Genomic DNA, 115,343 nt, shown 5'->3' with positions numbered 1-115,343 from the left:
CATTACTTTTAATAAAGCCATAGGAGCTTTCAGAGGAAGATTAACGGTGAGACGTGAAAGAACTGAAACCTTGAATGCTGCAAATGCAGTTTACGAAATGCCAGTTATTTTTAAAGTAAATCCTTCTGATGCGATTTTTGAAGTATCAAATATCGTAGAACAAGATGATGATATAATTAGAGTATTGTTAAATGATAATTTAGCTGAATTTTCAGAAAATATTGGAGACCATTTTAGTGTTTCTGTGAACGGTGTTGATAGACCTGTTTTTTCAGTGTATAGACATGAAACGAATAATAAGGCGTTAGAGGTAAGGTTAGATACGCCGTTAGATCCGTCAGAAGTGGGAATGGCATTTATGTCTTATGATGGAGCTTCTGAATTTGTTGTTACATTGGATGAAAGACCTTTGCAAGGGTTTACAGATGAAGAAATTGATGTGTATGTGCCAACACCTGTAATGCAGATTGGGGATATTATAGAAACATCGGATGATTTAATTGCTATAGCATTTGATCAAGATATTGATCCGGCAAGTATAGCAGGATCGTCCAATCCAACTGCTGGTTTCGAAGTGATGCTAAATGGAGTCCCATTTCCTATTGATGCAATAGCTGTAAATACAGAGTTTCCAAATGTATTGGGGTTAGATATGAGTGATTCTATGTATCAGGATGACGTGATTACAGTTAGTTTTACAGGTCCGAGTGATATTCGTTCCGTTGGAAACGGTTCCCTAACAGATTTTGCGGCCATAACTATTGTGCCTTATTTTGATCAACAATTAACTGACTCTGGGTTTGAAGGAACTTTTGGTGACTATTGGGTAGAAGGCGCAAGTGGAGCTGGTGCGACAGTTGGATTTTCAACAGAGCAAGCTAATGGAGGTACTCAAAGTGCAAAACTTACCACAGAGAAACCTAGATTAGAGTCAGGTTCAGATGTAACCTATGAAAATGGGTCAACTTATGTGGTTAGTTATTATAGGTATATTGTTCCAGGTGCTACACTTGATGCGGTTCATGGAGACAAAATATGGCTTAATAAAGCTGTAGGTTCTACAGCGGTAACTCCTAGATGGGATACTGCAACGGCAGGTATCTGGGAGCATATTGTAGTTGAGAAGGAAATTACAGCCGATTATTTCAATGTTGGTATACGAATTCAACCTGTTCCTACTAGCGGATCAGTGTTTACAGTGTATTATGACGATTTTGAAATTTACAAGAAAGATGTAAGACCTTAGTAAAGAAAAATTGAGATAAAGAAAGCCTATAAATGAGAATTTATAGGCTTTTTTTTCGTTCGTCAAGTTATAATCTAGTACATCTGGCAGTTTATTCCTAAGAAAGAGACATATGTTGCGTTCGTCCTTATAGATAAATTGCATTTTTACCATCTAATATTTAAACTAAAAATAAAATGACTTCTAAAATTGTTATTGCTTCTTTAGGGATTCTTTCGTTGTTTTCATGTGCTAAGACACCTTCGAAAATAGAACAAAAGAAACCCAACATTATTTACATCATGTCAGATGATCATACAACCCAAGGGTTTGGGATTTATGGCAGTAGACTGGCAAAATTGAATCCAACTCCGACATTAGACCAAATAGCGAAAGAAGGAATTATATTTGACAATTGTTTTGTGAATAATTCTATTTGTACTCCAAGTAGAGCTGCAATTTTATCGGGTCAACATAGTCAAGCAAATGGTGTGTTAGATCTTGAGGGAAAATTGCCAAAAGAGCATCAGTATTTACCTATTGAAATGAAGAAATTAGGGTATCAAACTGCAATGATTGGGAAATGGCATTTGAAAGTAGAACCTAATTTTGATTATTATAATGTATTTACCAAGCATGGGCAACAAGGTTCTTATTTTGATCCGTATTTAACTGAAACAGGGATGCATTTTACGGAAGAAAAGGACCTTGCTTATGAAGGTAAAATGTACAAAGGGCATAGTTCAGATATCGTAACTGATATTTCTTTGGATTGGTTAAAGAATAAAAGAGATAAAAACAAACCCTTTATTTTGTTTCATCAATACAAAGCACCTCATGATGATTTTGAATTTGCACCTAGATATAAAGATTATTTAGCAGATGTTGAGATTCCTGAGCCTGCAAGTTTGTATGATAATGCAAATAATGGTTCTATTGCGACGCGTGGTGAAAATGGAGAATTATTATCTGTAGTGGGGTCTTCTGTTTCGAAAAGAAATACAATTCGAAATATGGGAATGCGTATGTGGAGTGATTGTTATAGTAAAAAGAATAATCCAGATTTTGATCGTCACCAAGCAGATGAGTTGGAAGGTGATGCTTATACTCATGCAACTTACCAAGAATACTTAAAACGTTATTTACGTTGCGTGAAAGGAGTAGATGATAACGTAGCTCGTTTAATTTCCTATTTAAAAGAAGAAGGCTTGTATGATAATACAATTATTGTGTATACTGGAGATCAAGGGTTTATGTTAGGTGAGCATGATTATATTGATAAAAGATGGATGTATGACGAAGCAATGCGTATGCCCTTTTTTGTAAGGTATCCTGAAAAAATAAAAGCAGGTTTAAGAACGGATGCTATCATTAATAATACAGATTTTGCACCAACGTTGATTGAAATGGCTGGAGGTACTCCACCAAAAGAAATGCAAGGTCATAGTTTCAAACATATTTTAGAAACAGGAGAGGAGCCAAAAGGATGGCAGCAATCTACCTATTACAGGTATTGGATGCACATGGCTCATGCACATGCAAATCCTGCTCATTTTGGTATCAGAACTAAGCAATATAAGTTGATCTTCTTTTATGGGAAGTATTGGGTTGATACTGATAATCCTGATGCAGAATGGAATAAAAAAAGTTGGGGAAATCGATTTACACTTCATACCCCAGCGGCTTGGGAATTTTATGACTTGACAAAAGATCCTAAAGAAATGAATAACGCCTATGCTGATCCAGCTTACAAAGATGTTATTGCCAATTTGAAAGAGCAGCTAGTAGCAAAACGTAAAGAGTTGAATGAAGAGGATGGTGCTAAATATCCTCATATTCAAAAAGTGATTGATGCACACTGGAATGATTAAGGTTATTAAATTAAATAGAACAAATGGTCACTTTATAAGTGGCCATTATTTTTGTAAAGCCTATTTGTAAAGGGAGAATAGGGCTGTATATAGACAAAATGTAGATAATAAATGTTTTAAAAAGCCATTCGTTCTAATCTCTTAGACATTTGAACAAGGCGAATATATACGCCTCTTTTAAATTTGTAGCTATACTGAAATAGATTAAAAATGAAAATTAAATTCCATAGGCTAAAACTCGTGTTGCTACAGGTAGTGACTTTTTGTATTACTTCTATTTGCTTTGTTTCTTGCGCGGATAAATTAGATGAACCCAAAGAAATTCCTTTTAACAAAGGGTGGAAGTTTTCTAAAGGTGATGTGAAGGGAGCAACAGAAGTTGCTTTTGATGACACTTCTTGGGAAAATGTCACAGTTCCACACGATATGAGTATAAAGGGTGAGTTTTCAAAGAAGAACCCTTCCTTTTCTAGAGGAGGATGGTTGCCTACGGGTAAGTGTATGTATAGAAAAAGCTTTGTTGTCAATGCTAATAAAAATTCGCAGAAAGTATTTGTCTATTTTGATGGAGCTTATCGTAATTCTGTGGTCTATATAAATGGCGTTAAAGTCGGGTATCGTCCATTGGGATATATTGGTTTTGAATACGACTTAACACCCTATATCAATTTTGGAGGAGAAAATGTTATCGCGGTAACACTTGATAATTCTGAGCAACCTGGCCACAGATGGTATTCAGGGACTGGATTGTATAGAGATGTTACCTTAAAAATAACGAATAGAACATATATTCCAAATTGGAGTTTGTATGTAACAACACCCAAGATAACTGATGAGCTAGCAATAGTAAATACAGATTTTGAAATAAAAAATGAATCTGGGATTTCAGAAGAAATTAAAGCGGTTGTATCAGTTTTAAAAGATGATAAGAAAGTTACTGTTAAGGAGCAAATCGTTGCCATTGAAGCTTCTCAGAAAACAAAGGTTCAGATCCAACTTGAGGTGGTCAATCCTAAATTATGGTCACCGAGTGCTCCTAATTTATATGATGTGAAAGTTCAATTGTATAAAGGTGGACAATTGATAGGTGAAGAGCATACTAGAACCGGAATTAGAACTTTGGGTTATGATAAAGACAAAGGGTTTTCTATCAACGGAGTCAGAACTAAATTGAAAGGAGTTTGTTTACATCACGCAGGTGGACCTTTAGGCTCTGCAATTTATAGAAGGACTATTGAACGTCAGTTAGAAGTTTTACGAGAAATGGGATGTAATGCAGTAAGGACCTCACACAATCCGTTTTCAACTGAGTTTTTGGATATCTGTGATGAGATGGGATTCATGGTGATGAATGAAATGTTTGATGAATGGGAAGTAGTTAAAAATCCTGCAACAGTTCAAAATGGTAAGAAAACACGTATTCCGGTAAAATATTATGCTGAGATTTTTAAGGAATGGGCAGATAAAGATTTAACGGATTTTGTGTTGAGAGATAGAAATCATCCTTCTGTTGTTATATGGAGTATTGGTAATGAAATAGACCAGATGAAAAGAGATGAAGGTATTCCTATTGCAAATAGATTGATTAAAATTGTACATGGGCTAGATTATCGCCCAGTTACAAATGGATTGATTGGTTATGGATGGGATGCTTGGCCAAGTGAAGGAGCGGCGGCTACAAGTGACATTAGAGGATATAATTATATAAAAGAAAATGGTCTTATTAGAGAGGATCGCATTGCTCCAGATGCCATGGGGATCGTTACAGAATGTGCTTCTGCACAATCTTATTATCCAAGAGGAACCTACTTGTATGGCGATCAAAAAAAGGCTTGGTGGGATAAATTAGGTTATGAGTTTGATGATGCCTATGAATGGGTAGAAAAAAGACAGCTTTTAGGAGAAAGAGGAATGGATGCCTGGAGAGATATTAAGAATAGAGATAATATCATGGGGCAATTTATATGGACTGGTTGGGACTATTTAGGTGAAGTAATTCCTTTTGGATGGCCGGCAAGATCCTCGTCATTTGCTCCAATAGATTTATGTGGATTTCCTAAAGATGGCTATTATTTTTATCAATCTCAATGGACATCTAAACCGATGGTTCATATTTTTCCTCATTGGAATTTAGATGGTATGGAAGGCAAGGAAGTGACTGTTTATGCTTATACAAATGCGGAGGAAGTAGAGTTGTTTCAGGATGGGAAATCTCTTGGAATTCAAAAAAATGATACGAACGGTGTAGAATATCAATCATGGAAAGTAATATATACACCAGGTTCTCTTCATGCGGTTGCTCGTAATTCAGGGAAAAAAGTAGCAGAGAAAACCATCCACACTGCTGGCAAGGCAAATAAAATTGAAGTCTTCGTTCGAAAAACTACGTTAGATGCAAATGGAAGAGATTTGGCTTATATAGAATGCACCATTCTTGATAAAGATGGAAATGTAGTTCCAAAAGCAGATAATACCATTGAGTTTTTAATTAATGGAGAAGCTACCTTAATCGCAACTGGAAATGGAGATAACATGAATCATACTTCTTTTCAGTCATCAAAAAGAAAAGCATTTAATGGAAAATGCCTAGGAATTATAAAAACAACGGAGAAACCGGGTGCTATTGAAGTGAAAGTGATTTCCAAAGGATTAAAAACAGCGGTACAACAGTTAAAATCGATAAATAAATAAAAAATATTAAATATGATAAAGTTTAATAAAACCTTAATGGCTATTGCTGTAACGGCATCATTTTGTTTTCAGAATGAAGTGGTTGCACAGAAAAAGAAAAAATACAAAGAAAACTGGGAGTCTTTATCTCAAGTAAATCAAGCACCAGAGTGGTTTCAGGATGCTAAATTTGGAATTTATACACATTACGGACCAGTTTCTTCTGCTTTTGTGGGAGCTGACCCGACAAAGTGGTATGCTGGTTGGCATGGAATGAAGATGTACGTAGATGGTAAAATTGTACCTTCTAAAAACGGGAAGCCTTCTACGAATTATACGCATCATGTTCAGAAATATGGACCTGTTGCGGAGCATGGATACAAGCAAATTATAGAAGAGTTTGATCCTTCAGCTTTTGATGCAAAAGAGTGGGCGGAGTTGTTTAAGATTTCTGGGGCTAAATTTGCCGGACCTGTTGCTATGCATCATGATAATTTTGCAATGTGGGATGCCAAATCTACAAGATGGAATTCTATGAATTATGGAGGTTATGATCCTTCAGCTGAATTGAAAAAAGAAATAGAATCTAGAGGTATGAAATTCATGGGGTCTTTTCATCATGCTTTTACATGGCAGTATTTTGCGGGCTCTCATAAACATGGAGGAATTGATCCTGAAGATTATGATTTGTATACCAATCCACATCCATTAGATTCAGATACACCTGATAAGGATTTTAATGATGCATGGTGGGCTAAGTTAAAGGAATTTATTGATGTGTATGAACCAGATGTATTATGGTTTGATTGGTGGTTAGAAAACTTAGATGAAGAATTACGTCAAAAGTTTTTGGCTTATTATTATAATAAGGGATTGAAATGGGGTAAGGAAGTTGTTGTTTGTTATAAAGAAACTACATTTCCAGAAGAAACAGCAGTGAAAGATTTTGAAAGAGGTCGTCCAAATCAACCAAAAGAGCAAGTATGGTTAACGGATACTTCTCCAGGAGCATGGTTTTATAGACCGAATGCGAAATTTACAACATCGAATGAGTTGGTGGATATTTTAGTTGATATTGTTTCAAAAAATGGTCTTATGTTGTTGAATGTGCCACCAAATCCAGATGCGTCGATACCTCAAGAAATGAAAGATCTTTTGGTCGATATGGGAGATTGGCTTGCTGTAAATGGAGATGCTATCTACGGTACCCGTCCTTGGACTGTTTTTGGAGAGGGGCCTACAAGATTACCTGAAGGAGGACATAAAGTTGAAAAACATAAAATTGCATATACGAATCAGGATATTCGTTTCACGAAAAAAGGAGATAAGGAGTTTTATGCTATTGTAATGGATACACCACAGGAGGAGATTGTCATTAAAACATTATCTACGGATATTGGTGTTTTAAACTCTAAAATTGAATCTGTGGAATTGTTGGGAAGTACGGAGAAATTACAGTGGACTAGAGATTCAAGAGGATTGGTAATCCAGTCTCCTAAAAAGTTAAGTTCGAAATTTGCTCATTCTTTTAAAATCAAGATGGAAGGATATAAAGAAACTGCCATTGGAGGAGCTGTGGATGCACATGTAGATTAATTAGAAAAATACGACCCGCAACTTTAACTTATTGGAAAAATTGCGGGTTTTTTATACCCAATAATTATGAGAGAAATAGTTTTTAAGTCGTTGATTATTAGTTTTTTGTTTGTTTTTTGTGTTGTGAATGCTCAGAAAAAAAAGATGCCTAATATTATCGTTGTTTTGGCTGATGATATTAGCGCTCGAGAACTTCCGATTTATAAATCGGATACCTGGAGTCCACCTAATGGTGGTAACACGCAAGATGTAAAGTTTCGTGCAACTACTCCTATAATAGATCAATTAGCAAAAGATGGTGTCTATATAAAAACAGCATGGGCAGCTGTTGTTTGTTCTCCAAGTAGAGCAATGATGATGACAGGAAGGTATGCACATTTACACAAGTGGTGGGGAAACAAAAATATTGGTAAATATTCTTCTCCTGAAGGAAAATTGGAATCTTATCCTTTGTATGCAAGTTCAGAATATACTATTGGTCATGTCGCTAAGGCTGCTGGTTATGCCACCTTTTGGTCTGGTAAAACACAAATGAGAAATAAAAGATTAGAGTTGTTCGGTTTTGATGAAGGAGTTTTTACACCAGGAGAGTCTAGTTTGGCTATGGAAAATCCATATACTGATTTTCGAGTACAAACGAAGAAAGTGGAAGGAAAAAAAGTTCAACTCAACAATAATACAGGAAATAAAGTAGCGACATATGATCAATCAAGCTGGTATTGGAAGCCTCATGTAATGCTAATGAATCATCCCACAGCAAAGGAACAATTTGAATGGTGGCCAAATACTAATAAGTCCAAAAAGAACTACGGGTTATCGACTTATGGTCCGGATGTAGAATTGGATTTTATTCTTGATTTTATGGAGAGAAAAACTAAAAATGAAGAACCCTTTTTTGTGTATCACACCTCACACCTCGGACATGATGCTTATGACTTTCTAAACCCAACAGAAAAAAACAAATGGCCAGGAACACCAAAGGTAGAGTGGAAGAATGGAAAATATAAGAGAATGACACCAAAAATAACAGGTAAAAATGGAGTATTTGACAAACATGGTACTGTAACAGAATCGGGGATTCATAATCATATTAATTATTTAGATTATCAATTGTCTCTTTATTTAAAAAAGTTAAAAGATCTAAAGATAGAGGACAATACCATATTGATATTTTGTGCGGATAATGGTACAAGTGGTTATGGAAAAAATAGTCCTGACCTTCAAAAAGGGACGCATGTGCCATTTATAGTGTACGCTCCTGGAATGAATTTTACTAAAAAAGGAGAGCAAGATGTGTTGTTTAATTTGTCAGATGTATTACCTACCATAGCCGATATTGGTGGTGTTTCGTTACCAGAGGATTACGAAATTAATGGAGAATCTTTTTGGCCATTTTTAACAACGAACAAAAAAGAACATAGGTCTTGGGTGTATGGTTATAAGGATAATATGCAGATAATAAGAGGATCAAATTTGATGAAGGATGGAAGAAATAGATGGTATGATGTAAGTGAGACACCAAACGATTTGATAAGTTATAGGGAAATAAAAAAATGGCAAAACGAATCTTCAGGTCTAAAATCAGAAAAAGAAAAACTAGAGTCCGTATTACCAAGATTCAATACGTTCGATATTGCTAAAAACGGTCCGTTAACAGAAAAAGACAAAAAAAAGTTGAAAAAGTTAGAAGATTTGAAGAGAGAAAAACAGAAATCTTTAAAAGCAAATAAGAAATTGAAGAATAAGCATAAGTAATAATTTTAAAAAAAACTGTAATTATAAATTACAGTTTTTTTTAGTTTAAGGGTAACGGAAACGTTTCCGAAGTGTAGTTGATAAAGAGAATTAGTATGATGAAAAAAAGTGTTTTGTGGTTAGTTTTAATTTCATTTAGTGTTTTGGGCCAGATGAAAGAAAAACCAAATATTATTGTAGTGTTGGCAGATGACATTAGTGCCAGAGAGTTTCCAATTTATAAATCTGATACATGGAGTAAACCCGAAGGAGGAGATACTCAGGATAAAAAATATAGAGCTTTTACCCCAGTATTAGATAAAATGGCAGAAGAAGGAATATATTTTAAATCTGCTTGGGCGGATGTTGTATGTTCTCCTAGTAGAGCGATGATGATGACAGGAAGGTATGCGCATTTACATAAATGGTGGGGGAACCATAGCTTAGGTCAGTATACAAGTAAAGAAGGGAAGATGGAGGTGATTCCGTTTTATGAAACATCACCTTTGGAGATTGGTCACGTTGCCCAAAAAGCAGGGTACGCAACGATGTGGTCTGGTAAAACCCAAATGCGAAGTGGAGACTTAGGATTACATGGTTTTGATGAAGGTGTTTTTACTCCCGGAGAATCTAGTTTAAAAATGAAAAATCCTTACTCTGATTTTGTAATTGAAGTTCAAAAATTGAATGGAAAAAGAATGGATGTGAATCTTGATACGGGGTTGAAAGCGGAGAATACATGGGCACAGCCAAGCTGGTACTTTAAACCTTATGTACTGTTGATGAATCATCCATCCACGTCAGAAAAATATGAATGGTGGCCAAATACGAAGGCTTCAAAGAAAAATTATGGAGCTCATACTTATGGGCCAGATATAGAGTTGGAGTTTATTTTTGATTTTATGGAGAGAAAAGTGGAAGCAAAGAAGCCGTTCTTTGTGTATCATACGACTCATTTGGGTCATAATGCATTTGATTTTTTGCATCCAACAACAAAACTAAAATGGCCAGGTACACCAAAGCTTAAATGGAAAAAAAATAAGTATATTAGAACAACTCCAAAAGTGACCGGAGACAAAGGGGTTTACGATACACATGGGACCATAACGGACCTGGGGATGCACCATCATGTAAATTATTTAGACTATCAAATGTGGTTGTATTTGAAAAAATTAAAGAAACTAGATGTTTTAGATAATACGATTATAATTTTTTGTGCAGATAATGGATCTGGTTATTATGGGAAAAATAGTCCTGTAAGTCAAAAAGGAACTCATGTTCCGTTTATTGTATATGGGCCAGGTTTAAAATTTACTAAAAAAGGAGCTCAAGATGCTTTAGTGAGTTTAGCAGATGTATTACCTACAATCGCTGAAATTGGCGGGTTCAAATTTCCTAAGGACTATGAGGTAAATGGTGAAAGTTTAGTACCTTACTTAACTACTAAACAATTACAGCATAGAGCTTATTTATATGCTTACAAGGCAAATTTACAATTGATACGAGGAGAACATCTTTTAAAAGATGGAAATAATAATTGGTATGATGTTGGTGAAATTCCTTCTGATTTAATAAGTTTTCCTAAAATCACAGATTGGAATCAGGTGAGTCCCGAGCTGAGAGCAGAAAAAGACCGGTTGGTAAGAATACTTCCTAAATTTGATAAATTTGATTCTGCTCAACATGGTGAATTATCGGATAAACATAAAAAAATATTAGATGATGCAGAAAAGTTAAAACTAGAAAAAAAACGTGCAAAAAAGAACAAGCATTTAAAGGGTAAGAAAAACAACAATTCTAATAAGTAAAAAATGAATAAAAATTATCAACATTTCTTATGCATAGTGGTCATGGTGATTTGTGTAGGGGTTTATAAAACAGCGGCACAAAATAAGACAAAACCTAATATTCTGTGGATTGTTACAGATGATCAAAGAATGGATTCTAATGGATATTTTAATGAAATTACAACAGGAAAAAAAAATAGTCCATTGGGGTATGTAGAATCTCCAAATTTAGATGCCCTTGCGAAAGAAGGTACCGTTTTTACAAATTTTTATTGTAATTCACCTGCGTGTGCTCCATCAAGAGGAAGTATTATAACAGGGAAATACCCGCATCATTCGGGGATTTATGGATTCGAAAAAACACATAATCAAACCGATTTTTTCAATAAAACAATGCCTCAAGTGATGGCAGATAATGGTTATCAAACGGCAATGTTTGGTAAAAAGGGGTATTATATTTTTAATTGGACACCAAAAGCTGTTAGAGGAGAAACCAATTTTTACCAGCAGTATGTTTCAAGTACTGAATTGAGAAAAAATAAAAATACAACAGATTGGGATAACAGTACGGAGTGGGGGCAGGTTAATGGCAAGTATAAGAAACTTGGTTCTCGTGTAAATTTTTATTATCCGAATGGCACTCATAAATCTTTTCCAAGGGGTGAAAAACTAACAAAGAATGATAAAAAAAATAAAAGAGAAATCGAGAAGGAATTAGATATTTTATATGCTTACACTCGTAGTAATCCAGAACTTATTATAGGTGGAGTCAATTCTATGCCAGGTGATAAGACTTTAGATGGAAATATTACTAGAGAATTTTTAGATTATTTGAATAATAAAAATCAATTGTATGAGTCGCCTGTGGGTAAATCAATGAAGGGGGCAGATTCTAATACTCCTGTATTTGTAAGCTTGAGTTATCATTTTCCTCATACACCTGTAATGCCACCCAAGGAGTTTAGAGATCGCTTTAAGGGAAAGATTTATGAAATTCCGGAATTTGATAAGAGGGAAGTCTCAAAGTTACCTGCTCAGTTGAAAAAAATATATGATAAGATGAAAATTGATGATCTTACCTATGATGAAAAGCAACAGGCAATTAGAGACTATTATGCTTTTTGCGCTTATGGCGATGATCAAATAGGAAAATCTATTAAAGCTTTTAAAGAATACTCGAAAGCGAATGAAAGGGAGTATTTGATATTTTATGTTTGTGGAGATCATGGATGGCAATTGGGAGAGCAAGGGATTGAAGCTAAATTTTCGCCATGGGAACTGTCAAACCATACCACGGCAATTGTAGTTTCTTCAGAAAGTGAAAAATTTAAAGCAGGTGATGTATATACTGGTTTTACAGAATATGTTGATATCATGCCAACTGTAATTGCTGCTGGTGGAACAGATCTTTCAATGGAAGAATATGATTTTTTAGATGGTTATGATTTGGCAGAGGTGTTAAAAAATAAAAATCTAAAGAGGGACTATGTTCTAGGCGAGTTTAATCATGTTGCAGGACCAAGAGCATTTATCAGAACTAAGAATTTTTCATTTTCTATGAGAAATAGAGAGAGTAATGCAAAGGCGAGTAATAAACAAAAACCGAACGTAAATGTTATGTGGGGAATCAAAGCCCCTAGAAAGGATGTAGAAATGGCTTTGTATGATTTAAGAATAGATCCCAAAGAAAGGAACAATGTTGCTAATGATAAAGAGTATATCAAATTAGCAGATTGGTTTAGAAAAAAATTAGGAAATATTACCTTAGGTGACGGAAGGATAGAGAGTAATTGGACTAAGCAAAATGAATACCATAAATCAGAATTTGCATTAGGGGCGGATGATAAGAAAATAAATATCCCCAAAAAAATCATCCCTAAATTATAAAAAAAAACAAAGCCCTTTCTAACCACAGAAAGGGCTTTTTTTAGTTCCTATAGATTTTCTAATTATGTACTAATTTAATTTGAAATTCTTCATTGCCTACTTCTATACGAACTGCTGAACAATATTTAACCTAAAACTAGCAAGCAATATAATATAATATCAATTAATTTTCTTATTTGCGTCAGAAAATCAGCTGTTATAATTACGCACAAATTTAATTTCTTAATGGGGGAAATATGCGTTTTTAGACTTGATTAGAACTCGTGTTAAAAATTAAATATTCCGACATAAACTAGACAATATTCCAAAATGTATTTTAAGGTGCTGTTTTTGAGTGTTTTGAGTTTTATTTTTGTGTCTATGTTTTGTTGCTAGTTTTTTTTGATAACAAAACAATCTTTGTATTTTTGAAAGAGATGTTAATTTTGAATTATGAAGAAAGAGTTATTTTTTATCTTGTTTTTGAGTCTTACAAGTTTTTCAGTGATAAGTCAGTCGTTAAAAAACAAAGATAAATTTTTTGATAAAGCTGTTGCGTTAAGAACTTCTAAAATGGACAGCACTGGTTTTTATTACGATAAAAGTTACAACTATCAATTAGAGCAAAAGGATACATTAGGAATGATAAAGGCGGTATTTGCGAATGCCTATTATCACAAACATATTTCTGATTATAGTAGTGCTTATGATTATTGTTGGACTGGTTTACGTTTGGCTGAATCAGTGAACAATATGGTGTGGGCTGCACGTATTCGTCAAGAATTGGCAGTGCTTTACAATATATATGGAAAAAAGGAAACTGCGTTAGAACATTTAGATTTCGCAAGGAATATAATGGTTCAAGCTTATAAAGAGAAAAAGGTACCTTTTAATAGTGTGAAATCTATTTATCATGCTTATTTCAATGTATATAGAAGTTCAGGTAGAATTGATATGGCTGAGAAATATCTTGATAGCAGTTATGCAATGTATAAAGCTATTTATCCGAATAAAAAAGATTATTTTTTAGAAGTAGAAAAAGGAAGTTTACTTCTTAAAAAGAAGAAATATGCAGAAGCTATTGAAACATTTATTGAGATTGATGTTTTAAAAAACCAGTACAATGAGAGATATAGTGTTATTTCTACTCATTTATTGGGTCGCGCGCTTGAAGAATCAGGCAGATATGCGGAAAGTTCAAACAGTTATTTAACCTCCTTAAAGTTGATAGAAGATTATAATAGTCATCATAACTATAAGAGTTTGAATTATATAAGATTGTCGATTTTGGCTCTAAAACAAAAAAAGTTTGAAAAAGCATATCAGTATTTAGCAAAATCTAGTAAATTAGATAAGCAAGATTATGGAGCGAATTTTGAAAAAAATGCTCAGTTCTTGAATATTAAGGATGAGTATAGGATTGAAAAGGAAAAACAACTTTTAAAATCCAAAGAAGATGAATTAATGATTTTGCAGCAAGAATCTAGCATCAATAAGTTAAAACAGTTAGTTTTAATTGTTAGCTTGGTTTTTATATTGTTAAGTGCTTTTTTAATTATTAAGGGGATTCGCTTTAAACATAAAGCTGAGAAAAAAGCGCTAAAAGATAAGCAAAGGATTGAACTAGATGCTAAAAATAGTATTCTAGAAGTTAAAAACAAGGAACTTACACTTTCTGCTTTGCAATTAATAGAGAAAGAAGAGTTTGTTTCTGAGATTGCTTCAGAACTAAAGCTATCCAATGATAAAGTGGATGTTCAGAAATTAAAGAATAAGGTAAAGACAATTCAGCGTGATCCTAATAATAATTGGGCAGAGTTTGAAGCAAGGTTTGTCGCTATAAATCAGGATTTTTATAAAAACTTAAAAGCAGAATTCCCTGATTTAGGGCCTACAGATTTGAAAGTTTGTGCTTTGCTGAAATTGAATTTTTCGAGCAAAAAAATGGCAACCTTGTTAGGAATTTCAGTTGAGAGCTCTCATTCATCAAGACATAGGGTAAGGAAGAAATTAGGTTTGGATAGGAACGTGAATTTAGTTGATTTTATAAATAAATTCTAAGAGAAACAAAGACTTTTTATAAAAGGCACCTGTCAACTAATTTGACAGGTGCCTTTTTGCTTTTTGTGAGTTTTGATTTGTTCAGATTTAATTGGAATCCTAACTTTTAAAGGGGGTGAAAACGGAGAGTGTTGAGTTTGTGTTTAGTTTTTAGACGGTTGTTTTTGTCTATATCAAGTATTCATCAAGTCTAGTTTTTCAGATCTATGGAAAGAAATTATTTGATTTGTATATCTAATTTAAACCAGAATAATTATGAAATTAAATTTTAGAAAGAAGAGTATAACCAAACCTAAAATTAGGTTTCTTCTTTTAGGCATTCTCTTGCTAACGTGTTGCTTTGATATACAAGCGCAAACACAAATTGTAAAAGGAACTGTTTCAAGTGAAGGGGAACCTCTTCCTGGAGTGGGGATTGTCGTAAAAGGAACTTCAAGAGGGGCAACATCAGATTTTGATGGAAATTTTGAATTGAAAGCATCCGATGGAGAAATCATTGTATTTAGCTATATGGGTTTTGTTACTCAAGAGGTAAAGGCAACAACTGCTAAAGCATTAAATGTTGTTTTAAAGCAAGATGTATCTACCTTAGAAGAGGTGGTAGTAGTTGGGTATGGTACTCAAAAGAAAAAAGAGATTACAGGGGCGGTTGTAAAAGTTGAAGCAGCTGCGATTGAGGTTTCTGCAACGGCCGATGTTGCATCAGCCTTACAAGGACAAATTGCAGGGGTAAATGTTCAAGCGAGTTCAGGAGATCCAGGAGCTGAAGCTAATATTGTTATTCGTGGAATTTCTTCCGTATATGGTAGTAATACACCTTTGTATGTTGTAGATGGTATACCATATGAAGGAGATCCTAAGTTGAGTGTTGAAGAGATTGAAAGTATAGATGTTTTGAAAGATGATGCTTCCGCTGCAATTTATGGTACTAGGGGAGCTGCTGGAGTTATTTTGATTACCACAAAAAAAGGAGAGGAAGGAACAATGAAAATGTCCTTCAGTACTTATTATGGAGTTCAGAGTATTACATCTGGAGTACCATTGTTAAACAATCAAGACAGATTGTATGTTGATTTTTTAAGTTCTACTGCATTGCAAGGAAAGACCTATGGTAATACTTGGACAAGAATGGAAACAGGTCCGCATCAAATGACAAACAACACGAATTTATTCGATTTGGTTGAAAATAATTATGCTCCAATCAAAAATCATAGTATTCGAGTTTCAGGTGGTCAAAATGGATTAGTTTATAGTTTTACGGGAAATTATTTTGATCAAGAGGGTGTTATCATTAAATCAGGATACAAAAGATTGAACTTAAGACAAAATACTCAGTTTAAGAAAGGTAAATGGAATATTTCCACTGTAGCAGGGTTTAGAACAGAGGATAGAAAGCATGCTCCTTGGGGATTGATATTAGATGCTAATAGTTATAATGCATCACAGCCTGAATTGTCATTAGATTCAAATAATTTAGATGATGCAGGATCAACAAGCGGAAGTGAAGCTGAAAATTTAACTTTTTTGGGTAGAAAGTTAATTCAAGAAGATGATTCTGAAACGAATACTTTTGATGCAAATTTAAGAGTTGCTTATAACTTTACGAAAGACTTTAAATTTACGGCAAGGGTTGGTGTGCTGTATGCAAATAGCACAAGAATTACAATAAACCCTAAATATGTTGCTTACGATTTTGAAGGAGAAGAGGTTCCAACTGAAAGATCTAAAATCCGAAATACTGCTGGAAGAAGAAAAAATTATTCTTTAGAAAATATTATAAACTATAATAAAAGGTTGGGAAAGCATCAGTTTAAGTTGTTGGGAGTTTATTCTAGAGAGTCTTTCTTTTCGGCTCAATTTTACGGAGAAAAGCTGGATATAGCAGATAATAATATAACCGTTTTGAATGGTGCTACCGATCCAAATGCGAATGCAGGTTCGGGAACCGGTCAATGGAATCAGGATAAAACAAATACTTTGGTGGGTTATTTAGGTCGTTTCCAATATAATTACGACGGAAAGTATTTATTAAGTGCTAGTGTAAGACGTGATGGATCTTCAAGATTTCAGAAAGAACACTGGGGAACGTTTCCTTCAGTATCTGTTGGTTGGAATGTGGCTGAAGAGAATTTTTGGGCACCAGTTAAGAGATCAATCAACTCTTTTAAGTTAAGAGCTAGTAGGGGAACTACAGGAAATCAAGGTATAGCTGATTATACATATTCGGGAGCTTTACATTTAGATCAAGATTATGTGTTTGGTACGGGAGGTACAGAAGCATATACTCCTGGAATTATTCAGCGAGCGTACGCAAATGCGGATGTAAAATGGGAAACTTCTACTTCAACTAATATCGGGTTTGATATGAGTTTTTTCAGAAATGCACTACAAATAACAGGAGACTTTTATAAAGCAGATAAAAGAGATATGTTGTTCCCTACTGTGTTGCCTCCTTCTCAAGGTGTTGGTACTGGACAGTTTTCTCAGTTAGTTTCTAATGTTGGAGATATGGTGAATAAAGGTACAGAGTTAGCTGTTAATTATACTCATAGAGGTAAAATGACAATTAAAACTGGCTTGACTTATACTAGAAATACCAATGTTGTAACTAGAATGAGTCCAACGAATCCGGAAATGCCGTTGGCAAATAGTCAGGTGTCAACTGTTGGTCAAGGTGAGGATTTAGTTTCTTTTCTAAAAGAAGGGTATGTTGCTGGAGCATTCTTTTTGATCAAAACGGATGGGATTGTGCAACCGGAGGATTTAGAAGATTACAGGAAGATTCAACCAACAGCTCAAGCTGGAGATTTAAAATACGTTGATTTTAATAATGATGGTGTTTTAGATGTAAATGATAGACAGTTTGCAGGAAGTGGTACTCCGGATTATGAAATTGGTTGGAATTTTAATGCAAATTACAAGCATTTTGATTTCTCAATGCAATGGTACGGATCTTTTGGAGCGGAAATTTTAAATGGTTCGAAAGCGTATACTTATAAAAAATCGAATCATAGAGATTTGATTTACCAATGGAGTCCTCAAAATCCAACTTCTACAATTCCTGTGAATAGAGGAGATTCTCACGAAAACTACAGGGGGCAAACAGATTTCTGGTTAGAGGATGGTTCTTTCGTTCGTTTGAGAAATATTACAGTAGGATACACGATTCCAAAAAATGTATTAAAGGAGTCAGGTATCAACAGATTACGTGTGTATACATCGGCTCAAAACCCAATTACCATTACAAAATATACGGGTTATGACCCAGAAGTAGGGAATAATGGTTTAAGTACAAGAGGTATTGATAGAGGTACATACCCAGTGAGCTCCATTCTTAGACTTGGAGTACAATTAGACTTTTAATCTAAAAAGAAAGACATGAAAAAAATTAATATAGATATAAAAATAAAGGAGCGTTTTTCATCATCATTGAAAAGAATAGGGCTTGTCAGTTTTTCGATTTTGGCAATTGGACTGGGTAGCTGTAACGATGAAGACTTTTTGGACCAAACTAATCCTAACAACATTTCAACTGATTTGTTTTGGCAGAATTTGGGGCATTTAGAAGCAGGTTTAGTTGGAGTTTATAATACATTCAAAAGCACGGGGATGGTAAGCCTTGTGGACGAATTGAATAGAAGTGATCTTGCTTATGCAGGTTCTTGGAGAGCGCGTCCAACAATGGTCAATACATCTTATTTACAAACTTTTAATAATACCTCGAGGCCAGCTATCGAGAAATGGACAGATGGATATGAAGGGGTTTTTAGAGCAAATCAGGTAATAGAGGCAGCATCAAATTTGATGTCTACTCTATCTGTTCAAGATAAAGTAAGAGCAGTAGAAATTATGGGAGAAGCTAGGTTGCTTCGTGGTTTCTTTTACTACCAACTTTACAATTCTTATAATGAAGGTAAGATTCCTTTAGTAACCAGTGTTACAACTGCTAGAGAAGATTTTTTAAAGCCTCCTAGTTCTGCTGATGAAGTAAGAGCATTTTATCTTGGGGATTTTGAATATGCCGCTTCTGTTTTACCAATTAGTTGGGAAGGTGAGAATATTGGACGGGTTACCGCGGGCGCGGCAGTAGCGTTAATGGGAAACACTTATTTACATAATTCAGAATATGCTAAGGCAGCTGAAAAGTACATTAGTGTTATAGAAGACTTTGGATATGATTTAATGCCAAATATTGGAAGTAATTTTACTACAATGGATGAGTTTAATCAAGAGTCTATATTAGAAGCATCTTATTCTGTAGATTATAGAATGTCGGAAGTTGGGTTTTCTGAGAAGTTAGTATCTAGTTCTTTGGCTTGGAGTTTTTCTCCAAACTGGTTGGCTACAATTCCTTCGAATTGGTTGACTGTTTTGTATAAAAACGAAGTGTTGGATTTCTCGGATGATGCAAATAGAGTAGAAGGTGGAGGATTTAGAACATATAGCTTAAGAACTTCTGCATCCGTTGCTTTAGTTGATGATGTTGATTCCCAATGGTATGGTAAAATGCCTGGTGTTACAGGGCCTTTTAATCAGGGAAATACGAGTTATTGGAGAAAACATACGAACTGGGATATCGTGGAAGCTGAAAAAGATATATATCCGTCAACGCCAAGATCAGGAGTGAATGAAAGATATATTCGCCTTGCGGGTGTAATGCTGAATTATGCTGAGTGTATGGTAGAACTAGGTAACTTACCAGAAGCGATGAAGTATGTAAATAGAGTTCGTCGTAGATCAGCTGTACAATTAATTGGACTTAGCGCAGAAGATACAGAATATGGCTCGAATGATCATGATGAACTTATTTATTCACAAGAAATGCTAAGAGAGCATATCAGACATGTAGAAAAGCCCCTAGAATTAGGAGGTGAAGGATTAGGAGAGCGAAATATGGATCTAAGAAGATGGGGAATTAAAAAACAAAGATTTGAGGAATTGTCTGCTAGAAGATACGATGCTTTACATTACCAAGTTCAGTTAGAAAATGGTAATTTCACTACTCGATGGGCTAGCCAATTGGTGGAGGTAGCTGTTGATGATCCAAATGTTGATCCTAATTTTATAGAATTTCAAGAAGGAGCTGCAAATTACGTAGAAGAAGCTCATGCATATTGGCCAATACCAAATGTAGAAGTGATAACCAATCCATATATTGGCGTTGAAACGGAATAGTTAAAAATTAATTTGATAAAAATGAAAAAAATATATCTAATATTGTCTTTAGCATTAGCTACAATGTTTGTGGCTTGTAAAGATGAATCCTATGAGCAGCCAAATTCATTTTCGGATGTTGGTTTCTATACAGGAGGAGCAAGAGAAAGGGTTTTAAGATCAACCGCTGGAAGTTATATGTCTTTTATGGATGTGTCACAAGGTACTGTTAATCATTCTTGGACAATTCAAAAAGGAAATTATTTTCTTAGAGGACCTATAGGAAGAAAAGACACTATTTTCGATCAGTTTATTATAAACAAAGTTGATACAATTTCTAATGACGATACAGTACATGTACTTTTTCCGGAAGGTGGTTTGAAAGAAATAACATTGCATAATACCTTTCATGATTCGGTTGCATTTAGAGGAAACAATGGTGTAGAAGATTATATTCTTCCGTCGGTAAAAGTTGGAGACCTATGGGTTATTGACACTACTTTTGTTGTTGACGTTTATGAATCTCTAATAGCAGAAATTGAAGTAAGACAAGATGGTGCTTTAGTTTCTCATGAAAAAACTACAGATACCATAACAGTAGAAGTTGGTGGGACGCTCGAGTTTACTGATATTACTACAATAGGAAGGCCTACAGAGAGACAATGGACTGTGTCTGGAGAGGTGAGCAGGGAACAAGTGTTTACGCCAACATTCAAAAAGTTAGGTATACAAACAGCTAGATTAATAGTACAAAGAAGTGGTGAGGATATCCCTGGTGATAATGATTTTTATACTATGCCAGCTGCAATAAAAGTAATTCCTTCATCTAAGCCTTTCCAAGTAACAGGTGTTATTCAAGAGCAGTTAGATGAAACCATTCATGTTCCTTTTAATGGTGAATTCGAGCCTTTTACAGGAAAAGAAGCATTTTTCTCAGCTAAAGTGAACGGTACAGATTTCTCTATCAAATCAGTAGTTATTAATCCGGATGACGCAACTGTATTAGTGGTAACTTTGGATGATCCTATATACAGACCGGATGTAGTAACTGTTTCTTTAGAAGATGGTAGTGGTATTACTTCTACAGATACAAGAGTTCCGGTTGCATTTACGGATTCAGCAGTAACCATGCATAATGAGAATTTGCTGCCTACCAATGTTGCAGATGCAAGTGCTTGGGGGCCGTGGTGGAGAAATGCACCACATGTTGAACTTTCTACGGAGCAAGCATCTTTAGGAACTAGTAGTGTTAAAATGACTATTTTACCAGGTGAAGCAACTTCAGAATCTGGTTATTCGTTCCCTAATGATGGTGTAATTTCTTTAGAAGCAGGAAAAGAATACATTTTCCGTTATAAGGTTTATATTGATGGAGCAAATAGTCCAGTAATGCCTTTGAATGGTCAAATGTTTATCCTTAACGATTGGGGATGGAATTCGACAGTAGATTTTTCTACAGGTACCTTGCCAACGGATGAATGGATAACTCAAGAAGTTACCTATACACGTTCTCCTAGAGATGTGGCAAAGTTATGGTTCAGAATAAATGCGAATGCTGGACAGACTACAGAAGCAACTATATATATTGATGATTTCTTCTTAATAGAAAAAGAAGAAAGACCATAGTATAATTGTTTTAATTTTAAATTAAAAAGGGCCTTCATTTGTTGAAGGCTCTTTTTTTTTGTTCTGTTTTTTAGTGGGGGATAGCTTTGGATAAAATAAAAAATAAGAAGATATTTGTCTGAAATAATTGTATGTTGCTTACATGAGGAACGTTTTAAAATTTGCCATAATACTCCCTGTAATAATTGTCTTTTTTGGCCTAATAGGATCTTGGTTTGTTTTTGAGTATAAAAAAGATTGGTTGAAAGATGAACTTCTTTTAGTTGCTAACGACAATTTTAAAGGTGAATTTCAGATAGAATCTTTAGGTTATGATCTGTTTACTTATTTCCCTAAGGTAGCTATTACATTGAATAATGTTTCATTTATTGAAGATGGTTTTGTTAAACCAAATGAAAATATTTTTGCTTTAAAAAAAATAGCTCTTGATTTTGATTTAAAAGAATTGTTATCTAATTCTAAGTGGATTATTAAAAGAGCCGTGATTGAAGATGGATCTTTAAATTTAATTGAATATGAGAAGTATTGGAATATCGCCAATGCCTTCTCAGTATTAAATTATAAATCTTCAGATCAAAGTAATACTGCATTGAGTTCACCATTTGTTTTAGCAATAGAAGAGTTAGAAGTCAAGCAGGCCTCCATGTCGATTTTGTTAGATGGGAATAAAAATGCTGAATTTTTTGAGTTTGAAAATGTTAAGGCGAAACTTAAATTGTCTGGTAATGTTTTGGATATCGAGGTAAATTCTAATCAAGAGATAAGACCTACATTTTTTGAAAAATATGATCTAAGAAAACTTGAGAAATCGGAGTTGTCGTCAGGTTTTAGTATTGATTTAAATACGGATAAAATCGATGTAAGATCTAGTGTTCTTAGGTTTTTAAATCAGTCTTATCAGTTTAAAGGTAGCTATAGTTATCAAAAGGATCATATAATTGATTTGGAGTTTAAAGGTTTTATAAACGATTCCGAGATGCATGAGGCATTTACAAAAGGAAAAGTCTACACAAACTTCAGTCAAAATGAAAAAGTATTAAATTTTAAAGTATCATCTTTTGATGTAGATGTAAACAAAGCTCTGAATGAGTATAATCCTCATAAACTTGCTGAAGGTAATGTAGATTTTTGTGTCGATTGGAAATTTAAGGGATATAATTTTAGCGAGTTTAAGAAAAACTCCAATGCTAAAATTGGAGTGAATGGAAAGGATATAATGCTTTATGGTATGGATCTTGACCATTTGTTAAAGAATTATAAAAAGAGTCAAAATTTTAATTTGGTTGATATCGGTGCTTTTGCATTTGCCGGTCCGTTTGGCACTGTTGCTGTAAAAGGGTCCGATTTTACAAAATTACTAACCACAAAATTCACAGATAAAGATTCTTCAAATATAAAGGAACTTGTAATAGATATGAATCTTTCCAAAGGAGTTTTAAAAGCTGAAGATGTCGCTTTTTCTACAAATAACAATAGACTCGCTTTATTTGCAGACTATGATATTGTAAAAGATTCTATTCCTAATGCAGAAATTGTGGTTTTAACGGATAGGGCATGTCAAATATTAGGACAAAAATTTCATGGAAATCCAGAAGCAATTGTATTGGATGAAGTAAAAGTTGTAAAAACGCTTATGGGATCTGTCGTCAATTTATTTAGAACTTTAACGCTGCAAAAATGTAATCCCATCTACTTTGGAAAAGTCAGTCATCCCGTACCAACGGATCCTAATTATTTTATGATCGATGGCGCTAATGCAAAAAAGATATTTGAAAAGAAAAAATAGCAATGTGTAGTGCTTTTTTTACAAATCGTGAGGTCTATGGTCATGTTGTGGCGGTCCTTGTCGGCCATTATGTCTATGTTGACCCGGTGGTGGTCCTTTTCTACGGATTTCAGTAAAATTCCCTTTTAGACATCTACTCATATATGGGTACTCCTCAGTTACAAAATAAGCATAAGAACCATTTATGGTAGTTCCATTACATTCATCTAGGTTGCCAAGCCCATCAATGTATTCCCAATCAGAAACAAAAGTACCATCAGGGCGAGTGTCTTGAAGGTCTTTTTCCATGCCATGTTTTGGGTTTTTATAGGCGCACGCATCACCAGTTCGATTGGTTTTTGACAGTTGATAGCTTGGCTTGTATTTACCGGTTTTAGAGAAATAAATTGGAAAGCCGTCTTTAGCAAAACCTACATGAATTAAATCTTCTCCTCTGTCTAAAATTTTTATTAATTCGGTTGGTACCCCATGGTAATGATAAGCACCCGTTGGTTGAACATGTGCATTGTTAAAGTCTAACCCTAGGTTAACCAAATCTTGAAAAGCTTCTATTTTATACACTTCGCCTGTTTCACAAACAAATCTTTCCGCTGTTTCTGGTTCAAACTTCACTCCGTTTATTGCGATTCCTGGTTCTCTAGCCCATTTTGATTTACCAGATAATTGAGGGTTAATCGGAATGAAATACTTCAGTTTTTGTGCAGAAATTGTATTTGGATTCCCGTAGGTAGGGAATTTTCCTGTTTCATGATTAGGGAGTGCATTGGTATTTATAATTCTATTCCCGTTCTTTAATTCGACGGTTGTATTTGTGCCATACGTGCTACTAGAAATACTATATTCTTTAAAGAAATCCGTTGTTAATAAATTTGTTGTTTGAGCTACTTGCTTCTTCGAAATTGTTTTGTTTTCTGAAGATCCACAACTTATGGCAATACATAGACTGAAAAAATAAATAATAATGCGCAATGATTTCATATAATTACAGATTTTTAGTTTGTTTCTATTTAATCGAGGATAATTTTAAATATTATTTTTTAGGCACTAGTTCGTAGGGATAGATTACTGTCCAGTCTTGCTCCATATCCACAATTGTCCAATCTTTTTCTTTTGCTTCATCAAGACCTTTGTTAAATCTTCCAATGTGAGAATCCCGATCGTATGCCCATTCTCTGATTGAGTCAGTATGGTGAACGTAAAGCATAAAACTTTTAGATTTATTTGAAGCGGTCCAGCGAAGCATCTGAAGATCACCATCTGAGTTACCTGCGGCAAAAACTGGCTTTCTACCAATAAATTTATGGATTGCTTCAGGTTTTCCTCCTTTATCATTATTAAAATCTAGTTCAGGTAACCTTTTTATAATAGGATTTCCATTATTGTAATCATATGATGTTTTAATAGAGCTACCAACAACCTGTTCCTTAGGTATTCCATATACCTGTTCTGTGAATGGTCGCATAAAATCTAATCCACCCCCAGAGACAATGTAAGTTTTGAAGTTGTTTGATCTTAAATAAGATAAAAGTTCTAGCATAGGTTGATAAACTAAGTCTGTATATGGTTTGTTTTTTGTTGGGTGAATTGCTGTTTTTAACCAGTTTTTTACAATTTCTTCAAATTCCTCTGTTATACTTCCAGCATGCGTAGCCATCACTATTTTGACGATTCCTGCCTCTCCGTATTGTAATAATTCTTTCATGTTTCCTTCCAATGCGGCTTTATATGGTTGCGTAGTTTTCCATGATGGATGTTTTTCTACATTGGCCTTAATTTGGTCAATTGCAAAGAAAAATTGAAAATATAAAGGTTGTTCCGACCATAAAGTACCATCATTGTCAAAGGTCGCAATGCGTTCATTAACAGGGATGAAGTTTTTACTTGAAGGGTTCGTGGCAGTGTTTACAAAATCTATAATTTGAGATTTATGTTTGCCTGTGTTCCATGATGGTAATGGGTCTTTGGGGGTTTTATTGCTGTGTTGTTTTGTGTTACAGCTTGTTATTAAAAGAATTATTAGAAGTGTGAAAACGCCATTTTTCATAATATGAGTTAATTTTTTTATTCTAAAGATGATTTTATGCCAACAATATATTGATATAAAAATTAGAAATGAAATGTTTACAAAAGATATATGGTGTTTTTTTGTTTAATAAAATAAAAAATTAATTAGACGTTTTTTAAATGTTTTATTATATTTGTTTAATTAATTAACTAACAACTTAAACAAAATGAAAAACTTTTTAAAAAAAATTACCCCGATTGCTTTTATTATGATTTTCACACTTGTATCATGTAACGATGATGATGGTGATGTAATGATGATGGAAGAGGAACAAAAAACAATTGCTGGAATAGCAGTTGCAGACGAGAATTTCTCGATTTTAGTTGATGCTTTGACAAGAACTGGTTTAGTAAGTGTAGTGAGTGATGTAAATGCAGAATTAACTGTGTTTGCTCCAACAAATGATGCCTTTGTAGCCTTATTGTCGGAACTTGATATGGCTAGTTTGGATGAGGTAGAAGCAGCATTAACTACTGAAGGATTGAAAAACGTTTTATTGTATCATGTGTTAGGAGCAGAAGTTAAAAGTAGTGAAGTTTCTACAGGATATGTTGCTACGGCTACTGAGGATAAGTTAAGCTTTTATGTGAATACTTCAGATGGTGTTATGTTAAATGATAAAGCAAAAGTGACCACTCCGGACGTAGATGCAAGTAATGGTGTGATTCATGTAATTGATAAAGTTATATTGCCTTTAACGATAAATGAACTGATAGATTTAAATTGGGAGTTTTCTTCATTGCAAGCTTCCTTAGAGGCAGCAGATGGAGGTTTGGATGCTTTATTCGGATATGCTGAAGCTGGACCTTATACTTTATTTGCTCCGAACGATATGGCGTTCGTTGATTTATTGGACGAATTACAAGTCAAAACTTTAGCGGATGTAATTGGAGCTATCGGAACGGATGGGTTGTCAAATGTACTTACCTATCACGCAGTTTCTGGAGTGGTGAGGTCGGATGCCGTTCCGAGCGGAGAAGTATCAACAGTAAATGGACAAAATATTACCATCTCTACTACTGATGGAGTCGTTATTACAGATGTAGGAGGTGATATGGCAGGAGTTATTGCTGTAGATATTCAAGGAACAAATGGTGTTATTCATGTAATCGATGAAGTTTTGATGCCATCACTGTGATTTTTTATTTATTTTTTTTTCGAAGAAAGAGCCTCCTTGAGGCTCTTTTTTGTTTTTTAATAAAAAGGGTATTTCTTGTAGGGTTTTATACAATACAGTATGTTTATATTTCAATAGAGAAAGTGATATGCAAAAGATAGGATTAGGAACGGCTGCGATAGGAAGACCTCAGTATATAAATATAAAAACAAAAGAAAGTAAACCTTTTGATAAAAATCAATTTAATCAAGATGGCATAAGTTTGTTGGAGTTGGCTTATAAAAATGGAGTTCGTTATTATGACACTTCACCCGGTTATGGAATGGCAGAATCGATACTTTTAAATTGGTTGAATTCTAAATTGGATTCCGAAATAGAATTGGCTACCAAATGGGGGTATACCTACGTAGCGGATTTTAAAAAAGATGCTGCTATTCATGAAGTAAAGGAGCATAGCTTAGAAAAGTTAATTTCGCAATGGGGCGTTTCTAAAAACTTAAAACCATTTTTAACTACATATCAAATTCACTCTGCTACTTTTGAAACAGGTGTCTTAAGAAATATAGAAGTATTAGATAAGTTAGCTGAGTATCAGGAGAAATTTGATTTGAAAATAGGACTTTCCACTACTGGAACCAATCAGGTGGAAGTTTTAAAAGAGGCATTTGATATTGAAATAAATGAAAAACAGCTGTTTGAAGTTTTTCAAGTGACACATAATATTTTAGATCAAAGTGTTGCCGAATTTTGTAATAAAATAGCTAAGAATGGAAAAAGAATTATCATAAAGGAAGCTTTAGCGAATGGAAGATTGTTACCAAATAGAAACTTCTTACAATATGAATTGCTTTATAATCAATTACAACAATTGGCTTATAAATATAAAGTAGGTGTTGATGCGATAGCCTTGAGGTTTTGTGTGCAGAGCATTAATTCTTATTCTGTGTTAAGCGGAGCACTTGAAAAGGAACACTTGTTAAGTAACTTAAAAGCGAATGATTTTGTTTTACAAGAAGAGGAATTGATACTTCTGCAAAACTTTGCAATTCCGACAGAGTCTTATTGGGAGGAACGGAAAAAACTCGTTTGGAATTAAGTGTTAAAGAGCTTGATTCATTGCTTCTGGATTAGCAAACATCCCAATGATAGTGAGCATCCAGAACAAAGTTCCAATTACAGTTAATACAATTTGATTTTGATTGAATTTTTCATCTTCAATGATGTCGTACTCTCCTGAATGTTTGATACCGTAATTAAAAGCGTTTAATGCAGGTATCAGGCATAGTACTGATAAAAAAGAAATAACCCATAAACCTCCTGGTAGTCGACTTGACATATTGAAAGCAACAAAACCTATAAAGTAGGCAAGGGAAGAGAAATTTTCCTTATAACCCGTGGATCTTGCAAACTCTTGAATTTTTTCAAATAATGTATGTAAAAAGAAAATCGCAAATATAGCTCTAGCAAGTGGGACAATTTCTGATTGATCACGCTCCTTAAAAAGTTTCCATGTTTTATACATCCACCAAACATTGTAAAGTCCTAGACTAACAATAAATAAAAAGATAAATTTTCTTGTAGGGAGCAGTTCTATAGTTGGTTTCGGTTGCATTAATTTTGAAATGAATTAGATGCTCAAAGGTAATGAATTCCTTTTTTTATAGCTTATCCATGTTCTTTCAATTTATTTAATTTGTTTTTTCCAATATTCTAAATCTAGACTACTTTCAATTTTTTGTTCTGTTTTGTTACTGAGCATTTTAAAAAAATTAATTCCTGTAATACCTTCTAGTTGGTCTATAGAAATGGCACTATCCCATAAAGACTTATCCAGTACATTGTCATGTTTTAATAAAAATGCGATGGCATGTTTTTTGTCTTTTGAAAGTATTGCTTTAAAAAAATAACCTGGAACAATAATAGAGGTAGCATCACCTATCGCTTCAATATTTTTATTGAAAACAGGACCAGAGACGCAATATATGACTCCCAAGGAAATACAAAATTTCTTTTCTAGTTCTTCCAGATTGTACCAATCTCCACCAACACGATTGAAATTTTTTCCAATTTGAGGAGAGATATTTGACGTGTAATAACTTTCACGATAGGAATTTTCACTTCGTTTATTGTATTCTGCCCTAGAGAGATGCCCACGGTCAAAGTTGGTATTTGTAAAATCATCGTGAGTTGCTGCCCCAAGAATAACATTTTTGTCTTGAATAAATTTTCCAAGTCTTTCTCTACTTTCCAATTCTATTTCTTCCTTTGTTAATTCGTAAGATACCCAGTACGGTTGCTTATGCAGATTAGAATAGCAGGTTGTAAATTCTGTATAATATAGAACCTGTCCGTCTAAAGGGCTTGGTGTATAATCAAATGCTTGTGCATAGGATGAATTGGTTATAATTAAATATAGGATATAGAAGATTGCTTTTCTCATATTGAATTTTTTATTTAAAAGTAATTAAAATTCACCACTAGTTGACTTTGGTGAATGTAGGAATTCCTTGGATTTAAGGATAGGGATTTAAGAAGTTGCAAGAGTTAAAGCTTTTTTTACAATGTCATCTTTTTTCTTTTTCAGCTTGTATAAAGAGGTAGAGCCAGAGGTAAAATAGCTTCTTTCATAGGGCTAAATAAAAAAATCCCTAAAAACGAATGTTTAAAGGGATTTAATATCTAAAATCTATAAGATTTTGTGACCGCGATAGGATTCAAACCTATAACCTCTTGAGCCGTAATCAAGTGCGCTATTCAGTTGCGCCACGCGGCCGTTAAGCGGTTGCAAATATAGAGTTTTATTACAATATGCAAAACAAAAATCGAAAAAAAATTAAATTAATTCTCCTTTTAGTTTATCAAGTATTTTTGTTGCTTCTGAAAGGTCGTTTTCATAAACAAAAAGTTCAACATGATCACCAAAAGATCCGAAACCAGCGAGTCGTGCAGATTCAGAATCATTTTTTGTGATAAAAGGGATCTCAGCGTCGTTTAAATCTAGTTGTAGACGTTGGATTTCAATAAAAGAAGCAGTATGTAATGCAACATGGTTTGATTCGTTTGCCATTCTATGTAATTTATGGTTATAATGATTTTTTTGTAATGAAAGCTCTGTAGCCAATAATAGCCAATTGCCATTTTTTAGCTTTGCTCATGTCTAATTGTTTTTTACCGAATGAAGGTAAAACCAATTTATTGAATTTTGCAATTGATTTGTACAACTGTTTTTTCATAGTTCTCCAATTTTAGGATCTATCTAAATTACAAAATAAATTAAAGATTTTTGTTAAAGTAAATTCAAAATTAAATAGGACCTCTGTTAGAATAGGTATCTTTGCGTCAAAATTATTAAAATGGATTTGATATTTATTATTGTTGGTTTAGTATTGTTGATCTTTGGTGGAGATTGGTTATTAAAATCAGCTGTTGGGTTTTCTTTGCGTTTACAGATACCAAAAATTATTATTGGTATGACTGTAGTTTCATTTGCTACTTCGGCACCTGAGTTAATCGTAAGTTTAAAATCTGCTATACAAGGTCATTCAGATTTAGCAATGGGAAATGTTATAGGTTCCAATATTGCAAATCTAGCATTGGTGTTGGGGATTACTGTGTTGTTGTCTGATATAAAGGTAACCAAGAGCTTTTTTAAAACCGATTGGCCAATTATGATGTTAGCTTCTATGTTTTTATATGTCTTTATAATTACTGATGGGGTACTTGAAGCTTATGAAGGAGGAATCCTCTTTGCTGCTTTGGTTGCATTTTTGATCTATATGTTAAAGTTTCAAAAGACAGCAGTAGAAGATGAGATGCCTGAAGATGATGAAGAGTTACCCTTATGGAAGGCTCTGATGTTTTTAGCGATTGGTGGAGCTGCTTTATGGGGTGGTTCTGAGTTGTTGATTTCTGGTGCAGTTGGATTGGCAGAGCAGTTTAATGTGAGTCAGAGGATTATTGGTGTTTCAATAGTGTCTGTTGGTACAAGTATTCCAGAACTTTCCGCTTCTATTATAGCTGTGCTAAAGAAGGAAAAAGCAATTAGTTTAGGGAATTTATTAGGGTCTAATATTTTTAATATTTTGGCCGTGTTAGGTCTAACTGCAGCAATCCATCCGATTACCATTGTAGACAAAGGTTTGATAGAAAATGACATCTATTGGATGCTGGCTATTTCTTTCTTGATTTTACCGCTTAGTTTTTTTTACAGAAAAATGAATTTCGGAAAACTAGAAGGTGGAATTTTACTACTTATATATATAGGCTTTATTTATACAATGATTTTTTAAAGATAGAAGTATAATATAGTGTCTGGTTTTGAGATAAAAGCATAAAAAAAGCGTTCAAGTTAAACTTGAACGCTTTTTATATAAATGTGCTTATAATTATTTAACTGGCTTAACAGTTTTGATAATTCTAGCAGCAATCTTGTAAGGATCTCCGTTTGAAGCAGGTCTTCTGTCTTCTAACCATCCTTTGTATCCTTTTTCTACAGCGATAATTGGAATACGGATTGAAGCTCCACGGTCAGAAACTCCCCATGAGAACTGATCGATAGATTGAGTTTCGTGATCTCCTGTTAAACGTTGATCGTTTTCAGCACCATAAACTTCAATGTGTTCTTTTACTACTGGACGGAAAGCTTCACAAATTTCAGCGTATTTCTCAGCAGAACCACACTCTCTCAAGATAGAGTTAGAGAAGTTAGCGTGCATCCCTGATCCATTCCAGTCTAAATCTTTTCCTAATGGTTTTGGATGGTACTCGATGTACATTCCACGACCTTCAGTCAAACGATCTAATAAATATCTAGCAATCCAAATTTCATCACCAGCTTTCTTTGCTCCTTTAGCAAATAATTGGAATTCCCATTGTCCAGAAGCAACCTCTTGGTTGATTCCTTCAAAGTTCAATCCAGCTTCGATACATAAATCAGCATGCTCTTCAACTAAATCACGTCCGTGAGTGTTTTTTCCACCAACTGAACAGTAGTACATTCCTTGTGGAGCTGGGTAACCACCTCTTGGGAATCCTAATGGTAAATCAGTTTCAGTATCCATGATGAAGTATTCTTGCTCAAATCCGAACCAGAAATCGTTATCATCATCTTCAATCGTAGCACGACCGTTAGATTCATGTGCAGTTCCATCAGCATTTAATACCTCAGTCATTACTAACCATCCGTTGATACGGGCAGGATCTGGGTAGATCGCAACTGGTTTCAAGATACAGTCAGATGCTCCACCAGAAGCTTGTTGTGTAGAAGAACCATCGAAAGACCAGTTTCCTATTTCTTCTAATGTTCCTTGGAAGTTTTCATGCTCCTCAACTTTAGTTTTACTTCTTAAGTTTTGAGTTGGCTTGTAACCGTCCAACCAAAGGTACTCTAATTTAATTTTAGCCATAATTCTATATGTATTGTTTATATGTTTCTATGATAATTTTTTGAAGTCACAAATATAACACATAATTTTCTATCAAGGATTAAAAAGTACGTAAAAATACGTAGAAAAATAAATTTTTAATGGAATGTTTGATTTCAAAGAAATTTATTTAGGATATCTTATTTTCAAGCTCTTAATATTGCAAAATCTTAAAAGGTTTCTGCGTATATAAAGTTCATTCAATAGGCTAAAAATTGATTTCAAATAAGTAACTTTGCATTTTTCAAATTCAAAGAAATTAGAATGAGTTCAGAAACTAGTAAAAGGTATAGTCAAAGAGGGGTGTCAGCTTCTAAGGAAGATGTTCATAATGCTATTAAAAATGTTGATAAAGGTTTGTTTCCACAGGCGTTTTGTAAGATAGTTCCGGATCATCTTACGGGTGATGAGGAGTACTGTTTGATCATGCATGCAGATGGTGCAGGTACTAAATCTTCATTGGCTTATATGTACTGGAAAGAAACAGGCGATATTTCTGTTTGGAAAGGAATCGCTCAGGATGCATTGATCATGAATATTGATGATTTATTATGTGTTGGGGCAACGGATAATATTATGCTTTCTTCTACAATTGGAAGAAATAAAAATTTAATTCCTGGAGAGGTTTTATCTCAAATAATTAATGGAACTGAGGAGTTGTTGCAAGAATTAAAAGAGTTTGGTGTTGAGATTCATTCTACCGGAGGGGAAACTGCGGATGTAGGAGATTTGGTGCGTACAATTATCGTTGATTCTACTGTAACAGCAAGAATGAAAAGAGCTGATGTAGTAAATAATGCAAATATAAAACCAGGTGATGTAATTGTAGGATTGGAGTCTTTTGGACAAGCTACTTATGAGAAATCATATAATGGTGGTATGGGTAGTAACGGTTTGACTTCTGCTCGTCATGATGTTTTTGATAAATATTTGGCCGAGAAATATCCAGAGAGTTTTGATGCTGCAGTTCCTGAAGAATTAGTGTATTCTGGAAAAGTGAAATTAACTGACGCTGTAGAGAATTCACCGATAGATGCTGGCCAATTGGTGTTGTCACCGACAAGAACTTATGCACCAATCATTAAAGAAATTTTAAGTAAATTTTCAGCAGATGAAATTCATGGTATGGTTCACTGTAGCGGTGGTGCTCAAACTAAAATTTTACACTTTGTAAAAGATTTGCATGTTATCAAAGATAATATGTTTGAGGTACCTCCATTGTTTAAACTTATTCAAGAGCAATCTGGTACAGATTGGAAAGAAATGTATCAAGTATTTAATATGGGACACAGAATGGAAATTTATGTACCAGAGAATATTGCATCTGAAATTATTGAAATTTCAAAAAGTTTCAATGTAGAGGCTAAAATTGTGGGTAGAGTAGAGGCTGCAGAAAGTAATAAATTGACAATTAGAAGTGAGTTCGGTGAATTTGTTTATTAGTTGCGTTAAAATATAGTGAAAAGACCAGTGTAAACACTGGTCTTTTTGGTATCTATAATAATCGGATAAAAAATGTAAATTTGTATCCAAGAAAAGAGATTAAAAGATGTTAGATAAGATTAAAATATTTAAGCAACGTTTTGATGAGGTATCAGATTTGATTATTCAGCCTGATATCATTATGGATCAAAAGCGCTATGTAAAGCTTAATAAAGAATATAAAGATTTAGGTCAAATAGTTGATAAGTCTAATGAGTATGAAAAGCTGTTAAGTAATATTGCAGAAGCTAAAGAAATTATTTCTGATGGTTCAGACCCTGAAATGGTTGAAATGGCTAAAATGGAATTAGATGAAGCTAATGAACAAATCCCTCAGATAGAAGAGGAGATTAAGTTCATGTTGATTCCTAAGGATCCAGAAGATGGTAAAAATGTAATTGTTGAAATTAGAGCTGGTGCTGGAGGTGATGAGGCAAGTATTTTTGCTGGTGACTTGTATAGAATGTATACAAAATATAGCTCCGATAGAAACTGGAAAGTTGAAGTTGAGGATATTAGCGAAGGAACCTCAGGAGGTTTCAAGGAAATTATTTTCAGTATTTCAGGAGCGGATGTTTATGGTGATATGAAATTTGAATCTGGTGTACACCGTGTACAGAGAGTTCCTCAAACTGAGACGCAAGGACGTGTACACACATCTGCAGCAACTGTAATGGTTTTACCAGAAGCAGAAGAGTTTGATATTGATATGAAGATGAGTGATATTAGAATTGATTATTTCTGTTCTTCGGGACCAGGAGGGCAATCGGTAAATACTACCTATTCTGCTGTTCGATTAACGCATATCCCATCTGGGTTGGTAGCACAATGTCAAGATCAAAAATCTCAGCACAAAAATAAAGATAAGGCCATGAAGGTTTTACGTTCAAGATTATATGAACAAGAGCTAGAGAAAAAATTAGCGGCAGATTCTTTGAAGAGAAATTCTTTGGTTGCTAGTGGGGATCGATCTGCAAAAATTAGAACTTATAATTATCCACAAGGGCGTGTTACAGAGCACAGAATTGGGATGACTTTATATGATTTACAGAATGTTATAAATGGAGATATTCATAAAATTATAGATGGTCTTAAGTTGGCTGAGAATACAGAAAGGTTAAAAGAGTTGGGAGAAGCTCTTTAAGCAATATAAGGTTATAAAAAAAGCTGCTAACATCTGTTAGCAGCTTTTTTTGTGTCTTGTAAAAAAAATCGGTTGTGTCTGCGGCACGAGAACACAACCGAAATAATTAACCGACTACTAATTTAATTATCATTTTTTTGAAATTCAATCTTAAATAAAAGAGTAAAAAAACGGATGAACATTAAGGGGCGTATTTCATCCGTTTTTTACAATAACCATTTAATTACTCTTACTTACTGTAAAATTAAAGTATTCATACAATTCTCACAATAACCATAAATAAGTGAATTTTCACCTCCCTATTTATAAGGAGGGGTTCTTGTGGTTGTAACTAAGCTGTCGGTTTTATGGCAGTAGGGATAAAATAAACAACAGCTCTCTATTATTTAAATCATGTTGTATTATGTGGTCTAAGAGGTATTATCTTTTTCCTTAACCATATGGTTAAGTTTGTTGATAGAAGTATCGAAAGATGGGGGATCTAGGTAGTCTTGTAGATAAGTGTACTATAGTTTTTCTTTTAGTTCTTTTATTTGATCTCTTAATTTAGCGGCTACAATAAAATCAAGATTTTTAGCAGCTGCTTCCATTTCTTTTCTTGCTTGATTGATTCTTTTTTCAATCTCACCTTTCGTTAAATAGGTTAAATCTTGTTCTGCGGCAATATTTTCATCTATAGACGAGTAGGAGGTTCCTTGGTTTTCAAGAAGTGCATTGTCTATTTTTTTAGTAATTTGCTTAGGTTTGATATTGTGTTTCACATTGTAGGCGATTTGTTTCTCTCTTCTTCTAGCTGTTTCAGAGATAGTTAACTCCATACTTTTTGTGATTTTATCTCCATACATAATGGCTTTACCATTAACATTTCTCGCTGCTCTACCAATGGTTTGCGTTAGGGATCTATGCGATCTTAAAAAACCTTCTTTATCAGCATCAATAATGGCAACCAAAGAAACTTCAGGTAAATCTAAACCTTCTCTTAATAAATTTACCCCAATTAAAACGTCAAACAATCCTTTTCTAAGATCTTGTAATATTTGAACACGCTCAAGTGTATCAACATCAGAATGTATGTATCTACAACGAATTTGTATTCTCGTTAAGAATTTAGCCAACTCTTCTGCCATTCTTTTGGTAAGGGTGGTTACTAAAACACGTTCATCAAGTTCAATTCTTTGTTGAATTTCTTCTGTTAAATCGTCTATCTGATTTTCACTTGGCCTAACTTCAATAATTGGATCTAATAATCCAGTTGGTCGAATCACTTGTTCTACAAAATGACCTTCTGTTTTTTCAAGTTCATAATCTGCAGGTGTAGCACTCACATATAATACTTGATTTTGCACGGCTTCAAATTCTTCAAACTTTAAAGGCCTGTTGTCCATAGCAGCAGGTAATCTAAAGCCAAATTCTACCAAGTTTTCTTTTCTGGATCTATCGCCACCATACATGGCATGTGTTTGCGGTACTGTTACATGACTTTCATCGATTACCATCAAATAATCTTCTGGAAAATAGTCAAGTAAACAGAAAGGTCTTGTACCTGGTTCTCTTCCATCTAAATAGCGCGAATAATTTTCAATTCCACTACAATACCCTAATTCACGTATCATTTCTAAATCAAACTCAGTACGTTCTTTTAGTCGTTTTGCTTCAAGGTGTTTTCCTATTTCCTTAAAATAATCCACTTGCTTCACCATGTCTTCTTGTATTTGATGAATGGCATTTTGGAGGATGTCTGGTGATGTCACAAATAAATTTGCAGGGTAGATATTTAGAGATTCAAATTTTTCAACTACCGTATTATTTTCAACGTCAAATGATTCAATTTCCTCAATTTCATCCCCAAAAAAATGAACTCTGTATGCAAATTCTCCATAGGAAGGGTATATGGTGATCGTATCTCCTTTTACTTTAAAACTCCCACTTTTTATCTCTGTTTCGGTTCTAGAATATAAGCTTTGCACCAACATATGTAAAAATTTGGTTCGCGCTAAAACTTGATCTTGCTCTATGGTAATTACATTTTTCTTGAACTCAACAGGATTTCCAATACCATACAAACAGGATACGGAAGCAATCACTAAAACATCTCTTCTTCCAGAAAGTAAAGCAGAGGAGGTGCTAATTCTCAAACGTTCAATATCATCATTGATGGATAGATCTTTCTCTATAAAAACACCACTAGAAGGGATGTAGGCTTCAGGCTGGTAATAATCATAATAGGAAACAAAATATTCCACTGCATTGTTTGGGAAAAACTCTTTGAATTCGGCGTATAACTGCGCTGCCAATGTTTTGTTATGAGCCAAAACAAGCGTAGGCCTGTTTACATTTTGAACAACATTTGCAACTGTAAACGTTTTACCAGACCCCGTGACTCCTAAAAGGTTCATGTATTTTTCATCATTTAAAATACCTTGAGTAAGTTGCTTGATGGCTTCTGGTTGATCTCCTGTTGGTTTGTATGCTGATTGTAATGTAAAGTCCATATTGCAAAAATAACGTAAGAAAATCTAATAAAGGACATAATAAAAATTATTCCATGTAAATGAACTTTTAACTGAGAAATAATTGAAATTTAATAGGAATGGGATGTTGGTGTATATGTTAAACAAGCATATTTTTTTGAAATACCGTGAGATAATGTTAATTTGCGAGACATTACCCCTCAATTATTTTTTTTTTGAAAAAAGTCTTATTATTTAGTTCCGTTATCCTAGTCCTGCTTTTCCTATTTATGAAATTAGGAAGAACCTCTAATTACACGCAAGACTCTATTGAACATGTTGAAATAGACTCCGTTAAAAATATTAAAAGACAAGTAGGAGTCGTGGTTCAAAAGTATCCTGATAGTAAAGTAGAGCAGGTGAGGCATAAAATGGATTCATTATTGAAAAGGATTCATAAAAGATATGATTTTCATGGCGCCGTATTGGTCGCAAAAAACGGTAAAATTGTTTATAATAACCAGATTGGTTTTGCAGATTTTAGAAAAAAGGAACTGTTACATCAAACTTCTGCGTTTCAAATAGCATCTGTAAGTAAGCAGTTTACGGCAACAGCGATCATGCTTTTATATGAGCAAGGTAAATTACATTTGAAAGATTCGGTTACTCAATTTTATCCAGATTTTCCTTATAAAGATGTTACCATAGAGCATTTGTTGACTCATACATCAGGAGTGCCAAAATATTTTTGGGTAGCAGAGCATAAATGGGAAGAGAAAGAACCGCCAAATAATTCTGAAATGATGACTTTACTGGAAGAAACAAATACTCCTCGTTTTTTTAGAGCTGGTAGAAACTTTGATTATTCCAACACAGGATACTTTGTTTTAGCCTCCATCGTAGAGAAAATTTCAGGTATGACCTATGCTGATTTTGTGCATGAAAATATTTTTAAGCCATTGGGAATGAAAAATTCTTTTGTGTATAGCTATAAAAAAGATACCATACGTGAGAACCAATTAATTGGCTATAGACTATATAAGGGTTGGAGACATTTAAAAATTAGAGGTACCGTTAATGATGCCATTGTTGGCGATAAAAATATATATGCCAATACAGAAGATTTGTATAAGTGGAATTATGGATTGCATAATGGCATGCTTTTATCTGAAGCTTCTGTGTCTTTGATGCAAACAAATGGGGAAACGAAATATGGTAGAAAAGTTCCTTATGGGTTTGGTTTTAGATTAGATCATGGCAAAGATGGTAGAGTTTATCATTATGGAAAATGGAATGGTTTTAACACAGGTTTGATTCAATATCCAAAAGATGATACGGTAATTATTATTTTAGAGCACACAAGCTATAGGTCTATTGCCTCCTTAAATTCAAAAATCAAGCGTATTGTAGAGAAATATCTTGAAAGTTAATTTTTTTTGAAAAATATTATTTTTTAAATATTTGTAAATGAAAGAACTATGCGTTTGTGTCGCTTTCAGAAGGAAATAAACATAATTTTTATGGGAAAAAGTTTGTGAGATACATGAATACAATGTAAATTTGCAACCGCTAACAGCAACGGTCTGGTAGTTCAGCTGGTTAGAATACCTGCCTGTCACGCAGGGGGTCGCGGGTTCGAGTCCCGTCCAGACCGCAAAAGCCTCAAAACAAATGTTTTGAGGCTTTTTTATTTAAAAGTTGTGCTATTTATTTGTTATTAAATTTCTTCTAATTTTATTTATTCGGATAACTAACTTTTTTTAAGAATGTAGTACCTTGAAAAATAAAATTTAGAAATGAGATTTTTTTTAATTTTTCTATTTTTAATTGGTATTTCTGAAGTTCACGGACAAAAGAAACATGCCTTAGATTCTCTTCAGAAAAGTAATTCTTCTGAGTTGAAACAGCAGCCTGGTTTGGCATTGGCAGCCTCCAAAATATTTTTCTCTGAGAAAAGATATTCCATCAGCGGTTTTGGTGAATTTAATTTTGTACCATCGCAAGGGGAAATTGATAAAAATATAGGGGATTTAGAATTGTATTATTCCGGTTTGTATCGTTTTGCCACTTTTTTTGGATATCGAATTTCGGATAAATTAATTTGGAATTCAGAGGTTCAGTTTGAATACATTCACTACAAACAAGAAGAAGCTCATTTGGAATTTGTCTTTGAGGCTTTTGTAGATTATTTATTTCAAGATTATCTAAAAGCTAGGCTTGGTTTTTACCCTTTGACTATAGGATATGTGAATAATAATGATGAGCCTGTTATGTTTCACTCCGTAAATCGTTCGGAAGTGGAACGTTTGATTATTCCTAGTACTTGGATAGAATTAGGGGTTATGTTCTATGGAAATGTTTCTAACAATTGGAGTTATGCTTTAGGTTTTTCTCAAGGACTGAATAGTGAAAAATTTTTAAGTCCAACCTGGATTCGTCAAGGGAGAGAAATACGATTGGATGCTCCGAAGTCAATATCAATCAACCCTCAAATAAATTATACTGGATTTTCGAATCTTACACTTTCATTGTCAGGTTATTTTGGAGATTCGGGGCAAGGCGCAACTGTTTTTGATGGAGTTTCTGAAAAAGAATTAAAGGGGAAGATTAACCTTACTTCGGTTTATGCCAATTACCAAAAAGGTAATTTTAGTTTTGTTGGAGTGGGGGCCTATGGACAGTTAACAGATACAGAAAAAATCTATCAACAAACAGTATCAGCAACTGGAATCGGTCAGGTATTAGGAAAAGAAGTATATGGTTATTTAGTTGAGTTGGGGTGTGACGTATTGCCTTATTTGATTAAAAATAAAGTTAGGAAAGAAAAAGAAAATATTTTTTTCAACGCAGTAGAACAAAAGTTAACGCTATTTACTCGATACGAAAGATTGAATACACATTTTCATATCGAAACCGTTTTGGAAAACCTTCCAAAATCAGTGAATGATTTGAGTATCTGGACTTTTGGTATCAACTATAATTCTACGGAAAATATCGTCTTAAAAGCGGATTATCAGCACAGGACAAATTATGCTGTTCAAGAGCCTATGAATCACATTTATGAAATAGGATTAGGTTTTATTTTTTAAAGATAAAGAAGAGGGAATTTACTTTGAAATTTCTAAAAGTTAAGAGAATTGATTAAGTTTATATACTTTTAGTTTTAACGAGTACTTAAAAAAAAATGTAATATGAAAGAAACAAAATATCCTAGGTCATTTTCACATGTTGGTATCACTGTTCCGGATATTCATAAGGCTGTGGCGTTTTATGGAGAGGTAATGGGGTGGTATGTTATTATGGAGCCATCAGAGGTTAAAAAAGAAGCTGAAACAGCTATTGGACAAATGTGTATTGATGTTTTCGGAGATGCATGGGAAACATTTGAAATAGCGCATATGGCAACTTCAGATGGTATTGGAGTAGAGTTGTTTTCGTTTCCGCATGGAGTAAAAGAAGCTCCAGAATTCAACCCTTTTAATACAGGGTTATTTCATTTTTGTGTACAAGACCCAGAAATTGAAGCTTTGACCGAAAAAATAGTTTCTTATGGAGGAAAGCAAAGAATGCCTATCAGAGAATATTATCCAGGAGAAAAGCCTTTTAAAATGGTGTATGTAGAAGATCCTTTTGGGATTGTTTTTGAAATTTATACGCATAGTTACGAATTGACTTATTCCTCTGGAGCGTATCAAGACAAGCAGTAAATTTAACTACTTAGTAATCTATAAATGTTAAGTTTAACCTCATAAAAATAGTTAAATCCATGTCTATTTATAAGCAGTTAACAGAATTCGGAGAGAAATTTGTGTCAAAAGCAACTCTTTTTAAATTTGGGTTTAATAAATCTCCCATGTACAAAAGAAGTACAGGGAAGGTTATTTATACAGCAAAAGATTTAAGTCTTGTAAAAGTGAAAATTCGATTGAGTTGGAAAAACAAAAACTATGTTAGTTCTATGTTTGGAGGCAGTATGTTTTCAGCTGTAGATCCTATACCCATGATTCAACTAATTCATCTTTTAGGAAATGACTATGTGGTTTGGGATAAAGAAGCTACGATTCGATTTAAAAAACCGGCAAGAGAACATTTATATGCAGAATTTCAGTTTACTAATGATGAGTTGAGGTATATTAAATCTAGTGTTGAAAATCAGAATGAAATACAAATAGAAAAATTGACTGAGCTTAAAAATAAAGAGGGTACTTTTGTATATTGCGAAGTTCTAAAAACTATTTACATAGCGAATAAAGAATTTTATAAACAAAAAATAAATTTAAAAAAACAGAATTAAAGATTATAGGTATGAATTTTAATAAATTAAAGATAATTGCTGTAAGTTTAAGTTGTTTGGCTATTACTGCATTTGTAATTCCGAACAGTGAAGAAAGTAAAACTTGGGAAGCATCTAAAAAAGCCAAAAAATTTGTAAAAGATAATATCGTTATTGATTTTTTTGCATCTCCCTATGGAGTGGGGTGGAATAAATCAAAGCATCTACATGATTACATGGATAGAGCTAGAGCTACTGGAATTACCGGTGCATCAGCTACACTTGCTGCGACTTATTACACATGGGAGCAATTTATAAAAGAGTACAGTGTTTGGAGAACAACCATGTTAGAGCAAAAAGATAAATTTGTTTTTGTTCATTCTTATGAAGATTTTGAAAAAGCACATAAAGAAGGTAAATACGCAGTAGCTTGGAACTCGCAAACGAGTACCGTTTTAAATGGAGATTTATCTAGAATAGCCGTTTTAAAAGGAATGGGGGTTGGAAGCATGCAATTAGTTTATAATGGATCTTATGATATGGGTTCAGGTGTTATTGAGTATTATAAAGGAAAAGATAGTGGTCTGACTTCAAGAGGTAAAGCCATGGTAGATGAAATGGTGAAGCAGGGGATGATTGTGGATTTAAGTCATACAGGTAGAAATACAGCAGTGGATATTTCTAATTACATGTTAGAAAAATATCCTGGAGTACCATTTATGTATTCTCATTCCTTACCTTCAGGTTTGTATAAAAATTTACCAGACGCAACTGAAAAAGGGTGTTATAGAAATATAACAGATGAACAAGCATTATTAGCGGCAAAATCAGGAGGTGTTGTGAGTCCAACATTTACTGAGTGGATGATGGATGGCGTTTGGCCAGATGATATTTCTCCGGTGCAATGTGCAGATATGATTGATTATTATGTGAAATTGTTAGGAGTGGATCATGTTGGAATTGCTACAGATGATATGTTTACTCTTGAAATTTTAATGAGTTTTGTAGGAGCAAATGCTAATAGTTATGATGATGATGGATACATGATAAAAGCTATGGATAAAGGAGCAAGCGGTTGTGGGGAGTTGTCAAAAATTTTACCTGCGATAACAGATGAGTTATGGAAAAGAGGTTATTCAGATAAAGATCTTAAAAAAATATATGGATTAAATATGCTTCGTGTTTATAAAGAAGTATGGTAGTTATATCAAACTATGAAAAAAGCAGCTTACTATAAATTTAGTAAGCTGTTTTTTTATGATGTAAAAAAAGGGGGGATAGGTATCTCCATATTCGTGTTTTGAAAAATAGTTTTTATCTAAGAAGTGCATTAATGATTTAAAACGAAAAGTTTAACTTTGGGATATGTGTAAAATTGTATCAAGATTATTTTTATTCCTATTATTTTTTAGTTGTTCCAATGATGACAATACCATTGTAGAACCACCGATAGAACCTGATCCAAAAGAAACACCTTATTTTGAAGAAGGGCAGAATCCTTTATCAGACGGAAGAACTTGGGAAAAGGTTACAAATTTATCTGATGAGTTTGAACAGAATAATTTGGATACAGAGAAATGGGCATCACGGGTAAGTACATGGGTAGGGAGGCCTCCGGCTATTTTCAAAGATGAAGCGATTTCAGTAGCAGAAGGAAATTTAAAAATTACCAATTATTTGCTACTGGAAGAGGAAATCGTGAACGGAAATACTTACACACATGCCGGCGGGTTAATAAGATCTGTTGAAACAGCAACTGTAGGAATGTATTTTGAATGTAAAATGAAGGCGAACAAAACTTTTATGTCCTCAACATTTTGGTTGATCAATACAAAAAATGAAGGTGTTGGTTGTGATAGAAGAACAACTGAGCTAGATATTCAAGAATGTGTTGGAGAAGTTACAACGGATGCAGGATGGGCTCAAGGATTTGATAAAGAGATGCACTCTAATACGCATAGTAGAAATGCAGAGTGTGATGAAACGATAGAAGGTTCCATTGGCAATTCTGCTGCTTGTGGTGTTGTTTATGAAAATTACCATATTTATGCCGCTTGGTGGAAAAGCCCAACAGAAATACTATTTTTTTTAGATGGAATTTATTTAAAAACAGTTACCCCAGTTGAAAAATTCAACTTAGCGATGTATCTACGATTAGTAACTGAAACTTACGATTGGAATCCTGTTCCGCTAAATGGTGGCATGACGGGTTCAGAGGAAGAGAGAACCACTAGTTATGATTGGGTGAGAACCTGGAAACCTAGTCTAGATTAAAATAAAAATCAGTTATTTGATTTTGATAATATTATTTTTGCTTCATGATTATTTTTTTTAATGCAAGAGTTTAATTAGTATTGTTTTATGAAACTTCACCTTTTAGATAGAAGCAGTATTAGCAATAGTTCTTTTACGACTAAAGTAAATGAATATCCTTATTTTTTGAAAATATGGCACTATCATCCAGAATTGGAACTCGTGGTGATTTTAAAAAGTGAAGGAACCTGTTTTGTGGGAGATAGCATAGAAAAATTTGAAGTAGGTGATGTAGTACTTATTGGCAAAAATTTACCTCATATGTGGTTGAATGATGAAAATTATTTTAACCAGGACAAAGAGGAAGCAGCAAAAGCAATTGCAATCCATTTTAAACAGAATTATTTAGGAGAAGCTTTTTTTGAAACGCCAGAGATGATTCATCTTTTGGAATTATTTGAAAGATCAAAGTGTGGATTAAAGTTCTTGAATGTAGGAAAGGGAATAATTGATGAAATTCAGGAAATGCTGGAAATGAAGGGATTTCAAAAAACGATTTCTTTTTTGATGATTCTAGATAAATTAGCGAAACACAAAAACATAAAAAAGCTTGCCAGTGATGGTTTTGTAAATTCTTTCAAGGCAACCAAAAGTGAAATTCAAGATAAAGTGCAAGCGTATATTTTTAAAAATTTCAATAAGGAAATAAATTTAGAAGAGGCGGCCAATATTGCACATATGAATATTTCAGCATTTAGTCGTTATTTTAAGCGTGTGAACAGAAAAACTTTTTCTAGGTATGTGACTGAAATTAGAATTGGTTATGCTTGTAAATTATTGATGGAAAAGCGTTTTAATATTGCAGCGGTTTGTTATGAATCAGGTTTTAATAATATTTCAAATTTTAATAGACAGTTCAAATTGGTAATGAATTGTACTCCATCGGATTACTTAAAAAACTACAACGTAAAAACGAATAATATTTGATCTTTATAAAGGTATTATTGCTTAAGTTTTTGTTTTCTTTTAGTTAAAGCAATAATAGTATCATGTTTAGCTATATTGCTATAACATGCACATGCTAATTCCATTTAATTTTGTCTCATATCAAATGAGAATAAATGTTATGGAAAATAGCAAGCAGATTTTACAAATTCATAAAAAGGATAATGTTCTTGTCGCGTTGACAGATTTGTCGCGGTTAACCGAGGTGATTTTTGAGGATTTTTCTTATCGTGTTCAAGAGGATATTCCAGCAAAACATAAATTTAGTATAACGGCTTTAGATAAAGGTGATGCAGTTTATATGTATGGGGTTTTGGTAGGAAGAGCAACTAAATTGATTCCTAGAGGAGGTTTGATCAGTACTGCCAATTTGGAACACGATACAGAAAAATATGCTGTATCCGATACTGATAGCACGGTAGATTGGAATGCTCCTGATATTTCTAGGTTTGAGCATAAAACATTCAATGGCTATCATAGAGCAGATGGGAAAGTTGGGACAGAGAATCATTGGCTGATCATACCTTTGGTTTTTTGTCAAAATAGAAATGTAGAAGTATTAAAAGATTCTTTGGTCGAGCAATTAGGATTTTCCCAAAAGCAAGGAGCACAATACGATGTCAAAAGTCTTATTGAGAGTTATAAAAATGGTGCTACTGAGTCACAATTATTGGAGCAGGATATTATCACTAGCCATCATAGTTTTTATAAAAACCCGCTGTTTCCAAATATTGATGGAATAAAGTTTTTAACCCATGAAGGTGGGTGTGGGGGTGCTACATCAGATTCGGTAACTTTATGTAATTTATTAGCAGGTTATATCAATAATCCCAATGTTGCAGGTGCAACTATTTTAAGTTTGGGGTGCCAACATGCTCAGGCAACTATTTTACAAAAAGCATTGAAGAAAATGTCACCTCGGGTTAGTAAACCAATGTATGTTTTAGAGCAGCAACAAAGTATTTCAGAAAAAGAATTAGTTTCTGAAGCCATTAAAAAAACATTTATTGGTCTTATAAAAGCAAATAAAATTGAAAGAAAACCGGCTCCATTAAGTAAGTTGGTAATTGGATTGGAGTGTGGGGGGTCTGATGGATTCTCAGGGATTTCTGCAAATCCTACTTTGGGATATGTTTCTGATTTAATTGTTGGCCTAGGGGGTGCTACGGTTTTGTCTGAGTTTCCTGAACTAAATGGTGTTGAACAAGAATTGATCAACCGGTGTTCAAATTCAAAAATAGCAAATAAATTTTCAGAAATAATGTCAGTTTACAGTGAAAAAGCTGATGCATTGGGAGCTGGATTTTATGCGAATCCATCTCCTGGAAATATTAAAGATGGATTGATAACGGATGCCATTAAATCTGCTGGTGCCGCAAAAAAAGGAGGTACATCTCCAATTCAAGATGTTCTAGATTATACAGAGCAAGTTGAAAAAGCTGGATTGAATTTACTCTGTACACCAGGAAATGATGTGGAATCAACAACGGGTTTGGCTGGTTCAGGAACTAATGTTATCTTGTTTACAACTGGTTTGGGTACCCCCACAGGGAATCCGATTACACCTGTTATAAAGGTTGCGTCAAATTCAAAATTGTATCAAAAAATGAATGATATAATAGATTTTAATACAGGGAATATTATTGAAGGAACCAGTAATATTAAAGAAACAGGAGAAGAATTATTAGCATATATCATAAAGGTAGCAAGTGGAGAACAAACCAAAGCAAGGTTGCTAGGGCAAGATGATTTTATTCCTTGGAAACGAGGAATGTCTCTATAGATATCAGAATAACATAATCAGAACACTATGAAGTTTAGTTTAAAAAATAAAATAGCTCTTGTTACTGGTGGAGGTAGTGGAATAGGTAAAGCTATTTCGCTCACTTTCGCAGAACAAGGCGCTCAGGTACATATATTAGATTTTAATTTAGAGGGGGCTCAGGAAACAATTGCTGAAATTGAGAGCTTGGGAGGTGTTGGTAAAGCACATCAATGTGATGTATCGAATCAGAAAAATGTGAACGAAATTATTGAGAGTATTTCAAATCAAGGGAGTATCTCAATATTAGTAAACAATGCAGGAATTGCTCATGTAGGGAATATTGAAGCTGTAGAGGAACAAGATTTGGATCGATTGTATAACGTGAATATCAAAGGGGTTTATAATTGTATCAAAGCAAGTATTCCTTCTTTAAAAGAAAATGGTGGAGGTGTTATTCTTAACTTAGCTTCTATTGGGTCTACGGTAGGGTTGAACGATAGGTTTGCTTATTCAATGTCCAAAGGAGCTGTATTGACCATGACATACTCTATTGCAAAGGATTATATAGAGGATGGAATCCGATGTAACTGTATTGCTCCGGGTAGGGTTCATACACCGTTTGTAGATGGCTTTATAAAAAAGAATTATCCTGGAGAAGAGGAAGAAATGTTTGAGAAATTATCTAAAACACAGCCTATAGGTAGAATGGGAAGTACTCAGGAAATTGCAGATTTGGTTTTGTTTTTGTGTTCTGATGAGGCAGGTTTTATTACAGGATCAAATTACCCAATCGATGGAGGCTTTGTAACATTAAATGGAAAATAATAAAATAAATAATACGATATGAAATTAATTAGATTTGGAGCTGTTGGTGACGAAAAACCGGGGGTTCAATTAGCAAACGGAAAAAAAATTGATGTTTCTGAATTTGGTTCAGATTATAATGAGGATTTTTTTGGAAATGATGGGATTCTTAAATTAAAAAAGTGGTTAGAAGTCAATGAGGCTAACTGTCCAGAAATAGAGGATGAGGTTAGGTTAGGAGCTCCTTTAACAAGGCCTTCTAAGATAGTTTGTGTTGGATTGAATTATGCACAACATGCGGCGGAAGCAGGGATGGAAGTGCCTAAGGAGCCTGTATTGTTTTTCAAGGCAACCTCAGCGATGGTTGGGCCCTATGATGATATTATGATTCCTAAAGGGAGTACTAAAACAGATTGGGAAGTTGAATTGTCTGTTGTGATTGGAAAAAAAGCTTCTTATTTAGAGAAAGATGAAGTGTTAGATCATATAGCAGGTTATGTATTGCACAATGATGTAAGTGAAAGAGCTTTTCAATTAGAGCGTTCCGGGCAATGGGTAAAAGGAAAAAGTTGCGATACCTTCGCTCCGATAGGTCCTTTTATCGCAACAACGGATGAAATTGAAGATCCTAATAATTTGAATCTTTGGTTGAAATTAAATGGAAAAGTGATGCAGAATAGCTCTACTTCAGATTTTATCTTTAATATTCAAGAGGCAATAAGTCATATTTCTCAATTCATGACATTGTTACCTGGTGATATTATATCAACAGGAACTCCATTTGGAGTTGGGATGGGATTGAAACCCGAATTGTACTTAAAACCAGGTGATGTAGTTGAGCTTGGAATTGAAGGTTTGGGAGTCTCTAAGCAAAATGTGATAGCTTATCAATAATAGTATTTAGTTTAGTTTTAAGCGTAAAGGTTTGTTTTTTCTAATGTTTGTTGGAAAGGGCAAACCTTTTTATTTTATAAAATGAAACTGAAAATTGCAGTTTATGGTTGTTTGTGTGTTATTAGGCAAAAAAAGTATCAATATGGATCAAATATTAGGGAGACTCCAGGTGTTAAAAGCAATAATATTGTATTGTGAAATTATTCATGGTATTTTAAAAGAGTAAAATAGAAACGCGTGAAATAAGTATCATTAAGCAGAACTGTAAAGTATAGTTGTTCTTTAGCTAGTTCTTAATTTTGAAGACATTATTGTCAAAAACGATATAAACATAAACCAAAATGAAATTAACAATCAATCCCAAATATCCATCGGTAGACGATTTACGAAAGAGAGCAATGGTAAAAATGCCAAAATTTGCTTTTGAATATTTAGATGGAGGTTGTAATGAAGATATCAATTTAGATAAAAACAGAACTGATTTGCAAAAGATAGAATTGATGCCTCAGTATTTATCTAGTTTTGAAAAGTCAGAAATGAAAACTGAATTATTTGGACATACGTATGATGCTCCGTTCGGAATTGCTCCAGTTGGGCTTCAAGGATTGATGTGGCCAAATGCTCCAGAAATCCTAGCCAAATCAGCAAAAGAACATAATATCCCGTTTATTTTAAGTACTGTAACTACTTCTAGTATTGAACGTGTTGCAGAAATTACAGAAGGAAAATCATGGTTTCAGTTGTACCATCCTGCTGAGGAATCTGTAAAAAGAGATTTGTTAGATAGAGCTGCCGCAGTAGGTACAGATGTATTAGTTATTTTGGCAGATGTGCCTACCTTTGGGTATAGACCTAGAGATGTTCGTAATGGATTGGCAATGCCTCCAAGTATGAGTATTAAAAATATCATAGAAGTAATGAAAAAGCCTGATTGGGCTTTACAGACCTTAATTCATGGGCAACCTAGTTTTAAAACTTTAGAAAAATATATGCCTAAAGGATTAAATTTAAAAAAGTTAGGTGAATTTATGGATGCAACATTTTCAGGAAGACTTAATGAAGAAAGAATTGCTTCTATTCGTGAACAATGGAAAGGGAAATTGGTTATCAAAGGAGTTGTAAGTGAAGAAGATGCGCAAAAAGCAATAAATTTGGGAGTTGATGGAATCATTGTTTCCAACCATGGAGGGCGTCAGTTAGATGCAGGGCAATCTTCTATCGTTCCAATGACCAACTTAGCAGAGAAGTTTGGTGATCAAATAAAAATAATGGTTGACTCTGGTTTGAGAGGAGGTCCGGATATTGCTAGAGCAATGGCTAGTGGAGCAGATTTTACTTTTATGGGAAGAAGTTTTATGTATGGAGTAGGTGCTTTAGGTAAACAAGGAGGTGATCATACAATTTCTTTAATGAAAAGAGAATTGTTACAAGTAATGGAGCAAATTTGCTGTCAAGAAACAGGAGCTTTTCAACCTCATTTAATTAAATAGGACCTAATGTATCAGAGGTCCTGTTTTGAATAGAATAAAAGAAAGTTAGATTTTAGCATGATTATCAATATCACGGGTTTTAAATTAAGAAAATAAATGATTACAAATAGAACGTTTACAATGCTAAAGCCAGATGCAATAGCCAAAGGTTATATGATGCCTATTTTAAATAAGATTGATACAGCCGGTTTTAAGGTGGTAGCTTTGAAGTTAACTCAATTGGACGAACAAAAGGCTTCTGATTTTTATGAGATTCATAAGGGTAAAGCGTTTTTCAACGAATTGATTGCTTACATGACTAGCGGGCCAATAATAGCCGCTGTTTTAGAAAAAAATAATGCAGTAAATGATTTCAGAACATTAATTGGTGCAACTGATCCTCAAAAAGCTCTAGAAGGAACGATAAGAAGTCAATTTGCTGAATCTATTTCTCAAAACGCAATTCATGGCTCTGATTCAAATGAAAACGCTTTTATCGAAAGTGAGTTTCATTTTGATGTAACTGAAATATTTAATTAAGAGGAAACAATAATGACTGCAGAAAATCAAATTATTGAATTTTTATTACATTCAGATAAATTTCAACAAAGATCTTCACTGATTCGTTTGGCAAAACAATACATGAATCATAATGTTGATAGAATAAGAGCTTACGAACTGGCCTTAGAAGATCTTGATATTAGTATTGAATATTAATTATTAGGTAAAATTATATAAGTCTCTTCAATTTTTTGAAGGGGCTTTTTTTATGAATAAAATAAAAGTAAATATTTTGGAATACAATTCTCACTTTAAGATGAGATTTTAGGAAAAAACAAAAGCCTTTCAAATTATTTGAAAGGCTTTTGTTTTGAACGGATAATGGATTATTACAATCCAAATACGCTAGGTAACCATAAACTTAATGCTGGGATATATGTGATCAACATTAATGCTAAAATCATGGCTAAGAATAATGGTAATAATGGTTTTACTACCTTTTCAATAGTTGTATTTGCAATTCCCACCCCAACGAATAGAACTGAACCCACAGGAGGTGTACAAAGTCCGACACATAAATTTAGAACCATTATGATACCAAATTGTACCGGGTCCATTCCGAGTTTGGTAATGATAGGTAAAAATATTGGAGTAAAAATAAGAACAGCAGGAGTCATGTCCATAAATACACCAACGAATAGTAAAAGGAAATTTATGATTAATAGGATAACAATTTTGTTGTCGCTAATTCCTAGTAAAACTTCAGAAATATTCTGAGGAATATTTTCATATGACATTACCCAAGACATACTCATTGAGGCACCAATCAACAACATTACTATTGCTGTAGTTCCACAAGAATCTAATAATATTTGAGGTAAATCTTTTACGGTAATTTCCTTATACCAAAATCCTAGGATAAGAGTATACAGAACAGCAATTGCTGATGCCTCTGTTGCGGTAAAAATTCCAACAACAATTCCACCAATAACGACTACTAACAGCATTAAACTAGGGAAAGCTTCAATAAAAGTTTTTCCTACAGCTCTAAAAGTACTTCTTTCTCCTAGTTTGTATCCTTTTTTCTTTGCCCAAAAGGAAGCGACAACCATCAATAACAGCCCCGTTAATATTCCAGGTATGTACCCAGCAATAAAAAGAGCAGCAATAGAAACTCCTCCACTAGCAAGAGAATATACGATTAGTACATTACTTGGCGGGATGATCAAACCTATGGTTGACGAAGTAATATTTACAGCAGCTCCAAACTCTTTAGAGTATCCTTCTTTTTCCATTTCTGGTCCTAAAATACTTCCCATTGCAGAAGCAGATGCCATGGCAGAACCAGCTATAGAACCCATTAGCATGGCCGCAATTACATTGATCAAGGCTAATCCTCCAGGAAGAGAGCCTACTAAGGTTTTTGCAAAATTTATCAATCGATGTGCAATTCCTCCTTTGTTCATGAGTTGACCTGACAAAACAAAAAATGGTATGGCTAATAAAGCAAAACTATCCAAACCTGTTCCTATTCGTTGAGACACCGTTGTGAGTGCTGGTAAAACAGGAATACTAGCAAACATAGTTAGTAGCGATGAAATAGCGATACTCCATGCTACGGGAACTCCGATTAATAAAAAACTTAGAAAACTTAAAACTAATATGACTACTGGTATATATTCCATTACGATAATTGTTTGTTGATGATATCTGAGACTTTGTAAAAAATGATTAAGACTCCACTGATTGGAATTACTAAATAAACCAATGCAAGTGGAATTTGTAAGGCAGCAGAATATTGCTCTAGACTATAAGTGATATACACCAATCTAATTCCCCCAACAATCAAAGCCCCGAAACAGAACATTATAATTAAAATATTTACAAAAACTTTTAGTTTAGCTTGATTAGCAGCACTTAGTTTTTGTGGTATTAAGTCAATGGCTACGTGCATTCTTTTACCAGAAATATAAGCGGCTCCTAACACCCCAACCCAAATCATTAAATATCTTGCTAGTTCATCTGTAAAAGAACTAGGTGTCCCAATAACAAATCTTGTGAACACTTGCCATAATACATTAATCACCATAACTCCCATAATAACAGAAAGTGAGGTTCCTAAAACAGTATCTACTTTTTTTCTAATATCCATAATAGTATTATTTAACTGCTTGAATTCTATGAATCAAACTGTATACATCATTCTCATCTTTGTAATCTTCATACATCGAGGTTACTTTTTTTTGGAAAAGAGTTTTATCAGGTCTGATAATTTCTACTCCAGCCTTTTGAACTTCCTCCAAAGCTTCTTTTTCTGCGGCTGCCCATAACTCTCTTTGATACTTGACAGATGCAGTCGCCGAAGCTTGTACCCATTCTTGTTGTTGTGAGTTTAAGCTGTTCCATAAATGAGTCCCCATAATTAATACATCTGGAACTGTGGTATGTTCATCTAAAGAATAAAATTTACAAACTTCGTAATGACGAGATAAATAAAAACTAGGAGGATTGTTTTCTGCTCCATCTACCACACCTTGTTGCAAAGAAGTATATAATTCTCCCCAAGAAATTGGAGTAGGGGAACCACCTAAACTATTTACCATATTCATGGCAGTAACACTTTCCATAACACGAATTTTCAAACCTTTTAAATCTTCAGGTTTTGAAATAGGTCGGTCTTTTGTATAAAAACTTCTACTTCCAGAATCATAATATCCTAAACCTTTAAGCCAATATTTTTGTCCTCCATCCAATAATTCTTTTCCTATTTCTCCGTCCAAAACGTTAAAAGCATGTGCACGATCTCTAAATAGAAAAGGCAAACCAAATACTTTCATATTTGGAGCGAAATTCTCCATAATGGCAGCGGATACTTTTGTCATACCTAAACTACCAATTTGTAACAGTTCAACAGTTTGACGCTCATTACCAAGTTGTTGGTTTGGATATATTTCGATGGCTAAAGTACCTCCAGATCTTTTTTCTAAATCACTAGCCATAAACTCCATGGCTTTATGCACAGGGTGACTCATGTCTAATCCGTGCGCTAACTTAATGGTCTTCGTCTTTTGAATCGATTCACAAGAGTAAAGAGAAAAGAGGAGTATAGCCATTAGGATAGCTATAGGTGTTTGCTTCATTGTTGGTTTTGTTTAGAACTCCTGAGTAGGAGCGTTTTAATTTTGTGTAAATATAGCAAAAAGCACCCGAATAATACAATCGATTGTATTTGTTTTTTTATTTCATTCAGTTACATCTATTTAAGATCAAGTTTTAATGTAGATTTAAAACCATGTTGCAAAACCATTTCTACAATTGTATTTCCATTTTCAATACTAACTTTCTTGATATCCGGATTAGTTTTGATAGACCAGCTACCTTTAAAGGTAACCGTTAAGTCAATTTTTCTACTATTATTGATATATCTATTTGATCTAACTTCTTCAAAATTCAAATCAGGTTGTACAACAGAAACTTCATAGGCGTTGTTTGCATGCTTTTTTGACATTAGGATAGCGGGAGCAGAAACATTGGCTAAAACTCCTTGTTGTATAGATTCCTTTTCATTGAAAATTACATAGGCTATGGTGTTGGTAGTTTCATCTTTTACAATATGAGCATTTCCGTTTGCTTGAAAAATTTTATATGATTTGTCTTTTTTTGCATTTTTTCCAAATTTCTTCATCATTTCTTTTTTCAAAAAAGGATAAATCACATATTGGTAGGATGCATCGCTAGGTGTTGTTCCATGATCGATCCATGCTGAGGCAAATTTTCCTTTGGTTTCTTTTTGTCCTTTTCCCTTTGGATCCATTTTACCAGTCTTTATGGAATATTTGTTATGAAAAGAGTGTTGTTCTTTTCTAGCCATAGCAACTTTGGAATCAGACAAAATATAATAACCATTTCCATAGGGGTCAATTATATAGTTTCCAAAGTCGCTTTCATAAGGAAGTTTTGTAATATTTCCCTTTTTTTGTGTGATGGTAACATTGTTCGATTTTGTTAGTGCGGTTTGAAATAAATTTGTTTGTGCAGGGTGATTCGGGTCTTCACTAGAAATATTTGTTCCGATACAAATTATTTTTTTTCCGAAAGAGAAAATAGACTTTTTTGCTTTTAATTTTCCAGGGAAACCAACATTGACTTCATTTCCATCTGCATTAGAACCTTTAGATTCATTTAAGATCATTCCAAAAACACCATTTCCATCTTGTTCAAGAGCTCCTGCAAAAGTTTCACAAGATCGATACATTAATAAAGGAGTATTTGGTTCTAATTCTTCTAAAGGTAAATATATAATGGTGGCTCCTGGGTATCGATTCCAATCCCAACCATTTTGTTGAAAACCACTTTTTAATTCTCCTTTTTCATTTAATAATTGAATAGTTCCATTGGCAGGGTACCTTCCATACCGATTTGAACCAACATAAATTTCAGAGGCCCAAACATATTTACTATAACCTTTGATAATTGCAGCCCAATTATTTCTCCTATGAATGGCTGTAGCGGCATACGGTAGGGTTTTATAGCCGTCTAAATTTTCTTCTTGAAACTGATTAAGTTTATTAAAAGTTTCTCTGTTTAGGGCATCACTTTTACCCCAAAGTCTCAGGTAAGCACTGGCAATTTCCTTGTCAATCTTTTCTGTGCCTTCTGGATTACCTGAATAAGCCATTTGTAAGTAGGACGATTTTAAGGATTTTATATTACTTTTTTCTAAGGGATGTCTACCTGCATTACCAAAACCATAATCGAACTTTTGACTGTATTGACGCGTTGTTAAAAATGCATTTTTAAAGTTTGTATGTCCTTCTTCCGAAATTCTAAAACTTGTTCCAGATAGAGTTTGAATGATTCTCGGGACATTCCTAAAAGCACCCATTCCATAGGCAGGGTAATGACCGTTGTGGTGCCAAGAGGTACCATCAATTTTAAAACCCCATTCTTGATTTTGTTGGCCTAAGGTAATGCCAATATAATTGGAATATGCTTTTAAAATAGTGCTTTGTTTGGAGGTGTCATCTACCATAAATATTAGAAGTAAGTGATAATACGCTTGGGTATTCAGATAATCAAGATTTACATGGAATTTTGTTTCATCATCTAGTACCATTCCTAAATTAAACAACCAATGTAAACTACCACCAACTTCATTTAATAGTCCAGCCTCTTCTAGGGTTTTTCTCATCATAAAAAATCCTTCAGCTAATTCTCTTACATTATATCCAATATGATGCCTAGTACCTCCAGAGGCTCCTTCCTGCCATCCTTGATCTAAATAGTATTTGGTTGCCATTAAGAAGATCCTTTCAAGTTCCTTTTTTTCATTTGGTGATGCTGAATAAAAGGCTTGTCCAATGTTTCGAACTAATTTTCCTAGTTTGTTGATCTCATTATTTTTCAATTTTCCTTGCTGTTTAGGATTAAAGTAAACTTGTTCTTGTTTGAAATTCATAGGAGGACCAACAATAGTATTACCGTTATCAATTAAATCAAGTTTATGAAAAGAAGATTTTATTTTTTCTAAATCTATTTTTCTTTTTTTATAAGTACCTATAGCATTATCTAATTTTTTTTCAACACTCGTTAGGTCTTTAAGTTGAGTTTTTTTTATTGCTTCAGGTTGAATTTTGTTAATAAAATCCATATTTGAAATTAAAGGCATCCAGTGATCTGAACCTGGCTCTTTATCAGATTTTATAAACGGAACAATTCTATCTGGATAGGAATGTCTGTCATCTTGGTATTGAGAAAATACAATGTCATCAAAATACAAAGTCCCTTGTGGAGCTTTGGTGCTAATAGAAAATTCACTAATATTTATGGCTTCTCCCTTTTTAGGAGTTGTACCCTTCATTTCGTAATAGGGTACCCAAATGGTTCTCCAGCCAGTAAAATTCAATTCTATCTCAAAAAAGATATCATTGTTATTATGGTTTTTTGCGGCAATTTTTATTTTTTCATTTTGAGCAATTTCATTGTAAATGGACATTGAGAGGGTAGGACTTGCAGGAAAATGATCTCCATATTTTAAAGGACTCTCTTCTAATCCTAAAGTCTTAAAATTTTTTGTAGAGAAAGATCCTGCTTGTTTCCATGACCATTCCAAAGAATTTTCGCCAAACTTGTGATGTTTTTTACTAAGAGACAAATTAGTTCCTTTAGTATGGGAATAAAATTTTAACGAGTTGTTATTTTCAAAAGATTCTACGGCTGGTTTATTTTGAGAAAATACAACGAATGTCTGCAAGGCAAAAATAACGCTGATAAAAAGGTTATGCTTTTGAACGAAAGGATAAATCATGTTTCTAATTTAATATTAATTGAGTACTTGATAAAATTAAGATAGTATTGTGTTAGAATTGAGGGGATTTTTGGTCTTCAACAAGGGGGAGAATAGTCAAAAAAAAAGCCCTCTATATGAATAGAGAGCTTTTTGAAATTTTAGAAGAATTTATTCTATAACAATTCTTGTACTTGAAGATATACCTTTTTTTGATGTGAGATGTACTAAGTATAGGCCTGGTTTTATATGTTGAACATCAATAGCGGAAGTTGAACTAGATTGATAAATCACAGTACCTGTAAGATCAATTAATTGTAGTTGATCGATATGGACGTTTTGTTCAGTTTGAATAAATAATCTATTGGTCGCTGGATTAGGGTACGCTCTGAAGCGAACTTTTTCTTGTGATTTTGTATTGGCCACTTCACTGAAAGTTGTCCACATTAAATTGTCAAATGCCACAGAACCATTTGAAGTGTCAGCATTTTTAAAACCTAGAGTGAAATCCCCAGAAATGTTTATATTTTCAACCTTAAAAATATATTCCTCGTCATTTGTAGTGTTGCTAGTTGTTCCTACGCTAATCCCATTTACAAGCAACTCTAAATTAGCCAAGTTCGTGGAAAATATATTTTTGCAGGATACTGCAAATGATTTGATACCACCAGATATAGTTCCTGAAGTCAATCCTGTTTTATCCGCTACCATGTAGATTTCTTTTGTTGGACCGATTCTATTTGTCGTAGTTTTTCCTTCTATGGTCCAAGAAAAGCCATTATCTCCGCTATAAGTCTCTGTAGACCATATATTCGTTTCGTCCGTGTAGTTCTCTAGAGTCTCTTGGTAACCGTTCCAGGCATATTTAACATCAGAAATATTCCAGTTACCGTTTCTGTTTTCTGTACCGCTAAACGGGTTTCCGTCGTCGTGGTAAGTGTATTTAAAGGCCAATACAAATTTATCCGCACCAGAAGTGTTAATGTGATCCGTAAGATCCAATTTAGAATATGCCCAATTACCATCGTTCGCAAAGGTTCCATTTATATCGATAACATTTGCAGTCACGTCTGTCCAAGTAACAGTAGAAGGATCTGCGCCGTCAGTGTAATTAAAGGCAATCAAAACTTGAAAATCTTCATCATCTGCACCTTCGTGGTACTGGTTCTGAGAGGCAAAGGACACTGATATTTCAATAAATTTTGAAATATCAACACTTTGAGTAACCACCCAACTGATTCCCTCATAATTTTCTGTACTGCTATTCCCAGAAAGTTTAATGGATTTGGCAGTTCTAATATCTGTAAAATGGCCAAAATTATTGGTAGGTCTAGTGAAACCCAAATTACTAGTGCCAGGAGCATCAATGTCATCCGTAGGTAAATTAGCGGTTCTTTTTATTAAGGTAGTTGTTGCTACATTGTTTGGATTATGACTTACAAAACTTGTAAAACCAGAATTGGTGTCAAATTGGAAATCGTTGTATTCCACAATATTTTCAACCTGCCCAAAGCTCGAAAACGTTCCTGTTGAAAGAAGTAAAAGGAAGAATAATGTATATGTAATTTTTTTCATAAAATATTGGAATTGATTATGTTATAAAACTAAAGCATATTGTTGTTAATGATGAGGGAGTAATTGTTCATACCTAAGGGGTATTCTGTTCAATTAATACGTAATGCTTTGGTAATTATGGTTTTGACATGTGTTTGTCTCCCTACTAAAATAAAAAACTCCTTGATTAAAATCAAGGAGTTTTATTAGAGAGGTTGTGTTTTTTAGTTTAATTGATAACAACTCTTTCAGAAAAGTTATCTCCATTGTCTGTTGTTATTTGAAGAATGTAAATTCCTTTTTTGAAATTAGAAACATCTATATGATCCTTGTAGCTATCTTCAAAAATAGATTTTCCAGTCATGTCAATTAGACGAATTGTACGAATAGTAACATCAGACATCTCTTGAATGTATAATTTTGTACTTGCAGGATTTGGATATACCTTTGTTTTATTATTTAGCGCTTGTGTTTTAGTGCTAGCAGTGGCTTCTATTGTTGTGAAATTGGCTTCTTGAAACTCTATGAAGCCGGTATTGTTCGCAGCTGTTAGTTCAGAAGCTAGTACCATTCGGTAATATCTGTATGAAACATTATTAGTGTTAATAGCTCTAGTTTGTTCTGCTGCATCACTGGCAGAATCTTGTGTTGGTGTAAATGCTCCTCCACCCACATCTGTCCAACTCGTTTCATCATTACTTGCTTCTATCTTCCAAGACGTTGGTTCTAGACCAGATTTTGCTGCGTTTCTAACCGTATATTTAAATTCTGATACTATAATTGGATTGTATGCTATAGATACTTTAAATACTGGGCCTTCATTTACCGGGATAGTTTGTCCAGAAATAAATCGTGTTGCATAATTATCGACAGAAAAAATACGATCAAAATATTTTGGATCAAAGTTAGTACTGTTGTTTCCTGAGCTAGCATATGGTTCGTCAAAAATCGAACTCTGTCCTGAAATATTAGAATTTAATGTGATTGTTCCAGGAATTACATCAGTAGGATTTAATTGAAAATTAACGTCCGCAATGTAAAATGTTCCATGAGTATTTACATTAGAAACAAAAAGAGAATTGTCACTTACATTTTTAAAAGCTACGGTAACGTTTGAACTACTTGTGTAAGAAGAAAGATCTAGCTCTCCCAAAACAAAAGTCTCTCCTTTTAAACCGGAGGTAGCGATTTCACCGGTAATATTTGATGTTTCGTTTGTCCAAGTTGCTGTGCTCGGGGCATTTCCGTGTGTGTAATTTGTAGAAACCCATATAGTAAGACTTGAATTCCCACCTATAGCATATCTCTGTTGTGTTCTAAATGAAACACTTGGAGAACTTGTATTTGTAAGGTCTTGAGATGTCATCAATGCCCAAGCCTCAATTTCATGGTTCGTATCAGCAGGACTTCCAGTAACATTTTTAAATGAAATACTTCGCTGGTCTCTTTCAGTTTCCTCAGGTATTCTATTTGTAGGTCTAGATGTGAATACAGGATCAGTATCATCAGCATCAGGTATGTCACCAACTCTTTTACCAATGTCAGCAGCAGTTTGGCCAACATTCGTTACAATTTGAATTGTGAATCCTCTACCTTCATTCTCATATCTAAAATCTTCGTAGTAAAAAGAAGTTTGTGAGGACCCCATAAAGGAAAAAAGTCCTAGGCAAAAAAATAGAATTGTGTTTAATGTAATTTTTCTCATAATAGAATACTTAATTGGTTATATGATGTAAAATTATTTCATTTACATCTTAAGAATAGGGGAGTTATTCTTCCTTTTGAAGGGGTTAATTGTTCGAATTAAAAAAAGCCTCATGAAAATTGTTTTTTTTCTATGAGGCTTTCAGAAGCTTAATTGATTAAGACTTTTTTAGTCAAAATGGCGCCATTTGAAAGATGAACCGTAAGGTAGTAAAGACCTTTTTTGAAATTTATAACCGAAATTGTTTCGGAAGAGTTTTGAGTGTAGACTTTTTGACCAAGACTATTATGTAATTCGACAAAAGTTATTTCTGAATTGGAATCTCCCACTAATAGATTGATATATGAACTAGCTGGATTGGGGTATATTGTAAGTGCAGTTTGAAAAGTATCATCATCGACACTTAAGTTTTCAGAACTTGTAAAGAAGTTTACATCAGAAATATAGAAAGTTCCATTTCTATTACTAGAAGAGTGAGGAGTGTTATTACCTATATATTTAAAGGCCAGCGTGAAATTAGAACTGTCGATATTAGAAATATCTAAGATAGATTTTAAATATATTTGGTCATTGTTGTTATCGTTTTTTGCAATATTACCCAACTGAGAGGTTACATCCGTCCAATTTGCTGTTATTACATTATCAGTATAATCAGTAGAAATGTGCACCGTTAAAGCAGATGACCCACCATTGGCATACCTAGACTCTGTCCAAAAAGAAACATATTTCTTTGTGTCTGATACGTCGATATATGGGTTGTTACTTGATAAATCTACAGAAGTTAATGGAATCCATACTTCCAATTCATAATTTTGTCCTGAGGTAGCACCTACAATTGAAATAGCTTTTTGATCTCTAGAGGTATTGTCTGGAATTCTTACTGTAGATCTTACTTCATTGAATTCTCCATTGGAGTCTTGATTGTCTACTATATCTGATATAATTTTTCCCAATTTAGATTCTAATTGACCGTTTGTGTTTTTTACTACTTGAACATTGTAGCCTCTATTGCCACTATTATATCTAAAATCTTCATAAAAGAAAGAAGGATAAAAAGGGTTGTAAACACCGGAATACAATTCAATATCTACAGGTAATCCATCTTTTAAATCAACCTTTAGAGTAGTTTCATTGACACCTGCAGTAATTTGAACATTACCTCCTGATGAAGTATTTAAGGTCCAATCTCCATTAAGCACCAATGTTGTTGTTATGGATTGGCTTGCACCATAGTCTGTCGCAAAGTTTAAATCTGGTTGAACTAATGATAGGTTTAAATTATTTCCTGCCGTTTCGGTAATTACAAGACAAGGGGTGTCATTACTTTTAATTGGAGTGGCATCTCCGTATTCTCCATTTTGAAATAAAACATATCCATGTTTTGAATTATATTTGATGATATGTGCTGTGGCGTCCTTTTGAATTACTTCATAAACGGACGAAACATTGTTCGACATTTTTTCTGAAAATTCTTGCATTTCCTCTGAGTTACTTCCAGGAATAATTACATATTCATAGCCTTTATCGGTTGGAGAGGTATTATGATTGATATAGGCAGAGGCAAATTTTCCTGTAGTTGTTACAGGAGAGCCATCTTCATTTAACTGTCCATCTTCCATGGGAGAGGTTTGTTGTTTTCTCTCAATTACCACTTCAGAACCTTTTTTGATGTAATATCCTGTATTGAAAGCATCAAGTATCCAGTGGTTCTCATCAGCACTTAAAGGTAAAGGTGTATAAGGAAAAGTAGTTGTGTTAGTGTTATTAATTACGATGGGAGTGTTGGTGTTATTTAATTTGGTTTGGAAAAGATTGGTTGCTGTGATGTTATTGATATCATTGTTATTGATATTTGAACCAAGACAAATAATTTTACCATCAAAACAAAACATTGATTTTTTAAATGTAAAAGTATTGTTGTAACTAGATACAACAGGGTTGTCGTCTTTGTCTTTTTGATTTTCTAGCACGTCCTTTTGTGTGAAATCCATACCAAATATTCCAATGTTTCCTTCGAGTTTGTCATCTACATAATAGTTGGCTTTAGAACCAAATCGAAGGCTGGCAGCAAAGTTAGAATCTGTTTTTTCATCTTGTCTGTTTATGGCAGCCTTTAAATCATCGAAAGGCATATGAATACTTGTAGTTCCGGGAGGCATGTTCCAGTTCCAACCGTTAATATCGAACCCTGAGTTTATATGTCCACCTGGATACATAATTTCCACTGCCCCGTAACTTTGGTATCGGCCATATCGATTATCTTTGGTGTAAATTTCAGTTCCCCAAAAGTACTTGTTGAACCCTTTGATATCCGCGACCCAGTCATCTTGACGGTATACTCCAAGATTAGAGAAGTTTATTTGCCAAAAACCATTTGGTGGGGTTTCTGTAGCGTAACTTTTTGTGTCATCATCAGAGCCTTGAACATAATTGTAAGCACCCACTAATTGTTCATCTACGGGCTCTATAAGTCCCAGGTTTTTGTAAGCACTTGTAATTGAAATTTCATTCAAAGGGGATCTTCCAGAGAGGGAATTACCGAAGTTGTCTTTTGACATTACAACCCTTGCTACTGATAAGACATTTTTGAAAGTTTCTCTTTTTTCAGAAGAAATTCCATAGCTACTACTTGAAATATAATTTACAGCTTGCGCCAAGCTTTTATATGATCCAAAGGCGTATTGAGGGTAGTAAACATGATGATGAAAGCCTGTATAGTCCACTTTAAGTCCATTTCTTTCTTTGGCATAGGTTGTTAACCATGTTTGCGCATAATTCCTAAAACCTTTTAAGTATTGAACTTGGTCTGCTTTAGTTGATTTATATAAACACGCTCCTAAGATAGGAAGAGACCTTGTCAAGGCATCATCCATATTACTTTCATGAGCTGTTGGATGCCAAATAATATCTACTGCTGCATACCATTCTACCATTTTTTGAGCTTGGGTCCATAAGCCTGCATTTTCCAATTCAGTTTTCATTAAATGAACTGATTTAGCTACATTTCTAAATCTATATCCTATATGATGTATCGTTTCTACCAAACTACCATCAGCATATCCTTGGTCCAATAAATATCTAATAGAATTCAGAAAATAAGTAAGGCTTAAGTTATTACCATTGTGTTTATAGTCTCTAGCTAGAATATGAATAAAGTCGTCAACAACCGCTATAGTTTCACTATCTGAATAATCGGTTCCATATATTGGTAATCCAGAAATAATCCCATTATTAAATTCAATTTTTTGCTTAAGGTAGGCTGCAACTGCAATATCTATAGCATCAGAACCTGGTTTGGTACTCAGAATAAATTTGTCATATTCTGTTTTCACTTTGGCAAGATCGATTTCTTCTTGATCTGTTATTGATTCATTATATGCAATGGTTTTAGGTAAAGATTGAAAGTAGATAATATCTCCCCAATGTTCGTTGTTATTTTCATTGATAAATTTTAATTGATTGTCAGGAGCTCTAGAAGTATTTCTATCCATGGTGTAGTCTATATAATCAAAATACACAGTTCCACTTCCTGAAGAAGGAGCTTTAATTTGAAGAGTTCTTATGTCATCATTGTTTTTTGGTCCTTGCATTTCATTTCTATAACTCGCTGAGGCTGCCCTCCAGCCAGTAAAATTTAAATAGAAGTCATAAAAAAATTGAGGATTATCTTCATTGTCTAAAAAAATTATTTCAAAAACATCATTTGGAATAGCCTGCTCTGAGTAGATCCACATTCTAAACATGTTTTTATAATAATCTAAAACTTCGTCTTTTACTAAGCCATTTTGATGAAGATTGGATACTGTTAGTATATCATTAGCCGTCCAGTTCCATTGCAAAGATTTTTCTCCTAATTTGGTGTGTTTATTTGAAATATTTAAAGTTCCAATAGCTGCTGACCAATTACTCGGTGTATCGGTGGTTTCAAAAGATTGATCTTGTGAATGGCTTTTAAAACAGAATAATATAATTCCGATATAAGAGAGTAGGTTTAATGTTTTTTTAATGTTGTTTTTTTTCATTAGTTTTTTAATTAGTTCGATTAAGGTTGAATCCATAAAATTAAAAACATGATGGTTATAGTAGAGGGGGCTGGTTGTTTTTTAGAGAGGGGAATAATGCTCGTAATACTTTACTTGTCTAGTCTTAGCGATAATTGGGTGCTATATAAAGGTATTACTTTTTTACAATTGTTTAAAGCTTCAACATAGATAAAATTATCTTTGCGGTCTTCGTATTTATGTTCAATACTAATTTTTTTATCTTCACTTTTAGATCTAATTGCAATTAGATTGCTCCGAAGATATTGTTTGTGGCAATCAATATGCATTTCGTTTTTAAATTGTTTTGGATTTCTCCATATCCAAGAATAAAAAACTTCGTTAAAACCTTCGTCTTTCCAACCTTCAATTTCTATATCCCAGAAGGTGTTAAATTCGCCAGAATGGGGTAGGTTTTGAGGAGCACCCCCACCAGCTATTTTTTTAATATTAGTTATGTTTTCAAACAAATTATACATAGGAGGACAAAAGCCTGGACTTCCAATACCGTGAAGATCAATGGTAGAAGGGTGTTTGAATTTGATATTTCTAAATACATTTCCAAAGGAACAACCCTCTAAACTAGGTCCGTGAGTCATGTTGCTCTGGATATCAATGTTTTGTACAAGGTTGTCAGAAGAATGATACATTTTTGGGGAATAATGTCCCGCTTTTCCTGTAATGAGGATATTGTCAATAGTAATATTCTTACTATTCACTAAATGTGTGGTTTGGGTATAATTATCAATATGTATATCTCTAATCCATCCATTTGCTACTCTATGCAAATTGATCGCTCCCCAGCCGTAATCCATTTCTCGATTTTCATGATGCTTGTATTTGCCATTCCATGATGATTTGAAATGAAAATGTTCTATCCCTATATTTTCTAACATTGGGATAATGGTAATTTGAGGGTTATATTCTTTGTTAATAGCTCTTCTAGTTGGTTGTTTTATTAAAAGAGTCCTGGTATCTATGATGCGATCTACCTCAACTAGCCATTGAAATGATTTGGCCTTTTGTATACCTGCATTGGTGTAACTTTTTTGAAATTCTTCGAAAACTAATGGCTGCATGAGATCATGCATTAAGTTGCCATTTTTAGTTGTGTTTTGAAGTGATATGATAATATAGGCACCTGCGGTAATGTTTTCAGTTGATTTTACTGGTATTAAAGTAGCATTACTTGGAATACTAGTTGTGATAGTGGTAGTTGCGGGAATTGAATCCACATGAAAAAAACTATGAGTATCATGTAAATTAAGTCCACTATGAAAAACAAAAGGTGAGAGCCAAGGACTATCAGATTCGTCTTGATTTGTAGGAGTTGTACTTAGAATAATAGTTCCATTTTCAGAAGAACCAGATCCTCTTAGAGTAATGTTACTATAGTTGATATGTACAATATCTGTTTTTTTCTTTGATGAATTGACTAGAAAAGTTCCTCTTGGAAATTTTACGATACCACCATGGTTTTTTCCTGCTGCTTCTATGGTTTGATTGATAGCATTGGTGTCATCAATAGTATCGTTGGGGATGGCCCCAAAGTCTAAAACGTTAAAAGAGTGGAGCTGATCGAGGGCAGGAATTTTTTTTTCTCCATACTCGTAACCTGCATAAGAATAATCGGGTAGATTGGAGGAGATTCCCTTTTTTTTGTATTCTTTTAAAATTCTGGGTTCAAAACCATCTTTTGTAGGTTTCGTACAACTAAGAAATATGCAAAAGATAGCAATGAACCAGATTTTCATTTTTATAGTTTTTTAGTAAGGAATGATGTCACTATATTTTTTGTTTTGATACCAAGGATCGTTGGTTTTCTTTAATAATTGACCCAGTGTTGAAAGCAGCTTAGCGGATACTTCAGGCTGTTCTTCAGGAAATATTTGTTCCAGTTGGTAAGGATCTTTTTTATTGTCATAAAAGAAAACAGAGGCTATTGAAGTTGCTTTTTTATTATCCCATTGTTTTTTGTTTTCTTGAATACAAAAAGTATACCTGTTAGTTTGTACACCACGTGAATTTCCTAGCATAATAAGAGCAGATTCAGGCTTTTTTAAACTAGTTTTTTGTGGTTCTAATAATAAGGGAGCAAAGTTTGTTCCTTCAATATCTCTCGGAATGTTTTTTTCAATTCCAGCTAGCCCCATAACTGTTGGTAGCACATCAGGCACGCTCATTAGGATATCAGAAATTCCTGCACTTATTCCTTTTGGCCAATGTACTATAAAGGGTATTGCAAGAGATTCTAATTCAACTACATTTTTCCCTGTTAATCCATGACTTCCTAACATTTCACCATGATCAGAGCTAAAGATTACGATCGTATTGTTTAATTCTCCGGTTTTCTTTAATTCTTCTAAAACTTTACCTATATATTTATCTGCACTTGTAACATTTGCATAGTAGTGTCTAGCATAGTTAGCAACTTTAGTATCAGCATTTTTTCGAACCACTAAATCTTTGTCAATCTCAGGATATTTATCCGTATCGTAATGTTTGTGTAAGGATTCCATATCTGTATTTTCATCATCCCATGGATTGTGAGGTGGGTTCATGGACCAAATCATGCAAAAAGGCTTCTTAGGATCCCTGTGCTTTTTATTGTGCAAATAACTGATGATTTTTTCAGCTTCATTTTTTGCAGAAAACATTTTTGGGAGATGAAGTTCACCATCTGATTTACCTTCAATAGCATCAGGGTCGTTTGAGTAGATTCTTGGATTGAAATGCTCATCTTTTAGTGCTTGGTAAAAGTATTCTATCCCGTGTCTTTTATTACTAGGCACATAGGTGTCATATTTGTTTACGTGATGACCACCAGGAGCTTTAGTTGTGCCAACATAATTCCCGTTTATGTCAAATAGAGGTTCATTTTTTAACCAGTGGCACTTTCCAAAATAAGAAGTGTTGTAACCTGCTTCTAAAAATAAATCTGGAATGGTAGTAATATCGTCTTTTAAACTGTGGTTTCTTCCTACTTTACAATTATTCCAAATTCCATTTTGCTCAGGATATCTACCTGACATAAGCATGCCTCTATAAGGACTGCATAAGGGGAAATTGCTAATTGCATTAGTGAAAACAATACCGTTTTTCGCTAGTCCATCAATGTTTGGGGTAATTACAGGATCTGATTTTCCTTTGACAAATTCTTTATAAGGTGCTTCTGACCAAAAGCCCGCAGAATATCTACGTAGTTGATCCGGGAAAATAATAAGCACGTTAGGTTTTTTTTCAGCAGTCTCATTTTTTTGTTTTCTCTGAGAACTGCATGATATTGATAGAACCGTAAGTGCAAAAAGTGAAAAGTATTTTAATTTCATTGGAGTTGAGTTAAAGTAAAAAGGATGAGCTGTCCCATCCTTTTATATAAACGGAAATTTTAATTTTATTCAATCATTAGATAAGATGCAACTTTGGTAGATTGTTCTTTAGAAGGAGCCATTGCGCTAATCTTATTAAAATTTGAATTGACTAGAGCTAGTGTAATTTTGCGATCTTTTTTACCATTGAACAATTTACTTACTATTTTGGGGTCTAGTTCAATTGTTAATTTTTGGTTTTTGTTGTCCAAAGATTGCGGAACCTCCACACTACCTGCAAGTTCCCCTAGTTCTAAAGCATCTGCCCAAGTAATAGAGAGTTCTCTCCATTTGTCATTTTCAACGGTATATATTTCTAGATTGAATGTAGCTTCAGGTTGATTCTCGTCTTTATAAACTTTTAAGGGGATATGAAGCGTTACTTTTTTGACACTTTTTAATTTTTTTGGAGTCTCGAATTTTAAATAAGTAATTCGCGCATATTTAGAGTCAGCGTTTGAATTAAAAATTCTCAAGTTTTTAGGAGAGGTTTCTCCAAAAGCAGTATCAGCTGTATTTCCACCTTGAATAAAGGCATCTTCTTGTACCTTAAGTTTTTGAGCTTGTGCTTGTAATCCAAAAGTAACAGCAACGAGTGTAATAAAAGTTATTATTTTTTTCATGATATATTGATTTAAAGGTTATTGTTTATCATTTTTTTCAATCCATTGTGGTAACGAACCGAGTCTTAATTTTAATTGCTCTTCAAATAGAGATTCTGGTTGAACAGGGACTCCTATACTTTCTGCTATTTGAACTTCTTTTGGGTTAAAAGAGGTTTCAGCACCATGGAATCCAACTATAATTGGAGGTACAATTCTCCAGTACCATGAGTCTGTAGCAACAAATCTAAAATCTTTGATAGCAGGACTTGTTTGTTTATAGTTCCACAATACAAGGTAGCGACCATGGTTGGGTAAGTTTTGACGAGCACCACCGGCACGTCCAGAGAAAAATCCACCTTCAATATTGTCAAATAAAGTACACCTTGGTTGAGAGGCATGTGATTCAAAACTAGTATGAGCAGGATAGGAACTTCTCCATATGACAGTTGCTGAGGTGCTGCCACCACCAACTCCAACAGCATGATGCATACCGGCTAAATCTTTCACTTTAGCAATTAAAATACCTGTAGAACCACCACCTGCATCCACAGAACTATGACCTATGTTTCCTTCTATAGTGATATCAATTGCTGTAGAATATGCTGATTGTGAAAAGCCCAAAGGGTTGGTGACGTTTTTAAAAGTGCAATTGCGTACCCATGAATTTACGGCTCTTGAAATTTTTAAGATTCCCCAACCACTATCATCTTCAGCAGATCTATGGTGTACAAATTTTTTATTCCAATTCCCCTCAAATCTTAGGTTTTCAAATCCTAATTCTTCAGAATGTGCGAAGCTGTATATTTTCCATCCATGTTTTTTTTGAACATTATAATGAATCGGTTCGCAAAAAGTAATTGTTTTTCCTTTGATAGATGCTATTTGGTGTCTTTCGTTAACTTGTACTCCCTTGTTTATGATAGTTTTCCATGCATCTTCAACTTCTAATGGCGTATTGTCATCATAAACTAATTTTTTATCATTGTTCAAAAGTTTTAGGATGATCCAATCACCTTTTTTTAATTTAGACGGATCTTTCACTTTTAATTGAAATGTTTCTCGCTTAGCATTTGAGATTACCTCTGATAAAAACCTATCGGATCCTCCAGCGCTGGTTTGGATGGCACTTGGGCAACTATACATTTTTTTTGGATCTTTGGGAGGTAAGTCATTCATAAAGTGAAGTACAGAGCCATTTTCATCATCACCTTCACCTCTAAAAACAATATTAGAAGATTTTATGATGATTTGACTTTGGTCATCAGATTCTGTATTGATATGATAAGTACCTTTTGGAAAAAAGATAATTCCATTTCCGTTTTTTATAGCAGCTGCAATGGCTTTTTTTATAGCGTTTTTATCCGATTTAAGATCGGAAGGAATAGCACCATAATTTGTAACATCAAATGTTTTATAGGTTACATTAGGGATGCCATTTTCACTGTAGTGGTAACCTGCGAAAGAAAAATCAGGTAAGATAGCCTCTTTTCCTGTTTTTTTAGCCTTTACAAAGTTCTCCCATGTTGGAGAAGTTTGCGAAAAATGCGCTGTAGTGCTCAACAAAGCAATGAAAAGTAGTGGAACATGTTTTATTTTCATAAGGCTTATTTTAAATATGTTTTATACCTGCTCAGCGCCTCTAAATAATAGTAATCAGCGTAATTTAAAGGAACATCAATTTCATTATTGTGAGGAATGCTTCCTACAGAATGTTTTAAAAGAAAATTTTTGTTTTCACCTAGTTTAGCCGTGTATTCAGGACTTGCAAGTGAGTTCATGATTTTATTAATAGCAGGAAGATACGATTCTTTTGAATAACTATCTAACTCGATAAGCGCAGAAACAGTCACTGCTGCCGCTGAAACATCTCTTGGTTCATTTGGTACGTTTGGTGCATTGTAATCCCAATATGGAATACCATCTACTGGGGTTCCAGGATAGTTGATGATGAATTTGGCTATTTTCTCTGCTTGCTCCAAATAGATAGGGTTTTGGGTATACCTATAGCAAACGGTATAACCGTAAATACCCCAAGCCTGTCCTCGCGCCCATGAGCTTTCATGTGCATATCCTTGTGCAGTGTGCTTGTTTCTTACAGCTCCCGTTTCTGGATCATAATCGATTACATGATAGGAACTATTGTCATTTCTAAAGTGATTTTTTAAGGTGGTATCAGCATGAGCTACAGCAACTTCTTGGTATTTAGTGTCTCCTGTGATTTTTGTGAGCTCAAAAAGAAGTTCTAAATTCATCATATTGTCAATAATTACAGGGTATTTCCATCCTCTAGTAGATTGCCAACCTTTTTCTACATCCCAACTCTTGATGCATCCAACTGTTGGGTCAAAGCGAGTAATTAAAGAGTTACCAGCTGTAATTAGAACTTTTTTAAAGTCTTCATTTCCGGTAAGTCGGTATCCATTTCCATAGGAACAATTAAATACAAAACCAAGATCATGATTGGTGGTGTAATTTTTATGATTTTCAAAAATTGCTTGGAATTTTTCAGCCGCAATTTTCCATTTTTCATTCTTAGTCAATTCGTACAAGTACCAATTAGAACCAGGATAGAATCCTTCAGTCCAATCAAATCTTTCGTGAATCCAATGCATATCACCCTGAGCATCTAAGGTTCTAGGGATATTGTTCTCTTCTTCTGCAGCCTTTAGTAATAAAGACAGTTGTTTGTCCGCAAATTCTATCTGTGATGCAATTTCTGGGGTTTCCGTTTTCTTTGAAGTTGCCATACAAGAACTTAAAAGGATTGGTATGACTAGCAATAAAGATAATTTTAGATATTTCATATGTGTATGATTGAATAGTATTTTATAATGTTATCTGATTGCAAGTTCCAAATTACTTCTGTTTTTGGAGGGGGAATTAGTGTTCAAGGTTAGGGGGGAAATCGTGTAGATTCTAACAATTATAGGGGGTAGATGGGGTTTTGTTACAATTGGGTTATTTTGAAGGATTTGATTACCATGTGATTGTTTACAGTTCTGAATCCGAAATATCCCGAGGTGTAAGGGGCTTGGTCAGAAAACTGAAATATTATTTCTCCATCTTTTTTATAAACAGTTCCGTTGCTGTCAACCCTTATAGAAATGTGGATGTTTTTATTTGGAATAATTTGATAAGTTTCGCCACTCAAATCATGTTCAGGTAAGAGAGGACGATTCAGTTCCCCATTATATCTTCGAAAGCGTGTCTTAGTATTATTATGTCCACCAAAACCAACATAATAAAGCATAAGATTATGGTAATTTGTGAATTTTCCTTTTCTCTGAAGTGTGTTTCTGAAAAAATGTTCGGGGTACATTGGGTCATTAGCCATCCAAAAACAATTCAAATCAGAAACGCGATCAAAAGGTCCTCCTTTATCAACGATCTCTACCTCATAATCAATTTGAATTGGTGCTTTAAGTTTTTTAGAATACCATACTGTACAACCTTTGGCATCGTTTATTTCTAATTTTTTCTTATCAAAAGAGACGGATCCACCTGGTTGTTGTTCAACTACCCAATTTTCTTTGGTAAGAGATACGGGTTTAGAGGTATGTATTTTATTGCATGCAATTAGTAAGAATGCAAATGTGAAAATTAAACCTTTCATGATTTTTAATAAGGAGTGACAAAAAGTGTGCTGGATGAGATTTTACTAGTAGAGGGTAATACGATTTTTTTTAGAAATTTGACATCATTATTTTCCATGCACCATTGGTGTAAAGTTCCTCTCAAATAATCTAATTGCTTTAGGTGTTTTTTAGAGCTTACTAAATTATTCATTTCGTAAGGGTCTTTTTCTAGATCAAACAATTGCTCTCTATCTTTACCCCAATTGTATAGAATATATTTGTATTTGTTAGTGATCACTGAACGACCCGTAGTTCCAAGGGCCTGTTTTCCTTCGAACTTGGTTTCCACCACAACAAACTCCCGATCTAGTTTTAATTTTTCATTATCTAAGAGTGGCTTTAAATTTTTACCTGGTAACTGCATGTTTGTGATGCCCGCATATGCACAAAAGGTTGGGTAGAGGTCAAGTCCATTTGAGATTAAAGTAGGGTTTGGCTTTTTGTTGGGTTTGATACTCCCAATATAATTTGCAATAAAAGGGACTTTCACACTTTCTTGGAATAGGATTGTTTTTTGATTCCAACCATGGGCCGCATTGCCATCTCCATGATCTGAAGTGAATATAATTATAGTATCTTCTCTAAGATTATTTCGGTCAATCGCCTTGATGATTTTTCCAATTTCGAAATCTACTTTTTCCACCAGGCGGTAATATGCATAGAGATAATTTCTCCAGTCATTTTGTGTGTAATTTGTTGTGGGGTAAACTTTTTTATTTGCGTTTTGTTCTAGCTGAACAACCTCCGGAAATGTTTCGGACTTTTTAAAATTGATAGGTAATTGGGGCGTGTCTTCTAATTTTGGTAAGGGTACATTTCCATAAGGCAATGGTTCGTTTCTGGCCCATTCACAAATATTATGAGGGTTGTCAAAAGATACTACCAGAAAAAAAGGTTTTTCGGTATTTCTTTTCGATTCAATATATGAGATACTTTTTTCGGCTAATCCTATATCTCCCATCGGTGCAATAAATTCAAATCCATTGCCAGCCGACATACTTGCTTCATGTGCGTGCCATTTACCTCCATAAGCACAGTCATAACCAGCTTTTGTTAAAATAGTTCCTAGAACATTTTGTTTTTCATTAGTAATAATTTGATTGTCTCCTTCTTTGTTTGAGTTGACGCCAATGGCATGAGGCATTTTACCGGTAAACATACTAGATCTAGAAGGTGTACATAATGGAAAAGTAACATAGGCATTGTCAAAATAGATTCCTGTTTTTGCCAGTTGATCTATGTTAGGAGTGCTTACATTTGTATTGCCCATATAACTAAGGGCATTGGCATTGTGTTGGTCTGTTAGGATTAATACGATATTGGGTTTTTTCTGCTTTTGTGCATTTAAAAGTAATGGAATAATAATAAGTAGAGAAGCAATGTTAAATTTCATAATGCTGTGTTTTTAATCAATAAAACCTAGGATTTCAAAATAAATTAAGAAATACTAGGTTTTTTTTAGTTTAATATTTTATTACCAACCAGGTTTTTGGTCTAAAAATTTATTCAAATTAACCTCTTGCAAGGGGTAAGGCAAAGACATGTGTTTTGATGCGTCAAAAAATTCCCCAGACCGTAAGAAAGCCTTATGATTTTCATCGGTAGCACTAAAATCGGGTGAACCAATAATTGCCTGATTTAAAAGTTCTAGTTTCGTCCCTAGTAACTCCCATCGAATTAAATCATGTTTTCTTCTTCCTTCAAAACAAAATTCTCTTAGTCTTTCGTCAACAATTTCCTGAAAAAATAATTCTTGAGTAGATACCGCAGCGGCTCTTCCTGTATTTTGTATGAAATCCAAACCAGCTCTACGTCTAACTTCATCTAAATAACCTATTGCAGAAGTGGTAGGTCCATTTAATGCATTATCTGCCTCGGCATGCATCAGTAGAATATCGGCATATCTCAACACTGGAATGTTGATTCCAGTAAAGTTTCTATTAGGAGTTGGATTTGCTTCTAAAAGGATATATGGATCAATTTCTCCGGCAGGAGGGGAGTCATTTAAATCATCAAAATCAGCAGGTTCCCATCTACGAAATTTCCCTGGACAGTAATTTGAAGCAAGTGTACTTGTAACTGCTTTTGCATCTCCACTGCCAGTGTATTGCATCGCAGGAACATTCCATGCTTTTCGTAAAATTTCATCATTGGAGACGAATAAATCTCTAACCACAGGTGTAGTGTTAAACATGGCATAGGCACCTGGATATCCATCATCACCACCTCCGTAATTAAAAGCTAGTCCATTGATTCCTCCGATTCTACCATGGGCATCTATCCCAGATTCTCTCAGATATTTAAAGGAAATCTCAAAAAGAGTTTCTTGTGTATCATAGACATTTTCAATATAACTTAAAAAATGTTTTCTGTAATTATCACTAACAATGGTAACAACTTCTTCACCGTCCACAATATCTGTTGTTACTATAGAAGGAGTGAGGCTATGTTCACCAGAATTAATTACGATTTCGCATTGCTCAAGGACTTTACTATATTTTGTATTGTCTTTCAAAGGGTAGCCAGCCATTTTTAAATAAACTCGCGCCATTAATCCATGTGCAGCCATTTTATTAGCCCTTCCCGGAATATAGCTAGCATCACTAATCAATGGTAGATGCTCTGAGGCAAAAGTATAATCTTCAATAATTTGAGTGTATAATTCTTCTAGACTTACAGGTTTAAGATGATTTGCAGTTTGATCTAGGGTTGAAGTTAGTGGCATAGGAACTTCTTCAAACCAGGATGCTAATAAAGAAAAGGCATGAGCGCGTAAAAATTTTGCTTCTCCGATATACCTACTGTACTCATCTTCTTCAAATCCGGATTTATCAAGTTTTTCTATAAAAATATTACTCAGGTTGATGATCTGATATAAATAAGCCCATAAGTTTTTGATATCATTGTCTGCTGAGGTGTGACGATATAAGCCAACGGTCCAGTTTTCATTGTATCTTCTATTATAATAACCTTCATCCGTACCTGATTCCATGATAATCGACATGGCTTGACCATAAACCTGATCACTGGCAAATTGGGAGTAGATACCTGCAAGAGCTATATCCGCCTCTATACTATTCGAATAAAAATTGTTGATCCCCCAAGTTGATTGTGGTTCTTCATTTAAAAAATCAGAACAACCCGAGCTCATTGCTGCGATGGCAAATAAGCTTAAAAGTATTTTATGTAGTTTTTTCATTTTTTAGATTTTTAAGGTTTCTGAAATTCTTATTAAAAAATAATATCAAGTCCTGTCATAATAGTTGTGCTCTGTGGATAGGCGGAGTAATCTAGATTTGGAGTTAATGCCCCAAATTTACCCACCGACACATCTGGGTCATAGCCAGAGTAGTTGGTCCAGGTAAATAAATTTTGACCTGTTACAAATACTCGTAAACTTTTTAACTTAAGTTGCTCAGCAAATACAGAAGGTAGGTTATAACCAAATGAAACTGCTTTTAGTTTTAAATAGGACCCGTCTTCTATATGTCGGTTATCGATTTGATTTCCTTTGGGAGCTGCACCATATACATTAGCATATCTGATAGTACCCACAGTTGTGTTGGTGTTTGTTGGTGACCAAGCATTTATTAAATCAGGAAATCCATTTCGTCTACCTGCCTCCGGAACTCCAAATACCGTTTTATTAGCATTTAAGATATCATATCCATAAGACCATTGTAATAAGAAGTTAAAATCAAAGTCCCCGAATTCAAAAGTATTTGAAAGTCCCCCAAAATGTTTAGGATGTGGATTTCCAATAACAACTCTATCTTGATCGTTCACAGTACCATCTCCATTTTGATCTATAAACTTTACACTTCCCGGGGCAACAGGTAAGGTACCATTGTCTGGAATACCTTCTTTCAAAACATAGGTTTGTAAAGCATTGTCCCAGTTAAAGTCATCTACTTGGTAAATTCTATCAAATTCCAAACCATACATCATCCCAACAGGTTGCCCCACTTTTGTGATATATTGATATTCTGGATAACTATTATTCCATTCAGGGTCAGTAAAAATCGCCTCTTGACCATCGTTTAAGGCTATTGTTTCATTTTTGTTAAATGATATATTAAATGATGATGTCCATCTAAAGTTATCAGTCGTAATATTGACAGAATTTAATGTAACCTCTAACCCTGCATTTTGAACTTTTCCAACATTTTGTTGTACTTTGTCAAATCCTGTATGTGGTGCCATTTCAGCTTTTAATAACAAATCAGATGTTGATTTTTTATAATAGTCTACTGTGGCTTGTAATTTTTGATTGAAAAATCCAAGATCTAACCCAGCATTTGTTTGGCTTGTAGTTTCCCAGCGTAAATCAGGAACTCCTAAATTACTTTGATAAGCACCTGGTGTGTAGTTTTGACCTGTTCCCCATACATAACCACTGGAAACACTTGCGTTTAATTGGCTGTAGGCGTCATAATCTCCAATTCTGTTGTTTCCGGTTTTACCCCATCCAATTCTTAATTTAGCAAAAGAGACTGCATCAAGACCCATCATAAAGTTTTCATCACTTAATTTCCAACCAGCTGAGAATGAAGGAAAGTACCCCCATCTGTTGTCTTCACTGAATTTAGAAGATCCATCTGCTCTGTATGTTGCCGTTAATAAATATTTATTTTTATAACTATAATTGATTCTTGCAAAATAGGACAGTAACGTGTTTGCAGACAATTGGGTAACAGGAATCGATGGAGATGTTCCTAAATCTAACTTTGCCATTCCGAATAAATCGGTTGGAATTTCAGAATTTTTCATGCGGGCGTATTCGCTATCTCTTGCTTGTGCTTCTAATCCAGCCAACCCAGTAAAACTGTTTTTACCAAATTTCTTTTTGTAGGTAAGGGTGTTGGATGTAGATAAAGTTTGATATCTACGAGTAGTAAGAGTTCCATTGATGTGGTCGGTTCCTCTTCGTCCTTGTTGTGTGTCTAATCCAAAGAATAAAGTTTCCTTTCTATTGTCAACTTGATAAGTTCCTGACACTCTAAGATATAAGTTGGGTTTGAATTTATGAGTAATTGCTAAACTACCACGAATTACATCTGAACGATTTGATCTATCTGTATTTTCAAGGTTTTTCACAGGATTGAATAAATACCTTTGATTGCTATCATCGAAATCGTAACCACCTTCTTCCAAACCATCATCATTAATGGGTTCAACGGGTCTAAACTGGACAGCATCCCTTATAACACTTGTATATTTATTTCCAGAAATGGTAGGACCAGTTCGGTCTAAATGAGAGTATTGTAAATAACCATTAAAAGTAGTCTTAGAATTTAATTTGTGTGTGAACTTTAAATTGTTCAAGTATTTTTTAAATCCTGTATTGATCATTGTTCCCTCTTGATCAAGGTATTCCGTTGAAAAGTACAATTTAGTCGTTTTGTTACCTCCACTCAGACTTAAATTGTAACGAGATGTTTCTGCTAATTGGAAAATTTCATCTTGCCAACTAGTTCCTTCACTATTTCGATATAATTCTTTATCAACCCAGTCTTTTTTGAAAAAATTTGTGTACTGACCTGGGGTATAGTTATCTAATGCCTTTGCGATTTGTTCTTGGTACAACACATAGTCATAAGGACCCAAAACCTGAAGTCTGTTTGGAATCCATTGTAAGCTGTGTGCTACACTAAATTTTACATCCGTTTTACCATCACTTCTTCCTTCTTTAGTGGTTATGATTATAACTCCATTGGCAGCTCTAGAACCATAAATGGCAGTTGCTGAAGCATCTTTTAAAATATCGAAACTTTCAATGTCATTTGTGCTAATACTAGCAGGGTCAAAATCTTCAAGAGGAATTCCGTCTACTACATATAGAGGTGAGTTGTCTCCTGTAATTGAGTTTCCTCCTCTAATTACAATATTAAGACTTTCACCAGGGGTTCCATCTACAGAACCTATTTGCACACCAGATACTCTACCTGCCAAAGCTTGGTCGAAATTAGTAGTGGCGGTATTGACTAAATCTTCTGCGGCAACGGATGCCACAGCACCAGTTAAGTCTTTCTTTTTTACTGTTCCATAACCAACAACTACAACTTCTTCTAAGCTAACATTTGATTCTCGAAGTTTTATGTTTAGCGTATTGTTGTTTTCTATGATTACCTCTTGGGTTTCAAATCCCATATAGCTAAAGGTAAGTTTAGCTCCTGATTTTATATCGTTTAAAGAAAACAGTCCATCAAAATCAGAAATGGTTCCTTTATTTTCTCCTTTTGAGATAATGGATACACCAGGTAATGGGTTTCCGTTGGAATCTGAGACTTTCCCTGTGATTGCTTTTTGTGCGTACCCGATAAAAGAGAAGCAGGTAAGTGCTATGAATATTGTTATAATATTTTTCATTTGAATTGTTTTTTTGAAATGTTTTACTCCTCTGAAGCTTTAAAATGTACGTCTGAAACATAGTATCTACCAGGTCTTCCTTTTGAACCAGAGTCAGGTTTTCCTGGTCCAGTGTAGGTAGCAGCAATTTTAAATTTTAAAGCAAAGCTTTTAGAATCTTTATAAGGATTTAGGTTTAATTCATTTCTTACCCATTTGGCATCAGCATTTCTTGTAGGGTCTTTTCTTCCATCAGGATCCCCATCTCCCAATTTCTGGTCTCCAGGATAAGGAGTTCCGATGAATGGCGTACCAGTTGTGGTATTGATTTGACAAGCTAATTGGTCATTGATTTGAGTCCAGGTGGAAGTTTCGTTGTCACCTGTAAAATCTGTAGAAATATAAATTTCTAGCTCAGAGGGAGTACCTCCATCAGTTTTGTATTCTACATATTGGTTTTTAGTATAGAAAACGGTTGCAAGGTTGTACCCTAATTTGTATTGTGTTAAGTCTTGCGGGTTTATAATAATAAAAGATTCATGTGGCTCCCAATCGCCGGCAGTCATATTGGTCCAAAGTGATTTGTTTCCGATTACGGATTCAGGTCTTTCTTCTGCTGCTAGGGGGGCAGGGGCAGCCTGCAGCCAAGTTTTCGCTTCGGTTACATCTCCTGGCTTTAAAATAGTTTTTTCGTATCCATACAATTTGCTTTCTGCTTGTAGTGTTGGATAGAAAAAGTAATTTGTTTGTTTAGGAAGATCTACCGGAGCATTAGAGGCTACTAAGAATAAGAAACTAGATCCTTGAAATTCTGTAACTTCTTGACTAATATTACTAGTAACCTGTACCGTTGGGTATATGGTGTCGTTAAGGGTTGTTGTGTAATCGTCTTGCAGGCGAATAACACCTGTTTCCGTATCGATAACTAATTTCTCTTGGTCGCTACCTAATGAAAATGTAACATCTGGATTTCCGGTAATAAGGTATGGCTGCGTTGTAGTGGCATCAGTTGATGTTACTAAATTTTGTGCTATTGGTGAGTATAACAAATTTGTCACTAATCCAGGGCCTACACCTAAATGAAAAACATCATCAAAAGTTGAAGAACTTACGGATTCACCATTTTTTGTGGTTACTTTAACAGTAAAATAGTAATCATCAATTCCAAAATTGTTTTCGTCTGCTATTTCAATAACTCCGGCTTTACTGTAGTTGTAAGCAGTATAACTTTTAATGGTATCTCCTTCAAAGATGATATAATCTTCAGGATCTAAATTTACGGTTTTCTCTGTTGGATTTTCGATGCTTACATCTTTCATATAAGTATCGTCGAGTTGACTTCCGTCAGATTTTTTAGCGGAAACTATTTCATAGTGAGGGATCAATCCATTTGTTTGGATGGTAGGAGTTCCTGTTTTTAAAGCTGCATTCTCTCTAGCATTTAAAACTTCATGATAATGCAGTTCACTGGGACCCTCATAATTATCCAAGCTAGTGCCTGGGCTAAATGTCTCTTGATTACAACTACTGAAGAAGAGTAGTGAGCCAAGAGACATAAATATTAATCTATAGGTTGTTTTCATAGGTTGCGTAAGTTTAGGTTTTAGTATTCGTTTTACTTTGTAAAATTGGAGAATACTAAGTTGTTTTTTGTGGTGCAAAATGGTCTAACAGGAGGTGTGAATTGTTCAAAACCCTGTTTTTGCTTGGTTGTACTAGAAATATAAAAAAAAACTACCAAAATAAATGTATGTTTATCTTGGTAGTTTTTAATTTCTAAGGAGTAGGGTTTCTAACTCTCGTTTTCTTTCTTATGGATGTTTCTATAGTTCGAAGGTACTTCGTTGAATTGAGCCTTGAAGCACTTTCTAAAATATTTCAAATCACTAAAGCCCACTTCATATGCTATTTCAGAGATATGCATTTTTGTGTTCGCAATCAATTGTCCTGCTTTTTTTAGTTTGATGGTTCTTATAAATTCTGTTATAGATTGATTGGTAAGTGCTTTGAATTTTCGATATAAAACAGATCTACTCATATTCATTTGTTTGGTGAATACATGCACGTTAAACTCAGGATCGGTTATGTTTTCTTCAATTATTTGAATTGCTTTTTCTAAAAATAATTCATCTGCAGAGGTAACGGAAAGTTCTTTAGGAGTTAAAATAAGGTCCTTTTTAAACTTACTGATTAAATTGGTTCTTGTGCTTAGCAAGTTGTCAACTCTGACCTCAAGTATTGCCGCATCAAAAGGTTTTGTTATGTAAGCATCTGCACCAAATTGATAGCCATCTTTTTGATGAGCAGAATCTGTTTTTGCCGTTAAAAGTATGATTGGGATATGACTGCTCGTAATATTTGATTTTATTTGTTTGCAAAGTTCTAATCCATCCATTACAGGCATCATAATATCACTGATGATTAGATCAATATCTTTATTGTTTGCAATAGAAATGGCCGTATTTCCATTTTCTGCTGTGTATATATTGTACTTTTTATCAAATATTTCTTTGATAAAATTTCTTACATCTGAGTTGTCTTCAACAACCAATAAAGTGGACTTGTTTTCATCTAGGGTAATATTGTTATCTATTTCTGCACTGGTCTCAGAAGGATCTAAATTTGGATCAGATTCTGTTTGGTTCAATGGATTTTCGGTTTTGGTAGCCAATAATTTATCAGAATTGTTAATATGATGATCTCCTAATAAAAATTTGACCTGGAAGGAGGTTCCTTCTTTTTTTGAACTAGTTACGGAAATGTTTCCTTTATGAAGATCCACAAGACTTTTGGTAAGTGCTAAACCAATGCCAGATCCAGATTTAAATCCATCTTGGTCGGATCGGTAATATCTATCAAAAACATGTTTTATATTTTTCTGAGGGATTTCTTCACCGAAATTAGTAATGGTAATAATCACTTCGGTATTTGTACTTTCTATATAAATGTTTATTTCACTTTCGTCTTGAGTATATTTAAAGGCATTGGATAATAAATTGAAAAGAATTTTTTTCATTTTGATTTTATCAAACCATAAGTTGATTTCTTTTCTTTCTGATACAAAATCGTATTTTATGTTTTTGACTTTTGCTAAATCTTGAAAGGCAAGTTTAATTTCCTTAGTAAAGGAAACAATATTTGATTCTGAGGCATGTAGCTCTAATTTACCAGATTCACTTTTTCTGAAATCTAATAATTGCGTAATTAGTTGAAGTAACATATTTGCATTTCTTTGCATTGTAATATGTTGCTTTTGAATAAAGTCATCTCCTATGTTATTTTCGATCATTCTTTGCAAGGGACCGATAATTAACGTTAAAGGAGTTCTAAAATCATGAGAAATATTGGTAAAAAGTTTTAATTTCATTTGGTTAACTTCTTCCAATCTTTCTCTATTTATTTTTTCTTTTTTTAATTCATTTTTTTCTTTGTTTCTTAATCGTATTAAAGCATAAGTTGCGTAGGTTAACACAGATATGAAAACGAAATAAAATAGATAGGCCCAAATAGTTTTCCAAGGAGCTGGTAGTACTCTAATAGAAATCGATTCTCCTTTCTCATTCCAATGGTTATCATTATTGGAGGCTTTGACCCTAAACTTATAATTGCCCTGATCAATATTAGTATAGGTAGCTGATTTGTTATTGCCAATAAAATTCCAGTCTTCATCAAACCCCTCTAGTTTATATGCAAATTGATTTTTATTGGCTTGCGAAAAATTAAGAGCTGTGAAATCAAAACTAAAATCGTTTTGTTTGTAATTTAGGGTAATAGTAGGGGTGTGTTTGGTTAAGGTTTTAAAGGGTTTGTTACTTACACGCATTTTAAAAATATCTACGGCAGGTACAAATTTATTCTCTACTATTTGTGACGGATTGAAATAGTTTAAACCGCTGGTGCCGCCAAAATATAAAGAACCGTTATTGGCCTTTGAGTAGGCACCATAGTTAAATTCACTCCCTTGTAAACCATCAGATTCATCAAAGTTTTTTACGTTACCTGTTTTGAGATTTAATCTACTAATTCCGCTGTTGGTAGAAAACCATAAATTATTTTCTGAATCAGGAAGAATTCCATAGATAACTTCATTCAACAGGCCCTGTTTGATGCCATATTTTTTTGTGATTTTAGTTGATGGATTATAAGAGAACAGACCATCTCCCTCTGTTCCTATCCAAATTGATCCGTCTGTATGCTGATAGACGCAATTAACCGTTTTATTTGAGTCGGGATCCTTATAGTCAACGGGTATTCTAGAAATGACTTTGGTATTGATGTTGATTTTTTCTAATCCTTGAGAACCAGTAATAAAAAGTATTTCAGGGTCATTGGATTGATGGATGGCATTTATCGACTTTAAGCTATAGTTGAGTTTGATAAATTCTTTTCTTTTGGTGTTGTAGTGTAATAAGCCATTGGTAAGGGTTCCGATCCAAATATTGTAGTTGGAATCTTCTAAAATAGCTAGGATTCTTTTATCCGAAACAGTAATGCCATTTTCTTGAGTTCCATCAAAATGCTCAAAAGACACTATTTTTTTTGAAGTATCTAAATAATTCAAACCACCATCATGAGTTCCAATCCATAAATTACCTTTATGGTCTTGAATCATAGATTTAATATTATTGGAACTTATGGATGTTTTATCATTTTTATGATACGTATAGTAAGAAAAAAGTCCCGTTTTTCTATCAAGATAATTTAAACCACCACCTTCAGTACCAATCCAAAGATTATTCTTTTCTGTTTCAATGATAGAGCTAATCACCTTGTAATTGAGCATACTTTTGACTGGGCCGGCAGGGATGTGTTTAAAAATATCATAACTATAATCAAAGTAATTGATGCCCCCTGCCCAAGTACCAATCCACAAATCTCCTTTTTTATCTTTTATGATTTTGTAGATGGAATTCTGACTTAAACTTGTTGGGTTGTTTTCATCATGGACAAAAGTTTGTATGGATTTCTCCGTTTTATTTAAAATATGCAATCCTTTATAAGTTCCAATCCATAGATTTTGGAATTTGTCTTCACAAAATGTTCTTACTTCATTGGTAATTGGTTTTTTACCGTGTAATAGGTAGTCTTCAAAACGGTTTGTTTCTGGATTTAGAAGTGCCAGTCCATTGCTATAACCACACCAAATATTATTTTTATGATCTTTAAAAATTTTAGGTGAACTGGTTCTATTAGTTTTCTGTGTTGCTCCTTTTGGATAATCGTAATGCTGCCATTTGTTATTTTCGATATCGTATCTTTCGATTTTATCGATCGTACAGATCCAAATGTTTCCATCCTTAGAATTAAAAATGGATCTGGTTCTGTTATTCGTTAAACTGTTATCGTCTTTGTTTCTATTTACTAAGAATTCTGTTTTGTTATTATCGAGGTTAATTTTAGCAACACCTGAACTTGTGCTTACTAAAAGAAGAGAATCTTTATATTCGGTTATTCCCCAAATTTCTAATTTATTTAAAGCCAATTTATCAGTCCATTTTTCTACAGAATGAAAATTTTCCAATTCAGGATTGTATTGGTTCAAGCCTTTTTTGGTTCCAACCCATATGTTTTCTTTCGAATCTTGATAGATACTTGTAACCCAGCTATCAGAGATACTTTCTGTTTGTTCTGAGTTTTGTCGAAATGTTTTGAATTTTGTACCATCAAATTTGTTCAGTCCTTCTCTAGTTCCAAACCATATATAGCCTGTTTTATCTTGATGAATAGCAATGACTGATCCTTGAGATAAGCCTTGTGTTGTGGTGTAATGTTTAAATTTTAAATTATTGAAATGATGATCCGTAAACTGTGCTTTTGCATTGTTGGTGTAATGCAAAAAAAGAATAAGAGAAAATAGTTTCAGTAATTTCATATAGCTATTCGTTTTCAGATGATTTTCTAATAATTAATTCTGGAACTAGAATTTTAGATTGATTATTTTTCTTATCTGATTTGTTTTTAATCTGATGGATTAAAATTTCAGTAGATAATTTCCCCATTTCGAACCCAGGTTGATGCACTGTTGTTAATGACGGTTCAATAACTTCGGATATTGGATCGTTGTTAAAACCTATAACTGCTATTTGTTCAGGTATATTGATCTCTTTAGATTTTAGATATTGAATGGCACTAATTGCTGCCGTATCATTAGCCGAATAGAGACCATCAATTTCTGGATATTTTAAAAGTTTTTTTGCACAAGAAATACCATCTTCTTCAGAAAGTATAGATTCGAAAATATATTCAGGTTTGACCGGTATATTATTTTCTTTTAAAGCTTTCATATATCCTTCTTTTCTATCTTTATAAAGCCCTATGTTTTGTGGTCCACAAAAATGAGCGATATTTTTTCTACCGTTTTTAATTAATAATTTAGTAGCATCGTAACTAGCTTTGAAATTATCAATGCTAATGTTTGAGCATTCAGGAATAGCGTCCGAAGCTCTATCAATAAACACCACAGGATTATTGTTATCAATATAAGATTTTATATGATGAAAAGTGGAAGTTTCCATAGAAGTAGAAATAAGAATTCCATCGACGCGGTTGGAAGCCAAAGAATTCATGATTTTTACCTCTCTGTCTAAGCTTTCTAAGGATTGGCAAATAACTACATTATAGCCTGCTTCATATGCTGTTTCTTCGATACCAGCAATAACCGTAGCAAAAAAGTGTCTTGCAATTCTTGGAATTATGACACCAATAGTATTGGTTCTATTAGTTCTTAAGTTGGAAGCTAAACTATTTCTTTGGTAGCCAAGTTCAATTGCCTTTTTTTGAATTTTTTCACGTGTTTTTGAAGAAACGCGTGGACTATTATTCAAAGCTCTAGAGACGGTGGAACTGTCGATCTTAAGTGCTTTGGAAATATCATGAATGGTAATTTTATTTCCTTTAGACATACAATAGGTTACTTATGATAAGTTTATAATCACAAATATATAAAATAAAAAAACAAAAATACAATCGATTGTATTTTTGGAATATTTTAGTACTTTTACAAAAAATTAATCATAAAATTAATATCGAAGATATCATGGAAGAAAAATTTGAAGTACGTTATGCAGCTTCTCCAAGAGAGGTTAAAAAGATGGATACGAATGAGTTGAGAGACGAGTTTCTTGTTCAGGATTTATTGACGAATGACAACGTAAAGTTGGTGTATTCACATTATGACAGGTATATTATTGGTGGGGCGGTACCTGTGTCTAAGCCATTGGAATTGGAGTCAATTGATCCCTTAAAATCTAGTTTTTTCTTAGAAAGAAGAGAATTAGGAGCCATAAATATTGGAGGAGCAGGTAGTATTTCAGTAGATGGAGAAGTATTTGATGTGGACTTTAAAGAAGCATTATATATTGGTAGAGGTGCAAAATCAGTTGTGTTTTCAAGTAAAGATGCTTCGAATCCTGCTAAGTTTTATCTGAATTCAACACCAGCTCATAAATCTTTCCCTAATAAAAAAGTTGGAAGAGAAGATGCAGAAGTGGTGGAATTAGGATCTGTGGAAACAGTAAATGCAAGAACCCTTAGAAAATTAATCGTGAATAGTATTGTTGATACTTGTCAGTTACAAATGGGAATGACAGAAATCAAATCAGGTTCTGCTTGGAATACAATGCCAGCGCATGTTCATGATAGACGAATGGAAGTTTATTTCTATTTTGAAATCCCTCAAGATCAGGCGGTTTGTCATTTTATGGGAGAAACGAATGAGACAAGACATATTTGGATGGGTGAAAACGAAGCAGTTATTTCTCCACCTTGGTCTATACACTCAGGAGCAGGTACTAGTAATTATACTTTTATTTGGGGTATGGCTGGTGAAAACTTAGACTATGGAGATATGGATGTTTGTAAAATAACAGATTTAAGATAAAAAATATGTCAGTAAATTTATTTGATTTAACAGGAAAAGTAGCCTTAATAACAGGGGCTACTCACGGATTAGGAATGGCAATGGCTACAGGGTTAGGAAATGCGGGTGCAACAATTGTTGTAACTGGAAATTCTTCTCAAGAAAAATTGGACAATGCTGTTGCTGTATATAAAAAAGCCGGATTGAATGTATTTGGTTATTTATTTGATGTAACGGATGAAGCAGCGGTAAAGTCAAACATTGAAGCAATTGAAACGGAAGTTGGGGCAATTGATATTTTGGTGAATAATGCAGGAATTATCAAAAGAACTCCTCTTGCAGAGATGGAAACAGCAGATTTTGAGCAAGTAATAAAAGTTGATTTGGTGTCCCCATTTATCATGTCTAAGCATGTTGTAAAAGGAATGATTGCTCGTAAAGCGGGTAAAATTATCAACATCTGCTCTATGATGAGTGAATTGGGAAGAAATTCTGTAGGGGCTTATGCAGCTGCTAAAGGAGGATTAAAAATGTTGACTCAGAATATGGCCACAGAATGGGCAAAATTTAATATCCAGACCAATGGAATTGGTCCAGGATACTTTGCGACAAGTCAAACAGAGCCAATTAGAGTAGATGGACACCCTTTTAATGATTTTATTGTAGGTAGAACGCCTGCTGGTGTTTGGGGAGATCCAGATGACTTGCAAGGAGCAGCGATATTCTTAGCATCTAATGCAAGTAATTTTGTAAACGGACAGGTGGTGTATGTTGATGGAGGAATTCTAGCGACTATTGGAAAACCAGCAAATGAAGATTAATTATTTTTCTATGAAAGTATTTAAGATTATTAATTGTGTACTGGCTGTTGGGCTATTGTCATCTTGTTCTAGTAACAAACACTTTAAAACCATTGTGGTTCAAAATACTTTGGATTTTGACAGATCACAGGAAATTGTAGAATTGGATAAGTCCTCTTTAGGGATAGAAGTTTTAGATGCTACTGTAGGGATTAAAAGTAATTCAACAGGACAACTAATGCTTACCCAATTAGTTGACAATAATGGAGATGGAACTATGGATCAGCTGTTATTTCAGCCTAAAATTGCTGCAAATTCAGACGAGACATTTCAGGTTCTGAAAATTAAAAAATCAAAGGAACCCCAAGCGGATATCCTATGTTATTCTAGATTTGTTCCTGAAAGAACGGATGATTATACTTGGGAAAATGACAAGGTAGCTTTTCGTGTATACGGACCAAACGCTCAAATGCTAAAGGAGACAGGTCAAAAGGGCGGTACGTTGTCTAGCGGAGTTGATGCTTGGTTAAAACGAGTGGAATATCCGATCATCAATAAATGGTATAAAGAAACCTTAGTTGATAAAACAGGAAGTTATCATAAAGATACAGGTGAAGGATTGGATAATTTTCACGTTGGAGTAAGTAGAGGAGTAGGTGGAATAGCGGTAAAAGATCAGGATACTTTTTATTACTCTAAGAATTATACTACCTGGAGGACTATTACGACCGGGCCATTAAGAACCAGTTTTTATTTAGAATATGAAAATTGGAAGGCTGGAACAAAGTCTATTGCTGAAAGTAAAATAATAACCTTAGATCTAGGAAATAACCTATCTAAATTTGAAACAAGTATTTCAGGTACGGATAACATTTATGCAGGTTTAACGCTACATGAAAAGGATGGTAAAATATTCTCTGGTGATCAATGGGTTACGTATTGGCAACCACATGCAGATTCTGAATTAGGGACTTCTATTGTAGCGGATTCGGAAACCTTTATTAGTTCTGAGAAGTATGATGTTGATGAAAAAGATTTGAGCAACGCTTATGCAGAGCTTAAAGTCAATAAAGATAAATTAATTTATTACGCCGGATTTACTTGGAAAAAAAGTAAACAATTTCCTACTAAAGAAAGCTGGTTTTCATATTTAGATCAATTTTCAAAACAATTGAATTCTCCTTTGATAGTTTCTTTGAAATAATTTTTTTAAACTCCTCAATAATATTTATTGGGGAGTTTTACCATATAAAGGGTTGAAATATCAAGCCGAACTCCGCCCAGTCAGCGCTAAAACCTTGTTTGGTCTTTAAGCCTACATGTAAACCAAACCAATCCACAATTTTGTATTGTAATGCTGCTCTAGACCATATGGCTTCTTTCCCTTTGTCTCCGTTTAGGCCCATATAACCTCCTAAATCTAGTTTTAACAACATTTTTCCAAAGGTATAGTTGTAACCAAAATGATAGGCATATAGGTACCTGTCCTCGGATTCACTGTATAAGTTAGCTAAACTTCCATCATAAAATAAATCAAGACCAGCATCGAGTCCATGTTTTACGTTGAAATTAAGTTGGTATTCGATATATCCTGAAAACGTATAAAATCGATCCGTTTCGAGGCTTTTATTCACTGTTTCTTGAAAACCGTTTTGAACCGTTCCAAAAGCAGTTAAAACATTGATACGTTGTTTTAGTTTTTTTGGAGCAGGCGTATTTTCGTATCTCTTAAATCTAGCCTGTGAGATTTGAGTGTCATTTATTTTTGCATCTTTATTATAATGGTATTTCAATCCCAGGTTTACACCAAGCATATTTAATCCATAGTTCGGTACCGTTAGACGTCCGTTACTGAAATGGGTATAATCTAAGCCGTATATGATATCTACATTTCTAGTTAGTATGGATTCTAATCCCAAACCAATATTAACATAAACTGAAAAAGGACTTCCTATAGCATCATTTCTGGGGTTTTTTGTAGCGTGGTAATAGTTGGAATCATAGGTTACTCCAAGGGCTCCATCTGTAATGATTCGTGTTCTTGAACTGATATTTTTATGAGGGAAGTTGATGAATCCAAACATTGCTGTTGGCGTACCCATGACACCTGGCGTGCCTATATAAGCTGTGTAAATTCCCAGTCCGTAGTTTACTCCATTATAATGTTTATTAGTCCAATGTTCTGGGTTGCTATTTTGCCAACCATATCTGAATTCAATGGATCTGTAGCCATCCTTTAATTCATCGTCGAGTGTTTTTCCAGTATAAAAATGAGCTCCAACATGTGTTTTTAAACTTATAAATCTAAAGTCACCAGTTTGGGTAGTTAAAGAATCTGATCCGTTGTAGATGTCTTGTGCGGCTATTTTATGTGTTAGTAGAAAACAACAAAACACCATAATTGTGGGGAACGGGAAGATGTAAAGTTTTGTTTTTAGCAATTATTCAACCTTTTACCCAAATATACCATTAGTTGCGAGGATTATAAAAAAAAAGGACATATAGTAAATATATGTCCTTTTTTGTTTAATAAATTGTCGGTTTCTTCTTTTCTCTTACCATTTAAATGGGTGGAATACAACACCAAATTCAGCCCAGTCAGCAGCAAAGCCTCTTCGAGTTTTTAATGCAACATGTCCACTTAACCAATTATTGATTTTATATTGCAATCCGGGTCTTGCCCATAGAAGTCCTTTGCCTTTATCGTCTCCAAAATAACCTCCTAATTGGGTTTTTACAGTAAATCTCCAAAAGGTGTAATCGTATCCAACATGGTATCCAAACATGTATAGCTCATCAGGAGTTGTGATTACTAAACTTTCATCATAAAAATAATCAATACCTACACTAAAACCGTGCATTCTATCAAAGGAATGATTGTATTCTAAGTAACCAGAAAAAGTTAAATATCTGTTGTCAGGGTCTCCGCCATTTTGATTCTCATCAAATCCATTTTGAACGGTACCAATTGAAGTTAAGATATTGAATTGATTGCTAGGGTCTTTTTCAACAGGGATACTAGGAGATCTTTTGTATCGTGCTTGTAACTGTTTTGTTGAATATGGATCTCTGGTAATTCTTTTTTGCGCTGAATTGAAATGATATTTTAAACCTGTATTGAATCCAACCATATTTAAACCATAGTTAGGCATAAAAGAACGTCCGTTACTAAAGTGAGTAAAATCTAATCCATAAGTGATATCCATATCTCTTGTCAATGCTGTTTCTCCTTTTCCAGCAAAACTGATATATACTGCAAAACTAGCTCCAATTGCATCATTTGTTGGGTTTTCAGAAGGATTGTAAGGCACTAAGTTGTAGGTTAAACCTAACGCTGGACTAAATTTCCAAATTGTTTTTTTGTCAGCTGTTTGTCTACCAATAGGAAAATCTGCAAAGGCATATAAAGCATTCGGGTTTCCTAATACGGCAGGATCACCAATAAATCCAGTATAGAAACCAACACCATAACTCATAGAATTATAATATTTGTTACTCCAGTGTTCTGGGTCCGAATTTTTCCATCCTAATCTTAGTTCTAATGCTCCATATCCGTTGGAAAGTGCATCATCTAAAGTTTGACCAGAATAAAAATGACTTCCTCCATGACCAATTACCTCAAAAAATTTATAATTACCATAGTTTTCAATGTCCTTTACATCTTCATATTTGATCAATTCTTTTTTCTTTTGAGAAAAAGCTGTAAGTCCTATTGATAAAGTAAATATGATACTGAGGACCGTTGTTTTAACCAAACTTTTTTTATTGAAATGTGTTGAAGTTTTTGTTTCAAAGCCTTCCATAGTTGTAATGTTAAATAGTGTTAATTTTTTTTCAAAAGTATGAAATTTTGTAGTAATTATGGAGCATGCTATTGTTTATATTTTTATCATTTTTTTAGAAAAATATAACCTCCAATTTGGATGAAATATTTTTTTTTTGAATAAAATGAATTGAACTACATCCGTAATTAACTTTATATTTACTTCGAAAAAATATATCTATGTATACCTATAAAAAAGTTTTACCCTTATTTGTCTTAACTTTTATATTGTTTTCTTGCAAAAAAGAAAAAGATTATCATTCTGAAAGTGCAATAGATACTTATCGTATGTTGAAAAGTTCTGAGAAAATTGTGGTTGATGGGAAAATGGATGAAAAATCTTGGGAGGATGCAGTAGTGGTTAGTTTGGATAATTTTTATGAGATAAAAAAAGAATCTGATCGCCAAAAAACGAAGTTTAGAATGCTGTGGGATGATAAGAATTTGTACTTGTTTTATGAAGCGGAAGATAAATATATAACGGCAAGAGCTACTGAACAAGACGGACAGCCGTATTATGATGACTGTGCAGAATTATTTATTACCCCGACCCCTACGGCAAATAAATCTCATTTTGCTTTTGAGGTGAATTTATTTAAAACTGCGAATGATATTGTTTTTATTGAAGATTATTATGAAGGACAACCAGGTGTTGTGAAAGGATTTAATCCTGATTTTAAAAGAGCCGTAATTATTAATGGAACTTTGAATGATAATTCTGATATCGATAAAGGCTGGACGATGGAGATGGCTATTCCTTTGGTCTCTTTTTTGGGGATGGATTGGTATCATCCAGCAGAGCTTGGAACAAAGTGGACTTTTCAAGTGTTACGACAAGGAAGGAATGAAGTAGAAGGGGAGAGAAGAGTTGTAAGTACTCTATTCCCAATAAAGAATCTTGATGATGTTCACAATTCAACCCGTTTTGGGGTCCTAGAATTTTCTCCCGAAAAATAAATTTAAAGAGCGTCTAAATTGGTAAGGAAACGTTCTTTACAAATTTGAAGAATTCTTTTATTTATTTCTTTTGTGTTTTTTGCATAAAATTCAAATTCCTCTGTTGTAAATAAGCCGGTAATACTATGAACAACTTGTAAATTAAGTTGTGCGTTAGTTTGTAATGCTTTTGTGATGAAGTTTGTTGTTTTTTCTAGAGATGTTTCTTTCGTGTCAAATTTAATATTGACTAAATAATTTTTAAGAATTAATAATAGCAAGGAATGTTGAAACTTTATGATGGGACGTAAAGTGATATTTTGAAATGTTTCGACAGGAGAACTATTCTTTAAAATTTTAGCATTTTTAATCTCGGGTCTATATTTTAAAAGGAAAGGATCTCTTGTTTGATTCATGATTCTTTTTCTATGGTTATTACAACAGTTTTAGAGGCCGGTGTATTGCTTATTCTAGCTTTACTTTGGATGGGAACTAAAACATTAGTTTCTGGAAAATACGTAGCAGTACATTTTCTAGGTATGTCGTATGCAATGGCTAAAAACTTATTCGCATGTCGTTTTTCATTATTAAAATGACTAGTCAAAGTTACTAAATCTTTTTGTTGTAGATTCATTTCTTCCATATCTAAAGGATTCATTAAAACTACGCGTCTTTCGTTAAGAATACCTCGGTACCTATCGTTTAAACCGTAAATGGTTGTATTGTATTGATCATGTGTTCTGATCGTCATCATCAAAAATTGATTTTCAGATATTTTGATGTCAGAAACTTGATTTATAGAGAAGTTAGCTTTCCCAGTTTTGGTTGTCGAATAATTATTTTCTCTCGCGTTGTTTGGAAGGTAAAAGCCACCTGGTTTTCTTACTCTTTGGTTGAAATTTTCAAACCCAGGAATTGTTTTTTCAATTTTATCACGAATTAAATCATAATTATTGGCAAATTCATTCCATTTGGTGTTTGAGTTTTTAAGGGTAGCACTTGCGATTCCCGCGACAATAGCGGTTTCACTTTTTAATTGATCAGATAATGGATTTAAATGTCCTGCGGATTTAGAAACAACTCCCATAGAATTTTCTACGGTTACAAATTGTTCTCCAGAAGCTTGTAGGTCTTTTTCTGATCGTCCTAAACAAGGGAGTATTAAGGCTTCCTTACCATGAATTAAATGACTTCTATTGATTTTTGTAGAAATATGAACTGTAAGATCACAATTTCTTAATGCTTGAGCAGTAAATTCTGTATCTGGTGTTGCGGAAATGAAATTCCCACCCATTCCTAAGAAGAATTTAGCTCTGTTTTGATGCATGGCTTCAATAGCTTCTACCACATCAAATCCATGATGTTTAGGAGCTTCAAAATTAAATTCCTGTTCAAGTTTAGTAAGAAAGTTCGGATGAGGTTTTTCCCAAATCCCCATAGTTCTATCTCCTTGCACATTAGAATGCCCTCGTACAGGACAAGTTCCAGCTCCCTTTTTACCTATTGAGCCTTTTAAAAGTAATAAGTTTACAACTTCTCTAATGTTGTCAACTCCATTTTTATGCTGCGTTAGGCCCATAGCCCAACAAATAATTATTTTCTTTTGCGAAGCAATCATTTCTGTAGCTTCCAAAATTTGCTCTTTTGAAATACCAGATTGAACGATTAATTCCTCAAGGTTTTGGGTTTTGATATCTTCAATAAAAGCATCGAATCCTTGTGTGTTTTTTTCTATAAATTCATGGTCAAAAACAGTTCCCGGGTTTTTGTTCTCTTTTTCATTCAAAAGAAAAAGAATTGCTTTTAATAAAGCAACATCACCGTTGATGGTTACCTGTAAAAATAGATCAGTTAATTCCGTTCCCTTTCCAAGCCAAGTCCATGGCTTTTGGGGATCTTTAAAGTTTACCAAACCTACTTCTTTTAGTGGGTTGATACTGATTATTTTTCCTCCATTTTTCTTAGTTCCTTCCAGAGCAGCCAACATTCTAGGGTGGTTGGTCCCTGGGTTTTGACCTATAACAATAACCAAATCTGCATGATTGAAATCATCAAGGGTTACAGAGCCTTTACCAATACCTAAAGTTTCTGATAAAGCAGCTCCACTTGATTCATGACACATGTTTGAGCAGTCAGGCAGGTTGTTTGTTCCATATTGCCGCACAAATAATTGATAAAGGAAAGCGGCTTCATTACTTGTTCTACCGGAAGTATAAAAAATGGCTTCATCCGGAGAATCTAACTTTTGCAATGATTTTCCAATTAAATTAAATGCCTCTTCCCAGCTTATTGGCTCGTAGTGGTCTCTGCCTTCTTTTAGATACATTGGGTGCGTAACACGTCCTTTTTTACCCAATTCATAATCGGTAAGTTTCGCCAATTGGTCAATGGAATGTGTTGCGAAAAACATTGGAGAAACTCTATTTTTAGTAGCTTCTTCAGCAATAGCTTTTGCTCCATTTTCACAGTATTCAGCTAGAAATGCTCTTTTTTCATCTGGATCTGGCCAAGCACACCCCGGACAATCGAAACCGTTTTTTTGATTTATTTTAGACAATAATCCAATACCTTTGATCATACCAACCTCATTGTTGATATGGCTTAAAGCAGATTTTATAGCTTTAGGACCCACAGATACTTTTGGTACTTCTGATAGTTTTATTCCAGTTAACTTTTCTGGAGCTTGAGCATTTGTCTTTTTTTGTGTCATTGAAGTATTATAAAATATTGGAAGGATTTGAATATACCGTGGCTTTATCTTGTCTAGAAAAACCAATGAGACATATTCCAAATTCTTTTGCGTAATCAACAGCTAAAGAAGAGCAAGCTGAAACGGCAACAATAGTATTAATTTTTGCAAAAAAGGCTTTTGAGATTATTTCGTAAGAAACTCTTCCGCTGACAAGCATAAAAGTAGCTTGTTTTAGTTTGTTAGTGTTGAGTAGCTCTCCGATACATTTGTCCACCGCGTTATGTCTTCCGATATCTTCATGTAAACAAAGAAATTCATGATTTTTATCAAATACAACAGCTGCGTGCGAGCCTCCTGTGAGATCAAAAGTGTGTTGTTTTGATCTCATGGTTTCAAACATTTCTGGAATTTTAGAAAAATTAAGTTGAGCGGATTGGCCTAGTGGTTTCTGCTGATGAGAAATAGCACCTAATTCTTGCTTGCCACAAATTCCGCAAGAGGAAACGGATAATAGAGAACGTTTGTTTAGATAGGCACTACCTAGTTCTGTTTCATTAATCTCTACATTAATCTTGGTAAAACCATTTTTGTCTGTGTCAGAGCTGATAACTTGTAAGGCTGTTTTTCCTTTGTAAATATCTTCAGCATATAGCAAACCTCTAAGTAAATGCAGATCATTGCCGGGAGTTCTCATCACCATGGTAAATGGTTTAGAGTTGATCTGTATTTCTATGGGAGCCTCAACTACGAGATAGTCGTCAATTTCTACGGATTGCTCCGCATGTTTTTTTAAACTCCTATAAATAGATGTTTGCATAATTTACCTTTTTGGTAAAATTACACATTTTAGAGGTTGTATGTAGACTGTATTTTGACCATATTGTGATAAAAGTCAGCTTTGAATAATAACAAAAAAGGATAGTTTTAAAACTATCCTTTTTTGCTTAATTATCTTTTAACTCAATGATTACATTGTGTTTTTTTATTTCTTCTTGGTATTCTTCATAAGAAAATTCGTCTTTATGAAAGTTCTGTTTTCTTTGACGTTTCATGTTTAATCTGTCCAAAGAACGTATGAATCTTCTCACACCTTCTTTACTAGTTAGTTTTAGTTTGGGAACCTCAGCATTACTACCATCTTCATTTTTAGCAACCATTAAAAAATAAGAAGAATTACAATGCTTTATTTCTCCAGTATGAATGTTTTCTGAGGTTACTCTAATACCAACCGTCATAGAGGTTCTACCTACATAGTTCACCCTAGCTTTTAAAGTTAATAATTCTCCAACTTCCACAGGATTCAAAAAGTCTACCGTATTAATAGAAGCTGTTACACAGTATTTACCGGAATATTTTGAACTACAAGCAAAAGCAATTTGATCCATTAAATTTAGGATATAACCTCCATGAATTTTTCCACTAAAATTTGAGTTAGAGGGAAGCATTAATTCCGTGATGGTAACAGATGACTCCTTTGATGTTTTTACTTTTGCTGACATACTTAATAGTTTTATGAATTGCAAAAATACGTATTATATATACTTAATGTTTTATTTTATTCAATTGTGATAAATTTTCATGACAATCAAAAAAAGAATTACGAAATATTTACTAAATCAGATTTTTAAACCTGTTTTTTTGCAGTATTATAACTGTTCTTTTTGTTTTAGTTGAATAATTATTAAAAAATATGCTGTTAAGCCTTAGAGCAAGAAATGACGATTTTTTTATTTTCAAGATTTGTAGCAAAAAATAAATAGTGATCACCGCCTTCTTTAAATTTTGTTTTTTTTCTTATTTGAGCTACTGTTTCAGGAAAATTTCTAGTGGTGATATTTGCCTTTTTCTCAGGAAAAAGTTTTATTAATTTTTTCTTGTCATAGTTTAATACCTCGTTAATTTTAAAAATTCTTCCTGGGAAATTTTCGATTAATTTTTCCGAAGTGTATAGATGTGTGTGCGGGTGTAGTTTTGAAATTTGATAGGTTTGAGATATTTCATGAAAACCACCAGATTTTAAAATAGCAGCATTGGGTTCGTATAGAAAATATTCTGGTTGAGCGTATTTCGAGGTTGTTTTTAGATTGTAATCAAAAGAAAAATCTTGATGATTGGTTTTTAAAATATTTTTTGTGGTAATTTTTATTGACCCTGAATATTTTTTTTCAACTAAGAGAAGAAATTCTTTAACTTCATTTTGTACAGCAACAATATGAACTTCTTTGACATTATTTAGCTCGTTTATGGTGCTTGTGATGTCTAGAATAGGAGAATTTTTGATCAGTATTTTATCCGTGTATTCGAATAAAAAGTCTAAATTTTGAGGAATATTTGGAACGCAGTCTTCTAGTAAAAAAACTTTACCTTTTATATCATGTCTCCTGGAGGGGTCTACATAGATATAATCATGTTTCGTGTCTAGTTTTTTTAAGGTTTTTAGACTATCTCCTTTATGTGTTATGATGTTTTTATACCCAAATATTTTATTATTGTACGTAACAATATCTGACAATTCTTCATTCATCTCACAATGATGAACTTTTTTAAAAACTTTAGAAAAATAGGAGCAATCGATTCCAAATCCACCGGTGAGGTCAATAATAGATTCTCCTGAGATTAATTGAATTTTATATGCTGCAGTTGTTTCTGAGGATGTTTGTTCTAAATTTATCTTTGGTGGAAAAAGAATGCTTTTTGTTTCAGCCCATAGCGGAAGTTTTTTGATCGCTTTTTTTTTAGCTTCAATTTGTTGCGCCAATTCTTGTATAGAAACATCATTAAAAGGACTCCCTTTTAAGATGAGTTTGTTTAGATCAGATTTTAAGTTTTGATTTATAAAATCTTGTACCTCTGTAGAAATAATTCGATTGTTCACTTAGAGAGCTCTTGGTTATAAGTCTTTTGTAAGAGACATTACAATTTTATTTTCTGACAAAAATTCTTTTAAAATTACTTTAATAGCCGTGTACGTTGGTACTGCTACAATCATTCCAATAATTCCAAACATAAGTCCTCCAATAACAATTACTAAGAATATTTCTAAAGGATGAGATTTTACACTTTTAGAAAAAATGATAGGCTGACTGAAAAAATTATCAACTAACTGCGCAATTAAATATCCCGTCATAACGTACATGGTAACGGGCAGTGTCTCATTTTGAAAATTCAAGTCTAGGTTTTCTGTAATTGTTAAAATAAACATGAGCGCCCCTCCAATTAAGGGGCCGATATACGGAATAAGATTTAATAAAGCACATATAAATGCAATCACCACGGCATTTTCAATACCAAAAATTAATAATACAGAAGTGTAAATAATAAACAGGATTGTTATCTGAAAAACAAGTCCAAGAAAATATCGAGATAATAATTCTTTGATGGTATCAAGGGATTTTTCAACTCTTTCTTCATGCGAATCTGCAATGAATGCAAATAGGCTATTGTGTACTATTTTACTGTCTTTGAGTAAGAAAAATGTGATGAATAAAACCGAGAACAATCCCATAGCCAAGGAACCGATACCTCCAATAATCGTCGTAAAAATATCGGGAATGCTTTTCATTTGAGCTAATAGATCAAAGTTTTTCAGTTCGTCAAAAACATCAATTCCTTTGTTTAAGAAAAAAATATTTACTTTTTGAAATATTTGCTCAACAGTTGATTTAAATTCAGCAGTATTTAATAAGGATAGGTTTTCTCCTTGTTTTAAAACCAAAGGAATAAACATTCCAATGAGACCTAAAACGATGACCAAAAAAAACGACATGGTGATTACCACGGCTACTGTATTTGGAAATTTTAATTTATGTTTGAAAAATCGCATAAACGGTCTAGAAATTAGACTGATAACTGCCGCGATAACTAAATAAACAATTACTGATTGTACTGTATACAAGAACCATAAAAATAAAATAGTACCTGCGATCACTAATAAAGCTCTAATGATTCCATTAGAAAGCGTTTTTGCATCCATAGCGTTTTGTTTTCAATTCAGTTTATCAAATATATACATAAACTGCTAAGGCTACAATATTAGTAAAATTCTATTAAAACGTAACTTTAAAATTACAAGTCATTTCAGGTTCGTTAACACTTGATCAGCTTGTTTCTCTTGCAAATATCGTCTAGAAAATTCTCTGAGATCTTTAAAAAATAATTCAAAATCTTCTTTAAAGTCAGAATAATATAGCAATAAGTCTTCTTTTGCTAAATCCATTTTAGAAATTCCTTTAGTTCTTTTATTCATTCCCCATAAAATTTGAGAAATTCCCTCGATACTTCTATAATTGTACAGCCAATTTTGTTCTCTCATATATGGCAATAGATATTGAGTTCTATCGGGTAAAATATCAAAATTTTCTTGGAGTAAATTATAGGTTTCCTCAGCAAATACCTCTAAAGGTGTGTTGGAGTAGTTAGACCAATTTTTTGCTAAAAAATGATCATATAGAATATCTATTACCACCCCTTTAAAGTGGCCATACCTATCATGAAGTCTTCTTTTACTTTGTTTAACGATAGCATGAGAATCGGTAAAAGTATCAATCGCTCTATGATGGATAATACCTCTTTGAATCTCTATAGGGAGATGGGTGAAATTGGATCCTTTGACAGCATCTGCTATAAAATTTCCGATTTTTCCTTCGGGGTTTTCTGCTAAAAATAAATGTGCAAGAAAGTTCATGATTGAAATATACGATAAAAGCATGCCGTATTAGGTTTTCAGCACGAACTTTATTTTATTTTTTAACAGGGAATAGGAACTGTAATTGAAATCTTGTTTGCCATTCTCCAAAACCAGTAGGGCGTTCTACATTGTAGTAAACATGTGCATTAAAGTTGATTGGCCTTTTTCCTATTTTAAATACTTTACCGAAACCTCCTCCAAGGGGTACTGTCCATTTTTCACCACTTGGAGCGTTCCAATTTGCTGTGATAATCGGTCCAGAAACTAAATACCATGCTTTTGGTAAATTGTAGTTGACAAAATATTGAAATAAAAATTTATTTTCGGCAACATCCCCAAACGTCCATACGTTATTAGTCACAAGTCCTGCAACCCATTTATCAATCATAGTTAAGGCAACTAATGAAGGACCAATACCAAATTCACCGGATCCGAAGTTACTGTTTGTTGCAGTTGGTATTTGAAGCGCCGGTCCAACACCATAAATAATTTTTCCAGCTTTTTTTGGAGATATCCAAGCAGAATAACTAGTGTCACCTAGACCCGTACTGCTTTTGTCTTCAAAAGTATCAGGTTGGGTTATGATAGGCATGATTATCCTATTAATAAGGTTTAAATTTTTGGTCAAACTAACCGGAATTACCGGTTGAATATTCATTACATTCTGAGGTCTTTTATGTGGCCCGTTTCCGAATGTGGTATTGTTTTGAAAAGGTAAACTGTACATGGCTGCTAGCGGATTTTGTGTCGCTTTTGCTAATGCTGCTTTTTCCTTTTCAGAATTGGTTTGAGCAATTATTGTATTGCAAATGAGTATGGTAGATAGTATAAGTAGCTTTTTCATGACATAGTTTTTATGGAATGAAGATACAGATTTATTTGAATTTTTAAATCGAAGGCATAAAAAATCCTATTAACTTGTATTAATAGGATTTGTGTTTTTTTATATTAAACGAGTTAGCTATTAAGCATTACTGGCATCACTAACATGGTAATTTGTTCTCCCTCTTCGTTACCATCAACAGGCGTTAAAATACCTGCTCTATTTGGAAGTGACATTTCAATCAAAACTTCTTCTGAAGTTAAGTTGCTTAACATTTCTGTTAAGAAACGAGAATTAAAACCAATTTGCATATCATCTCCTTGGTAATCGCAGTTCAATCTTTCGTCTGCTTTATTAGCGTAATCAATATCTTCTGCAGAAATATTTAATTCTGTACCAGCCATTTTCAATCGAATCTGGTGTGTTGTTTTACTAGAGAAAATTGAAACACGTTTGGTAGAGTTTAAAAAAGAAGCTCTATCTACAGTTAATTTATTTGGGTTTTCTTTCGGAATTACCGCATCATAGTTAGGGTATTTTCCATCAATCAATCGACAGATCAATACAATATTATCGAAAACAAATTTTGCATTTGTGTTGTTGTATTCTATCGTAACATCCATATCATTAGTTCCTAAGATTCCTTTCAAAAGATTTAAAGGTTTTTTAGGCATAATAAATTCAGCAGCCTCATTGGCAACGATATCCGTTCTAGTATATTTTACTAATTTGTGAGCATCTGTAGCTACAAATGTTAAATTATCTGAGCTAAACTGAAAAAAGACTCCACTCATTACTGGTCTAAGGTCATCATTTCCAGTAGCAAAAATTGTTTTAGAAATTGCAGAACCTAATACAGATGCAGGAATGATCGTAGAACTAGGACTGTCTAAAGAAATGGTCTTTGGGAATTCTTCTCCACTAAAGTAAGCCATATCGTATTTACCTTGTTCAGAGCTAATTTCAATTGTATTATTGTCTTCCGTTTTAAAAGTTAACGGTTGGTTTGGGAATGTTTTTAGTGTGTCTAGCAACAAACGAGCAGAAATGGCAACACTTCCATTAGATTCCGATTCTACATCAATAGTTGATGTAATGGTAGTTTCTAGATCCGAAGCAGAAATTGTCAATTCATTTTGTTTCAATTCGAACAAAAAATTATCTAAAATAGGCAAAGTGTTGTTGCTATTGATAACGCCACCTAATATTTGAAGCTGTTTTAATAATTGTGAACTTGATGCTATAAATTTCATTTTCAGTATGTTTTATTCTGTCGTTGTGTAGGTTATAATCACTATTTAAAAGTAAATAAAATTTAGAATGCTATTTTTTATTTTATAATAATGATGCCTAGCAAATATATTATAATTAGATACGTATGCAAAGAAATGTTTTGAACAAAAAAAAGGCAATTGTTAAAAACATTTGCCTTTTTTATTCTGGGTAAAACTACCACTAAAATTAAGTTCCTATAATAGTTTATTTGCCAAGTTTGCAAGTTCAGAGCGTTCTCCTTTTTCAAGTTTGATATGCGCAAATAATTCTTGCCCTTTTAACTTATCAATTAGGTAAGATAGACCGTTACTTTGTTCGTCCATATACGGTGTGTCTATTTGATTAATATCTCCCGTAAAAATTATTTTGGTTCCTTCACCTGCTCTGGTGATGATTGTTTTTATTTCATGAGGAGTTAAATTTTGGGCCTCATCAATAATGAACATTACATTACTCAAACTTCGTCCGCGGATAAATGCTAATGCTGTTAAGGATAGATATCCACTGGACTCCATATCTTCAAGAACTTTTCTCTTACGTTCGTTTTCTCTAAACTGAGATTTAATAAATTTTAAATTGTCCCATAGAGGTTGCATATATGGTGAGATTTTTTCATCTGCTCCTCCAGGTAAAAATCCTATGTCTCTATTGCTTAAAGGTATAATAGGTCTAGATAATATAATTTGGTCAAATCTGTTTTTCTGTTCAAGGGCAGAGGCTAAGGCTAAAAGTGTTTTCCCTGTACCAGCAACACCTTGTAAAGCAATAAGTTTTATATCTTCATTTAACAAAGCATCCATGGCGAAAGTTTGTTCCGCATTTTTTGGTTTGATACCATAAGCGTAAGTTTTTTCAACACGTTCAACCTGTTTGGTTTTAGCATTGTATCGAGCCAAAACTGAATCAGAGGATTTATTTAAAATGTAATATCCATTTGCTGATTTAGAATCTTTTAACACACCAGCTTCATCAATTTTACTATGATTGTAAAGGTTTTTAATAAATGTTGGATCTATATCATCTAAGTCAGCTACGCCTTCAAAGATATTTTTAATGTTCTTTACTTTCCCTGTAAGGTAATCTTCTGCTGCTAAGCCAATGGCCTTCGCCTTGATTCTTAGGTTGATGTCTTTGGTAACAAGTGTTACCGGAGCTTTAGGGTAATTTTGTTTTGCTTCTAGAGCAGCATTGATAATTTTATGGTCGTTTTTTTTGGCTCCGTAAACAGATTCAGCATCTATTTTTAAATCAGAGGTAACCATAGCGATTTTTAAATTCCCTCTATTTTTTCCAAGAGGAATCCAATTGTTTAAGCCGCCATTATCAGACATTTTATCCAAAAATCGAATGATAGCTCTGGCTTCAAAGTTTTTTGTTTCGTTCCCTATTTTAAAGTTATCTAATTCTTCCAAAACTGTAATTGGGATGATTACATTATTGTCTTGAAAATTATTAATAGCGTTGTGATCGAATAAAAGTACTGAAGTGTCCAATACAAATATCTTAGTAGTGTTGGTTTTAGTCATATTTTGATTCGTATTTTCTTATTAAATATAACGATGTTTATGTATGACCAACACTAATGAGGAAATAAGTTATTAGACATTTTTGTTAATAACTTATAGGTTTTTTAAAGAACTATTTGATTTTCAGTTGCTTTAATAATCGGGGAAGATCGAAAAAAAATTAAGATTTGCTTTTAACATCTAAGGCATCTCGCAACGTATTACCGATAAGCATAAATGACATCACCAAACTCATGATGGCCACACCTGGTATAATGGCCAAGTAAGGTTTTCCTAAAATGATATAATTAAAGTGATCCTTGATAATTCCTCCCCAAGAAGGTGTAGGAGGTTGTGCACCAATTCCTAGAAAACTCAAGCCGCTTTCGATGAGGATTGCTCCTGCAAAATTTGCCGCAGAAATTACGATAATTGGGCCCATAATATTTGGGAGTATGTGTTTGAAAATAATTCTAAAGTCTGAATAGCCTAAAGCCTTGGCTGCTTCTACATATTGTAATTTTTTTGAACTAAGAATTTGTCCTCTGACCACTCTGGCAACTTCTACCCACATAGTCATTCCTACAGCGATAAATACCTGCCAAAAACCTTTTCCTAAGGCTAATGTGATGGCGATCACTAACAATAAGGTTGGAATGGACCAGGTAATATTGATCAACCACATAACAAATGTATCGATTTTACCACCGAAATAACCGGCCGTAGCTCCGATACTAATTCCAAGAATAAGTGAAATGAATACAGCAATAAAACCGATGAAAAATGAAATTCTAGTACCAATTAAAATTCTACTCAACAAATCCCTACCGTATCGATCTGTACCAAAATAATAAGTTTTCGTTTTGATATAAGTTTCAATTGGTTGTTGGAAGTCGGTTATCGGAAAGCTTCGTTCTATACCATCTCTGTTAGAAAGTTCTTTTACATATAGATGTTTACTATCTATGCGATATTCGGAAATAGGTATTTCAACAGCAGGAGTTCTACTTCCATACAGTAAAAAATTAAAAAATGATTGGTGGTTTGCTACCGGTATCTCCAACATCGTAGTTGTAAAACCTGGTTTTTTTGAATGCATTTCTAAATGCATTTGGTTAGCGTTACTAGAACTATCTGGACTCAGGACATAGCAGAATACAGCAATAAAACCGCAAATGCAGATATAGATAAAAGACAAAAGTCCAGAAGTACTTTCTTTGAACTTCTGGACTGCTGTATGACTAAGAGAATTTGAGTTTCTGCTCATTCTATATCTTATTTTTTAGCAATAAGATTGTTTTTTTTAGGTTCCAATTCACTCAACACTTTCAAAGCTTCATCAATATAGATGTCTTTCGTTAAGTTTTCATGCCAAGCTTCTCTTTTGGCAGCTAAGGAACTATCTTTAGCAATAAGTGGTAGTTCTTTCTCTGGCGATCTAAATTTTAATTTTGATTCATGTTTGAAAACATCTTTAAATTGATCTATTTCAGATTGATGTTTTTTATCTTCTTCTAAATAGGTGTCAAAATTTAAGGAGAATGTATTATTGTCTTGAGCGTTTTTTAGCCAGATAGCATACTCATTGATTTTGTTAAATTCCTTGTTTTTGGAAATTCTATTTTTACTGTTATTGATAACTTCATCAAAATTTTTGTAGAAATCCATTTCTTCGTAACTAGCTCTAGCTATTTTATCCCAGCCAAGCGGATTTTTTTGATCTCTTTCTCCAATTTCAACATAGCTGTATTTGTCCGGCATTGTAATATCTGATCTTACGCCTTCCAATTGGGTAGATCCCCCATTGATTCTGTAGAATTTTTGAATTGTTAATTTTACAGCTCCTAAATCATCTGGATAATTGTAATATTTGTTCAGTGGGATTACATTTTGCACGGTTCCTTTTCCGTAAGTTTGTTTGCTTCCAATAATTACAGCTCTTTTGTAATCTTGCATAGCTGCTGCTAATATTTCCGAGGCAGATGCAGAAAGTTCATTTACCAAAATCACTAAAGAACCGTCCCATTGCATGTCAGAATCTGAATCTTTTTTTACAGAAGGTTTATTATCCCTGTATTTTACTTGAACGATTGGCCCTTTCTCAATAAACAACCCTCCAATATCTATAGCCGTTTTTAATGATCCACCACCATTATTTCTAAGGTCAATTAATAAGCCATCAATATTTTCTTTTTTCAGTGCTTCGATTTCTTTTTCCATATCCGAACCAGAATTTCTTCCATTCGGGTTTTCAAAATCTATATAAAATTTAGGCAAATTGATTACCCCATACTTTTTACCATCTTTGATCGCGATACTTGATTTTACAAAAGTTTCTTCTAGTTCTACAACATCTCTCACGATAGTGATTTGTTGGATAGAATTGTCTACTTTTTTTACGGTTAAGATAACTTCTGTACCTTTTTTTCCTTTGATCAACTTGATAGCATCATCCAGACGCATCCCTACAATATCAACACTTTCAGAATCCTTCTGTGCTACTTTTAAAATAATATCTCCAACTTCTAAATCACCTTGTTTCCAAGCTGGTCCTCCAGAAATTAGTTCCACAATTTTTGTGTAATCATTTTTTTCTTGTAGCCTAGCCCCAATACCTTCTATCTTTCCAGATATATTGATGTCAAATTGTTCTTTTATTCTTGGGGCAAAGTAGGTGGTATGAGGGTCAAATTCCTCTACCATGCAATTTACAAAAGTTGAAAACCAATCTGTATGGTCTAATTCAGTAATTCGCTCATAAAAATCGTTAATGTTTTCTAAGGTTTTTTCTCTAGCTTCAATTTCTAAAGTCTTAAAATCTCTTTTTTTGTATTTTTTATCTTCTTTAGCTTTGTCTTCTTCGATTACGGTTAAAGTTTGCAAACGGTTCAGTACGTTAAATTTCATTTGCTTTCTCCATGAATCAATCAGCATGTTTTTGTTTTTAGCAAAATCAATTTGATCATAATCCATTTCAATTTTTTCTTTTTTGTCAAAATCAAAAGGTTGCGATAAAATTTCTTTGTAATAAGTTCTAGATTCTTCCAAACGCAATTCAAAACGCTCCATAACATACGTATAGAAGCTTAAATCTTCTCGTTTTAGTTGATCGTCTATTTTATATTTGAATTGTTCAAAATCATGAATATCACTTTTTATGAAATACCTTTTTACAGGATCCATTTCATCTATAAATTTGGTATAAACTGCTTTAGAGAACTCATCATCAATATCTTTAGGTTCATAGTGACCATTTTTTAAGATATATCGCAAAACTCCAACGAGTACCTTGTCTTTTTTAGGGTCAGGGTTTGTTGTTGGTTCATAAGTAAAACCTACTAAAAGTCCTGCCAAAACAACAAGAGCTCCTAAAATTTGTACTTTTCTTTTAAGACTAAAAATATATTTTTTCAAATGCTTGAATTTTAATGTGTAATGTAAATTTCTCTTTCAGAATTTCGCAACTACTAAGATACATTCAATTTTTGTAATCAAACGCTAAAATGCTGAAAAATATGATTGAATTTGATAAGTTTCAACCTTGTGAATACAAGAGTACAAAATACGCGTTGCATTTAATCTTTAGAAAATGTTAAATATTCAATCTGTTATCCTGTAAAATTGTAGTAAATTTGTGCTGTTAAAATATTTTTATGGCTGATAGACCCTTGATTTTAGTAACAAATGATGATGGAATTACTGCACCTGGAATTCGCAAGTTAATTGAGGTGATGACAACTTTAGGGGATGTAGTTGTAGTGGCGCCAGATACACCACAAAGTGGTAAAGGACATGCCATTACTTTAGACGCGACTTTGTATTTGACAAAAATGAAATCAGAGCTATCGGGAGTGGAAGAGTATACTTGTTCTGGTACGCCTGCAGATTGTGTTAAAATTGGAATCAAAGAGGTGATGAAAAGAAAGCCTGATTTATGTGTTTCTGGAATAAACCATGGAAGTAACGCATCTATAAATGTTATTTATTCGGGGACTATGAGTGCTGCAATAGAGGCAGGTGTAGAGGGAGTGCCATCTATCGGTTTTTCTTTGTTGGATTATGATTGGGATGCAAATTTTAATGGTCTTGAGCCGTATGTTGCAAAAATCGCCAAGAATGTTTTAGAAAATGGTTTGCCGGATGGAGTTGTGCTGAATGTAAATTTCCCGAAAATTTCGGAAGAAAAGTTCAAGGGGATAAAAATAGCGAGGCAAGCTAGAGCAAATTGGAATGAAAAGTTTGACAAGCGTGTGAATCCAATGAAAAAGGAATATTATTGGTTGACAGGAGTGTTTGAGAATTTAGATGGAGGAGAGGATACGGATGAGTTTGCATTGGAAAATAATTATGTTTCCATTGTACCTGTTCAGTTTGATTTAACAGCACATCATTTTATCGCAAAATTAAATAATTGGGATTTGTAGCATGAGACAACAAAAAGAAGTACTTATCGGATTTCTTGTAGCTGTGTTTGCAACATTATCTGGGGTGTATTTGTATGTGGAATTATTTTCAGAATATGATTTCATAACTACATGGGAAATGATTCAAGATGGTGATTTGTATGGTCAAATTATTACTTTAGGAGCCGTGGCAAATATTTTTGTGTTTTTTGTGTATTTAAAAAAGAATCAAGAGAATAGGGCTAAAGGAGTTTTATTAGCAACCATACTAACTGCGTTGATTACCTTATTTACAAAATTTATATAATATGAAATATTACATCATCGCTGGGGAGGCTTCAGGAGATTTACATGCATCTAATATGATGAAGGCTTTGAAAAAAGAAGATCCGAATGCAGAATTTAGATTTTGGGGAGGTGATTTAATGCAGGGGGTTGGAGGTACCTTGGTGAAGCATTATAAAGAATTGTCCTTTATGGGGTTTGTTGAGATTTTAATGAATCTTTCCACAATTTTAGGAAATGTAAAATTTTGTAAAAATGATATTGCGGCGTATCAACCGGATGCATTGATTTTTATTGATTATTCTGGATTTAATCTAAGAATTGCCAAATGGGCAAAGCAACAAGGTTTTAAAACTAATTATTATATCTCTCCTCAAGTTTGGGCAAGTAGAGCGAAGCGTGTAATTGATATTAAAAGAGATATTGATCATATGTTTGTGATCTTACCCTTTGAAAAAGAATTTTACAATACCTATCAATATGATGTAAATTTTGTAGGTCACCCATTAATTGACGCAATTGCTGATAGGAAATTGATGGATGATAAAAGTTTTAGAGAAGAAAATAAATTAAACGAAAAGCCAATAATAGCCTTGTTGCCTGGGAGCAGAAAACAGGAGATTACAAAAATGTTATCTGTAATGTTATCTCTAGTGGAGGATTATAAAGAGTATCAGTTTGTAATTGCCGGTGCGCCAAGTCAAGATTTTGACTTTTATAAAACGTTTATTAAAACTGAAAATGTAAGTTTTGTCACAAACAGAACCTACGATTTGTTATCGGTTTCTAAAGCAGCGTTAGTAGCTTCAGGTACGGCAACGCTAGAAACAGCGTTGTTTAAAATTCCGCAAGTAGTATGTTATAAAGGAAGCAATATCTCTTATCAAATAGCAAAAAGGATTATAACACTAAAGTTTATTTCTTTGGTTAATCTAATTATGGATAAAGAAGTTGTGAAAGAGTTGATTCAGAACGATTTTAACAAGAAAAATTTAAAGTTAGAATTTGAAAAAATAATCGGTGGTACAACCAGAGATGAACTGTTAAACAATTATACAATTCTTGAAGAAAAACTTGGTGGTGCGGGGGCTTCAGCCAAGGTAGCAAAAATGATTTACGAATTGAATAAGTAAATTATTCATTTTCTGGCTCAGTCACATTGTCCCCCGTTTCTTCTGTAACTTCATCGTTTTCAATAGGATCTTCTTCTTCTAATTCTTCTTCTGTTATTGGTGCGTTCAGCGCTTCTTCTTCAAGTTTCTGAAGCGATAATACCCTTTTTATGTTCATAAAATATCCTATGCTTTTCGGAGAGCTTTCAGGTATTTTGGCATAACCTTTTTTGTATTCCAATAAGGCCTCGTCATATTCTTTAGATTTTTCATAAAACTGACCATTATAATAATTTCCAAGTGGACTTGTAGGGTGAACTTTCAAAGCCAGTTCTCCATATTCTAATAAATGTTTTCCTTCTTCTTGGTCTAGAACTATAGATTCTAAGCGTACAAAGTCATCAATGCGAATCGGAATTTTTTCTCCAAATAAATATTCTATGTTTTCGTATTTATACTGTAGGTATTCCATCGCAGCAAGGGGAGATAAATAGGAAATATTTTTTTCAAATTCTTCATCGTCAATAGGAGAATACATAGAGAAAATATATTCCTGCGCACTTGCAATTGCCTGTGGGGTGCTTATTAAATTATTTGTCTTTTTAAAATTCTCAAATCGATAATTGAAATAAACATTAGAAACTCCCATCATTCCAACATCTGTAGCGTTGATAGTTTCGAGTTTTTTTTGCTCTGTATTATTTCCATGAGACATATAATAGTAAGTGTCGTCTCCCTTGATTTGTCCAGCGTAGTTTTTCATGTATTCAGGCATGTCCGGAGCAAGGTCTGGGTTGATTGCGATATAACCAGTGAATAGCGGTTTATTATCAAAAATAAAATAGTTAATAAAGTTTGCCGTTAAATCATTTGCTACAACCGTTTTAAAAGAGGCAATTCTATATTCGCTTTTAATTCTTGGAATTAATTCTTCTTTGATGAAATTTAAAGTATTCATACTGTTTTCATGTGGAAAACTGTTGAGGATGTTAAAACCATAATCTCTCGACTTATTAGAATTTGCAAAATGGGTTATTCCAAGAATGATTTGTTTTGGAACGGCTTTGTTTTTTGAAAACAGTTTTGCGTCGGCTACATAGGAATCAAAAAGAGTTTCTGAATCAATGACCAACGTTAAAGGATAACGCTGTCTGCTTTCTTTGTAGTCTTCTGGAATATAAATTTTAACAACTTTTATTTCATTCAGATAAGTACTATGAATGTCTATTGCAGTTATTTCTTGAGCGAAAAATTTTAATGAAAGAAATAAAAATAGAGAAAATAGAATGTTTTTTTTCATAAAAGAAGGCATCGCAGTTTTTGTTTTCGAATGTACAACATATTTCGTTTTTTGCTGTGATAGAAAATCAATTTAAAAAGTTTCTCGTCACTAGCATTCGATGGTGACAAATTTACATATTATACTATGTTAACGAAGAAAAAATGAAAATGTTTTTTAGAAACAGTTCATGTTATAAAATTTAATCCAAAGCTTTCCCTGTTTTTTTCAATAGTTATATATTTACATCCAAAAAATAAGAGAGATGACACAAGCAAATTGGCAACCTGTAAAGCCTTCAAGCCATTTAGGAGAAGCATATACTGATATTACTTATAATAAATCTGGCAACGTTGCCAGAATAGCATTTAATAGACCCAATGTAAGAAATGCGTTTCGCCCAAGAACAACTTCTGAATTATATGATGCGTTTTACAATGCTCAAGAAGATAATGATATAGGTGTTATTTTATTGTCTGCAGAAGGTCCTTCAACAAAAGATGGAGTATATTCTTTTTGTTCAGGTGGAGATCAATCTGCACGTGGTCATAAAGGTTATGTTGGAGAAGATGGTTCGCATCGTTTGAATATTCTTGAAGTACAACGTTTGATCCGTTTTATGCCTAAGGTTGTGATTGCTGTAGTCCCTGGTTGGGCAGTAGGTGGAGGTCATAGTTTACATGTGGTATGTGATTTGACATTAGCCAGTAAAGAACATGCTATTTTTAAGCAAACCGACGCAGATGTTACTAGTTTTGACGGTGGTTATGGGTCTGCTTATCTAGCCAAAATGGTTGGACAGAAAAAAGCGAGAGAAATATTTTTCTTGGGAAGAAATTATTCTGCACAAGATGCCTATGAAATGGGGATGGTTAATGCTGTGATTCCTCATGATGAATTAGAGGATACAGCCTATGAGTGGGCTCAAGAAATTCTGGAAAAATCACCGATGTCTATAAAAATGCTGAAGTTTGCGATGAATTTAACAGATGATGGTATGGTTGGTCAGCAAGTTTTTGCGGGTGAAGCAACTCGTTTGGCATACATGACAGATGAAGCAAAAGAAGGACGAAATGCGTTCTTAGAGAAAAGGAAACCTAACTTCGATAAAAAATATATAGTGTAAGAATAAAATCTTAATACTTAACAAACCTAAAGGCTAAAATAAATGAAACCACAAATAGTTACATTTTTAATTAAATGTCCGGATCAAAAAGGGATTATTGCCAAATTGACTCACTTTTTTTATCAAGAAGGATTTAATATTGTAAGTTCTCAGCAATATACAAATGAGGAAGAACAACGATTTTTTATGAGACTAAGAGTTGCTTCTGATGCCTCGGTTGTATTGAGTAAAGATCAGCTAGAAGAACGTTTTGCTCGTTTGGCAGAGGCCTATCAAATAACATGGAGTGTTGATTATGGGCGTAAAAAGCAAAAGGTAGCTATTATGGTATCGCATACAAGTCATAATTTATATGATTTGTTACATAGACATAAAGAAGGTAAATTACTGTGTGATGTGAAAATGGTGGTTAGTAACCATGAAAAATTAAAGCCTGTAGCAGATATGTTTGGAATTCCTTTTCATTATTTACCGGTAAATAAGGAAACGAGAAAAGAGCAGGAGAGAGATTTAATTTCATTATTCGATAGCAATCAGATTGATTTAATTGTAATGGCACGCTATATGCAAATATTGACGAATGATTTTATAAATCATTATCCTAGCAAAATAATTAATATCCATCATTCGTTTTTACCTGCTTTTCAAGGAGCGAATCCATATAGGAGGGCCTATGAACGTGGTGTTAAATTAATTGGAGCTACCGCACATTATGCAACAGAAGAGTTAGATGAAGGACCTATTATTGAACAAGGAGTAGAAAGGGTAACTCATGAGAGTTCTGCTGATTCGTTGAAAAAAATAGGAGCTGATATAGAGACTATGGTCTTGGCTAGAGCCGTTGGTTGTCATTTAAACAATCAGATAATTGTGGATGGAAACAAGGCAATTGTTTTTCCAATGACGGGTGAGTAAAAACGAAATTTAAAGCGATGAAAATTATTTGTATTGGCAGAAATTATGCAAAACATATTGCAGAATTAAAAAATGAGAAAACAGAAGAGCCTGTGTTTTTTTTAAAACCGGATTCGGCAATACTTCCGAAAAAGATGCCGTTTTTTATTCCCACTTTTTCTAATGAAGTGCATTATGAGGTTGAAGTTTTGGTGAAGATTAACAAAGTTGGAAAACATATCAGTCCTAAATTTGCTCATAAATACTATGATGAAGTTGGATTAGGTATAGATTTTACAGCACGGGATGTACAAAAAAGTTGTAAAGAAAAAGGATTGCCTTGGGAAAAAGCAAAGGCTTTTGACGGAAGCGCGGTGATGGGAGAATTTGTTGCTAAAGAAACATTAGGTGATTTACAGAATCTTCCTTTTTCTATGAAAAAAAATGAAAGCACTGTGCAGGAAGGAAATACAAATGAAATGATTTGGGAAATTGATGAGTTGATTTCATATGTGTCGCAGTATTTAACCTTAAAAAAAGGGGATGTTATTTTTACAGGTACACCGGCCGGTGTTGGAGCTGTTGCAGAAAATGATATTTTAATTGGAGAGCTCGATGGGAAAAAGAGTTTTGAAGTGAAAATAAAATAAAAAAACGCCTAACGTCTGTTAGGCGTTTTTTTTTGAAGGAATAGTTAGCTTGTGAATCTAAATATTACAAAACCTTGTTTGTTTTCTTTGGATTTGCAAATGAGAGGTTTTGAAGAAAAGACTTTTAACAGTATGTATGTTGGCAGAAATATATTTTAGAATACTCATGTGTGTTTTAAGTAAGTAAAAAAGACTTTTGGAATTGACTTGAAGATTAAGATGGATACTGAAGAAAAATGCCTTAATATTAAAGAAGTTTCTTGAGGTAAAGTTCTATAAATGAACTAGACTTCTGTATTTTTGTAGCTCTAAAAAAGGATAGAATTTGAAAGTAGAAATAATTACCATTGGCGATGAAATTTTAATTGGTCAAATTGTAGATACCAATTCTCAATGGATGGCCAAAGAATTGAATAAGATTGGAGTGTCAGTGCACCAAGTAACCTCTATTCAAGATGATGAAGAGCATATTTTAAACGCTTTAAAAGCTGCGCAGAATAGGGTAGATGTGGTTTTGGTAACCGGTGGTTTAGGACCAACAAAAGACGATATTACAAAACATACATTTGCTAAATATTTCTCTGATGAACTGGTTTTGAACGATGCGGTAGTAAACCATGTAAAAAGTATGTTTTCAAAACGAAATATTCCTTTTTCAGAATTGAACCGGTTACAAGGATTGGTCCCTTCAAAGTGTAAGGTTTTACCTAATGAATTAGGGACTGCGCCAGGAATGCTTTTCGAAGAAAACGAAACCATTTTTGTCAGTATGCCAGGAGTTCCTTTTGAAATGAAGGGATTGATGACAAACCAAGTTTTACCATTTCTAAGAAACAAATTTACGCTACCCTATATTCAACATAAGGCTATTATTACTTACGGAATTGGAGAAAGTGCTCTAGCAGAAAAATTAGAAACTTGGGAAGAGGAGCTACCTGAAATGCTAAGTTTGGCGTATCTGCCATCACCAGGGAAGGTGAAATTAAGAATTTCAGGAAAAGGTTTTGAAAAGGAAGTGGTAGAAATTACAATTGATACGGAAGTTGGGAAATTACAAAAGCTCTTAGGGGATTTGATTGTTGGCTATGAAGATGATCAAAGTATCGTGGAGCTTATAGCTTCTTTGTTAAAGAATAGTAATAAAACTTTGGGAGTTGCAGAAAGTTGTACTGGGGGGTATTTGACTGCTTTATTAACGGAAAAACCTGGTGCATCAGCCTTCTTTAAAGGCTCTTTGGTAGCTTATACAAAAGAGATGAAAATTAGAGAATTAGAGGTTCAGTCAAGTACTATTGAACAGTTTTCGATAGTGAGTACTCAAGTGGCGGAAGAGATGGCTTTTGGCATGTTGAAAAAACACAATACGGATTATGCAATTGCTACTACCGGAAATGCCGGACCAACAACGGATGAGACAGATAAATCAGTTGGTGTGGTTTGTGTTGCAATAGCATCAAATTCAGGGGTTTATTCAGAGGAATTTAATTTTGGAAAACCAAGAGAAAAGGTAATTCATAGAAGTTCTAACAAAGCTTTGGAACTTTTAAGAAAAGAAATTATAAAAAACTATTGAAAAATGTTTGGTGGTATCTAGAATTAATCGTTAATTTGCACCTCGTTTAGAAAATAACAATAAAAGAGTTTTAAAGATGTCTAGAGTTTGTGAACTTACAGGAAAAAAAGCAATGGTAGGAAACAATGTTTCTCATGCATTGAATAGAACAAAAAGAAAATTCAACGCTAATTTAATTACAAAGCGTTTTTTCATACCAGAAGAAGATAAATGGATTACATTAAAAATATCTACTTCTGCATTAAAAAATATCAATAAAGTTGGTATTTCAGCAGCATTAAAAGAAGCTAGAGCAAAAGGATTTATAAAATAATCTTTTTTCTTATAAATTATATATAGAGATGGCAAAAAAAGGAAATAGAATTCAGGTAATTTTAGAATGTACTGAGCACAAAGCTACTGGGAAACCAGGTACTTCTAGATACATCACGACTAAGAATAAAAAAAATACTCCTGATAGAATGGAATTGAAGAAATTCAACCCAATCTTGAAGAAGATGACTGTTCACAAAGAAATTAAATAAGGTAAGACATGGCAAAGAAATCAGTAGCAACGTTACAGACAGGTTCGAAAAGATTGTCTAAAGCTATCAAAATGGTAAAATCTCCAAAAACAGGAGCTTATACATTTGTTGAAGCAATTATGGATCCTTCTAAAGTGAAAGACTTTTTAGCTAAAAAGTAATTTGCTTATATAAGATATTTAAAGCTACTTTCAATTTGTTGGAAGTAGCTTTTCTTATTTAATATTATTACGTAATTTTGAATCAATTGCGAATCAGAAAATTGAATTCACTAACATTATTTTATGAGCTTTTTTAAAAAGATTTTTTCAAAAGAAAAAAAAGAAACTTTAGATAAAGGATTAGAAAAAACAAAAACTAGTTTTTTTGAAAAGTTGACCACTGCAGTAGCAGGTAAATCTACAGTAGATGCCGATGTATTAGATGATCTAGAAGAGGTGCTTATTGCATCAGATGTAGGAGTTGAGACAACATTGAAAATAATTGAAAGAATTGAAACTCGTGTAGCAAAGGACAAATATGTTGGTACCAATGCGTTAAACGAAATTCTAAGAGAAGAAATTGCAGGTTTACTTTCTGAAACAAATCTTGGTAATGAAACAGAATTTTCGATTCCTGAAACTAACAAACCTCATGTGATTATGGTAGTTGGTGTGAATGGCGTAGGGAAAACTACAACGATCGGAAAGCTATCGGCCCAATTTAAAAAACAAGGTAAAAAAGTTGTTTTAGGGGCAGCAGATACATTTAGAGCAGCAGCTATTGATCAGTTACAGGTATGGGCTGATAGAGTTGAGGTGCCTATTGTGCGTCAAGAAATGGGATCAGATCCGGCATCTGTTGCATTTGATACGTTAAAATCTGCGGTTGCGCAAAATGCAGACGTTGTAATTATTGATACGGCTGGTAGGTTGCATAATAAAGTTAACTTAATGAATGAGTTGACTAAAATTAAAAAGGTAATGCAGAAAGTGGTTTCAGATGCTCCTCATGAAGTGTTATTGGTGTTAGATGGTTCTACAGGACAAAATGCTTTTGAGCAGGCAAAACAATTCACCTTGGCTACTGAGGTTAGTTCCTTAGCTGTAACTAAGTTGGACGGTACTGCAAAAGGAGGAGTCGTAATTGGTATTTCAGATCAATTCAAAATTCCAGTGAAATATATCGGAGTTGGTGAGGCCATTGACGATTTACAAGTCTTTAATAAAGTTGAATTTGTAGATTCTTTCTTTAAATAGAAAATTTATAAAGTGAATATAAAAGAGTGCCTAATGGCGCTCTTTTTTTTGTTTATAGGTTTCTATAATTATTGTCTTAAATCTTATTTGTAATGAGTATTTTTGCAGTCTAAAATATCAAATCAATGAGAACGAAGTCTTCAAAGCAAAATAAAATCAATGTAGTAACTCTTGGATGCTCAAAAAATGTATATGATTCTGAGGTGTTAATGGGACAGTTGAAAGCTAATGACAAAGAAGTTGTGCATGAGGATGCCAATGATGATGGGAATATTGTGGTAATCAATACCTGTGGTTT

General features: G+C 33.8%; 88 protein-coding genes and 2 tRNA genes (2 of these 90 running past the window's edge). 47 read left to right on the top strand and 43 right to left on the bottom strand.

Features of this window, described 5'->3' with window-relative positions; genetic code table 11:
• The 12 genes from AC2DZ0_RS06710 to AC2DZ0_RS06655 all read left to right on the top strand — a co-directional run.
• Positions 1–1,246, top strand: the 3' portion of a protein-coding gene (locus tag AC2DZ0_RS06710; RefSeq protein ID WP_484644504.1) for a hypothetical protein. 797 nt of this gene lie to the left of the window's left edge; only the last 1,246 of its 2,043 coding nucleotides appear in the window; the start codon falls outside the window, past its left edge; its stop codon occupies positions 1,244–1,246.
• A 176-nt stretch (positions 1,247–1,422) separates the two neighbouring features.
• Positions 1,423–3,096 (top strand): sulfatase family protein, encoded by a 1,674-nt coding sequence (locus tag AC2DZ0_RS06705; RefSeq protein ID WP_484644503.1) that lies wholly within the window; start codon positions 1,423–1,425, stop codon positions 3,094–3,096.
• 210 nt (positions 3,097–3,306) lie between these two features.
• A complete protein-coding gene (locus AC2DZ0_RS06700; protein ID WP_484644501.1) occupies positions 3,307–5,787 on the top strand; it encodes a glycoside hydrolase family 2 TIM barrel-domain containing protein in 2,481 nt (826 codons plus the stop codon).
• A gap of 12 nt (positions 5,788–5,799) precedes the next feature.
• A complete protein-coding gene (locus AC2DZ0_RS06695) occupies positions 5,800–7,362 on the top strand; it encodes an alpha-L-fucosidase (RefSeq protein WP_484644499.1) in 1,563 nt (520 codons plus the stop codon).
• 66 nt (positions 7,363–7,428) lie between these two features.
• Positions 7,429–9,117, top strand: a complete 1,689-nt coding sequence (locus tag AC2DZ0_RS06690) for a sulfatase-like hydrolase/transferase (protein ID WP_484644498.1) — start codon at positions 7,429–7,431, stop codon at positions 9,115–9,117.
• 95 nt (positions 9,118–9,212) lie between these two features.
• Positions 9,213–10,904, top strand: coding sequence for a sulfatase-like hydrolase/transferase (locus AC2DZ0_RS06685; protein ID WP_484644497.1), 1,692 nt, complete (start codon positions 9,213–9,215; stop codon positions 10,902–10,904).
• A 3-nt stretch (positions 10,905–10,907) separates the two neighbouring features.
• Complete coding sequence (locus AC2DZ0_RS06680) at positions 10,908–12,770, top strand: sulfatase-like hydrolase/transferase (protein ID WP_484644495.1); 1,863 nt, start codon at positions 10,908–10,910, stop codon at positions 12,768–12,770.
• Positions 12,771–13,202: 432 nt separating this feature from the next.
• Positions 13,203–14,810 carry a helix-turn-helix transcriptional regulator gene (locus AC2DZ0_RS06675; protein ID WP_484644493.1) on the top strand — a complete coding sequence of 536 codons (1,608 nt, stop codon included), beginning with the start codon at positions 13,203–13,205 and terminating at the stop codon, positions 14,808–14,810.
• 255 nt (positions 14,811–15,065) lie between these two features.
• Entirely contained in the window at positions 15,066–18,173 is a 3,108-nt protein-coding gene (locus tag AC2DZ0_RS06670; protein ID WP_484644492.1) for a SusC/RagA family TonB-linked outer membrane protein, read from the top strand.
• A 15-nt stretch (positions 18,174–18,188) separates the two neighbouring features.
• A complete protein-coding gene (locus tag AC2DZ0_RS06665) occupies positions 18,189–19,985 on the top strand; it encodes a RagB/SusD family nutrient uptake outer membrane protein (RefSeq protein ID WP_484644491.1) in 1,797 nt (598 codons plus the stop codon).
• Between the two features lie 21 nt (positions 19,986–20,006).
• A complete protein-coding gene (locus tag AC2DZ0_RS06660; RefSeq protein WP_484644490.1) occupies positions 20,007–21,590 on the top strand; it encodes a carbohydrate binding domain-containing protein in 1,584 nt (527 codons plus the stop codon).
• A gap of 142 nt (positions 21,591–21,732) precedes the next feature.
• On the top strand, positions 21,733–23,376 hold the full coding sequence (locus AC2DZ0_RS06655) for an AsmA family protein (RefSeq protein ID WP_484644488.1): 1,644 nt from the start codon (positions 21,733–21,735) through the stop codon (positions 23,374–23,376).
• A gap of 18 nt (positions 23,377–23,394) precedes the next feature.
• Here the strand turns inward: AC2DZ0_RS06655 and AC2DZ0_RS06650 are convergent, their stop codons facing one another.
• Both AC2DZ0_RS06650 and AC2DZ0_RS06645 read right to left on the bottom strand, forming a co-directional pair.
• The gene (locus AC2DZ0_RS06650; protein WP_484644487.1) at positions 23,395–24,354 is read right to left on the bottom strand and encodes a YHYH protein; all 960 of its coding nucleotides are present in this window, start codon (positions 24,352–24,354) and stop codon (positions 23,395–23,397) included.
• Positions 24,355–24,406: 52 nt separating this feature from the next.
• Entirely contained in the window at positions 24,407–25,420 is a 1,014-nt protein-coding gene (locus AC2DZ0_RS06645; protein ID WP_484644486.1) for an HAD family hydrolase, read from the bottom strand.
• Between the two features lie 187 nt (positions 25,421–25,607).
• On the opposite strand from AC2DZ0_RS06645, the gene AC2DZ0_RS06640 reads away from it, so the two are divergent.
• Entirely contained in the window at positions 25,608–26,579 is a 972-nt protein-coding gene (locus tag AC2DZ0_RS06640; RefSeq protein WP_484644485.1) for a fasciclin domain-containing protein, read from the top strand.
• A 127-nt stretch (positions 26,580–26,706) separates the two neighbouring features.
• The gene (locus tag AC2DZ0_RS06635) at positions 26,707–27,654 is read left to right on the top strand and encodes an aldo/keto reductase (protein ID WP_484644484.1); all 948 of its coding nucleotides are present in this window, start codon (positions 26,707–26,709) and stop codon (positions 27,652–27,654) included.
• A gap of 3 nt (positions 27,655–27,657) precedes the next feature.
• Here AC2DZ0_RS06635 and AC2DZ0_RS06630 read toward each other — a convergent pair whose 3' ends face one another.
• From AC2DZ0_RS06630 to AC2DZ0_RS06610, 5 genes are all read right to left on the bottom strand, one after another.
• Positions 27,658–28,170 carry a hypothetical protein gene (locus tag AC2DZ0_RS06630; protein ID WP_484644482.1) on the bottom strand — a complete coding sequence of 171 codons (513 nt, stop codon included), beginning with the start codon at positions 28,168–28,170 and terminating at the stop codon, positions 27,658–27,660.
• 72 nt (positions 28,171–28,242) lie between these two features.
• Entirely contained in the window at positions 28,243–28,998 is a 756-nt protein-coding gene (locus tag AC2DZ0_RS06625) for a DNA/RNA non-specific endonuclease (protein ID WP_484644481.1), read from the bottom strand.
• A gap of 259 nt (positions 28,999–29,257) precedes the next feature.
• Positions 29,258–29,331: transfer RNA gene (locus AC2DZ0_RS06620), tRNA-Arg, on the bottom strand.
• A 60-nt stretch (positions 29,332–29,391) separates the two neighbouring features.
• A complete protein-coding gene (locus AC2DZ0_RS06615) occupies positions 29,392–29,625 on the bottom strand; it encodes a putative signal transducing protein (RefSeq protein ID WP_484492248.1) in 234 nt (77 codons plus the stop codon).
• Positions 29,626–29,641: 16 nt separating this feature from the next.
• Positions 29,642–29,779 (bottom strand): SsrA-binding protein, encoded by a 138-nt coding sequence (locus AC2DZ0_RS06610; RefSeq protein WP_484492486.1) that lies wholly within the window; start codon positions 29,777–29,779, stop codon positions 29,642–29,644.
• 132 nt (positions 29,780–29,911) lie between these two features.
• Here AC2DZ0_RS06610 and AC2DZ0_RS06605 point away from each other — a divergent pair, with 132 nt between their 5' ends.
• Positions 29,912–30,847: a calcium/sodium antiporter gene (locus AC2DZ0_RS06605; protein WP_484644480.1), complete on the top strand. Its 936-nt coding sequence runs from the start codon at positions 29,912–29,914 to the stop codon at positions 30,845–30,847.
• 96 nt (positions 30,848–30,943) lie between these two features.
• On the opposite strand, the gene AC2DZ0_RS06600 is transcribed toward AC2DZ0_RS06605, so the two are convergent.
• A complete protein-coding gene (locus tag AC2DZ0_RS06600; RefSeq protein WP_484492246.1) occupies positions 30,944–31,963 on the bottom strand; it encodes a glutamine synthetase beta-grasp domain-containing protein in 1,020 nt (339 codons plus the stop codon).
• 282 nt (positions 31,964–32,245) lie between these two features.
• Between AC2DZ0_RS06600 and AC2DZ0_RS06595 the strand changes: the two genes are divergently transcribed.
• Both AC2DZ0_RS06595 and prfA read left to right on the top strand, forming a co-directional pair.
• Positions 32,246–33,424 carry an AIR synthase related protein gene (locus AC2DZ0_RS06595; RefSeq protein WP_484644478.1) on the top strand — a complete coding sequence of 393 codons (1,179 nt, stop codon included), beginning with the start codon at positions 32,246–32,248 and terminating at the stop codon, positions 33,422–33,424.
• 106 nt (positions 33,425–33,530) lie between these two features.
• Positions 33,531–34,607 carry a peptide chain release factor 1 gene (prfA, locus tag AC2DZ0_RS06590; protein WP_484492244.1) on the top strand — a complete coding sequence of 359 codons (1,077 nt, stop codon included), beginning with the start codon at positions 33,531–33,533 and terminating at the stop codon, positions 34,605–34,607.
• Between the two features lie 506 nt (positions 34,608–35,113).
• Here prfA and uvrB read toward each other — a convergent pair.
• A complete protein-coding gene (gene uvrB / locus AC2DZ0_RS06585) occupies positions 35,114–37,099 on the bottom strand; it encodes an excinuclease ABC subunit UvrB (RefSeq protein WP_484644477.1) in 1,986 nt (661 codons plus the stop codon).
• Positions 37,100–37,347: 248 nt separating this feature from the next.
• Here uvrB and AC2DZ0_RS06580 point away from each other — a divergent pair, with 248 nt between their 5' ends.
• The 14 genes from AC2DZ0_RS06580 to AC2DZ0_RS06515 all read left to right on the top strand — a co-directional run bounded on the left by AC2DZ0_RS06580 (position 37,348) and on the right by AC2DZ0_RS06515 (position 50,237).
• Positions 37,348–38,487 carry a serine hydrolase domain-containing protein gene (locus AC2DZ0_RS06580; protein ID WP_484644475.1) on the top strand — a complete coding sequence of 380 codons (1,140 nt, stop codon included), beginning with the start codon at positions 37,348–37,350 and terminating at the stop codon, positions 38,485–38,487.
• A 150-nt stretch (positions 38,488–38,637) separates the two neighbouring features.
• Positions 38,638–38,711, top strand: a tRNA-Asp gene (locus tag AC2DZ0_RS06575).
• A gap of 142 nt (positions 38,712–38,853) precedes the next feature.
• The gene (locus tag AC2DZ0_RS06570) at positions 38,854–40,146 is read left to right on the top strand and encodes a porin (RefSeq protein ID WP_484644474.1); all 1,293 of its coding nucleotides are present in this window, start codon (positions 38,854–38,856) and stop codon (positions 40,144–40,146) included.
• A gap of 102 nt (positions 40,147–40,248) precedes the next feature.
• Positions 40,249–40,764, top strand: a complete 516-nt coding sequence (locus tag AC2DZ0_RS06565; RefSeq protein WP_484644473.1) for a lactoylglutathione lyase family protein — start codon at positions 40,249–40,251, stop codon at positions 40,762–40,764.
• A gap of 59 nt (positions 40,765–40,823) precedes the next feature.
• Positions 40,824–41,351, top strand: a complete 528-nt coding sequence (locus AC2DZ0_RS06560) for a DUF4442 domain-containing protein (protein ID WP_484644472.1) — start codon at positions 40,824–40,826, stop codon at positions 41,349–41,351.
• Positions 41,352–41,362: 11 nt separating this feature from the next.
• Positions 41,363–42,532: a dipeptidase gene (locus AC2DZ0_RS06555; RefSeq protein WP_484644470.1), complete on the top strand. Its 1,170-nt coding sequence runs from the start codon at positions 41,363–41,365 to the stop codon at positions 42,530–42,532.
• Between the two features lie 163 nt (positions 42,533–42,695).
• A complete protein-coding gene (locus tag AC2DZ0_RS06550; protein ID WP_484644469.1) occupies positions 42,696–43,604 on the top strand; it encodes a LamG domain-containing protein in 909 nt (302 codons plus the stop codon).
• A gap of 87 nt (positions 43,605–43,691) precedes the next feature.
• A complete protein-coding gene (locus AC2DZ0_RS06545; RefSeq protein ID WP_484644468.1) occupies positions 43,692–44,570 on the top strand; it encodes an AraC family transcriptional regulator in 879 nt (292 codons plus the stop codon).
• 139 nt (positions 44,571–44,709) lie between these two features.
• Positions 44,710–46,371 (top strand): UxaA family hydrolase, encoded by a 1,662-nt coding sequence (locus AC2DZ0_RS06540; protein ID WP_484644467.1) that lies wholly within the window; start codon positions 44,710–44,712, stop codon positions 46,369–46,371.
• Between the two features lie 27 nt (positions 46,372–46,398).
• A complete protein-coding gene (locus AC2DZ0_RS06535; RefSeq protein ID WP_484644465.1) occupies positions 46,399–47,178 on the top strand; it encodes an SDR family NAD(P)-dependent oxidoreductase in 780 nt (259 codons plus the stop codon).
• A gap of 18 nt (positions 47,179–47,196) precedes the next feature.
• Positions 47,197–48,051, top strand: a complete 855-nt coding sequence (locus AC2DZ0_RS06530) for a fumarylacetoacetate hydrolase family protein (protein WP_484644464.1) — start codon at positions 47,197–47,199, stop codon at positions 48,049–48,051.
• 341 nt (positions 48,052–48,392) lie between these two features.
• Positions 48,393–49,541, top strand: coding sequence for an alpha-hydroxy acid oxidase (locus AC2DZ0_RS06525; RefSeq protein ID WP_484492216.1), 1,149 nt, complete (start codon positions 48,393–48,395; stop codon positions 49,539–49,541).
• Positions 49,542–49,637: 96 nt separating this feature from the next.
• Entirely contained in the window at positions 49,638–50,060 is a 423-nt protein-coding gene (gene ndk / locus AC2DZ0_RS06520) for a nucleoside-diphosphate kinase (RefSeq protein ID WP_484644463.1), read from the top strand.
• A 12-nt stretch (positions 50,061–50,072) separates the two neighbouring features.
• Entirely contained in the window at positions 50,073–50,237 is a 165-nt protein-coding gene (locus AC2DZ0_RS06515) for a hypothetical protein (protein WP_484644462.1), read from the top strand.
• Between the two features lie 173 nt (positions 50,238–50,410).
• Here AC2DZ0_RS06515 and AC2DZ0_RS06510 read toward each other — a convergent pair whose 3' ends face one another.
• The 19 genes from AC2DZ0_RS06510 to AC2DZ0_RS06420 all read right to left on the bottom strand — a co-directional run bounded on the left by AC2DZ0_RS06510 (position 50,411) and on the right by AC2DZ0_RS06420 (position 84,464).
• Complete coding sequence (locus tag AC2DZ0_RS06510) at positions 50,411–51,706, bottom strand: TRAP transporter large permease (protein WP_484644460.1); 1,296 nt, start codon at positions 51,704–51,706, stop codon at positions 50,411–50,413.
• Positions 51,706–52,173, bottom strand: coding sequence for a TRAP transporter small permease (locus AC2DZ0_RS06505; RefSeq protein WP_484492212.1), 468 nt, complete (start codon positions 52,171–52,173; stop codon positions 51,706–51,708). The genes AC2DZ0_RS06510 and AC2DZ0_RS06505 overlap by 1 nt, the downstream gene beginning before the upstream one ends.
• Before the next feature lie 7 nt (positions 52,174–52,180).
• A complete protein-coding gene (locus AC2DZ0_RS06500) occupies positions 52,181–53,161 on the bottom strand; it encodes a TRAP transporter substrate-binding protein (RefSeq protein ID WP_484644459.1) in 981 nt (326 codons plus the stop codon).
• Between the two features lie 116 nt (positions 53,162–53,277).
• The gene (locus AC2DZ0_RS06495; protein WP_484644458.1) at positions 53,278–56,328 is read right to left on the bottom strand and encodes a chondroitinase family polysaccharide lyase; all 3,051 of its coding nucleotides are present in this window, start codon (positions 56,326–56,328) and stop codon (positions 53,278–53,280) included.
• Positions 56,329–56,478: 150 nt separating this feature from the next.
• Entirely contained in the window at positions 56,479–57,882 is a 1,404-nt protein-coding gene (locus tag AC2DZ0_RS06490) for a T9SS type A sorting domain-containing protein (protein ID WP_484644456.1), read from the bottom strand.
• A gap of 208 nt (positions 57,883–58,090) precedes the next feature.
• Entirely contained in the window at positions 58,091–59,566 is a 1,476-nt protein-coding gene (locus AC2DZ0_RS06485; RefSeq protein WP_484644455.1) for a T9SS type A sorting domain-containing protein, read from the bottom strand.
• Positions 59,567–59,715: 149 nt separating this feature from the next.
• A complete protein-coding gene (locus tag AC2DZ0_RS06480; protein WP_484644454.1) occupies positions 59,716–63,588 on the bottom strand; it encodes a chondroitinase family polysaccharide lyase in 3,873 nt (1,290 codons plus the stop codon).
• Positions 63,589–63,698: 110 nt separating this feature from the next.
• The gene (locus tag AC2DZ0_RS06475; RefSeq protein WP_484644453.1) at positions 63,699–65,360 is read right to left on the bottom strand and encodes a glycosyl hydrolase family 28-related protein; all 1,662 of its coding nucleotides are present in this window, start codon (positions 65,358–65,360) and stop codon (positions 63,699–63,701) included.
• 12 nt (positions 65,361–65,372) lie between these two features.
• Positions 65,373–66,935 carry a sulfatase family protein gene (locus AC2DZ0_RS06470; RefSeq protein ID WP_484644452.1) on the bottom strand — a complete coding sequence of 521 codons (1,563 nt, stop codon included), beginning with the start codon at positions 66,933–66,935 and terminating at the stop codon, positions 65,373–65,375.
• 65 nt (positions 66,936–67,000) lie between these two features.
• Positions 67,001–67,597, bottom strand: a complete 597-nt coding sequence (locus AC2DZ0_RS06465) for a CBM96 family carbohydrate-binding protein (protein ID WP_484644450.1) — start codon at positions 67,595–67,597, stop codon at positions 67,001–67,003.
• Between the two features lie 18 nt (positions 67,598–67,615).
• Complete coding sequence (locus tag AC2DZ0_RS06460; protein ID WP_484644449.1) at positions 67,616–69,178, bottom strand: DUF4955 domain-containing protein; 1,563 nt, start codon at positions 69,176–69,178, stop codon at positions 67,616–67,618.
• Between the two features lie 5 nt (positions 69,179–69,183).
• Complete coding sequence (locus tag AC2DZ0_RS06455) at positions 69,184–70,383, bottom strand: glycoside hydrolase family 88 protein (protein ID WP_484644447.1); 1,200 nt, start codon at positions 70,381–70,383, stop codon at positions 69,184–69,186.
• A gap of 143 nt (positions 70,384–70,526) precedes the next feature.
• Positions 70,527–71,192, bottom strand: a complete 666-nt coding sequence (locus AC2DZ0_RS06450; RefSeq protein WP_484644445.1) for a DUF6250 domain-containing protein — start codon at positions 71,190–71,192, stop codon at positions 70,527–70,529.
• Between the two features lie 5 nt (positions 71,193–71,197).
• A complete protein-coding gene (locus tag AC2DZ0_RS06445; protein WP_484644444.1) occupies positions 71,198–72,607 on the bottom strand; it encodes a sulfatase family protein in 1,410 nt (469 codons plus the stop codon).
• An 81-nt stretch (positions 72,608–72,688) separates the two neighbouring features.
• Positions 72,689–74,413, bottom strand: coding sequence for a RagB/SusD family nutrient uptake outer membrane protein (locus AC2DZ0_RS06440; RefSeq protein ID WP_484644442.1), 1,725 nt, complete (start codon positions 74,411–74,413; stop codon positions 72,689–72,691).
• Between the two features lie 32 nt (positions 74,414–74,445).
• Positions 74,446–77,583, bottom strand: coding sequence for a SusC/RagA family TonB-linked outer membrane protein (locus AC2DZ0_RS06435; protein WP_484644441.1), 3,138 nt, complete (start codon positions 77,581–77,583; stop codon positions 74,446–74,448).
• Positions 77,584–77,606: 23 nt separating this feature from the next.
• On the bottom strand, positions 77,607–79,145 hold the full coding sequence (locus AC2DZ0_RS06430; protein WP_484644440.1) for a hypothetical protein: 1,539 nt from the start codon (positions 79,143–79,145) through the stop codon (positions 77,607–77,609).
• A 209-nt stretch (positions 79,146–79,354) separates the two neighbouring features.
• The gene (locus AC2DZ0_RS06425) at positions 79,355–83,434 is read right to left on the bottom strand and encodes a hybrid sensor histidine kinase/response regulator transcription factor (protein ID WP_484644438.1); all 4,080 of its coding nucleotides are present in this window, start codon (positions 83,432–83,434) and stop codon (positions 79,355–79,357) included.
• Positions 83,435–83,438: 4 nt separating this feature from the next.
• Positions 83,439–84,464: a LacI family DNA-binding transcriptional regulator gene (locus AC2DZ0_RS06420; RefSeq protein WP_484644437.1), complete on the bottom strand. Its 1,026-nt coding sequence runs from the start codon at positions 84,462–84,464 to the stop codon at positions 83,439–83,441.
• Between the two features lie 134 nt (positions 84,465–84,598).
• Here AC2DZ0_RS06420 and kduI point away from each other — a divergent pair, with 134 nt between their 5' ends.
• The 3 genes from kduI to AC2DZ0_RS06405 are packed head-to-tail and all read left to right on the top strand — an operon-like array spanning position 84,599 to position 87,424.
• Entirely contained in the window at positions 84,599–85,441 is an 843-nt protein-coding gene (gene kduI, locus AC2DZ0_RS06415; protein ID WP_484492194.1) for a 5-dehydro-4-deoxy-D-glucuronate isomerase, read from the top strand.
• Positions 85,442–85,446: 5 nt separating this feature from the next.
• A complete protein-coding gene (locus AC2DZ0_RS06410) occupies positions 85,447–86,241 on the top strand; it encodes a gluconate 5-dehydrogenase (RefSeq protein WP_484492193.1) in 795 nt (264 codons plus the stop codon).
• 10 nt (positions 86,242–86,251) lie between these two features.
• Positions 86,252–87,424 (top strand): DUF4861 family protein, encoded by a 1,173-nt coding sequence (locus AC2DZ0_RS06405; RefSeq protein WP_484644435.1) that lies wholly within the window; start codon positions 86,252–86,254, stop codon positions 87,422–87,424.
• 37 nt (positions 87,425–87,461) lie between these two features.
• Here AC2DZ0_RS06405 and AC2DZ0_RS06400 read toward each other — a convergent pair whose 3' ends face one another.
• Both AC2DZ0_RS06400 and AC2DZ0_RS06395 read right to left on the bottom strand, forming a co-directional pair.
• Positions 87,462–88,619 (bottom strand): acyloxyacyl hydrolase, encoded by a 1,158-nt coding sequence (locus tag AC2DZ0_RS06400; RefSeq protein WP_484644434.1) that lies wholly within the window; start codon positions 88,617–88,619, stop codon positions 87,462–87,464.
• A gap of 156 nt (positions 88,620–88,775) precedes the next feature.
• Positions 88,776–90,023 (bottom strand): acyloxyacyl hydrolase, encoded by a 1,248-nt coding sequence (locus AC2DZ0_RS06395; RefSeq protein ID WP_484644433.1) that lies wholly within the window; start codon positions 90,021–90,023, stop codon positions 88,776–88,778.
• 200 nt (positions 90,024–90,223) lie between these two features.
• On the opposite strand from AC2DZ0_RS06395, the gene AC2DZ0_RS06390 reads away from it, so the two are divergent.
• Entirely contained in the window at positions 90,224–91,000 is a 777-nt protein-coding gene (locus AC2DZ0_RS06390; protein WP_484644432.1) for a carbohydrate-binding family 9-like protein, read from the top strand.
• Positions 91,001–91,002: 2 nt separating this feature from the next.
• Here the strand turns inward: AC2DZ0_RS06390 and AC2DZ0_RS06385 are convergent, their stop codons facing one another.
• From AC2DZ0_RS06385 to AC2DZ0_RS06330, 12 genes are all read right to left on the bottom strand, one after another.
• A complete protein-coding gene (locus AC2DZ0_RS06385) occupies positions 91,003–91,395 on the bottom strand; it encodes a glyoxalase (protein ID WP_484644431.1) in 393 nt (130 codons plus the stop codon).
• A complete protein-coding gene (locus AC2DZ0_RS06380) occupies positions 91,392–93,689 on the bottom strand; it encodes an FdhF/YdeP family oxidoreductase (protein WP_484644429.1) in 2,298 nt (765 codons plus the stop codon). The genes AC2DZ0_RS06385 and AC2DZ0_RS06380 overlap by 4 nt, the downstream gene beginning before the upstream one ends.
• 7 nt (positions 93,690–93,696) lie before the next feature.
• Positions 93,697–94,488, bottom strand: coding sequence for a formate dehydrogenase accessory sulfurtransferase FdhD (fdhD, locus tag AC2DZ0_RS06375; protein ID WP_484644428.1), 792 nt, complete (start codon positions 94,486–94,488; stop codon positions 93,697–93,699).
• A 127-nt stretch (positions 94,489–94,615) separates the two neighbouring features.
• Entirely contained in the window at positions 94,616–95,170 is a 555-nt protein-coding gene (locus AC2DZ0_RS06370) for an acyl-CoA thioesterase (protein WP_484492185.1), read from the bottom strand.
• A gap of 197 nt (positions 95,171–95,367) precedes the next feature.
• A complete protein-coding gene (locus AC2DZ0_RS06365) occupies positions 95,368–96,546 on the bottom strand; it encodes a class I SAM-dependent methyltransferase (protein WP_484644427.1) in 1,179 nt (392 codons plus the stop codon).
• A gap of 15 nt (positions 96,547–96,561) precedes the next feature.
• A complete protein-coding gene (locus AC2DZ0_RS06360) occupies positions 96,562–97,644 on the bottom strand; it encodes an AI-2E family transporter (RefSeq protein ID WP_484492183.1) in 1,083 nt (360 codons plus the stop codon).
• 99 nt (positions 97,645–97,743) lie between these two features.
• A complete protein-coding gene (locus AC2DZ0_RS06355; RefSeq protein ID WP_484644425.1) occupies positions 97,744–98,355 on the bottom strand; it encodes an acyl carrier protein phosphodiesterase in 612 nt (203 codons plus the stop codon).
• A 55-nt stretch (positions 98,356–98,410) separates the two neighbouring features.
• Complete coding sequence (locus AC2DZ0_RS06350) at positions 98,411–99,202, bottom strand: hypothetical protein (RefSeq protein ID WP_484644424.1); 792 nt, start codon at positions 99,200–99,202, stop codon at positions 98,411–98,413.
• Between the two features lie 113 nt (positions 99,203–99,315).
• On the bottom strand, positions 99,316–100,434 hold the full coding sequence (gene dnaN / locus AC2DZ0_RS06345; RefSeq protein WP_484492180.1) for a DNA polymerase III subunit beta: 1,119 nt from the start codon (positions 100,432–100,434) through the stop codon (positions 99,316–99,318).
• A 216-nt stretch (positions 100,435–100,650) separates the two neighbouring features.
• On the bottom strand, positions 100,651–101,982 hold the full coding sequence (locus AC2DZ0_RS06340) for a PhoH family protein (RefSeq protein ID WP_484644423.1): 1,332 nt from the start codon (positions 101,980–101,982) through the stop codon (positions 100,651–100,653).
• Positions 101,983–102,142: 160 nt separating this feature from the next.
• On the bottom strand, positions 102,143–103,228 hold the full coding sequence (locus AC2DZ0_RS06335) for an ABC transporter permease (RefSeq protein ID WP_484644422.1): 1,086 nt from the start codon (positions 103,226–103,228) through the stop codon (positions 102,143–102,145).
• An 8-nt stretch (positions 103,229–103,236) separates the two neighbouring features.
• Positions 103,237–105,375 carry a carboxy terminal-processing peptidase gene (locus AC2DZ0_RS06330; RefSeq protein WP_484644420.1) on the bottom strand — a complete coding sequence of 713 codons (2,139 nt, stop codon included), beginning with the start codon at positions 105,373–105,375 and terminating at the stop codon, positions 103,237–103,239.
• Between the two features lie 239 nt (positions 105,376–105,614).
• Between AC2DZ0_RS06330 and surE the strand changes: the two genes are divergently transcribed.
• From surE to lpxB, 3 genes are read left to right on the top strand one after another with little or no spacing between them, the layout of a single operon-like run.
• A complete protein-coding gene (gene surE, locus AC2DZ0_RS06325) occupies positions 105,615–106,385 on the top strand; it encodes a 5'/3'-nucleotidase SurE (protein WP_484644419.1) in 771 nt (256 codons plus the stop codon).
• A 1-nt stretch (position 106,386) separates the two neighbouring features.
• On the top strand, positions 106,387–106,671 hold the full coding sequence (locus AC2DZ0_RS06320) for a hypothetical protein (RefSeq protein WP_484492175.1): 285 nt from the start codon (positions 106,387–106,389) through the stop codon (positions 106,669–106,671).
• A gap of 1 nt (position 106,672) precedes the next feature.
• Positions 106,673–107,782 carry a lipid-A-disaccharide synthase gene (gene lpxB / locus AC2DZ0_RS06315; RefSeq protein ID WP_484644418.1) on the top strand — a complete coding sequence of 370 codons (1,110 nt, stop codon included), beginning with the start codon at positions 106,673–106,675 and terminating at the stop codon, positions 107,780–107,782.
• A gap of 1 nt (position 107,783) precedes the next feature.
• On the opposite strand, the gene AC2DZ0_RS06310 is transcribed toward lpxB, so the two are convergent.
• On the bottom strand, positions 107,784–109,061 hold the full coding sequence (locus tag AC2DZ0_RS06310) for an alpha/beta hydrolase (RefSeq protein ID WP_484644417.1): 1,278 nt from the start codon (positions 109,059–109,061) through the stop codon (positions 107,784–107,786).
• Between the two features lie 244 nt (positions 109,062–109,305).
• Here AC2DZ0_RS06310 and AC2DZ0_RS06305 point away from each other — a divergent pair, with 244 nt between their 5' ends.
• The 9 genes from AC2DZ0_RS06305 to rimO all read left to right on the top strand — a co-directional run.
• Positions 109,306–110,166, top strand: a complete 861-nt coding sequence (locus tag AC2DZ0_RS06305; RefSeq protein WP_484492172.1) for a 1,4-dihydroxy-2-naphthoyl-CoA synthase — start codon at positions 109,306–109,308, stop codon at positions 110,164–110,166.
• A 42-nt stretch (positions 110,167–110,208) separates the two neighbouring features.
• Complete coding sequence (purU, locus tag AC2DZ0_RS06300) at positions 110,209–111,081, top strand: formyltetrahydrofolate deformylase (RefSeq protein ID WP_484644415.1); 873 nt, start codon at positions 110,209–110,211, stop codon at positions 111,079–111,081.
• 17 nt (positions 111,082–111,098) lie between these two features.
• Positions 111,099–111,710: a fumarylacetoacetate hydrolase family protein gene (locus AC2DZ0_RS06295; protein WP_484644414.1), complete on the top strand. Its 612-nt coding sequence runs from the start codon at positions 111,099–111,101 to the stop codon at positions 111,708–111,710.
• A 325-nt stretch (positions 111,711–112,035) separates the two neighbouring features.
• A complete protein-coding gene (locus tag AC2DZ0_RS06290) occupies positions 112,036–113,283 on the top strand; it encodes a competence/damage-inducible protein A (protein ID WP_484644413.1) in 1,248 nt (415 codons plus the stop codon).
• A gap of 76 nt (positions 113,284–113,359) precedes the next feature.
• Positions 113,360–113,596 (top strand): 50S ribosomal protein L28, encoded by a 237-nt coding sequence (gene rpmB, locus AC2DZ0_RS06285; RefSeq protein WP_300321335.1) that lies wholly within the window; start codon positions 113,360–113,362, stop codon positions 113,594–113,596.
• Between the two features lie 28 nt (positions 113,597–113,624).
• Positions 113,625–113,807 (top strand): 50S ribosomal protein L33, encoded by a 183-nt coding sequence (gene rpmG / locus AC2DZ0_RS06280; protein ID WP_152287890.1) that lies wholly within the window; start codon positions 113,625–113,627, stop codon positions 113,805–113,807.
• A gap of 8 nt (positions 113,808–113,815) precedes the next feature.
• Positions 113,816–113,968 carry a DUF4295 domain-containing protein gene (locus AC2DZ0_RS06275; protein WP_300321342.1) on the top strand — a complete coding sequence of 51 codons (153 nt, stop codon included), beginning with the start codon at positions 113,816–113,818 and terminating at the stop codon, positions 113,966–113,968.
• Between the two features lie 123 nt (positions 113,969–114,091).
• Entirely contained in the window at positions 114,092–115,045 is a 954-nt protein-coding gene (gene ftsY / locus AC2DZ0_RS06270) for a signal recognition particle-docking protein FtsY (RefSeq protein ID WP_484644411.1), read from the top strand.
• A 125-nt stretch (positions 115,046–115,170) separates the two neighbouring features.
• A protein-coding gene (gene rimO, locus AC2DZ0_RS06265; RefSeq protein WP_484644410.1) for a 30S ribosomal protein S12 methylthiotransferase RimO crosses the window boundary here: on the top strand, positions 115,171–115,343 show its 5' end (the start). 1,138 nt of this gene lie beyond the right edge of the window; 173 of the gene's 1,311 nt are visible here — the first part of the coding sequence; its start codon is at positions 115,171–115,173; its stop codon lies beyond the right edge, outside the window.

This window comes from Flavicella sp. IMCC45668, from assembly GCF_057219105.1.
This window is presented reverse-complemented; position numbering and strand designations above follow the sequence as displayed.

Coding starts and splice junctions, on each gene's coding strand:
- AC2DZ0_RS06450 (WP_484644445.1), bottom strand. CDS start 71,192: ATGAAAGGTTTAATTTTCACATTTGCATTCTTACTAATTGCATGCAAT.
- AC2DZ0_RS06360 (WP_484492183.1), bottom strand. CDS start 97,644: ATGGATGCAAAAACGCTTTCTAATGGAATCATTAGAGCTTTATTAGTG.
- AC2DZ0_RS06560 (WP_484644472.1), top strand. CDS start 40,824: ATGTCTATTTATAAGCAGTTAACAGAATTCGGAGAGAAATTTGTGTCA.
- AC2DZ0_RS06335 (WP_484644422.1), bottom strand. CDS start 103,228: ATGAGCAGAAACTCAAATTCTCTTAGTCATACAGCAGTCCAGAAGTTC.
- AC2DZ0_RS06440 (WP_484644442.1), bottom strand. CDS start 74,413: ATGAAAAAACTACATAAAATACTTTTAAGCTTATTTGCCATCGCAGCA.
- AC2DZ0_RS06550 (WP_484644469.1), top strand. CDS start 42,696: ATGTGTAAAATTGTATCAAGATTATTTTTATTCCTATTATTTTTTAGT.
- AC2DZ0_RS06370 (WP_484492185.1), bottom strand. CDS start 95,170: ATGTCAGCAAAAGTAAAAACATCAAAGGAGTCATCTGTTACCATCACG.
- purU (WP_484644415.1), top strand. CDS start 110,209: ATGAAACCACAAATAGTTACATTTTTAATTAAATGTCCGGATCAAAAA.
- AC2DZ0_RS06395 (WP_484644433.1), bottom strand. CDS start 90,023: ATGGAAGGCTTTGAAACAAAAACTTCAACACATTTCAATAAAAAAAGT.
- AC2DZ0_RS06485 (WP_484644455.1), bottom strand. CDS start 59,566: ATGAGAAAAATTACATTAAACACAATTCTATTTTTTTGCCTAGGACTT.
- rpmB (WP_300321335.1), top strand. CDS start 113,360: ATGTCTAGAGTTTGTGAACTTACAGGAAAAAAAGCAATGGTAGGAAAC.
- AC2DZ0_RS06490 (WP_484644456.1), bottom strand. CDS start 57,882: ATGAAAAAAATTACATATACATTATTCTTCCTTTTACTTCTTTCAACA.
- AC2DZ0_RS06500 (WP_484644459.1), bottom strand. CDS start 53,161: ATGAAGCAAACACCTATAGCTATCCTAATGGCTATACTCCTCTTTTCT.
- AC2DZ0_RS06580 (WP_484644475.1), top strand. CDS start 37,348: ATGAAATTAGGAAGAACCTCTAATTACACGCAAGACTCTATTGAACAT.
- AC2DZ0_RS06675 (WP_484644493.1), top strand. CDS start 13,203: ATGAAGAAAGAGTTATTTTTTATCTTGTTTTTGAGTCTTACAAGTTTT.
- rpmG (WP_152287890.1), top strand. CDS start 113,625: ATGGCAAAAAAAGGAAATAGAATTCAGGTAATTTTAGAATGTACTGAG.
- AC2DZ0_RS06445 (WP_484644444.1), bottom strand. CDS start 72,607: ATGAAATTTAACATTGCTTCTCTACTTATTATTATTCCATTACTTTTA.
- AC2DZ0_RS06525 (WP_484492216.1), top strand. CDS start 48,393: ATGAAATTAACAATCAATCCCAAATATCCATCGGTAGACGATTTACGA.
- AC2DZ0_RS06390 (WP_484644432.1), top strand. CDS start 90,224: ATGTATACCTATAAAAAAGTTTTACCCTTATTTGTCTTAACTTTTATA.
- AC2DZ0_RS06455 (WP_484644447.1), bottom strand. CDS start 70,383: ATGAAATATCTAAAATTATCTTTATTGCTAGTCATACCAATCCTTTTA.
- AC2DZ0_RS06670 (WP_484644492.1), top strand. CDS start 15,066: ATGAAATTAAATTTTAGAAAGAAGAGTATAACCAAACCTAAAATTAGG.
- AC2DZ0_RS06405 (WP_484644435.1), top strand. CDS start 86,252: ATGAAAGTATTTAAGATTATTAATTGTGTACTGGCTGTTGGGCTATTG.
- AC2DZ0_RS06690 (WP_484644498.1), top strand. CDS start 7,429: ATGAGAGAAATAGTTTTTAAGTCGTTGATTATTAGTTTTTTGTTTGTT.
- AC2DZ0_RS06645 (WP_484644486.1), bottom strand. CDS start 25,420: ATGAAAAATGGCGTTTTCACACTTCTAATAATTCTTTTAATAACAAGC.
- AC2DZ0_RS06685 (WP_484644497.1), top strand. CDS start 9,213: ATGATGAAAAAAAGTGTTTTGTGGTTAGTTTTAATTTCATTTAGTGTT.
- AC2DZ0_RS06380 (WP_484644429.1), bottom strand. CDS start 93,689: ATGACACAAAAAAAGACAAATGCTCAAGCTCCAGAAAAGTTAACTGGA.
- AC2DZ0_RS06630 (WP_484644482.1), bottom strand. CDS start 28,170: ATGCAACCGAAACCAACTATAGAACTGCTCCCTACAAGAAAATTTATC.
- AC2DZ0_RS06555 (WP_484644470.1), top strand. CDS start 41,363: ATGAATTTTAATAAATTAAAGATAATTGCTGTAAGTTTAAGTTGTTTG.
- AC2DZ0_RS06510 (WP_484644460.1), bottom strand. CDS start 51,706: ATGGAATATATACCAGTAGTCATATTAGTTTTAAGTTTTCTAAGTTTT.
- AC2DZ0_RS06640 (WP_484644485.1), top strand. CDS start 25,608: ATGAAAAACTTTTTAAAAAAAATTACCCCGATTGCTTTTATTATGATT.
- AC2DZ0_RS06530 (WP_484644464.1), top strand. CDS start 47,197: ATGAAATTAATTAGATTTGGAGCTGTTGGTGACGAAAAACCGGGGGTT.
- AC2DZ0_RS06540 (WP_484644467.1), top strand. CDS start 44,710: ATGGAAAATAGCAAGCAGATTTTACAAATTCATAAAAAGGATAATGTT.
- AC2DZ0_RS06435 (WP_484644441.1), bottom strand. CDS start 77,583: ATGAAAAATATTATAACAATATTCATAGCACTTACCTGCTTCTCTTTT.
- AC2DZ0_RS06680 (WP_484644495.1), top strand. CDS start 10,908: ATGAATAAAAATTATCAACATTTCTTATGCATAGTGGTCATGGTGATT.
- AC2DZ0_RS06650 (WP_484644487.1), bottom strand. CDS start 24,354: ATGAAATCATTGCGCATTATTATTTATTTTTTCAGTCTATGTATTGCC.
- AC2DZ0_RS06700 (WP_484644501.1), top strand. CDS start 3,307: ATGAAAATTAAATTCCATAGGCTAAAACTCGTGTTGCTACAGGTAGTG.
- AC2DZ0_RS06495 (WP_484644458.1), bottom strand. CDS start 56,328: ATGATTTATCCTTTCGTTCAAAAGCATAACCTTTTTATCAGCGTTATT.
- AC2DZ0_RS06310 (WP_484644417.1), bottom strand. CDS start 109,061: ATGAAAAAAAACATTCTATTTTCTCTATTTTTATTTCTTTCATTAAAA.
- AC2DZ0_RS06385 (WP_484644431.1), bottom strand. CDS start 91,395: ATGAATCAAACAAGAGATCCTTTCCTTTTAAAATATAGACCCGAGATT.
- AC2DZ0_RS06430 (WP_484644440.1), bottom strand. CDS start 79,145: ATGAAAACAACCTATAGATTAATATTTATGTCTCTTGGCTCACTACTC.
- prfA (WP_484492244.1), top strand. CDS start 33,531: ATGTTAGATAAGATTAAAATATTTAAGCAACGTTTTGATGAGGTATCA.
- AC2DZ0_RS06355 (WP_484644425.1), bottom strand. CDS start 98,355: ATGAACTTTCTTGCACATTTATTTTTAGCAGAAAACCCCGAAGGAAAA.
- AC2DZ0_RS06635 (WP_484644484.1), top strand. CDS start 26,707: ATGCAAAAGATAGGATTAGGAACGGCTGCGATAGGAAGACCTCAGTAT.
- AC2DZ0_RS06600 (WP_484492246.1), bottom strand. CDS start 31,963: ATGGCTAAAATTAAATTAGAGTACCTTTGGTTGGACGGTTACAAGCCA.
- AC2DZ0_RS06320 (WP_484492175.1), top strand. CDS start 106,387: ATGAGACAACAAAAAGAAGTACTTATCGGATTTCTTGTAGCTGTGTTT.
- AC2DZ0_RS06625 (WP_484644481.1), bottom strand. CDS start 28,998: ATGAGAAAAGCAATCTTCTATATCCTATATTTAATTATAACCAATTCA.
- AC2DZ0_RS06340 (WP_484644423.1), bottom strand. CDS start 101,982: ATGACTAAAACCAACACTACTAAGATATTTGTATTGGACACTTCAGTA.
- AC2DZ0_RS06475 (WP_484644453.1), bottom strand. CDS start 65,360: ATGAAAATCTGGTTCATTGCTATCTTTTGCATATTTCTTAGTTGTACG.
- AC2DZ0_RS06535 (WP_484644465.1), top strand. CDS start 46,399: ATGAAGTTTAGTTTAAAAAATAAAATAGCTCTTGTTACTGGTGGAGGT.
- AC2DZ0_RS06655 (WP_484644488.1), top strand. CDS start 21,733: ATGAGGAACGTTTTAAAATTTGCCATAATACTCCCTGTAATAATTGTC.
- dnaN (WP_484492180.1), bottom strand. CDS start 100,434: ATGAAATTTATAGCATCAAGTTCACAATTATTAAAACAGCTTCAAATA.
- AC2DZ0_RS06570 (WP_484644474.1), top strand. CDS start 38,854: ATGAGATTTTTTTTAATTTTTCTATTTTTAATTGGTATTTCTGAAGTT.
- AC2DZ0_RS06515 (WP_484644462.1), top strand. CDS start 50,073: ATGACTGCAGAAAATCAAATTATTGAATTTTTATTACATTCAGATAAA.
- AC2DZ0_RS06460 (WP_484644449.1), bottom strand. CDS start 69,178: ATGAAAATAAAACATGTTCCACTACTTTTCATTGCTTTGTTGAGCACT.
- AC2DZ0_RS06505 (WP_484492212.1), bottom strand. CDS start 52,173: ATGGATATTAGAAAAAAAGTAGATACTGTTTTAGGAACCTCACTTTCT.
- lpxB (WP_484644418.1), top strand. CDS start 106,673: ATGAAATATTACATCATCGCTGGGGAGGCTTCAGGAGATTTACATGCA.
- AC2DZ0_RS06425 (WP_484644438.1), bottom strand. CDS start 83,434: ATGAAATTACTGAAACTATTTTCTCTTATTCTTTTTTTGCATTACACC.
- uvrB (WP_484644477.1), bottom strand. CDS start 37,099: ATGGACTTTACATTACAATCAGCATACAAACCAACAGGAGATCAACCA.
- AC2DZ0_RS06545 (WP_484644468.1), top strand. CDS start 43,692: ATGAAACTTCACCTTTTAGATAGAAGCAGTATTAGCAATAGTTCTTTT.
- kduI (WP_484492194.1), top strand. CDS start 84,599: ATGGAAGAAAAATTTGAAGTACGTTATGCAGCTTCTCCAAGAGAGGTT.
- AC2DZ0_RS06480 (WP_484644454.1), bottom strand. CDS start 63,588: ATGAAAAAAAACAACATTAAAAAAACATTAAACCTACTCTCTTATATC.
- AC2DZ0_RS06595 (WP_484644478.1), top strand. CDS start 32,246: ATGAGTTCAGAAACTAGTAAAAGGTATAGTCAAAGAGGGGTGTCAGCT.
- AC2DZ0_RS06470 (WP_484644452.1), bottom strand. CDS start 66,935: ATGAAATTAAAATACTTTTCACTTTTTGCACTTACGGTTCTATCAATA.
- AC2DZ0_RS06615 (WP_484492248.1), bottom strand. CDS start 29,625: ATGGCAAACGAATCAAACCATGTTGCATTACATACTGCTTCTTTTATT.
- ndk (WP_484644463.1), top strand. CDS start 49,638: ATGATTACAAATAGAACGTTTACAATGCTAAAGCCAGATGCAATAGCC.
- fdhD (WP_484644428.1), bottom strand. CDS start 94,488: ATGCAAACATCTATTTATAGGAGTTTAAAAAAACATGCGGAGCAATCC.
- AC2DZ0_RS06665 (WP_484644491.1), top strand. CDS start 18,189: ATGAAAAAAATTAATATAGATATAAAAATAAAGGAGCGTTTTTCATCA.
- AC2DZ0_RS06295 (WP_484644414.1), top strand. CDS start 111,099: ATGAAAATTATTTGTATTGGCAGAAATTATGCAAAACATATTGCAGAA.
- AC2DZ0_RS06350 (WP_484644424.1), bottom strand. CDS start 99,202: ATGAAAAAGCTACTTATACTATCTACCATACTCATTTGCAATACAATA.
- AC2DZ0_RS06410 (WP_484492193.1), top strand. CDS start 85,447: ATGTCAGTAAATTTATTTGATTTAACAGGAAAAGTAGCCTTAATAACA.
- AC2DZ0_RS06400 (WP_484644434.1), bottom strand. CDS start 88,619: ATGGTGTTTTGTTGTTTTCTACTAACACATAAAATAGCCGCACAAGAC.
- AC2DZ0_RS06465 (WP_484644450.1), bottom strand. CDS start 67,597: ATGAAAAAAATAATAACTTTTATTACACTCGTTGCTGTTACTTTTGGA.
- surE (WP_484644419.1), top strand. CDS start 105,615: ATGGCTGATAGACCCTTGATTTTAGTAACAAATGATGATGGAATTACT.
- AC2DZ0_RS06275 (WP_300321342.1), top strand. CDS start 113,816: ATGGCAAAGAAATCAGTAGCAACGTTACAGACAGGTTCGAAAAGATTG.
- AC2DZ0_RS06705 (WP_484644503.1), top strand. CDS start 1,423: ATGACTTCTAAAATTGTTATTGCTTCTTTAGGGATTCTTTCGTTGTTT.
- AC2DZ0_RS06420 (WP_484644437.1), bottom strand. CDS start 84,464: ATGTCTAAAGGAAATAAAATTACCATTCATGATATTTCCAAAGCACTT.
- AC2DZ0_RS06565 (WP_484644473.1), top strand. CDS start 40,249: ATGAAAGAAACAAAATATCCTAGGTCATTTTCACATGTTGGTATCACT.
- AC2DZ0_RS06605 (WP_484644480.1), top strand. CDS start 29,912: ATGGATTTGATATTTATTATTGTTGGTTTAGTATTGTTGATCTTTGGT.
- AC2DZ0_RS06305 (WP_484492172.1), top strand. CDS start 109,306: ATGACACAAGCAAATTGGCAACCTGTAAAGCCTTCAAGCCATTTAGGA.
- ftsY (WP_484644411.1), top strand. CDS start 114,092: ATGAGCTTTTTTAAAAAGATTTTTTCAAAAGAAAAAAAAGAAACTTTA.
- AC2DZ0_RS06695 (WP_484644499.1), top strand. CDS start 5,800: ATGATAAAGTTTAATAAAACCTTAATGGCTATTGCTGTAACGGCATCA.
- AC2DZ0_RS06660 (WP_484644490.1), top strand. CDS start 20,007: ATGAAAAAAATATATCTAATATTGTCTTTAGCATTAGCTACAATGTTT.